Source organism: Aeromicrobium sp. CF4.19, from assembly GCF_051262555.1.
In the GTDB taxonomy this organism is placed as follows: Bacteria; Actinomycetota; Actinomycetes; order Propionibacteriales; family Nocardioidaceae; genus Aeromicrobium.
Window position 1 is genome coordinate 500,886 of sequence record NZ_JBIMEU010000002.1, and the last position, 113,628, is coordinate 614,513.

General features: G+C 70.9%; 101 protein-coding genes and 1 pseudogene (2 of these 102 running past the window's edge). 43 read left to right on the top strand and 59 right to left on the bottom strand.

Features of this window, described 5'->3' with window-relative positions:
• Window positions 1-199, top strand: partial view of a GTP pyrophosphokinase gene (locus ACHAAC_RS07060; protein WP_435715350.1) — the 3' end only. 590 nt of this gene lie to the left of the window's left edge; the window shows 199 of its 789 coding nt (coding positions 591-789); the start codon falls outside the window, past its left edge; its stop codon occupies window positions 197-199.
• A gap of 7 nt (window positions 200-206) precedes the next feature.
• Here the strand turns inward: ACHAAC_RS07060 and ACHAAC_RS07065 are convergent, their stop codons facing one another.
• Both ACHAAC_RS07065 and ACHAAC_RS07070 read right to left on the bottom strand, forming a co-directional pair.
• A complete protein-coding gene (locus ACHAAC_RS07065; RefSeq protein WP_435715351.1) occupies window positions 207-785 on the bottom strand; it encodes a YdeI/OmpD-associated family protein in 579 nt (192 codons plus the stop codon).
• Window positions 782-1,882 (bottom strand): ATP-dependent DNA ligase, encoded by a 1,101-nt coding sequence (locus ACHAAC_RS07070; RefSeq protein WP_435715352.1) that lies wholly within the window; start codon window positions 1,880-1,882, stop codon window positions 782-784. Before ACHAAC_RS07070 ends, ACHAAC_RS07065 begins: the two co-directional genes overlap by 4 nt.
• Before the next feature lie 84 nt (window positions 1,883-1,966).
• On the opposite strand from ACHAAC_RS07070, the gene ACHAAC_RS07075 reads away from it, so the two are divergent.
• The 3 genes from ACHAAC_RS07075 to ACHAAC_RS07085 are packed head-to-tail and all read left to right on the top strand — an operon-like array spanning window position 1,967 to window position 4,607.
• Window positions 1,967-2,887, top strand: coding sequence for an ABC transporter ATP-binding protein (locus ACHAAC_RS07075; protein ID WP_435715353.1), 921 nt, complete (start codon window positions 1,967-1,969; stop codon window positions 2,885-2,887).
• 41 nt (window positions 2,888-2,928) lie between these two features.
• Entirely contained in the window at window positions 2,929-3,702 is a 774-nt protein-coding gene (locus ACHAAC_RS07080; RefSeq protein WP_435715354.1) for an ABC transporter permease, read from the top strand.
• The gene (locus ACHAAC_RS07085) at window positions 3,693-4,607 is read left to right on the top strand and encodes a COX15/CtaA family protein (protein WP_435715355.1); all 915 of its coding nucleotides are present in this window, start codon (window positions 3,693-3,695) and stop codon (window positions 4,605-4,607) included. The genes ACHAAC_RS07080 and ACHAAC_RS07085 overlap by 10 nt, the downstream gene beginning before the upstream one ends.
• A 303-nt stretch (window positions 4,608-4,910) precedes the next feature.
• Here the strand turns inward: ACHAAC_RS07085 and ACHAAC_RS07090 are convergent, their stop codons facing one another.
• Genes ACHAAC_RS07090 through ACHAAC_RS07100 form a run of 3 tightly spaced genes read right to left on the bottom strand, consistent with a single transcriptional unit; the run spans window position 4,911 to window position 6,624 of the window.
• Window positions 4,911-5,381 (bottom strand): N-acetyltransferase family protein, encoded by a 471-nt coding sequence (locus ACHAAC_RS07090; protein WP_435715356.1) that lies wholly within the window; start codon window positions 5,379-5,381, stop codon window positions 4,911-4,913.
• Between the two features lie 5 nt (window positions 5,382-5,386).
• A complete protein-coding gene (locus ACHAAC_RS07095; RefSeq protein ID WP_435715357.1) occupies window positions 5,387-5,746 on the bottom strand; it encodes a hypothetical protein in 360 nt (119 codons plus the stop codon).
• Window positions 5,743-6,624, bottom strand: a complete 882-nt coding sequence (locus ACHAAC_RS07100) for a heme o synthase (RefSeq protein WP_435715525.1) — start codon at window positions 6,622-6,624, stop codon at window positions 5,743-5,745. The genes ACHAAC_RS07095 and ACHAAC_RS07100 overlap by 4 nt, the downstream gene beginning before the upstream one ends.
• A 166-nt stretch (window positions 6,625-6,790) precedes the next feature.
• On the opposite strand from ACHAAC_RS07100, the gene tkt reads away from it, so the two are divergent.
• Genes tkt through pgl form a run of 6 tightly spaced genes read left to right on the top strand, consistent with a single transcriptional unit; the run spans window position 6,791 to window position 14,850 of the window.
• Entirely contained in the window at window positions 6,791-8,983 is a 2,193-nt protein-coding gene (gene tkt / locus ACHAAC_RS07105) for a transketolase (protein ID WP_435715358.1), read from the top strand.
• A gap of 45 nt (window positions 8,984-9,028) precedes the next feature.
• Window positions 9,029-10,132, top strand: coding sequence for a transaldolase (gene tal / locus ACHAAC_RS07110; RefSeq protein ID WP_435715359.1), 1,104 nt, complete (start codon window positions 9,029-9,031; stop codon window positions 10,130-10,132).
• A complete protein-coding gene (locus tag ACHAAC_RS07115; RefSeq protein ID WP_435715360.1) occupies window positions 10,129-11,721 on the top strand; it encodes a glucose-6-phosphate isomerase in 1,593 nt (530 codons plus the stop codon). Before tal ends, ACHAAC_RS07115 begins: the two co-directional genes overlap by 4 nt.
• The gene (zwf, locus tag ACHAAC_RS07120; protein WP_435715361.1) at window positions 11,718-13,241 is read left to right on the top strand and encodes a glucose-6-phosphate dehydrogenase; all 1,524 of its coding nucleotides are present in this window, start codon (window positions 11,718-11,720) and stop codon (window positions 13,239-13,241) included. Before ACHAAC_RS07115 ends, zwf begins: the two co-directional genes overlap by 4 nt.
• The gene (locus ACHAAC_RS07125) at window positions 13,241-14,143 is read left to right on the top strand and encodes a glucose-6-phosphate dehydrogenase assembly protein OpcA (RefSeq protein ID WP_435715362.1); all 903 of its coding nucleotides are present in this window, start codon (window positions 13,241-13,243) and stop codon (window positions 14,141-14,143) included. The genes zwf and ACHAAC_RS07125 overlap by 1 nt, the downstream gene beginning before the upstream one ends.
• Window positions 14,140-14,850, top strand: a complete 711-nt coding sequence (pgl, locus tag ACHAAC_RS07130) for a 6-phosphogluconolactonase (RefSeq protein WP_435715363.1) — start codon at window positions 14,140-14,142, stop codon at window positions 14,848-14,850. The genes ACHAAC_RS07125 and pgl overlap by 4 nt, the downstream gene beginning before the upstream one ends.
• Here the strand turns inward: pgl and ACHAAC_RS07135 are convergent.
• From ACHAAC_RS07135 to uvrC, 9 genes are all read right to left on the bottom strand, one after another.
• Complete coding sequence (locus ACHAAC_RS07135) at window positions 14,847-15,203, bottom strand: RNA polymerase-binding protein RbpA (protein ID WP_435715526.1); 357 nt, start codon at window positions 15,201-15,203, stop codon at window positions 14,847-14,849. The genes pgl and ACHAAC_RS07135 overlap by 4 nt on opposite strands.
• Window positions 15,200-15,436, bottom strand: coding sequence for a preprotein translocase subunit SecG (gene secG, locus ACHAAC_RS07140; protein WP_435715364.1), 237 nt, complete (start codon window positions 15,434-15,436; stop codon window positions 15,200-15,202). The genes ACHAAC_RS07135 and secG overlap by 4 nt, the downstream gene beginning before the upstream one ends.
• Window positions 15,437-15,446: 10 nt before the next feature.
• Window positions 15,447-16,241 carry a triose-phosphate isomerase gene (tpiA, locus tag ACHAAC_RS07145; protein ID WP_435715365.1) on the bottom strand — a complete coding sequence of 265 codons (795 nt, stop codon included), beginning with the start codon at window positions 16,239-16,241 and terminating at the stop codon, window positions 15,447-15,449.
• Window positions 16,238-17,491 carry a phosphoglycerate kinase gene (locus tag ACHAAC_RS07150; RefSeq protein WP_435715366.1) on the bottom strand — a complete coding sequence of 418 codons (1,254 nt, stop codon included), beginning with the start codon at window positions 17,489-17,491 and terminating at the stop codon, window positions 16,238-16,240. The genes tpiA and ACHAAC_RS07150 overlap by 4 nt, the downstream gene beginning before the upstream one ends.
• Before the next feature lie 8 nt (window positions 17,492-17,499).
• The gene (gene gap / locus ACHAAC_RS07155; RefSeq protein WP_435715367.1) at window positions 17,500-18,507 is read right to left on the bottom strand and encodes a type I glyceraldehyde-3-phosphate dehydrogenase; all 1,008 of its coding nucleotides are present in this window, start codon (window positions 18,505-18,507) and stop codon (window positions 17,500-17,502) included.
• A gap of 104 nt (window positions 18,508-18,611) precedes the next feature.
• A complete protein-coding gene (whiA, locus tag ACHAAC_RS07160) occupies window positions 18,612-19,595 on the bottom strand; it encodes a DNA-binding protein WhiA (protein ID WP_435715368.1) in 984 nt (327 codons plus the stop codon).
• Between the two features lie 35 nt (window positions 19,596-19,630).
• Complete coding sequence (locus ACHAAC_RS07165) at window positions 19,631-20,575, bottom strand: gluconeogenesis factor YvcK family protein (RefSeq protein ID WP_435715369.1); 945 nt, start codon at window positions 20,573-20,575, stop codon at window positions 19,631-19,633.
• Window positions 20,572-21,432 (bottom strand): RNase adapter RapZ, encoded by an 861-nt coding sequence (gene rapZ, locus ACHAAC_RS07170; protein WP_435715370.1) that lies wholly within the window; start codon window positions 21,430-21,432, stop codon window positions 20,572-20,574. Before rapZ ends, ACHAAC_RS07165 begins: the two co-directional genes overlap by 4 nt.
• Window positions 21,429-23,405: an excinuclease ABC subunit UvrC gene (gene uvrC / locus ACHAAC_RS07175; protein ID WP_435715371.1), complete on the bottom strand. Its 1,977-nt coding sequence runs from the start codon at window positions 23,403-23,405 to the stop codon at window positions 21,429-21,431. Before uvrC ends, rapZ begins: the two co-directional genes overlap by 4 nt.
• Window positions 23,406-23,636: 231 nt before the next feature.
• Between uvrC and ACHAAC_RS07180 the strand changes: the two genes are divergently transcribed.
• Window positions 23,637-24,623: a hypothetical protein gene (locus ACHAAC_RS07180; RefSeq protein WP_435715372.1), complete on the top strand. Its 987-nt coding sequence runs from the start codon at window positions 23,637-23,639 to the stop codon at window positions 24,621-24,623.
• 108 nt (window positions 24,624-24,731) lie between these two features.
• Here the strand turns inward: ACHAAC_RS07180 and uvrA are convergent, their stop codons facing one another.
• Complete coding sequence (gene uvrA / locus ACHAAC_RS07185; protein ID WP_435715527.1) at window positions 24,732-27,611, bottom strand: excinuclease ABC subunit UvrA; 2,880 nt, start codon at window positions 27,609-27,611, stop codon at window positions 24,732-24,734.
• Window positions 27,612-27,743: 132 nt separating this feature from the next.
• Here uvrA and ACHAAC_RS07190 point away from each other — a divergent pair, with 132 nt between their 5' ends.
• Together ACHAAC_RS07190 and ACHAAC_RS07195 are read left to right on the top strand one after the other, a co-directional pair.
• The gene (locus ACHAAC_RS07190) at window positions 27,744-28,397 is read left to right on the top strand and encodes an MBL fold metallo-hydrolase (protein ID WP_435715373.1); all 654 of its coding nucleotides are present in this window, start codon (window positions 27,744-27,746) and stop codon (window positions 28,395-28,397) included.
• Window positions 28,398-28,445: 48 nt separating this feature from the next.
• On the top strand, window positions 28,446-28,841 hold the full coding sequence (locus tag ACHAAC_RS07195; RefSeq protein ID WP_435715374.1) for a hypothetical protein: 396 nt from the start codon (window positions 28,446-28,448) through the stop codon (window positions 28,839-28,841).
• Here the strand turns inward: ACHAAC_RS07195 and ACHAAC_RS07200 are convergent.
• On the bottom strand, window positions 28,838-30,118 hold the full coding sequence (locus ACHAAC_RS07200; RefSeq protein WP_435715375.1) for a cytochrome P450: 1,281 nt from the start codon (window positions 30,116-30,118) through the stop codon (window positions 28,838-28,840). The genes ACHAAC_RS07195 and ACHAAC_RS07200 overlap by 4 nt on opposite strands.
• 98 nt (window positions 30,119-30,216) lie before the next feature.
• Between ACHAAC_RS07200 and ACHAAC_RS07205 the strand changes: the two genes are divergently transcribed.
• A complete protein-coding gene (locus ACHAAC_RS07205) occupies window positions 30,217-31,617 on the top strand; it encodes an APC family permease (protein ID WP_435715376.1) in 1,401 nt (466 codons plus the stop codon).
• Window positions 31,614-31,898, top strand: coding sequence for a putative quinol monooxygenase (locus ACHAAC_RS07210; protein ID WP_435715377.1), 285 nt, complete (start codon window positions 31,614-31,616; stop codon window positions 31,896-31,898). Before ACHAAC_RS07205 ends, ACHAAC_RS07210 begins: the two co-directional genes overlap by 4 nt.
• Window positions 31,899-31,938: 40 nt before the next feature.
• Here ACHAAC_RS07210 and ACHAAC_RS07215 read toward each other — a convergent pair whose 3' ends face one another.
• From ACHAAC_RS07215 to uvrB, 3 genes are all read right to left on the bottom strand, one after another.
• On the bottom strand, window positions 31,939-32,955 hold the full coding sequence (locus ACHAAC_RS07215) for a TerC family protein (RefSeq protein ID WP_435715378.1): 1,017 nt from the start codon (window positions 32,953-32,955) through the stop codon (window positions 31,939-31,941).
• Between the two features lie 181 nt (window positions 32,956-33,136).
• Window positions 33,137-33,946 (bottom strand): aldose 1-epimerase, encoded by an 810-nt coding sequence (locus tag ACHAAC_RS07220; protein WP_435715379.1) that lies wholly within the window; start codon window positions 33,944-33,946, stop codon window positions 33,137-33,139.
• Window positions 33,943-36,027, bottom strand: a complete 2,085-nt coding sequence (gene uvrB / locus ACHAAC_RS07225) for an excinuclease ABC subunit UvrB (protein ID WP_435715380.1) — start codon at window positions 36,025-36,027, stop codon at window positions 33,943-33,945. The genes ACHAAC_RS07220 and uvrB overlap by 4 nt, the downstream gene beginning before the upstream one ends.
• A 112-nt stretch (window positions 36,028-36,139) precedes the next feature.
• On the opposite strand from uvrB, the gene ACHAAC_RS07230 reads away from it, so the two are divergent.
• Entirely contained in the window at window positions 36,140-36,796 is a 657-nt protein-coding gene (locus ACHAAC_RS07230) for a TetR/AcrR family transcriptional regulator (RefSeq protein ID WP_435715381.1), read from the top strand.
• Between the two features lie 30 nt (window positions 36,797-36,826).
• Here the strand turns inward: ACHAAC_RS07230 and ACHAAC_RS07235 are convergent, their stop codons facing one another.
• Window positions 36,827-38,239, bottom strand: coding sequence for an acetyl-CoA C-acetyltransferase (locus ACHAAC_RS07235; protein WP_435715382.1), 1,413 nt, complete (start codon window positions 38,237-38,239; stop codon window positions 36,827-36,829).
• Between the two features lie 199 nt (window positions 38,240-38,438).
• On the opposite strand from ACHAAC_RS07235, the gene ACHAAC_RS07240 reads away from it, so the two are divergent.
• Window positions 38,439-39,785 (top strand): 3-oxoacyl-ACP reductase, encoded by a 1,347-nt coding sequence (locus ACHAAC_RS07240; protein WP_435715383.1) that lies wholly within the window; start codon window positions 38,439-38,441, stop codon window positions 39,783-39,785.
• Window positions 39,782-40,660 (top strand): MaoC family dehydratase, encoded by an 879-nt coding sequence (locus ACHAAC_RS07245; RefSeq protein WP_435715384.1) that lies wholly within the window; start codon window positions 39,782-39,784, stop codon window positions 40,658-40,660. Before ACHAAC_RS07240 ends, ACHAAC_RS07245 begins: the two co-directional genes overlap by 4 nt.
• Before the next feature lie 53 nt (window positions 40,661-40,713).
• On the opposite strand, the gene ACHAAC_RS07250 is transcribed toward ACHAAC_RS07245, so the two are convergent.
• The 5 genes from ACHAAC_RS07250 to ACHAAC_RS07270 are packed head-to-tail and all read right to left on the bottom strand — an operon-like array spanning window position 40,714 to window position 46,685.
• On the bottom strand, window positions 40,714-41,577 hold the full coding sequence (locus ACHAAC_RS07250; protein ID WP_435715385.1) for an acyl-CoA thioesterase: 864 nt from the start codon (window positions 41,575-41,577) through the stop codon (window positions 40,714-40,716).
• Window positions 41,578-41,608: 31 nt separating this feature from the next.
• Window positions 41,609-42,502: a PAC2 family protein gene (locus tag ACHAAC_RS07255; RefSeq protein WP_435715386.1), complete on the bottom strand. Its 894-nt coding sequence runs from the start codon at window positions 42,500-42,502 to the stop codon at window positions 41,609-41,611.
• 15 nt (window positions 42,503-42,517) lie between these two features.
• A complete protein-coding gene (gene dxs / locus ACHAAC_RS07260) occupies window positions 42,518-44,425 on the bottom strand; it encodes a 1-deoxy-D-xylulose-5-phosphate synthase (protein WP_435715387.1) in 1,908 nt (635 codons plus the stop codon).
• Window positions 44,426-44,469: 44 nt separating this feature from the next.
• Complete coding sequence (locus tag ACHAAC_RS07265; protein WP_435715388.1) at window positions 44,470-44,973, bottom strand: flavin reductase family protein; 504 nt, start codon at window positions 44,971-44,973, stop codon at window positions 44,470-44,472.
• Between the two features lie 32 nt (window positions 44,974-45,005).
• Complete coding sequence (locus ACHAAC_RS07270; RefSeq protein ID WP_435715389.1) at window positions 45,006-46,685, bottom strand: alkaline phosphatase D family protein; 1,680 nt, start codon at window positions 46,683-46,685, stop codon at window positions 45,006-45,008.
• Window positions 46,686-46,802: 117 nt separating this feature from the next.
• Here ACHAAC_RS07270 and ACHAAC_RS07275 point away from each other — a divergent pair, with 117 nt between their 5' ends.
• From ACHAAC_RS07275 to ACHAAC_RS07285, 3 genes are read left to right on the top strand one after another with little or no spacing between them, the layout of a single operon-like run.
• Window positions 46,803-48,185: an FGGY family carbohydrate kinase gene (locus tag ACHAAC_RS07275; protein ID WP_435715390.1), complete on the top strand. Its 1,383-nt coding sequence runs from the start codon at window positions 46,803-46,805 to the stop codon at window positions 48,183-48,185.
• A gap of 14 nt (window positions 48,186-48,199) precedes the next feature.
• The gene (gene xylA / locus ACHAAC_RS07280) at window positions 48,200-49,360 is read left to right on the top strand and encodes a xylose isomerase (protein ID WP_435715391.1); all 1,161 of its coding nucleotides are present in this window, start codon (window positions 48,200-48,202) and stop codon (window positions 49,358-49,360) included.
• A gap of 31 nt (window positions 49,361-49,391) precedes the next feature.
• Window positions 49,392-50,528, top strand: coding sequence for an ROK family protein (locus tag ACHAAC_RS07285; protein ID WP_435715392.1), 1,137 nt, complete (start codon window positions 49,392-49,394; stop codon window positions 50,526-50,528).
• 2 nt (window positions 50,529-50,530) lie between these two features.
• Here ACHAAC_RS07285 and ACHAAC_RS07290 read toward each other — a convergent pair whose 3' ends face one another.
• The 11 genes from ACHAAC_RS07290 to dut form a co-directional block, all read right to left on the bottom strand.
• Window positions 50,531-51,802, bottom strand: a complete 1,272-nt coding sequence (locus ACHAAC_RS07290; protein WP_435715393.1) for an ROK family protein — start codon at window positions 51,800-51,802, stop codon at window positions 50,531-50,533.
• Entirely contained in the window at window positions 51,759-53,036 is a 1,278-nt protein-coding gene (locus ACHAAC_RS07295) for a sugar ABC transporter permease (RefSeq protein WP_435715394.1), read from the bottom strand. Before ACHAAC_RS07295 ends, ACHAAC_RS07290 begins: the two co-directional genes overlap by 44 nt.
• 16 nt (window positions 53,037-53,052) lie before the next feature.
• Window positions 53,053-53,835: an ATP-binding cassette domain-containing protein gene (locus ACHAAC_RS07300; RefSeq protein ID WP_435715395.1), complete on the bottom strand. Its 783-nt coding sequence runs from the start codon at window positions 53,833-53,835 to the stop codon at window positions 53,053-53,055.
• Between the two features lie 79 nt (window positions 53,836-53,914).
• A complete protein-coding gene (locus tag ACHAAC_RS07305; protein ID WP_435715397.1) occupies window positions 53,915-54,985 on the bottom strand; it encodes a sugar ABC transporter substrate-binding protein in 1,071 nt (356 codons plus the stop codon).
• A gap of 224 nt (window positions 54,986-55,209) precedes the next feature.
• Window positions 55,210-58,038, bottom strand: a complete 2,829-nt coding sequence (locus ACHAAC_RS07310) for an aconitate hydratase (protein ID WP_435715399.1) — start codon at window positions 58,036-58,038, stop codon at window positions 55,210-55,212.
• Window positions 58,039-58,203: 165 nt separating this feature from the next.
• Window positions 58,204-58,887 (bottom strand): hypothetical protein, encoded by a 684-nt coding sequence (locus ACHAAC_RS07315; protein ID WP_435715401.1) that lies wholly within the window; start codon window positions 58,885-58,887, stop codon window positions 58,204-58,206.
• A 14-nt stretch (window positions 58,888-58,901) separates the two neighbouring features.
• The gene (locus ACHAAC_RS07320; RefSeq protein ID WP_435715403.1) at window positions 58,902-62,381 is read right to left on the bottom strand and encodes an SCO7613 C-terminal domain-containing membrane protein; all 3,480 of its coding nucleotides are present in this window, start codon (window positions 62,379-62,381) and stop codon (window positions 58,902-58,904) included.
• A 48-nt stretch (window positions 62,382-62,429) separates the two neighbouring features.
• On the bottom strand, window positions 62,430-63,623 hold the full coding sequence (locus ACHAAC_RS07325) for a class I SAM-dependent RNA methyltransferase (RefSeq protein WP_435715405.1): 1,194 nt from the start codon (window positions 63,621-63,623) through the stop codon (window positions 62,430-62,432).
• Between the two features lie 102 nt (window positions 63,624-63,725).
• The gene (locus ACHAAC_RS07330) at window positions 63,726-64,382 is read right to left on the bottom strand and encodes a DUF3159 domain-containing protein (RefSeq protein WP_435715407.1); all 657 of its coding nucleotides are present in this window, start codon (window positions 64,380-64,382) and stop codon (window positions 63,726-63,728) included.
• A gap of 89 nt (window positions 64,383-64,471) precedes the next feature.
• Window positions 64,472-65,116 carry a DUF3710 domain-containing protein gene (locus ACHAAC_RS07335; protein ID WP_435715409.1) on the bottom strand — a complete coding sequence of 215 codons (645 nt, stop codon included), beginning with the start codon at window positions 65,114-65,116 and terminating at the stop codon, window positions 64,472-64,474.
• Window positions 65,113-65,577: a dUTP diphosphatase gene (gene dut / locus ACHAAC_RS07340; RefSeq protein ID WP_435715410.1), complete on the bottom strand. Its 465-nt coding sequence runs from the start codon at window positions 65,575-65,577 to the stop codon at window positions 65,113-65,115. Before dut ends, ACHAAC_RS07335 begins: the two co-directional genes overlap by 4 nt.
• A gap of 51 nt (window positions 65,578-65,628) precedes the next feature.
• On the opposite strand from dut, the gene ACHAAC_RS07345 reads away from it, so the two are divergent.
• Both ACHAAC_RS07345 and ACHAAC_RS07350 read left to right on the top strand, forming a co-directional pair.
• Entirely contained in the window at window positions 65,629-66,132 is a 504-nt protein-coding gene (locus ACHAAC_RS07345) for a DUF3093 domain-containing protein (RefSeq protein ID WP_435715412.1), read from the top strand.
• Window positions 66,119-66,583, top strand: a complete 465-nt coding sequence (locus ACHAAC_RS07350; protein WP_435715413.1) for a DUF4235 domain-containing protein — start codon at window positions 66,119-66,121, stop codon at window positions 66,581-66,583. Before ACHAAC_RS07345 ends, ACHAAC_RS07350 begins: the two co-directional genes overlap by 14 nt.
• On the opposite strand, the gene ACHAAC_RS07355 is transcribed toward ACHAAC_RS07350, so the two are convergent.
• Genes ACHAAC_RS07355 through ACHAAC_RS07365 form a run of 3 tightly spaced genes read right to left on the bottom strand, consistent with a single transcriptional unit; the run spans window position 66,577 to window position 68,810 of the window.
• Window positions 66,577-66,876: a DUF4193 domain-containing protein gene (locus tag ACHAAC_RS07355; protein ID WP_435715415.1), complete on the bottom strand. Its 300-nt coding sequence runs from the start codon at window positions 66,874-66,876 to the stop codon at window positions 66,577-66,579. The genes ACHAAC_RS07350 and ACHAAC_RS07355 overlap by 7 nt on opposite strands.
• 60 nt (window positions 66,877-66,936) lie before the next feature.
• Entirely contained in the window at window positions 66,937-67,773 is an 837-nt protein-coding gene (locus ACHAAC_RS07360; protein WP_435715416.1) for an inositol monophosphatase family protein, read from the bottom strand.
• The gene (locus ACHAAC_RS07365) at window positions 67,770-68,810 is read right to left on the bottom strand and encodes a ferrochelatase (protein WP_435715417.1); all 1,041 of its coding nucleotides are present in this window, start codon (window positions 68,808-68,810) and stop codon (window positions 67,770-67,772) included. Before ACHAAC_RS07365 ends, ACHAAC_RS07360 begins: the two co-directional genes overlap by 4 nt.
• A 118-nt stretch (window positions 68,811-68,928) precedes the next feature.
• Between ACHAAC_RS07365 and ACHAAC_RS07370 the strand changes: the two are divergent.
• From ACHAAC_RS07370 to ACHAAC_RS07380, 3 genes and pseudogenes are all read left to right on the top strand, one after another.
• Window positions 68,929-69,123, top strand: a pseudogene (locus ACHAAC_RS07370) (MFS transporter); the annotation flags it as partial.
• 718 nt (window positions 69,124-69,841) lie between these two features.
• On the top strand, window positions 69,842-70,135 hold the full coding sequence (locus ACHAAC_RS07375) for an MFS transporter (protein WP_435715528.1): 294 nt from the start codon (window positions 69,842-69,844) through the stop codon (window positions 70,133-70,135).
• Window positions 70,136-70,147: 12 nt separating this feature from the next.
• Window positions 70,148-73,537 carry a bifunctional proline dehydrogenase/L-glutamate gamma-semialdehyde dehydrogenase gene (locus ACHAAC_RS07380; RefSeq protein ID WP_435715419.1) on the top strand — a complete coding sequence of 1,130 codons (3,390 nt, stop codon included), beginning with the start codon at window positions 70,148-70,150 and terminating at the stop codon, window positions 73,535-73,537.
• A gap of 130 nt (window positions 73,538-73,667) precedes the next feature.
• On the opposite strand, the gene ACHAAC_RS07385 is transcribed toward ACHAAC_RS07380, so the two are convergent.
• Window positions 73,668-74,288, bottom strand: a complete 621-nt coding sequence (locus tag ACHAAC_RS07385; RefSeq protein ID WP_435715421.1) for a trimeric intracellular cation channel family protein — start codon at window positions 74,286-74,288, stop codon at window positions 73,668-73,670.
• A 136-nt stretch (window positions 74,289-74,424) separates the two neighbouring features.
• On the opposite strand from ACHAAC_RS07385, the gene sepH reads away from it, so the two are divergent.
• The gene (gene sepH / locus ACHAAC_RS07390) at window positions 74,425-75,366 is read left to right on the top strand and encodes a septation protein SepH (protein WP_435715423.1); all 942 of its coding nucleotides are present in this window, start codon (window positions 74,425-74,427) and stop codon (window positions 75,364-75,366) included.
• A gap of 12 nt (window positions 75,367-75,378) precedes the next feature.
• Here sepH and ACHAAC_RS07395 read toward each other — a convergent pair whose 3' ends face one another.
• Genes ACHAAC_RS07395 through ACHAAC_RS07410 form a run of 4 tightly spaced genes read right to left on the bottom strand, consistent with a single transcriptional unit; the run spans window position 75,379 to window position 80,407 of the window.
• Entirely contained in the window at window positions 75,379-76,032 is a 654-nt protein-coding gene (locus ACHAAC_RS07395) for a thymidine kinase (RefSeq protein WP_435715424.1), read from the bottom strand.
• Window positions 76,033-76,050: 18 nt separating this feature from the next.
• Window positions 76,051-77,130 carry an alkaline phosphatase family protein gene (locus tag ACHAAC_RS07400; protein WP_435715426.1) on the bottom strand — a complete coding sequence of 360 codons (1,080 nt, stop codon included), beginning with the start codon at window positions 77,128-77,130 and terminating at the stop codon, window positions 76,051-76,053.
• Entirely contained in the window at window positions 77,130-77,705 is a 576-nt protein-coding gene (locus ACHAAC_RS07405) for a DUF5998 family protein (RefSeq protein WP_435715427.1), read from the bottom strand. The genes ACHAAC_RS07400 and ACHAAC_RS07405 overlap by 1 nt, the downstream gene beginning before the upstream one ends.
• On the bottom strand, window positions 77,705-80,407 hold the full coding sequence (locus tag ACHAAC_RS07410; RefSeq protein ID WP_435715428.1) for a bifunctional acetate--CoA ligase family protein/GNAT family N-acetyltransferase: 2,703 nt from the start codon (window positions 80,405-80,407) through the stop codon (window positions 77,705-77,707). The genes ACHAAC_RS07405 and ACHAAC_RS07410 overlap by 1 nt, the downstream gene beginning before the upstream one ends.
• Window positions 80,408-80,514: 107 nt before the next feature.
• Between ACHAAC_RS07410 and ACHAAC_RS07415 the strand changes: the two genes are divergently transcribed.
• From ACHAAC_RS07415 to ACHAAC_RS07430, 4 genes are read left to right on the top strand one after another with little or no spacing between them, the layout of a single operon-like run.
• The gene (locus ACHAAC_RS07415) at window positions 80,515-82,968 is read left to right on the top strand and encodes a DNA gyrase/topoisomerase IV subunit A (protein ID WP_435715429.1); all 2,454 of its coding nucleotides are present in this window, start codon (window positions 80,515-80,517) and stop codon (window positions 82,966-82,968) included.
• A gap of 53 nt (window positions 82,969-83,021) precedes the next feature.
• On the top strand, window positions 83,022-83,729 hold the full coding sequence (locus ACHAAC_RS07420) for an LppX_LprAFG lipoprotein (RefSeq protein ID WP_435715430.1): 708 nt from the start codon (window positions 83,022-83,024) through the stop codon (window positions 83,727-83,729).
• 7 nt (window positions 83,730-83,736) lie between these two features.
• Window positions 83,737-85,473, top strand: a complete 1,737-nt coding sequence (locus ACHAAC_RS07425) for an MFS transporter (protein WP_435715432.1) — start codon at window positions 83,737-83,739, stop codon at window positions 85,471-85,473.
• Window positions 85,474-85,482: 9 nt separating this feature from the next.
• Window positions 85,483-85,974 (top strand): beta-class carbonic anhydrase, encoded by a 492-nt coding sequence (locus ACHAAC_RS07430; RefSeq protein WP_435715434.1) that lies wholly within the window; start codon window positions 85,483-85,485, stop codon window positions 85,972-85,974.
• Window positions 85,975-85,990: 16 nt separating this feature from the next.
• Here the strand turns inward: ACHAAC_RS07430 and ACHAAC_RS07435 are convergent, their stop codons facing one another.
• Window positions 85,991-86,647, bottom strand: a complete 657-nt coding sequence (locus ACHAAC_RS07435; RefSeq protein WP_435715435.1) for a hypothetical protein — start codon at window positions 86,645-86,647, stop codon at window positions 85,991-85,993.
• A 452-nt stretch (window positions 86,648-87,099) separates the two neighbouring features.
• Between ACHAAC_RS07435 and ACHAAC_RS07440 the strand changes: the two genes are divergently transcribed.
• Window positions 87,100-88,455: a hypothetical protein gene (locus ACHAAC_RS07440; RefSeq protein ID WP_435715437.1), complete on the top strand. Its 1,356-nt coding sequence runs from the start codon at window positions 87,100-87,102 to the stop codon at window positions 88,453-88,455.
• Window positions 88,456-88,461: 6 nt separating this feature from the next.
• Here ACHAAC_RS07440 and ACHAAC_RS07445 read toward each other — a convergent pair whose 3' ends face one another.
• The gene (locus tag ACHAAC_RS07445) at window positions 88,462-90,516 is read right to left on the bottom strand and encodes a DNA gyrase/topoisomerase IV subunit B (RefSeq protein WP_435715439.1); all 2,055 of its coding nucleotides are present in this window, start codon (window positions 90,514-90,516) and stop codon (window positions 88,462-88,464) included.
• Window positions 90,517-90,754: 238 nt separating this feature from the next.
• Here ACHAAC_RS07445 and ACHAAC_RS07450 point away from each other — a divergent pair, with 238 nt between their 5' ends.
• Together ACHAAC_RS07450 and ACHAAC_RS07455 are read left to right on the top strand one after the other, a co-directional pair.
• A complete protein-coding gene (locus ACHAAC_RS07450; RefSeq protein ID WP_435715440.1) occupies window positions 90,755-90,970 on the top strand; it encodes a DUF7455 domain-containing protein in 216 nt (71 codons plus the stop codon).
• A 127-nt stretch (window positions 90,971-91,097) separates the two neighbouring features.
• Complete coding sequence (locus ACHAAC_RS07455) at window positions 91,098-91,640, top strand: J domain-containing protein (RefSeq protein ID WP_435715441.1); 543 nt, start codon at window positions 91,098-91,100, stop codon at window positions 91,638-91,640.
• A gap of 49 nt (window positions 91,641-91,689) precedes the next feature.
• Here ACHAAC_RS07455 and ACHAAC_RS07460 read toward each other — a convergent pair whose 3' ends face one another.
• Together ACHAAC_RS07460 and ACHAAC_RS07465 are read right to left on the bottom strand one after the other, a co-directional pair.
• Entirely contained in the window at window positions 91,690-92,559 is an 870-nt protein-coding gene (locus tag ACHAAC_RS07460) for a hypothetical protein (protein WP_435715443.1), read from the bottom strand.
• Window positions 92,560-92,633: 74 nt separating this feature from the next.
• Window positions 92,634-92,867 (bottom strand): hypothetical protein, encoded by a 234-nt coding sequence (locus ACHAAC_RS07465; RefSeq protein ID WP_435715445.1) that lies wholly within the window; start codon window positions 92,865-92,867, stop codon window positions 92,634-92,636.
• Window positions 92,868-93,046: 179 nt separating this feature from the next.
• Between ACHAAC_RS07465 and ACHAAC_RS07470 the strand changes: the two genes are divergently transcribed.
• Window positions 93,047-93,403 (top strand): hypothetical protein, encoded by a 357-nt coding sequence (locus ACHAAC_RS07470; RefSeq protein ID WP_435715447.1) that lies wholly within the window; start codon window positions 93,047-93,049, stop codon window positions 93,401-93,403.
• A 403-nt stretch (window positions 93,404-93,806) separates the two neighbouring features.
• Here the strand turns inward: ACHAAC_RS07470 and ACHAAC_RS07475 are convergent, their stop codons facing one another.
• The 5 genes from ACHAAC_RS07475 to ACHAAC_RS07495 all read right to left on the bottom strand — a co-directional run bounded on the left by ACHAAC_RS07475 (window position 93,807) and on the right by ACHAAC_RS07495 (window position 99,957).
• Window positions 93,807-94,388, bottom strand: coding sequence for a hypothetical protein (locus tag ACHAAC_RS07475; RefSeq protein ID WP_435715449.1), 582 nt, complete (start codon window positions 94,386-94,388; stop codon window positions 93,807-93,809).
• Window positions 94,389-94,830: 442 nt separating this feature from the next.
• A complete protein-coding gene (locus ACHAAC_RS07480; RefSeq protein ID WP_435715530.1) occupies window positions 94,831-96,303 on the bottom strand; it encodes an RNA polymerase sigma factor in 1,473 nt (490 codons plus the stop codon).
• Window positions 96,304-96,548: 245 nt separating this feature from the next.
• Window positions 96,549-98,024 carry a glutamate--cysteine ligase gene (locus ACHAAC_RS07485; RefSeq protein WP_435715450.1) on the bottom strand — a complete coding sequence of 492 codons (1,476 nt, stop codon included), beginning with the start codon at window positions 98,022-98,024 and terminating at the stop codon, window positions 96,549-96,551.
• A 51-nt stretch (window positions 98,025-98,075) separates the two neighbouring features.
• Window positions 98,076-98,948 carry a hypothetical protein gene (locus ACHAAC_RS07490; protein ID WP_435715451.1) on the bottom strand — a complete coding sequence of 291 codons (873 nt, stop codon included), beginning with the start codon at window positions 98,946-98,948 and terminating at the stop codon, window positions 98,076-98,078.
• A 22-nt stretch (window positions 98,949-98,970) separates the two neighbouring features.
• On the bottom strand, window positions 98,971-99,957 hold the full coding sequence (locus ACHAAC_RS07495) for a DUF4192 domain-containing protein (protein WP_435715452.1): 987 nt from the start codon (window positions 99,955-99,957) through the stop codon (window positions 98,971-98,973).
• A 135-nt stretch (window positions 99,958-100,092) separates the two neighbouring features.
• Between ACHAAC_RS07495 and ACHAAC_RS07500 the strand changes: the two genes are divergently transcribed.
• The 5 genes from ACHAAC_RS07500 to ACHAAC_RS07520 all read left to right on the top strand — a co-directional run bounded on the left by ACHAAC_RS07500 (window position 100,093) and on the right by ACHAAC_RS07520 (window position 105,173).
• Window positions 100,093-101,427 carry a DNA polymerase IV gene (locus ACHAAC_RS07500; protein WP_435715453.1) on the top strand — a complete coding sequence of 445 codons (1,335 nt, stop codon included), beginning with the start codon at window positions 100,093-100,095 and terminating at the stop codon, window positions 101,425-101,427.
• Entirely contained in the window at window positions 101,424-103,538 is a 2,115-nt protein-coding gene (locus tag ACHAAC_RS07505; protein ID WP_435715454.1) for a S9 family peptidase, read from the top strand. Before ACHAAC_RS07500 ends, ACHAAC_RS07505 begins: the two co-directional genes overlap by 4 nt.
• 10 nt (window positions 103,539-103,548) lie before the next feature.
• Window positions 103,549-104,346 (top strand): exodeoxyribonuclease III, encoded by a 798-nt coding sequence (locus tag ACHAAC_RS07510; RefSeq protein ID WP_435715455.1) that lies wholly within the window; start codon window positions 103,549-103,551, stop codon window positions 104,344-104,346.
• Between the two features lie 185 nt (window positions 104,347-104,531).
• Window positions 104,532-104,735: a transcription antiterminator/RNA stability regulator CspE gene (gene cspE, locus ACHAAC_RS07515; protein ID WP_435715456.1), complete on the top strand. Its 204-nt coding sequence runs from the start codon at window positions 104,532-104,534 to the stop codon at window positions 104,733-104,735.
• A 264-nt stretch (window positions 104,736-104,999) separates the two neighbouring features.
• Window positions 105,000-105,173: a CsbD family protein gene (locus ACHAAC_RS07520; protein ID WP_435715458.1), complete on the top strand. Its 174-nt coding sequence runs from the start codon at window positions 105,000-105,002 to the stop codon at window positions 105,171-105,173.
• A gap of 62 nt (window positions 105,174-105,235) precedes the next feature.
• Here ACHAAC_RS07520 and ACHAAC_RS07525 read toward each other — a convergent pair whose 3' ends face one another.
• Window positions 105,236-105,406, bottom strand: coding sequence for a hypothetical protein (locus ACHAAC_RS07525; protein WP_435715460.1), 171 nt, complete (start codon window positions 105,404-105,406; stop codon window positions 105,236-105,238).
• A 213-nt stretch (window positions 105,407-105,619) separates the two neighbouring features.
• Window positions 105,620-106,726 (bottom strand): PQQ-dependent sugar dehydrogenase, encoded by a 1,107-nt coding sequence (locus ACHAAC_RS07530; protein WP_435715462.1) that lies wholly within the window; start codon window positions 106,724-106,726, stop codon window positions 105,620-105,622.
• Window positions 106,727-106,850: 124 nt separating this feature from the next.
• Between ACHAAC_RS07530 and ACHAAC_RS07535 the strand changes: the two genes are divergently transcribed.
• Window positions 106,851-107,255, top strand: a complete 405-nt coding sequence (locus ACHAAC_RS07535; protein ID WP_435715464.1) for a thioredoxin family protein — start codon at window positions 106,851-106,853, stop codon at window positions 107,253-107,255.
• A 6-nt stretch (window positions 107,256-107,261) separates the two neighbouring features.
• On the opposite strand, the gene ACHAAC_RS07540 is transcribed toward ACHAAC_RS07535, so the two are convergent.
• Entirely contained in the window at window positions 107,262-108,404 is a 1,143-nt protein-coding gene (locus ACHAAC_RS07540; RefSeq protein WP_435715466.1) for a serine hydrolase domain-containing protein, read from the bottom strand.
• 70 nt (window positions 108,405-108,474) lie between these two features.
• Between ACHAAC_RS07540 and ACHAAC_RS07545 the strand changes: the two genes are divergently transcribed.
• Together ACHAAC_RS07545 and ACHAAC_RS07550 are read left to right on the top strand one after the other, a co-directional pair.
• The gene (locus tag ACHAAC_RS07545; protein ID WP_435715467.1) at window positions 108,475-108,795 is read left to right on the top strand and encodes a putative quinol monooxygenase; all 321 of its coding nucleotides are present in this window, start codon (window positions 108,475-108,477) and stop codon (window positions 108,793-108,795) included.
• A gap of 43 nt (window positions 108,796-108,838) precedes the next feature.
• Complete coding sequence (locus ACHAAC_RS07550) at window positions 108,839-111,484, top strand: SNF2-related protein (RefSeq protein WP_435715468.1); 2,646 nt, start codon at window positions 108,839-108,841, stop codon at window positions 111,482-111,484.
• Window positions 111,485-111,529: 45 nt separating this feature from the next.
• Here the strand turns inward: ACHAAC_RS07550 and ACHAAC_RS07555 are convergent, their stop codons facing one another.
• The 3 genes from ACHAAC_RS07555 to ACHAAC_RS07565 all read right to left on the bottom strand — a co-directional run.
• The gene (locus ACHAAC_RS07555) at window positions 111,530-111,952 is read right to left on the bottom strand and encodes a hypothetical protein (protein WP_435715469.1); all 423 of its coding nucleotides are present in this window, start codon (window positions 111,950-111,952) and stop codon (window positions 111,530-111,532) included.
• 58 nt (window positions 111,953-112,010) lie between these two features.
• Window positions 112,011-113,228: a hypothetical protein gene (locus tag ACHAAC_RS07560; protein WP_435715471.1), complete on the bottom strand. Its 1,218-nt coding sequence runs from the start codon at window positions 113,226-113,228 to the stop codon at window positions 112,011-112,013.
• 112 nt (window positions 113,229-113,340) lie between these two features.
• Window positions 113,341-113,628, bottom strand: partial view of a lipase family protein gene (locus tag ACHAAC_RS07565; RefSeq protein WP_435715472.1) — the 3' portion only. Its footprint extends 912 nt past the window's final position; only the last 288 of its 1,200 coding nucleotides appear in the window; its start codon lies beyond the right edge, outside the window; its stop codon occupies window positions 113,341-113,343.

Sequence of the window (113,628 nt, forward strand, 5' to 3'; positions counted from 1 at the left end):
GGCGCGGCTCCGCGAGGCCGCGGACGCGGCTCATGCGCTCGACACGCGCATGGAGGCCCTGCACGACGAGGTCAAGCACCTGGGCGAGGACGGCGTGGAGTCCCTGACCGAGGAGATCCGTGGCGAGCTCGTCACCGGCGACGAGCTGGTGCCGACCCAGGCCCTCATCGAGCAGCTTCGACGCCTCGCCGGAGACTGACTGCGGGTCAGCGGTCGGGGCGCTCACCGTTCGCGCACTGCCGCACGATGCGGTCCACGCGCGAGCGCCGGGTCACGTCCCGCTTGGCCAGGGCGACCTGCGAGAGGGCGTACTTGCGCGCGCTGGGGGGCAGGGCGTCCCAGAACTCGCCGGCGTCGGGCTCGGCGGCCAGGGCGTCGGAAAGCTCGGGCGGCACGACACCTGCCTCCGGTCCGTCCAGGACCGTCCAGGAGCCGTTGGCCCGGGCGGCTTCCACGGCGGCCAGGCCCGGCGGCTGCATCCGATCCTGCGCCACGAGCTGTTCCAGCCTGGCCTTGTTGGTGGCCGCCCACCCGCTGCGGGCGCGTCGCGGGCTGAACCAGATGAGGCTCGCCGGGCCGTCACGACGCGTCTGGCCATCGATCCAACCCCAGCAGAGCGCCTCCAGCACGGCGTTCTCGTAGGAGTGGGCGTCCTCCCCCTCCGCCCGTCGGTCGTCGAGGCGCACCCAGACGCCGGTGCCGCGCGTGTGGTGCCGCGCGAGCCAGGCGGCCCACTCCCCTCGTGAGGCGGGCTCGAGTCGCTCCGCGGTGTCGCGCGCGCTCATCCGTCGAGCACCTCGGCGAGGTCGTAGCGGACGACCTCCTCGAGCTGCGCGTAGGTGCAGGACGTGGGCTCGCGGTCCGGCCGCCACCGCTTGAACTGGGCGGTGTGACGGAACCGGGCGCCGTCGCCCGCGCCCTCCATGTGCTCGTACCCAACCTCCACCACGCGCTCGGGGCGCAGCGGGACGAAGGAGAGGTCCTTGGTGCCGGACCAGCGGCTCTGGCCACCGGGCAGCCGCCCTTCGGCCTGGGCCTGCTCGTCCTGCCAGGCCCCCCAGGGGTGGTCGCCGGAGGACACCTGCAGAGGCTCGAGCTCGGCAACCAGCTCCGCCCGGCGGCTCGCGCTGAACGAGGCGCAGACCCCGACGTGCTGGAGCCGGCCGTCGTCGGCGTACAGGCCCAGCAGCATCGACCCGAGCAGCGGCTCCTCGGGCGTGGACGTCTTGTGCAGTCTGTACCCCGCGACGACGACGTCGGCGGTCCGCGCGTGCTTGACCTTGAGCATCGTGCGGCCGTTCGGAGCGTAGGGAGCGTCCAGCCGCTTGGCCACCACGCCGTCCAGGCCCGCACCCTCGAACTGGTGGAACCACTGCTCGGCCTGCGCGGCGTCGGACGTGGTCCGGGTGAGGTGGACGGGTGCGTGGGCGTGGGCCAGCGCCTGCTCGAGGGCGGCGCGACGCTCGGCGAGGGGGCGGTCCAGGTAGGACTCCTCGCCGAGGGCGAGCAGGTCGAAGACCACCAGGCTGGCCGGAGTCTGCTCCGCCAGCAGCGTCACACGCGAGGCGGCCGGGTGAATACGCTGGGAGAGGGTGTCGAAGTCCAGCCGGTCGCCGACGACCGTCACGATCTCCGCGTCGACGACGCACCGCTCGGGCAGCTGCTCGCGCACCGCGGCCTCGACGTCGGGAAAGTAGCGCCCGAGCTCCTTGGTGGAGCGGCTGGCGATGACCACCTCCTCGCCGTCGCGGAAGACGATGGCGCGGAAGCCGTCCCACTTGGGCTCGTAGACCAGGCCGCCGGGCACGGAGTCCGCTGCCGGCACGCCCTTGACGGACTTGGCGAGCATCGGCCGCAGGGGCGGCATGACGGGCAGGTCCATGTCCGAAGCGTAGTGCTGCGCACGGACATCGCGGTGAGGTCGACCTGAGCAGTGCGCGCAGGGTGTGGTCCCTAGACTGTCGGGGTGAACCAGCCGGCCGTGGAGGTGCGTGACCTCGTCATGCGCTACGGCGGCGTGACGGCCGTCGACGGGCTCTCCCTCGACGTGCCGGCCGGCACCATCACCGCGATCCTGGGGCCGAACGGCGCCGGCAAGACCACGACGGTCGAGACGTGCGAAGGCTTCCGGCCGGTCCAGGCCGGCACGGTCCGCGTGCTCGGCCTCGATCCCCGTGCGGACGCGACGACCCTGCGACCTCAGGTCGGCGTCATGTTGCAGTCCGGTGGCGCCTGGACCGGTGTCCGGGCCGGAGAGATGCTGCGGCACATGGCCTCCCTGCACGCCCACCCGCTCGACGTCGACCTCCTGGTCGAGCGCCTCGGCCTCGGCTCCTGCGGCCGGACGCCCTACCGACGGCTCTCCGGCGGCCAGCAGCAACGCCTCGGTCTCGCCATGGCCGTCGTCGGCCGCCCTGCGCTGGTCTTCCTCGACGAGCCCACCGCGGGCCTGGACCCTCAGGCCAGGCGCGCCACGTGGGACCTGCTCGACGAGCTGCGTGCCAGTGGGGTCACCGTCGTGCTGACCACCCACTTCATGGACGAGGCCGAGGCACTCAGCGACCTCGTCCACATCGTCGACGCCGGACGGGTCATCGCCTCGGGCACCCCCGCCCAGCTGGCCGAGGCCGGGGCCCAGGGCACGATCCGGTTCTCGGCACGCCCCGGGCTCGACGTCGGCGGTCTCATGCAGGCACTGCCCGACGGCACCAAGGCCGACGAGGCCGAGCCCGGTCGGTACGTCGTCACCGGCGACGTCGACCCCGCCCTGCTGGCGACGGTGACCGCCTGGTGTGCCGCCGAGAGCGTCCTGGCGGAGTCCGTGCTGGTGGAGCGCCAGACCCTGGAGGACCGCTTCCTCGACCTCACCGGACGGAGGTTGCGATGAGCCCAGACTCGATGAGCCCAGACTCGATGAGCCCAAGCTCGATGAGCCCAGACCTCTCGCCCCGCCCCGGCGCCGCACCGACGACCACGATGGTGCGGTCACAGGCCCTCATGGAGCTGCGCCTGCTGAGCCGCAACGGCGAGCAGGTGCTGCTGACGCTCGTCATCCCGCTGCTGCTGCTGCTGGCCGCCACGCGAGCGGGTGACGTGGTCGACCTCGGGCCCGGACGGACGATCGACATCGCCACGCCGGGGGTGCTGGCGCTCGCAGTGCTCTCGACGTCGTTCACATCCCTGGCCATCGCCACCGGCTTCGAGCGCCGCTACGGGGTCCTCAAGCGCCTCGGCGCCTCGCCGCTCCCCCGGTGGGGGCTGCTGGCCGGGAAGGTCCTCGCGATCCTCGTCCTGGAGGTCGTGCAGCTCACGGTCCTCGTGGTCGTGGCACTCGCGATCGGCTGGCAGCCCGGGGGTGGGCTCGCTGCCTTCGCGTGGTTGCTCCTGCTCGCCCTGCTCGGGACCGCGGCCTTCGGCGCACTCGGGCTGCTCATCGCCGGGACCCTGCGCGCCGAGGCCACGCTCGCCGTCGCCAACCTCGTGTACGTCCTGCTGCTGGTCGGCGGTGGGCTGCTCGTTCCTCTCGAGCGACACCCCGACGCCCTGGCGGACGTCCTGCGCCTGCTGCCGTCCGGTGCGCTGGGCGACGGTCTGCGCACCGCGTTCGACACCGGAGCCCCGGGCCTGCTCCCCGTCGTGGTGCTGACCGCCTGGGCGGCCGTGGCGACCGCGCTGACCGCGAGGACCTTCCGATGGGAGTGATGGCGTCGGTGACCGCACCCTCGCGCCGGCACGTCGTGGCCTGGGCGTGGGCGTCCGTCGTCGCGAACACCGTCATCGTCCTCACAGGTGGGATGGTGCGTCTGACGGCGTCCGGGCTGGGCTGCCCGACGTGGCCGCGGTGCACCGACGAGTCCTTCGTCCCCCACGGCGAGCTCGGACTGCACGGCGTCATCGAGTTCGGCAACCGACTCCTCACCTACGTCCTCGTGGCCGTCGCGATCGCGACCTTGGTGGCGGTCTGGCGCTGGAGCGAGGGCCGCGCCCTGCGTCCGTTGGCCGTGCTTCTCGCGGCCGGGATCCCGTTCCAGGCCGTCATCGGCGGCGTCACCGTGCTGACGAACCTCAACCCCTGGATCGTCTCGCTGCACCTGATCCTCTCGATGGGACTGATCGCCGGCTCCACCGTCCTGCTCCTGCGGGTGCGTGGGCACGAGAGCGTGGGGCCGGTCGGCGCGCGAGGCGCGCTCGTCGTCGCCGTCTACGGCCTGCTGTGGGTCGCCGTCTACCTCGGCACGGTCGTGACCGGCAGCGGTCCACACGCCGGCGACCTCGGCGCCCCACGCAACGGCCTGGACCCACAGACGTGGAGCCACGTCCACGCGACCAGCGTCTACGCGCTCGTCGCGCTGACCGTCGTCGCGTGCGTGCTGCTGCGCGGTACACCCGCCTTCGGGCCCGTGGTCGTCCTGCTCGTCGCCGAGCTCGCCCAGGGCCTCATCGGCGTCGTGCAGTACCTCACCGACCTGCCGATCGCGCTCGTGGCGGCCCATCTCGTGGGAGCGGGAGTGCTCGTGGCACTGGGAACGCGTCTGCTCCTCGTGGCCGCGACCCGCCCGGTGCCGGCCGATCACGGCGCCCGGCCGCGGGACGACGCCCGGGTCTAGCCCTCCGAGCCGGCCCAGGGGCTGGTCGCCTGCAGGACGGCGTCCCACCCGGTGACCTCGGCCAGGGCCAACGACGACGCGCAGTCGCCTGCGTAGACGATGCTGCCGCCCACGCGCTCGAGGTGCGGTCCGATCTCGCGCGCGTAGGCCTCCTAGGAGGACCGGCCGTCTGGGCGGAAGCGCAGCAGGTTCAGCATCACGACGTCACCGCCCTCGTCCTCGGCGAGGTAGCGCTTCAGGTCCTGTCCGGTGGGATCAACGGGCATGGTGCTTCCTGGTGACGGTGCTGCGGACGAGGCGACGCTACCGTGCGGGTCGCTCGCCGGGCCGCACCATGGCGAGGCAGCCCTCCTCGTCGACGGGCGTCCCGACGAGCCGGAAGCCGCACCGCTCGTACGCCTCGACGGCACCGACGTTGTCAGCCATGACGCGCAGTCGTACGTCGGCGCCCCCGGCCTGGCCGAGCACGGCCTCGACGAGACGGCGGCCGACTCCGAGCCGACGTGCCTCCCGTGCGACCCACATCGACGCGAGCACGAGGCCCGGCCCGCCGCCCGGAGAAGGGTCCGCAGCCACCATGCCGACCGGCACACCGGAACGGTGCGCCACGAAGCAGGCACGGGCGGCGGCGATGCGGCCGCTCCAGCGGGCCTCGACGTCGTCCGCGCCCGTCCAGAGAGCCGTCGACGCGGCGAAGGCTCCCGGATCCTCGTGCAGCGCGCGCCGGCGCAGTGCTCGCCACGTGAGCCACTCCTCGGGCTCGAGGCGGTGCACCGCGATCATCGTGCGGGGCGAAGCCGGTCCGTCGGGTTGGGCAGCTCCACCCGGTCGCCGATGTCACGCGGTGCTCCCACCACCAGGGCGAAGTCCGCGTTGGCCACCACCACGCGTTCAGGATCGACCTCGACCACGACCACCCGCTGCTCGGATCCGTCGTCGTGCCGCAGGAGCCACGGCTCAGCCAGGTAGGACAGGCCGACCGCCTCCAGCTCCTGCTCGGCCGCGAACCTGTCCGACGGCTCGGCGAGCGGCGTCCCCACGAGGGTGACCGGGACGACCTGCTCGCCGTCAGGGACCAGGTAGCCGACGAGCTCCATGTCCTCAAGACGGTGGTAGGGCTCCCAGTGCCCGGGGATCATCCGATGAAGGGGTCGGCCGCCGCGGCGACGAAGAGCAGCGCGAGGTAGGCGTTGGAGAGGTGGAAGAGCCGCATCGGCTTGATCACCGACAGCTCCTCGGAGTCTCTGGCCCGCGAGCGGAGGTCATAGGCCTCGACGAGGAAGATGATGCCGAGCAGGATCGCCGTCGCCGGGTAGAACCAGCCCGTCTGGGCCACCGGCCACAGCAGCAGCGACGTGGCGACCATCACCCAGCTGTAGGCGACGATCTGCCGGGCCACGTCCGCCGACGGCGCCACCGAGGGGAGCATCGGCACGTCGGCCGCGGAGTAGTCCTCCCGGTAGCGCATCGCGAGTGACCAGAAGTGCGGAGGCGTCCAGAAGAACACCACGAGGAACAGCACGACCGGTGCCCAGGCCAGCTCGTTCGTCACGGCCGTCCAGCCGATGAGCGCCGGGAAGCAGCCGGCCGCGCCTCCCCAGACGATGTTCTGTGAGGTCCGCCGCTTGAGGATCATCGAGTAGCCGACGACGTAGAACACGTTGGCGGCGAGCGCGAGCCACGCGGAGAGCCAGTTCACGAAGGCGCCGAGCCACACCGTCGAGACGACGCCCAGAACGAGCCCGAAGACCAGGGCCGAGGTGGTGGAGACCCGGTGGCGCGGCAGCGGCCGACGCGCCGTTCGACGCATCTTGGTGTCGATGTCGGCGTCCACCACGCAGTTCAGCGCGTTCGCGCTGCCGGCCGAGAGAGTCCCGCCGACCACGGTGGCGACGACCAGCCACAGCGGCGGCACGTCCCGCGCGGCCAGGAACATCACCGGGACCGTCGTCAGAAGCAGCAGCTCGATGATGCGCGGCTTCATGAGGGCGACGTACGCGCCGACGACGTCGACGATCGCGGGACGCGACGAGCCTGTCGTCGACTCGTGCGTCCTCTGGGGGGACGTCGCGGCGGGGACGTCGTCACGCAGGGCACTCACGTGGTGGAGTCTAGTCGCACGCGAGTAGGGTCGAGACGACGGCATCACCACCCGCACCCCACTCGATCAGGAGCACGACATCGTGACCTCATCTTCCGCCGCACTCGACTGGAACGAGCTGGACGCGAAGGCGGTGGACACCGTCCGCCTGCTCGCCGCGGACGCCGTGGAGAAGGTCGGCAACGGCCATCCCGGCACCGCGATGAGCCTCGCGCCGGCGGCGTACATGATCTACCAGAAGCTCATGCGGCACGACCCCAGCGACCCGGACTGGATCGGTCGGGACCGCTTCGTCCTGTCCTGCGGCCACTCCAGCCTCACGCAGTACATCCAGCTCTACCTCGCCGGGTACCCGATGTCGCTGGACGACCTCAAGAGCCTGCGCACGTGGGGCAGCCAGACCCCCGGTCACCCGGAGTACAAGCACACCCCCGGGGTCGAGGTCACCACCGGCCCGCTCGGCCAGGGCGTCGCGAACGCCGTCGGCATGGCCATGGCGGCCCGCCGTGAGCGCGGCCTGCTCGACCCCGACACCCCGGCCGGCGAGAGCCCGTTCGACCACTCGGTCTACGTCATCGCCTCCGACGGTGACATGCAGGAAGGGGTCTCGGCCGAGGCGTCCTCCCTCGCCGGCCACCAGCAGCTCGGCAACCTCACGGTGCTCTACGACGACAACGAGATCTCCATCGAGGACGACACCGACGTGGCGTTCAGCGAGGACGTCGCAGCCCGCTACGCCGCGTACGGCTGGCACGTGCAGGAGGTCGACTGGACCCAGGGCGGCACCGAGTACCGCGAGGACGTCCACGCCCTGTGGGAGGCCTTCCAGGCTGCCGCGGCCGTCACCGACCGCCCCAGCTTCATCCGCCTTCGCACCATCATCGCCTGGCCCGCCCCGTCCGCGCAGGACACCGGGGCATCGCACGGCTCCGCACTGGGAGCCGACGAGATCCGTGCGACCAAGGAGCTCCTGGGCTTCGACCCGGAGCAGACCTTCGAGGTCGCCGACGAGGTCATCGCCCACACCGAGGGGGCCCGTGAGCGCGGCGCCGACGCCCGGGCCGCGTGGCAGGAGCGGTTCGATGCCTGGGCCCAGGCCGACCCCGACGCCGCCGCCCTGCTGCAGCGCCTGCGCTCCCACGCGCTGCCCGAGGGTTGGGAGAAGGTTCTCCCGGTCTTCGAGGCCAGCGAGAAGGGCGTCGCCACCCGCAAGGCCTCCGGCGAGGTGCTCACGGCCATCGCTCCCGAGCTCCCAGAGCTGTGGGGCGGCTCGGCCGACCTCGCCGGGTCCAACAACACCACGCCCGACGGCGAGCCGTCGTTCCTGCCGCCCGAACGCTCCACCGAGAAGTTCCAGGGCGGCTGGTACGGCCGGGTGCTGCACTTCGGCATCCGCGAGCACGCCATGGGCGCGATCATGAACGGGATGGTCCAGCACGGGCTGACCCGGCCCTACGGCGGCACCTTCCTGGTCTTCAGCGACTACATGCGACCTGCCGTGCGCCTCGCCGCGCTGCAGGCGCTGCCGGTGACCTACGTGTGGACGCACGACTCCATCGGACTCGGCGAGGACGGCCCCACCCACCAACCGATCGAGCACCTGGCGGCGTTGCGGGCCATCCCCGGCCTGGACGTCGTCCGTCCTGCCGACGCGAACGAGACGGTCGAGGCCTGGCGCACCCTGATCGGTCTGGACGACCGGCCCGTGGCGCTGGCCCTGAGCCGGCAGAACCTGCCGACCTTCCCGCGCGGCGAGGTCGACGGCCAGGCGTGGGGCGAGGCCTCGGGGACCGCTCGCGGCGCGTACGTCCTGCTCGACGGCTCTGCCGATGGGGAGGGGGGCGAGCCCGACGTGGTGCTCGTGGCCACCGGCTCCGAGGTGCAGATCGCGGTCGAGGCCCGCACCGAGCTGGCCGAGCAGGGCATTGCCGCCCGGGTCGTGTCCATGCCCTCGCGCGAGTGGTTCGAGCAGCAGGACTCCGGGTACAGGGACAGCGTGCTCCCGCCCGCAGTCCGTGCCCGCGTCGCCGTCGAGGCCGGCGTCTCGTTCGGATGGCGCGACGTGGTCGGCGACGCCGGCCGCATCGTGAGCATCGAGCACTACGGCGCCTCGGCCGACTACTCCACCCTCTACGAGAAGTTCGGCCTGACCACCGAGTCCGTGGTGGCGGCGGCGAAGGACTCCCTGGAGGCGGCCGGTCAGACCGGCGGCGTCCCGTTCTTCGCACGGCCGAGCGGACCGGTCACCCCGGGCGACAATCCCGACGCCCCCTGAGGCCCGCACGAGACGATCCACCACACCGAGCACGAGGAGAGCACCATGAACGATCGACTGAAGGCACTCCGCGACGCCGGGGTGTCCATCTGGCTCGACGACCTGTCCCGCGAGCGCATCGAGAGCGGCAACCTCGCTGACCTCGTCTCCGAGGGCGGGGTCGTCGGCGTCACCACGAACCCGACCATCTTCGCCGCTGCACTCTCGGAGGGAGAGCGCTACAGCGAGCAGGTGGCCGAGCTCAAGGCAGCCGGCGCCGACGTCGACACCGCGGTCTTCGAGATCACCACGACGGACGTCCAGCAGGCCTGCGACGTCCTCCGCCCGGCCTTCGACCGGACCGGCGGCGTCGACGGCCGGGTCTCGATCGAGGTCGACCCCGGCGCGGCCCGCGACACCGACCGCACCGTCGAGCTGGCCCAGAAGCTGTGGGCGCGCGTCGACCGACCGAACGTATTCATCAAGATCCCCGCCACGGAGGAGGGTCTGCCCGCCATCGCCGCGACCATCGCTCGCGGCGTCAGCGTCAACGTGACGCTGATCTTCTCCCTCGATCGTTACCGCAAGGTGATGGACGCCTACCTCTTCGGTCTGGAGCAGGCAGCAGCGGAAGACCGTGACCTGTCGACCATCCACTCGGTGGCGTCGTTCTTCATCAGCCGGGTGGACGCCGAGGTCGACAAGCGGCTCGGCGAGGGCCACTCCCTGCGCGGCGAGGCCGCCATCGCCAACGCACGACTGGCCTACGAGGCCTACGAGAAGGTCTTCGGCGGCGAGCGGTTCGCCGCGCTGAAGGCCAAGGGAGCCAACCGCCAGCGCCCGCTCTGGGCGTCCACCGGCGTCAAGGACCCGGCCTACGCCGACACCCTCTACGTCACCGAGCTCGTGGCCCCGAACACCGTCAACACGATGCCGGAGAAGACGCTGCAGGCCTTCGCCGACCACGCCGAGGTACCTGCCGACGGCGCCGGATGGGACACCGTGAGTGGCACGTACGACGAGGCACGCACAGTGATCGCCGCGCTGGAGAAGGAGGGGATCTCCTACGACGAGGTCGTCCTGGCGCTGGAGAACGAGGGCCTGGAGAAGTTCGATGCCTCGTGGGCCGAGCTGCTGCAGACCGTCACCGACGAGCTCGCCAAGGCATGAGCGAGGTGGCTGTCGAGGTCGAGCTCTCCCCGACCGCTGCCGAAGCGGCGGCCGACGCGCTGGCGGCGGTCGTCACGGACCGGGTGGCCTCCCGGCTCTTCGCCCAGGACCCCACGCTCTGGGGTGAGGACGCGCAGGACGAGGCCGGCAAGCGGCTGGGCTGGACGGACCTCGCCACGGACTCACGCCCCCTGGTCGCCGAGATCGAGCAGCTCCGGGCCGACCTCGCCGGCCGCGGGCTCGACCACGTCGTCCTGTGCGGCATGGGCGGGTCGTCCCTGGCTCCCGAGGTCATCTGCCGCGCTGCCGATGTCGAGCTCACGGTGCTGGACTCCTCGCAGCCGGACATGGTGCGTGCCGCGATCGCCGACCGGCTCGAGCGCAGCGTCGTCGTGGTCTCGAGCAAGTCCGGCGGGACCGTGGAGACCGACAGCCAGCGCCGTGCGTACGAGCAGGCCCTCCGCGATGCCGGGCTCGATCCCGAGGACCATCTTGTGGTGGTGACCGACCCGGGCTCGCCACTCGATGAGGAGGCCACGGCGGCCGGCTACCACGTCTTCCACGCCGACCCGGGCGTCGGCGGCCGCTACTCGGCCCTCACGGCGTTCGGACTGGTCCCGAGCGGCCTGGCCGGGGCGCCCATCGGTCGTCTGCTGGACGAGGCGGCCGGCCAGCAGGCCGCCCTGGCGGACGACTCCCCCGACAACCCGGCCCTGCGGCTCGGGGTGGCCGCCGGCGTTGCCGCGGTGGCCGGCATCGACAAGCTCGTCCTCGACGACCACACGGGCTGGGGACTGGGCGACTGGATCGAGCAGCTCGTGGCGGAGTCCACCGGCAAGATCGGCCGGGGCATCCTCCCGGTGGTGGTGCCGGCATCGGACGCCGTCAATGCCTCCCCCTCCACCGCCGACTCCCTGCTCGTGGCCATCGGAACGACGCTAGCCCCGCAGGCAGAGTCCGGCCGGAGCGCGGCACTGGACGGATCCCTCGGAGCCCAGATGCTGCTGTGGGAGGCCGCCGTGACGATCGCCGGGCGCGAGATCGGCATCAACCCCTTCGACCAGCCCGACGTCGAGAGTGCCAAGCAGGCTGCCCGCGACAAGCTCGGCGACGCCGGCCGTGCCGAGGACCCCGACGTCGTCGCCGAGGGCATCGCCGCCCACGGCACCCGGGCCGAGACCCTGGAGGACGCCGTCGACCAGCTGATCGGCGCAGTGGACCCCGATCACGGCTACATCGCGGTGCAGGCCTACCTGGACCGGGTCGGCGAGAGCCCGTACGCGGAGCTGCGCGAGCTGCTGGCGCGTCGGACCGGCCGCCCGGTGACCTTCGGCTGGGGGCCGCGATTCCTGCACTCCACCGGCCAGTACCACAAGGGTGGCCCCTCGACCGGCGTCTTCCTGCAGATCACGTGCGACCCCCGCGAGGACCTGCCGGTCCCGGGCCGGAAGTTCACCTTCGGTGAGTTCATCGCCTCCCAGGCTGCCGGCGACGCCGACGTCCTGCGCGGGCACGGACGGCCGGTCCTGCGGCTGCACCTGAGCGACGTCGACGCCGCCCTGGCACGGCTGCGCGAGCTGGTGTCGTGAGCCGGGCCGCCAACCCGCTGCGCGACCCGCGCGATCGTCGGCTGCCGCGCATCGCCGGTCCGTGCAGCATCGTGCTGTTCGGGGTGACCGGGGACCTCGCCCGCAAGAAGCTCATCCCGGCGATCTACGACCTCGCGAACCGTGGGCTGCTCCCGCCGGGGTTCGGACTCGTCGGGTTCGCCCGGCAGGACATCCCCGCCGATGAGTTCCCCGAGCTGATCCGCGAGGCCGCGAAGGCCGGGGCCCGGACCCCGTGGCGGGACACCGTCTGGAACCAGCTGGCCGCCGGCGTCCGGTTCGTGCCCGGTGAGTTCGACGACGACGCCGCGTGGGAGCGGCTCGCCGCCACGATGCAGGAGCTGGACGAGCAGCAGGGCACCGGCGGCAACCACGCCTTCTACCTGTCCATCCCCCCGGCCCAGTTCCCCGTCGTCGTGCAGCAGATCGAGCGACACGGACTGGCCGAGGAGGACACGGGCTGGCGCCGCGTCGTCATCGAGAAGCCCTTCGGCCACGACCTCGCCTCGGCCCGCGAGCTCAACACCGCCGTCGCGGCGGTCTTCGAGCGGCACAACGTCTTTCGGATCGATCACTACCTGGGCAAGGAGACGGTGCAGAACATCCTCGCGTTCCGCTTCGCGAACCAGATGTTCGAGCCGGTCTGGAACAGCCACTACGTCGATCACGTCCAGATCACCATGGCCGAGGACATCGGCATCGGCACCCGTGCCGGCTACTACGACGGGATCGGGGCGGCGCGCGACGTCATCCAGAACCACCTGCTGCAGCTCATGGCGCTCGTCGCGATGGAGGAGCCGGTCTCCTTCAACGCCGAGAGCCTGCGGATCGAGAAGCAGAAGATCCTCGCCAACGCACGTCCCGCCCCCCGCCTGGACGCTCACACGGCACGAGGCCAGTACGTCGCCGGCTGGGCCGGGGGCGAGCTGGTGCGGGGCTACCTGGAGGAGGACGGCATCCCCACCGACTCCACGACGGAGACGTTCGCCGCCGTCCGCATCGACGTGGCCACGCGGCGCTGGGCCGGCGTGCCCTTCTACCTGCGGGCAGGAAAGCGGCTGGGACGGCGCGTCACCGAGGTCGCCGTCGTGTTCAAGCGGGCTCCCCACCAGCCGTTCAGCAAGAACGACGTCGAGGAGCTGGGCCAGAACGCCATCGTCATGCGCATCCAGCCCGACGAGGGCGTCACGCTGCGCATCGGTGGCAAGGTGCCCGGGACGGCGATGGAGATCCGCGACGTGCTGATGGACTTCGCCTACGGCGGGGCGTTCGTGGAGAACAGCCCGGAGGCGTACGAACGCCTGATCCTGGACGTCCTGCTGGGCGAGCCGCCGCTGTTCCCCCAGCACGAGGAGGTCGAGCTCGCCTGGCAGATCCTCGACCCCGTCATCGACTACTGGGCCAAGCAGCGCACGATCGACACCTACACCTCCGGCACCTGGGGCCCGACGTCGGCCGACGCGATGCTGGCCCGAGACCACCGGACCTGGCGGAGGCCCTGATGCGCATCTCGTTGGAGGACACCACGTCGTCGGAGGTCGCCAAGGCGATGGTCCGCGCCCGCGTGGGCGCGGGCTCCCCCGCGATGGACATGGTGCTCACCCTGCTCGTCGTCACCGACGACGAGGCCGTGGGTGACGCGCTGCGCACCGCGGGGGTCCTGTCCCGCGAGCACCCCTCGCGGATCATCGGCATCGTCCTCGGCGACGGACGCGGATCCCCCCGTCTCAACGCCACGGTCCGCGTCGGCGAGGACACCGCCGGCGAGTCCATCCTGCTGCGGCTCTCCGGGCCGCTGACCAAGCACGCCGAGTCGGTGCTGCTGCCCCTGCTCCTGCCGGACTCCCCCGTCGTCGTGTGGTGGCCGGGCAAGCCGCCGACCAACCCCTCCGAGGACCCCATCGGCCGGCTGGCCAAGCGTCGACTCACCGATGCCGAGGCGAGCGACTCCCCGGTGCGCACCCTCAAGGCCACCGGTCGCAACTACGCCCCCGGCGACACCGACCTGTCCTGGACCCGCCTGACGCCGTGGCGGGCCCTCCTGGCGGCTGCCCTGGACCAGGCGACGCACGGTGTCACCGGCGGGCTGGTCGAGGCCGGGTCGGGCAACCCCGCCGCCCGGCTGCTGGCGGCCTGGCTCGAGGACCGCCTCGAGGTCCCCATCGTGCAACGGCGCGGCGCGACGGAGCAGATCTCGCTCGTCGAGCTGCACACGACGGCCGGGGACGTGCGCATCGAGCGGCTCGGCGACACCTCCTGCGCATTCAGCGTCCCGGGCGCGGCGCCTCGCGAGGTCCCACTGGGCGCCCGGTCACTCGCCGAGCTGCTGGCAGAGGACCTGCGGCGGCTCGACGCCGACGACATCTACTCAGCGGCTCTCACCCACCTGCTGGAGGACACATGAGCGAGGTCCTGCACCACGACTCCCCCGAGGCGCTCGCCGAGGGCATCGCCCGTCGCCTCGTCGAGCGCGTCGTCCGGATCCAGTCCGAGGGACGGCGGCCACGCATCGTGCTGACGGGCGGCAGCATCGCCATGGCCGCCTACCAGCGCCTCGAGCCCGACGACGCGGACTGGCAGGACGTCGAGCTGTGGTTCGGTGACGAGCGGTACGTCCCCGCCGGCCAAGCCGATCGCAACGACCAGCAGGCCCGCGACGCCTTCCTGGACCGTCTGGAGGTCCCGCGGGCCCACGTGCACTCCATGCCTGCTCACGGGTGTGACGACTCACTCGCCGAGGCCGCGGAGTCCTACGCCACGATCCTGCCGGCAGAACCATTCGATCTCGTGCTGCTCGGCGTGGGCCCGGACGGCCACGTGGCCTCGCTGTTCCCCGGCTTCGCACAGCTGCACGAGACGGGACGCGCCTGTGTGGAGGTCTTCGGCTCCCCCAAGCCTCCCGCGGAGCGGATCAGCCTGACGTTCCCGGCCCTCAACCGCACGCACGCCACGTGGTTCCTCGTCTCCGGCGCAGGCAAGGCGGACGCCGTGGCGCGGGCGCTCGCCGAGGCCGGCAGCGTGGACGAGACCCCTGCTCGGGGCGCCCGGGGCATGCAGGAGACGCTCTGGCTGCTCGACGACGACGCCGCCTCGCAGCTCCGCGACACCTAGAAGATGACCTCGCCGGACTTGCGCTTGGAGCGCAGCATCTCCAGCGCCTCGGTGAGGATGTCCGCCGCCTCGTCCTCCGAGCGGCGTTCCTTCACGTAGGCGAGGTGCGTCTTGTACGGCGCGATGCGTGGGGCCGTGGGGCGGTTGTCCGCGTCCTGGCTGGTCGGCATCCCGCAGCGGGGGCAGTCCCAGGACTCCGGCACGTCGGCCTCGACGGAGAAGTTGAGCTCGGTCTCGTGGTCGTTGACGCAGAAGAACGTGACGGTCTGGCGCGGGGCGGCCTCACCGCGCTCCGCCTCGCCCATGGGGCCCGATCCGATGCGGCTGCCCCGGATGGCTCCGGCGGCCATCAGGCGCTCACCTTCATCAGCAGGCCGAGCGCGATGACGCTGATGGCCCAGACGATGGCCACGCCGACCGTGATGCGGTCGAGGTTGCGCTCAGCGACCGAGGAGCCCCCGAGCGAGCTGGAGACGCCGCCACCGAACATGTCGGACAGACCGCCGCCGCGGCCCTTGTGCATCAGGATCAGCACGATCATGAGCAGGCTGGCGAGCGTCAGGATGACGGAGAAGAAGATGATCACGGGCTTCCTTTCACACCGAGAGGTTCGGCATGTCGTAGAACCGGGCGATGGCGGCGAACTCGTCCGCCTGGAGGCTCGCACCGCCGACGAGGGCGCCGTCCACGTCGGACTTGCCCATGATCGCCGCGATGTTCGCCGCCTTGACTGACCCTCCGTAGAGGATACGCACTGCCTGTGCCGCGTCGGACGAGAAGGTCTCCCCGATGCTCGTGCGGATGGCCGCACAGACCTCCTGGGCGTCCTCGGGCGTCGCGACCTCACCGGTGCCGATCGCCCACACCGGCTCGTACGCGACCACCAGTCCGCCCACCTGCTCCGGCGTCAGACCGGCGAGCGAGCCGGCGACCTGCTCGATCGTGTGGGCCACGTGCTCGCCGGCCTGACGGACCTCCAGGCCCTCGCCGACGCACACGATGGGCGTCATCTCCGCCGCCAGGGTCTTGGCGGCCTTGGTGCTGACGACCGCGTCGGTCTCGCTGTGGTGCTCGCGACGCTCGGAGTGCCCGACGACGACGTAGGAGCAGCCCAGCTTGGCGAGCATGGCGGCGCTGACGTCACCGGTGTAGGCGCCACCGTCGTGCTCGGAGACGTCCTGCGCCCCGTACCGGATGCTCAGCCGGTCGCCGTCGACGAGGGTCTGCACGCTGCGGATGTCGGTGAACGGCGGGATGACGACGACCTCGGCCCGGGCCGGGTCGTGCTTCTTGTCCTGCAGGGTCCACGCCAGCTTCTGGACCAGGACCACCGCCTCCTGGTGGTTCAGGTTGGACTTCCAGTTGCCCGCCATCAGCGGTGTACGACTCATGTGTGGTCCCCTTCGAGGATGGACAGCCCCGGGAGCGTCTTGCCCTCGAGGTACTCCAGGCTGGCCCCGCCGCCGGTGGAGATGTGGCCGAAGGCGTCGTCGTCGAAGCCGAGCGTGCGCACCGCGGCGGCCGAGTCCCCGCCGCCGACCACCGAGAGGCCCTGCCCGTTCTTGGCCACCTCGGTGAGGGCCTGGGCGACGACCTTCGTCCCGGCCGCGAACGCCTCGTACTCGAAGACGCCCATGGGGCCGTTCCAGAAGACCGTGCGTGCGGCGCGGATGACCTCGGCGAACCGCTGGGCCGACTCCGGTCCGATGTCCAGGCCCATCTGGTCCTCGGGGATGGCCTGGGCCGAGACGGTGGTGGCCGGAGCGTCGGCCGAGAACTCCGGGGCCACGACGATGTCGGTGGGCAGCACGAGCTCGACACCCTTGGCGGCCGCACGATCGATGTAGCCCTTGGCCACCTCGACCTGGTCCTCCTCCAGCAGCGACGTGCCGACGGGGTGACCCTGGGCCTTGAGGAACGTGAAGACCATGCCGCCACCGATGAGCAGGCTGTCGGCCCGGTCGATCAGGTGGTCGATGACTCCGAGCTTGTCGGAGACCTTGGACCCGCCCAGCACGACCACGTAGGGCCGCTGCGGTGTCTCGGTCAGCCGTTCGAGCACCTCGACCTCGGCCTGCACGAGCCCACCGACCACGGCCGGCAGCCGGGTGGCCACGTCGTAGACGCTGGCCTGCTTGCGGTGCACCACGCCGAACCCGTCGGAGACGAACACGTCGGCGAGAGCGGCCAGCTGGTCCGCGAACGCACCTCGCTCGGCGTCGTCCTTGCTGGTCTCGCCCGCGTTGAACCGCACGTTCTCCAACACGGCGACCTGGCCGTCCTGCAGGGCGGACGCGATCCGCGAGGCCTCGTCGCCCACGGTGTCGCCGGCGAACAGCACCGGGGTGCCCAGGAGCTCCCCGAGCCGCTCGGCGACCGGCTTGAGCGTGTACGCCGGGTCCGGGACCCCCTTGGGACGACCGAGGTGGGCCACCACGAGCACGCGGGCGCCCGCCCCGACCAGACGTTCGATGGTGGGCACGCTCGCGCGCACACGGCCGTCGTCGGTGATCACAGGGCCGGATGATGCGGCTGCCGCCGCGGGCGCATCGAGCGGGACGTTCAGGTCGCTGCGCACGAGCACGCGCTGACCGCTCAGGTCTCCCCCGAGCTCGGCCAGCAGCGTGTCGATGGTCTTCACGAGGGTGCTCAGAGCGAGGCGCCGACGTGCTCGACCAGGTCGACGAGCCGGTTGGAGTAGCCCCACTCGTTGTCGTACCAGCCGACGACCTTGACCTGGTCGCCGATCACCTTGGTGAGGCCGGAGTCGAAGATGCACGACGCTGGGTCGGTCACGATGTCGGTGGAGACGATGGGGTCCTCGGTGTAGACGAGGTAGCCGGCGAGCGCACCGCTGGCCGCAGCGTCCTTGACGACCTGGTTGACCTCCTCGACCGACGTCTCGCGGGACGCGGTGAAGGTCAGGTCGGTGGCGGAACCGGTGGGCACCGGCACGCGCAGCGCGTAGCCGTCGAGCTTGCCCTTGAGCTCGGGGAGCACGAGGCTCACGGCCTTGGCGGCGCCCGTGGAGGTGGGCACGATGTTGAGGGCGGCAGCGCGCGCACGGCGCAGATCCGAGTGCGGGGCGTCCTGCAGGTTCTGGTCCTGCGTGTACGCGTGGATCGTGGTCATCAGGCCCCGCTCGATGCCGAGGGCGTCGTTGAGCGCCTTGGCCATCGGCGCGAGGCAGTTGGTGGTGCACGAGGCGTTGGAGATGACGGTGTGCTGCGCCCCGTCGTACAGGTCGTGGTTCACGCCCATGACGATCGTGATGTCCTCGTTCTTGGCGGGCGCGGAGATGATCACCTTCTTGGCACCACCGTCGACGTGTGCCTTGGCCTTCGTCGCGTCGGTGAAGAAGCCGGTGGACTCCACGACGACGTCGACGCCGACCGAGGCCCAGTCGAGCTGGGCGGGGTCGCGCTCGGCGAAGGCGGCGATCTTCTGCTCGCCCACCGTGATCGACGTGTCGTCGAAGGTGACGTCGGCGTCCAGTCGCCCGAGGATCGAGTCGTACTTCAGCAGCGTCGCGAGCGTCTTGTTGTCCGTCAGGTCGTTGACGGCGACGATCTCGATGTCGGATCCCGCGGCACGAGCTGCCCGGAAGAAGTTGCGGCCGATACGGCCAAAGCCATTGATGCCCACGCGAACGGTCACGGCGACGTGCTCCTGGAGGTCGAGGATGTGTCGGGCCCCAGTCTATCGACCGACGGCCGCGGTGACTGCGGCGGTCGCCGGGTCGCCGTCGGGCGGGAAGGCTCTCAGTCCTCGGGAAGCAGCTCGTCGGTGATGCTGGCCTCGGTGTCCGGGACGCCGAGGTCCTCCGCCTTCTTGTCCGCCATCGCGAGCAGTCGCCTGATCCGGCCGGCGATCGCGTCCTTGGTCAGGGGCGGCTCGTGCAGCTGCCCGAGCTCCTCCAGGCTGGACTGACGGTGCGTCACCCGCAGATCGCCCGCCATCTTCAGGTGATCCGGGACGTCCTCACCCAGGATCTCCAGCGCCCGCTCCGCCCTCGCGCCGGCGGCCACGGCGGCCCTGGCCGACCTCCGCAGGTTGGCATCGTCGAAGTTGGCCAGTCGGTTGGCGGTGGCCCGGACCTCCCGACGCATCCTCCGCTCCTCCCAGGCGAGCAGCGACTCGTGGGCGCCGAGCCGGGTCAGCAAGGCGCCGATGGCCTCGCCGTCGCGGATGACGACGCGATCGCCGCCACGGACCTCACGGGCCTTGGCGGCGATGCCGAGCCGGCGTGCGGCGCCGACCAGGGCGAGCGCAGCCTCGGGACCGGGGCAGCTGACCTCCAGCGCAGAGGATCGACCGGGCTCGGTGAGCGAGCCGTGCGCCAGGAACGTCCCTCGCCAGGCGGCGACGGAGTCGCAGGACGAGCCCGACACGACCTGCGGCGGCAGCCCACGGACCGGACGTCCGCCGGAGTCGATGAGACCGGTCTGGCGCGCCAGTGCCTCCCCGTCCTTGGCCACCCGCACGACGTAGTGCGTCCCCTTGCGCAGGTTGGTCCCCTGCACGACCAGGACCTCGCTGTCATGGCCGTACACCTCGGCGATGTCCTTGCGCAGCCGCCGAGCAGCTGCGCCCGTGTCGAGCTCGGCCTCGACGACAATGGATCCGGCGACGATGTGCAGCCCGCCGGCGAACCGCAGTATCGAGGAGACCTCTGCCTTGCGGCAGCACGCCTTGGACACCGTCGTGCTCGCGAGCTCTGACTTCACCTGTGCCGTCATGGCCATGCGTACGTTCCTCCGAGTCCCCGAGTCGATCAGCGTCACTCTATGCCCGGACGCAAGAACCCGGAGAGGGCCTGGGCCAGTCGGGGCGGATCGTGCTGGTCGGCCGCGGACTCGCGGGCCAGGTCGCCCACCACGAGGTCGGCCCCCAGGGCGCGGGCGGCCGAGCGCAGCACCCCGGCGTCGTCGACCAACGAACGGTCGGCGACCACCGTGTCCAACCACAGGTCAGGGGCGTGCGCGGACAGCACCTCCAGGTGGTCGGTGGGCGAGAGCCCCTCCGTCTCACCGGGTTGCTCCTGCAGGTTCAGGACCAGGGCACGTCGGGCCGTGGTCTGGACCAGGGCGTCGCGCAGGTCCGGGACGAGCAGCGTGGGCATGACGCTGGTGAACCACGAGCCCGGGCCGACGACGACCCAGTCGGCCTCGCGCACGGCCTGCACCGCCTCCGGGCATGCCGGCGGGTCGTGCGGGTCCAGACGCACGCTGACCACCTGGCCCTGGACCTCCGCGACCTGCACCTGGCCACGGACGACGCTGAGCCGGTCGGGCTCGGCGTCGAGGTGGACCTCGGCCTCGATGTCCAGCGGGACGGCCGACATCGGCAGCACCCGCCCTCGGGCACCCAGCAGCCGACCGACCAGGTCCAGGCCACCGACGGTGTCTCCGAGGATGTCCCAGATGCCGGCGATCAGCAGGTTGCCGACCGCGTGGTCGTGCAGGGGCCCCCCACCACTGAAGCGGTGCTGCAGGACGTCGGCCCAGCGGCGCCCCCACTCGTCGTCGCCGCAGAGGGCGGAGAGCGCCATCCGCAGGTCCCCCGGGGGCAACACCCCCAGCTCGGTGCGCAGGCGGCCGGAGGACCCGCCGTTGTCGGCCACGGTGACGATGCCGGTCAGCTCGGTCTCCAGGAGCCGCAGGGCGGACAGGCTGGCCGCCAGGCCGTGCCCCCCGCCCAGCGCCACGACCTTGGTGTGGCTCACTCTCGTCCCAGGTCGCGGTGGACGACGAGCGTCCTGACGTCGTGGGACCGCAGGCGCTCGGCGAAGGCCTCCGACATCGCGACGCTGCGGTGCCGACCGCCGGTGCACCCGATGGCGATGGTCAGGAAGCGCTTGTCCTCGTGCAGGAAGCCTCCCGTGAGCAGGTCCACAAGGTTCTCGTAGGCGTCCAGGAACTCCACGGCACGCGGCTGCGCACGCACGTAGTCGCGGACCGGTGCGTCCAGCCCGCTCATCGGCCGCAGCTCGGGGACCCAGTGCGGATTCGGCAGGAAGCGCATGTCGGCGACCATGTCGGCGTCGATCGGGAGGCCGTACTTGAACCCGAAGGACATCACCGATGCACGCAGGCCGTCCTCGGGCTCCTCGAACGCCGAACGCATCCGTTGCGCCAGCTGGTGGATGTTGAGCCGGCTGGTGTCCACGACGAGGTCGGCGCGACCGCGCAGCTGGCGAAGCAGCTCGCGCTCGCGCTCGAACCCGTCGAGCAGGCGTCCCTCGAGGCTGAGGGGGTGCGGGCGTCGCGCCGCCTCCTGGCGCCGCACCAGGACGTCGTCGGACGCCTCGAGGTAGAGGATCTTCGCGCGATGGCCCCGCTCGCGCAGGCCCTCCAGGGCGTCGAGGAGCCCGCCGAAGAAGGTTCCCGAGCGGGAGTCGACCACGACGGCGAGCCGATCGACCTCACCGCCCTGCTCCACCGTCGTCACGGCGGCCTCGAGCAGGGAGGCCGGGAGATTGTCGATGACGTAGTAGCCCAGCTTCTCCAACGCCTTGGCCGCCGTGCCGCGACCGGCGCCAGTCATGCCCGTGACCAGGACGAACGCCGAAAGCTGGCTCATTGATCCTCCACGATCTCTCCGGTGGCCGTGTCGACCGTCGGGCCTGCCCGGTCGGCCGCGAGTGCGGTCAGGATGGATTCTGCCGTAGCCAGCCCGATGCCCGGAACCTCGGCGACCTGCTCGGGGCTGGCGGCCCGGATCTTCTTGACCGAGCCGAAGTGCTTCATGAGGGCCTTCCGACGGGTGGGCCCCAGGCCGGCCACGTCGTCCAGCGCACTGCCGGTCATGGCCTTGGCCCGGCGCTGGCGGTGGTGGGCGATGGCGAAGCGGTGCGCCTCGTCGCGCACCCGCTGCAGCAGGTACAGGCCCTCGCTCGTGCGCGGCATGATGACCGGGTCCTCGTCGTGCGGCACCCAGACCTCCTCCAGGCGCTTGGCGAGGCCGCAGAGCGCCACGTCCGTGATTCCCAGCCGCTCCATGGCGGCCTGGGCGGCGGCGACCTGCGGCGGTGCCCCGTCCACGACCACCAGCGAGGGTGCGTAGGCGAACTTGCGAGGACGCCCCGTCTCGGGATCGATCGCCGGGCCCGGCTCCGCCCCGGACTCCCCCCGCGCCTCGGCCTCGGCCTGCTCCTCGGCACGTGCCCGGATCAGACGCTGGAACCGCCGGGTGATGACCTCGTCCATGGCGGCGACGTCGCTCTGGCCGTCGTGGCGGATCGTGAAGCGCCGGTACTCGCTCTTGCGTGGCAGCCCGTCCTCGAAGACCACCATCGAGGCGACGATCTCGGTGCCCTGCAGGTTGGAGACGTCGTAGCACTCGATCCGTAGCGGGACCTGGGGCAGGTCGAGGGTCTCGTGGAGCTCCTCGAGCGCCTGGCTGCGGGCCGTGAGGTCGCCGGCGCGCTTGAGCTTGTGCCGGGCCATGGACTGCTTGGCGTTCTGCTCCACGGTCTCCAGCAGCCGGCGCTTGTCACCGCGCTGGGGCACCCGGATGGTGACCGGTCCGCCCCTGAGCTCGGCGAGCAGCTCGGTGACGACCGCGACGTCGGTGGGCAGCTCAGGGACCAGGACCTGGCGGGGCACCGCCTCGGCGGAGGACTCCTCGTACAACGTCACGAGCGCCCGCTGGACGAGCTCGCCGAAGGCGGCGTCGTCGGCCTTGTCGGCCACCCAGCCGCGCTGGCCCCGGATGCGGCCGCCGCGCACGGCGAAGATCTGCACCGCGACCTCCAGGGGGTCGTCGACGAAGCCGAAGACGTCGGCGTCGGTGCCGTCGCCGAGGACCACGGTCTGCTTCTCCAGGACCCGGCGCAGGGCGCCGAGGTCGTCGCGGAGCTTGGCGGCGAGCTCGTACTCCTGGGCGACGGAGGCCTGCTGCATGCGTTGCTCGATGGAGCGTGTGAACCCGGCCGTGCTGCCCGCCATGAAGGACATGAAGTCATCGACGATCTCGCGGTGCTCCTCCGGCGTCACCCGACCGACGCAGGGGGCGGCGCACTTGCCGATGTCGCCGAGCAGGCAGGGGCGGCCGATCGCGGCGGCGCGCCGGTAGACGCCGGCCGAGCACGAGCGCATCGGGAAGACCCGAAGGAGGGTGTCGACGGTGTCGCGGATGGCCCAGGCGTGGCCGTAGGGGCCGAAGTAGCGCACGCCCTTGCGCTGGGAGCCGCGCATCACCTGCACGCGTGGCACTTCCTCACCGACGGTGACGGCCAGCCACGGATAGCTCTTGTCGTCGCGGTACTTGACGTTGAACCGCGGATCGAACTCCTTGATCCAGGTGTACTCGAGCTGGAGTGCCTCCACCTCGGTGTCGACGACGGTCCAGTCGACCGAGGCGGCGCTGGTGACCATGCGGGCCGTGCGCTCGTGCAACCCCGCGATGTCCTGGAAGTACGAGCCCAGGCGGGAGCGCAGCGACTTGGCCTTGCCGACGTAGATGACCCGGCCCTGCTCGTCGCGGAACCGATACACCCCCGGCGCCGCCGGGATCTCCCCCGGCCTCGGCCGGTACGTCGCTGGGTCCACCACGCCCCCACCCTACGATCGCCCTCCGACACCCCGGTCCCCTGATTCCCATGTCGACATGGGAACCAGCACAGCGTCACGGTTTCCCATCAGCTGCACGGGTTGTTTCCCGTGCACGTGCGAGAAAACCGTGCAGGAGGTGGCCATCCACAGGCGTCGGGCCTGCGTCGGCGCGATGCACAGGGGACACGATCCACGGTGTCGTCGTGCTCGGCGTCGGCCGAGGATCGGAGCATGCACTCAGACATGGAGGCGTTGGCCGAGGCCAACGGGGGCTACCTGCACCGGGGCGACATCCTCGACCTTGGTGGTACCGATGCGATGATCCGATCCGCCCTGGTCTCGGGTGAGCTGACTCGGCTCCGGGTGGGCACCTTCGCCTACACGGACGTGGTGTCCACGCTCACCCCGGAAAAGCGCCACGTCGTCCTCGCCCGATCCGTCGTGGACAAGTTCGAGTCGGGATCGGTGGCACTGTCCCACCACAGTGCCGCAGCGGTGCACGGCCTCGGCCTGTACGACGTGGACCTGTCCATCGTCCATCTCGTGCGCCTGGATCCGGGAGCGGGCCGACACGAGTCCGGTGTCCATCACCACCGCTGGACACCGAGCGTGGACGCCGTCCAGGTCGACGACGGGCGGCTCGCCGTCCGGCCGGACCTGGCGACGTGGCAGGTCGCCTGCGCGACGAGCCAGAGGGGCGCTCTCGTGGTGATGGACTCCGGACTGCACTCCGGGCTCGTCCTCCCCGAGCAGCTCGAGGACACTGCCGGGCGGTTCCACGGGTGGACGGGCTCACGCGGCGCGCGCGTGATGGTGCGCCTTGCCGACGCCGGGGCCGAGACACCGGGTGAGTCGCTCACCCGCTTCACCTGCTGGGAGTGCCACCTTCCGCGGCCGACGACCCAGATCGAGATCATTCGTGCGGATGGCACCTGGGCGGCCCGGGGGGACCTGGGATGGTGGGAGTACCGCCACGTCGACGAGTTCGACGGGTTCCGGAAGTACCTGCGCGACCTGCGTCCCGGGGAGCATCCCAGCGACGTCGTCGTCCGGGAGAAGCGACGCGAGGACGAGATCCGGGCTCAGCTGTTCGGGGTCTCGCGCACGGTGTGGGCCGACGTCCAGCCCGATCGGTCCCGGGCCACGGGGATGCGGTTGATGCACTGCATCGAGGAGTCGAACCGGTTGTACAACCGCGGTCGCCGTCACCTCGCCTGACGTCGAACGGGTGCATGGCTTTCTTGCGTCTGCTCGGGAAGCAACCCGTGCAGACGCAAGAAAGCCATTACCGTGTGCGGATTCCCATGTCGACATGGGAATCAGGAGTCACGTGAGGAGGGGAGCCAGGAAGCGACCGGTGTGGCTGGCCTTGGTCTTGGCGATGTCCTCGGGGGTGCCCTCGGCGATGAGTCGGCCGCCACCGTTGCCGCCCTCGGGACCCATGTCCAGGACCCAGTCGGCCGTCTTGATGACGTCGAGGTTGTGCTCGATGACGATGACGGTGTTCCCCGCGTCGACGAGTCGGCCCAGGACGCCCAGGAGCTTGCGGATGTCCTCGAAGTGCAGGCCGGTCGTCGGCTCGTCCAGGACGTACAGGGCGCGCCCCGACGTGCGCTTCTGCAGCTCCGCCGAGAGCTTGACGCGCTGCGCCTCGCCGCCGGAGAGGGTCGTGGCCGGCTGGCCCAGCCGGACGTAGCCGAGCCCGACCTCGACGAGCGTCCGCAGGTGCCGGGCGATGACCGGGATGGCCTCGAAGAACTCCACGGCCTCCTCGATCGCCATGTCGAGGACCTCGGCGATCGTCTTGCCCTTGTAGTGCACCTCGAGCGTCTCGCGGTTGTACCGCGCGCCGTGGCAGACCTCGCACGGGACGTAGACGTCGGGCAGGAAGTTCATCTCGATCTTGATCGTCCCGTCGCCGGAGCACGCCTCGCAGCGACCGCCCTTGACGTTGAAGGAGAAACGGCCCTGCTGGTAGCCGCGCATCTTGGCCTCGGGCGTCTGCGCGAACAGCTTGCGCACGTGGTCGAAGACCCCGGTGTACGTGGCCGGGTTGGACCGCGGGGTCCGTCCGATGGGCGACTGGTCGACGTGGATGACCTTGTCGATGTTCTCCACGCCTGTGATGGTGCGGTGCCGCCCGGGGATGGTGCGCGAGCTGTAGATCTGGCGAGCCAGGGACGTGTAGAGGATGTCGTTGACCAACGTGGACTTGCCCGAGCCCGAGACCCCCGTGACGGCCACGAACTGACCGAGCGGGAACGTGACGTCGACGTCGTGCAGGTTGTTCTCCCGCGCCCCCAGCACCGAGATCTCGCGCGCGGGGTCACGCGGCCGTCGGACCTCGGGCAGGGGGATCTTTTCGCGGCCGGAGAGGTAGCGGCCGGTCAGGGACTCCTCGGAGGCGAGCAGGTCCTCGACGGGCCCGGCGACGATGACCTGGCCGCCGTGCTCGCCGGCGCCCGGACCGATGTCCACGGCCCAGTCGGCGGCCCGGATGGTGTCCTCGTCGTGCTCGACCACGATCAGGGTGTTGCCCAGGTCGCGCAGTCGCTCCAGGGTGTCGATGAGGCGGTGGTTGTCGCGCTGGTGCAAGCCGATGGACGGCTCGTCCAGGACGTACAGCACGCCCACGAGACCGGCGCCGATCTGGGTGGCGAGCCGGATCCGCTGGGCCTCGCCCCCGGACAGCGACCCGGCCGCACGATCGAGGCTGAGGTAGTCCAGGCCGACGTCGAGCAGGAAGCGCAGCCGTTCGTGGATCTCCTTGAGCACGCGCTCACCGATCTGCCGCTCACGATCGGTCATGTCCAGCTCGGCGAGGAAGTCGGCCGCCTCGGCGATGGAGAGGGCGGCCACCTCCGCGATGTTCTTCGGGCCCATCGTCGGGCTCTCGATGAGCACCGCCCGGATGACCGGCTTCAGCCGCGTGCCGTCGCACTCGCCGCACGGCACCTCGCGCATGAAGCCCTCGAGCCGCTCGCGGTTCGTCTCGGACTCGGTGTCGGCGTGCCGTCGCTCGATGAAGGCGATGGCGCCCTCGAAGGCCGTGTAGTACGACCGTTGGCGGCCGTACCGGTTCTTGTAGCGGACGTGGACCTTGTCCGGGTGGCCGTGCATCAGGATCTTCTGCACGTCCGGGCTCAGGTCCTCGTACGGCGTGGCCGTGGAGAAGCCGAGCTCCTCGGCCAAGGACTGCGTGATCCGCAGGAAGTACTCCGAGACCTGGTTGTGGCTCCACGGGGCGATCGCTCCGCTGTCGATGGAGGCCGACGGGTCAGGGACGACGAGCTCGGGGTCGACCTCCATCCGCGTGCCCAGTCCGTGGCACTGCGGGCAGGCTCCGAAGGGTGCGTTGAAGGAGAACGAGCGCGGCTCCAGCTCGTCGACCGCCAAGGGGTGGTCGTTGGGGCAGGCGAGCTTCTCGGAGAATCGCCGGACCCGGCCCTCGTCGTCCTCGTCGAGGTCGACGAAGTCCGTCAGCAGGAGCCCGTCGGCCAGCGCCAGCGCGGTCTCCACGGACTCGGTGAGCCGCTGCTGCATCGACTCCTTGACCTGCAGCCGGTCCACGACGACCTCGATCGTGTGCTTCTTCTGCTTGGCCAGCTTGGGCGGCTCGTCCGCGAGGTTGTGGACCTCGCCGTCGACGATCGTGCGGCTGAAGCCCTGCTGCTGCAGCTGGCGGAAGAGCTCGGTGTACTCGCCCTTGCGGCCCCGGATGACCGGGGCGAGCACCTGGAACCGGCTGCCCTCGGGCATCGCGAGGATCCGGTCGACGATCTGCTGCGGCGTCTGCCGGGTGATCGGCTCACCGCACTCGGGGCAGTGCGCCCGCCCGGCCCGCGCGTAGAGCAGACGCAGGTAGTCATAGACCTCGGTGATGGTGCCGACGGTCGAGCGCGGGTTGCGCGACGTCGACTTCTGGTCGATCGAGACCGCCGGCGAGAGCCCCTCGATGAAGTCGACGTCAGGCTTGTCCATCTGGCCCAGGAACTGGCGGGCGTAGGCCGAGAGCGACTCGACGTAGCGACGTTGGCCCTCGGCGAAGATGGTGTCGAAGGCGAGGGACGACTTGCCCGAGCCCGACAGGCCCGTGAAGACGATGAGGGAGTCCCGCGGGAGGTCGAGCGAGACGTCCTTGAGGTTGTGCTCACGAGCACCGCGCACGACGATCGTGTCGGTGCTTCCCTGGCCGGAGGGACGCATGGCGCGCTTGGTCACGAAGCTCCTGTCGGATGCTGGCATCTTGGTCGAGGCGGTGGGCCCTCCGAGCCTAGCGCCGCCCACCGACACAAGCGTCTCGAGCGGACGTGAGACCCGTCGCCCTAGGATCGCGACATGACGTACACCGGAGAGGTCACGGTCGGCGGTCCCGCCGACGTCCAGGACGCGGGTGACCTGCAGGTCACCAAGATCGCCGTCGGTCCGATGAACAACAACGCCTACCTGCTGCGGTGCACCCTCACCGGGGAGCAGGTGCTCGTCGACGCCGCCGACGGCGCGGACACGCTGCTGGGGCTGGTCGGCGACGACGGCCTCGCGCGCATCGTGACGACGCACCGGCACGGCGACCACTGGCAGGCTCTCGCCGCCGTTGTCGAGGCCACCGGAGCCGAGACCGTCGCGGGCGAGCTGGACGCCGACGAGCTGCCGGTCCCGGTCGACGTGCGGGTCGAGGACGGCGCCAGGGTCAGGGTCGGCTCGTGCGAGCTGGAGGTCCTCCACCTGGCCGGTCACACCCCGGGCTCGATCGCGCTCGCGTACGACGACCCCGACGGGATCGTGCACCTGCTCACCGGCGACTCCCTGTTCCCCGGCGGCGTGGGCAAGACGCAGTCCCCGGAGGACTTCCGCACGTTGCTCGACGACGTCCGGTCCAAGGTGTTCGACCGCTTCCCCGACGACACCCACGTCTACCCCGGGCACGGTGACGACACCACTCTCGGCACGGAGCGTCCACAGCTGCCGCAGTGGCGTGAGCGGGGCTGGTGACCCGATCGTCGGGATGCCGCGCACCCGGATCGCTCCTACGCTCATCGGGTGAGGCCACTTGCTCCCGTCGTCGCCGCCGGCGCCCTGCTCGCCGGCTGCGGGCTGCTCGGTGACGACGAGCAGGGCGCCGAGGACGCCGGTCTGGAGACCTGTCGGCTCGTCACGGCCGGCATCGACGCGTTCAACCGCAACGACGTCCTCATGACGGTGGAGCGCTTCGACGAGGCACTGGACCCCGCGCGCGAGTTCGACCGGCTCAGCGGGACCGACGAGGCGGCGGACCTGCTGGAGGCGGTCGAGTACTACGCCGCACTGCCGGCCGGGGACTACCGCGAGGCGTTCGAGGGCTCACCGGACTTCAAGCGTCACCAGGAGACGACCCTCGGCCAGTGCACCGAGCCGGGCCAGCCCATCCAGCGTCCCGACGAGGAGCAGCAGGCCTAGAACGTGACGGGCAGCTCGTCGAGGCCGTGCACGAACGAGAGCCGGCGAAAGCTGAGCTCCTGTGCCGGCACGGCCACGGCCAGGTCCGGCAGGCGTCGGAACAGGGCGGGGAGCACGATGCGCAGCTCCATCCGGGCGAGCTCGGCCCCGATGCAGCGATGGATGCCGTGCCCGAAGGCCAGGTGCGCGCTCGCGGGGACGCGGAAGGGGTCGAACTCCTCGGCCCGCTCCCCCGCTGCCTGCGGATCACGGTTGGCACCGCTCAAGGAGGGGATGAGGACGTCGCCCTTCCGGATCCGCCGGCCGCCGACCTGCATGTCCTGCTTCGCGAACCGTGGAAAGGCCACCTGGACGACCGAGAGGTAGCGCAACAGCTCCTCGACGACCCGCTCGACGTCACCGCGCTCGCCGTGTCGGACGACATCCGCGTGCTTCTCGTCGCGCAGCAGGACCATGGTGCCGAGCGAGATCATCCCGGCGGTGGTCTCGAAGCCTCCGGTGAAGACACCGTCGGCGAGCCCGGCGAGGTCGACGTCGCTGATCGCGTCGCCCTCCTCACGGATGATCTGGCCGATGAGACCGGGCCCCGGCTGCCGACGTTGCCGGGCCACGGCGTCGAAGAGGAACTCGCGCTGGGCCGAGACGGCTCCGAACGCCGCGGCCGCGCCGTTGGTCGCGTCGAAGCGGGCGCTGCCGAGCCCGGCGAACTCCTGCTGGTCGGCGTAGTCCAGCCCGAGCAGCGCGCAGATGGTGCGGAACGGCACCGGGAACGCGACCTGCGAGGCGAGGTCGGCCGGAGAGCCGGACGCCACCATCTCGTCGAGGGCCTCCTGCACGATCCGTTCGATCACCGGCTCCAGGCGGGTGAGCCGACGCATCGTGAACTCCGGCGTGATGATCTTGCGCAGCCGAGTGTGCAGCGGCGGGTCCGTGAAACCCAGGCCTCCGATGTCGTCGGAGGTGGCCGGGCCGTCACCGTGGAAGAGGTGTCGGATGTCGTTGGAGTAGCTCGAGCGGTCGGTCAGGACGCCGCGGGCGTCGTCGTGGCCGGGGACGAGCCAGACGTCGAAGTCGAAGGGCAGCGGGAGGCGATGCAGACCACCGGACTCGCGGGCGAGGCCGAGGGCAGGAACGGGGTCGGGGCCCACCCGCTGCAGCGGCATCTTGGCACGTTCGGGCACGAAGGCGAGCCGCGAGAGGTCGATGCCCTTGCGACGGATGCGACGGACGACGAGCCGCGTGGCGACGGATCGCACACGCGAGCGGAGCTGCTGCACGAGACGACCGTACCCAAGTGCTTGCGCGGATCGCTCACCCGGAGCAAGGTGTTCCCACCGCATGCGTCACAACGACGCTCGTCGAGGGGAGTGCGCGCGTGAGCACAGCATCATCTGAGAAGCCGACCGAGCTGCGCAGGGTGATGGGGCCCAGGCTCCTGCTGCTCTTCATCGTCGGGGACATCCTCGGGACGGGCGTCTACGCGCTGACCGGTCAGGTGGCGGCAGAGGTCGGCGGTGCAGCCTGGCTGCCGTTCCTGGTGGCGTTCGCGGTGGCGACGCTGACGGCCTTCTCCTACCTCGAGCTGGTCACCAAGTACCCGCAGGCCGCAGGCGCGGCGCTCTACGTGCACAAGGCCTTCGGCGTGCACTTCTTCACCTTCCTGGTCACCTTCGCCGTGATGTGCTCGGGCATCACCTCGGCCTCGACGGCGTCCCGGGCCTTCGCCTCCAACTTCGCGGCCGGCATCTCCTGGGAGGCCGGCAACACGCAGATCATGCTCGTGTCGCTGGGCTTCATGGCGCTCGTGATGGCCATCAACCTGCGCGGCGTGAGCGAGAGCGTCAAGGCCAACGTCGTCCTGACGCTCGTCGAGCTCTCCGGGCTGCTGCTCGTCATCATGGTGGGTCTGCTGGCCTTCGGCGGCGACACGGTCGACTTCTCGCGCGTCGTGGCCTTCGACACCCCGGACGACAAGAACGTCTTCCTGGCCATCACCACTGCCACCTCGCTCGCCTTCTTCGCGATGGTCGGGTTCGAGGACTCGGTCAACATGGCCGAGGAGACCCAGGACCCGACCCGGATCTTCCCCAAGATCATGCTCACCGGCCTGGGCATCACCGCCGTCATCTACGTGCTGATCTCGATCTGTGCGGTGGCCCTCGTGCCCGTCGGCGAGCTGGCCGACAGCGACACCCCCCTCGTCCTCGTGGTCGAGGCCGGCGCGCCCAACCTGCCGATCGACACGATCCTGCCCTTCATCTCGATGTTCGCCGTGGCCAACTCCGCACTCATCAACATGATGATGGCCAGCCGGCTCATCTACGGCATGGCCCGACAGGGCGTCCTGCCCGAGCAGCTCGGCAGGGTCGGACGTACGCGGACACCGTCGGCGGCCATCCTGTTCACTACCGTCCTCGCCTTCGCCCTCATCACCTACGTGTCCTACGCCAGCGAGGACGCCGTCGCGGTGCTCGGCGGCACGACCGCCCTGCTGCTGCTCGGGGTCTTCGGCGTCGTCAACGTCGCGGTCCTGGTGCTGCGCAAGGACTCCGTGGACCACGAGCACTTCCGGACCCGTGCCTGGATCGCCGTCATCGGGGCGGTCGCCTGCCTCTACCTCGTGACCCCGATGTCCGGGCGGCCGGCCGAGCAGTACGAGATCGCGGGGATCCTGCTCGCGCTGGGGCTGGTCCTGTCCGTGCCGGTGTACATCGCACGTCGCCGCCAGGGCGAGCACGTCGAGCTCACCGACATCGAGGACGGACCACAGGAGTGATCATCGTCGCCGGCTCGCTCCGGGTGGCCCCGGGCGAGCGACAGGCCTTCCTCGACGGTTGCCTCGGCGCGATCGAGGCGGCTCGCTCCGCGGACGGCTGCATGACCTTCACGCTGGGACCGGATCCGTTGGACGACGCGACGGTGACGGTCTACGAGCGGTGGCAGGACGAGGCCTCGCTCCTGGCCTTCCGAGGAGCAGGCCCGGACGACGACCAGCAGGTGGCGGTCCTCGGGGCCGACGTCCGCCGCTTCGAGGTCAGCGACGTCGGACCGGCCTAGAGGGCATCCTCCGGACCGGCCCGACGCGCCGCCTCGTGGCTCAGTCGCGAGCGTCGCCCGCAGCCTCGCCCTCCTTGGGCGGGGCCGGGACCTCCTCCGGGTGCCGGCTGGAGTACCAGAGGCTGACGACCGCGGTGGTGCCGAGGATGACGATGATGGCACCCAGGCTCGCCAGGGTCGGGATCTCCGGGACCGGGACGTGCTCGCCACCGTTGATGAAGGCCAGCTCGTTCTCGTGCAGCGCGTGCAGCAGGAGCTTCACGCCGATGAACCCGAGCAGGATGGCCAGGCCCTGGGACAGGAAGACCAGACGCTTGAGCAGGTCGCCCAGCAGGAAGTACAGCTGGCGCAGACCCATGAGGGCGAACACGTTCGCCGTGAAGACCAGGTAGGGCTCCCGGGTCAGGCCGTAGATGGCCGGGATCGAGTCCAGCGCGAACAGCAGGTCGGTGGTGCCGAGGGCGATGATCACCAGGAACATCGGCGTCATGACCCGCTTGCCGTTCTCGTGGATGAAGAGCTTGAGCCCGTCCCACGTGTCGGTCATCGCGAAGCGACGGCGCGCGAGCTTGACGACGCGGTTCTCGGCGTCGTCGTCGTGGTCGTTGTCCCGGATCAGGTTGATCGCCGTGTAGATCAGGAACGCCGCGAAGATGTAGAAGACCCACGAGAAGTTGTTGATGGCCACCGCGCCGACGGCGATGAAGACGGCCCGGAAGATCAGGGCGATGATGATGCCCACCATGAGGGCTTCCTGCTGGTACTTCCTGGGGACGTTGAAGCTCGCCATGATCAGGATGAACAGGAAGAGGTTGTCGATCGACAGGCTGTACTCGGTGAGCCAGCCGGCGAAGAACTCCGTCCCGTACTGCGAGCCGTGGTAGGTGAACGTCCAGATGCCGAAAGCGATCGCCAGCCCGACGTAGAAGGACAGGTAGGCGACGCACTCGCGCGTCGACGGCTCGTGTGGCTTGCGGGCGACGATGATCACGTCGAACAAGATGATCGCGATCGTGACGCCCACGGTGATGGCCCACTCGGTGGTGGAGACGTTCACTCGGTTCCTCCGGTCTACGGTGTGGTCCGAGGTCTCTTCCGCCGCCGAGGCGACCCGCAGCACCGGACGATCCAAGGATGATCGACGTGGTGACGACGCTGCGGCGCAGGAATACTCCCCTCCGGCGCACCATTCTTGCAGCACATCTCGACTCCCGCGCACCACGGTGCCGTGCGGCGCATCACGTCCGGAGCTCGGCGGCCGCCCCCTGCTGGGAGAGGTCCGACACCACGATGGTGAGGCGCACCTCGCGCGCGGTGAGGCACGCGGCCCACCGCGGGTGGTGGAAGGCGTCGGGCGGGGCCGTCTGGGGCTCGACGCAGACGGCGTGCTCCGGCTCGGTGAAGACGACCCACCAGTCCGCATCGGAGTACAGGGTCGCGCCGAGGACGCCGGGCCAGGTCAGCCGGGGTGGGCCGGCGAGGGTGAAGCAGTCGTCCCACGGCCCCGGCTCGGGAGCGACGATGCGTCCGGTGGGCAGGCCGTCCGCCCCCCGCTGGACCTGGTCGAGCCGGTCCAGCTCGAGCTCGGCCTGCGCGCCTCCGACCTCGCGCCGGAACCACGGGTGGAAGCCCAGCGACGCGCCGGGTCCCTCACCGTCCCAGCGCAGCCGCAGGTGCAGCCGGTCGTCGGCCAGCTCGTAGGCGAGCCGGGCGCGTCCGGCTGCTGGCCACGGGTCGCCCAGTGGGACCTCCAGCTCCAGCGGCCCCACCTGCTCCCAGACGGCCTCGCGTCCGAGACCGTGCAGCGCGTGACCGTCGGGCGAGGGCGGCAGCGGCCACTCCCGACCGTGGGTCCGGAGCCGGGCGTCCGCGATCCGGCCGGCCCACGGCACCATCGGGTAGCAGCCGTGGGCCACCGAGTCGTCGACGCCGGGGATGGACTGGGTGGAGAGCAGCTCATGGCCGAAGGCAGTGAACGACAGCAGGCGTCCGCCCCGCTCCGGGTCCACCGTGATGCTCAGCGGTCCCTGCTCGGCGCGCAGGGTCACACCCCGGCCTCGAGCATGCCGCGCAGCTCCTTCTTCAGCTCGCCGATCTCGTCGCGGAGCCTCGCGGCCACCTCGAACTGCAGCTCGGCCGCCGCCGTGTGCATCTGGTCGCTGAGCTGCTCGATGAGGGCCGCGAGGTCGCCGGAGGGCATGTCGGCGAGGTTGGCCGTGTGCTGCCCGAGCGGCACCGGTGCACCCTTGCGCTTGTGGTCACCCGTGGCGGCGAGCAGCTTGCTGGTGTCGGCGTCCTCGCGGGCCAGCATGTCGGTGATGTCGCCGATCTTCTTGCGCAGCGGCTGTGGATCGACGCCCTTCTCCTTGTTGTAGGCCACCTGCTTCTCGCGTCGACGGTTGGTCTCCTCGATCGCCAGCTCCATCGAGTCGGTGATCCGGTCGGCGTACATGATGACCTGGCCCGACACGTTGCGTGCTGCACGTCCGATGGTCTGGATCAGGGACCGTCCCGACCGCAGGAAGCCTTCCTTGTCGGCGTCCAGGATCGCCACCAGGCTCACCTCGGGCAGGTCCAGGCCCTCACGCAGCAGGTTGATGCCGACCAGCACGTCGTACTCGCCCATCCGCAGCTCTCGCAGGAGCTCGACCCGGCGCAGCGTGTCGACCTCGCTGTGCAGGTAACGCGTCCGGATCCCTGACTCCAGGAGGTAGTCGGTGAGGTCCTCGGACATCTTCTTGGTGAGCGTCGTGACCAGGACCCGGTCACCGCGTCCGGTGCGGTCGCGGATCTGGGCGATGAGGTCGTCGATCTGCCCCTTGGTGGGCTTGACCAGCACCTCGGGATCCACCAGGCCGGTGGGCCGGATGATCTGCTCGACCACGTCACGGCCGGTCTTGTCCATCTCGTAGGAGCCCGGGGTGGCAGAGAGGTAGATGCTCTGACCGATGCGGTCCAGGAACTCCCCCCACATCAGGGGCCGGTTGTCCATGGCGCTGGGCAGCCGGAAGCCGTGCTCCACCAGCGTGCGCTTGCGCGACGCGTCGCCCTCGTACATGGCGCCGATCTGCGGGATGGTCACGTGGGACTCATCGACCACGAGGACGAAGTCCTCGGGAAAGTAGTCCAGCAGGCAGTTGGGGGCGCTGCCGGGTGGGCGGCCGTCCATGTGCAGGGAGTAGTTCTCGATGCCCGAGCACGTGCCGACCTGCTGCATCATCTCGATGTCGTAGGTGGTGCGCATGCGCAGACGCTGGGCCTCCAGGAGCTTGTTCTGCGACTCCAGCTCCGCCAGCCGCTCGGCCAGCTCGACCTCGATGCGCTCGACCGCCCGCGTCATCACGTCGGGTCCGACGGCGTAGTGCGTCGCGGCGCCGACCGAGAGCTCGGTGTCCTCGCTCAGGACCTCCCCCGTGAGCGGGTGCAGCGTCATGAGCCGCTCGATCTCGTCACCGAAGAACTCCACCCGGACGGCCATCTCCTGGTAGACCGGGAAGATCTCCAGGGTGTCGCCCTTGACGCGGAACGTGCCGCGCGTGGCGGTGACGTCGTTGCGCACGTACTGCGCCTGCACGAGGGTGCGCAGCAGCTCCTCGCGCGGCTTCTCCTCCCCCACCCGGAACCGGATCATCCGCTCGATGTACTCCTGTGCCGAGCCCAGGCCGTAGATGCACGAGACCGTGGCCACGACGATGACGTCGCGACGCGACAGCAGCGACCAGGTGGCTGAGTGCCGCAGCCGCTCCACCTCGTCGTTGACCGAGGAGTCCTTCTCGATGTAGGTGTCCGTCTGGGGGACGTAGGCCTCGGGCTGGTAGTAGTCGTAGTAGGAGACGAAGTACTCCACCGCGTTGTTCGGGAGGAGCTCGCGCAGCTCGTTCGCGAACTGCGCCGCGAGCGTCTTGTTGGGCAGCATCACCAGCATCGGCCGCTGCAGGCGCTCGGCCAGCCAGGCCGTGGTGGCGGTCTTGCCCGTTCCCGTGGCACCCATGAGCACGACGTCGTCGGTGCCACCGGTGATCCGCCGCTCGATCTCGGCGATCGCCGTGGGCTGGTCGCCGGCGGGCTCGTACTCCGAGACGACCTCGAACGGCGCAACCTGACGCTGGAGCTCTGACAGGGGCCTCATGTCTGCAAGCCTACGGGCGGGCGCCGACAGTTCGCCCGCGGCGGACTCCGCTCGTTCGTGCCACGCGAGGCGTGCGGACCCGTACCGTCCGGCGCGGTCTAGGGTGGACGGCATGTCCGCGAACGAACGTCGTGCCGCCAGGACCCGCGAGATCCTCGCCGCCACGCGAGCGCTCTTCGACGAGCGCGGTGTCCGCGACGCCCAGATCGAGGACATCGCGCGCGCCGTCGGGATCAACCGCGCCATCATCTATCGACACTTCTCCGGCAAGGAGGAGCTGTTCGCCCTGACGCTCGTCGGCTACCTCGAGGAGCTCTCCCGTGCACTGCAGGACCGCGACGACCTCGGCGCGGACCCCGAGAAGCGGCTCGCGGCCATGACGGAGGAGTTCTTCGACTTCGGCGAGAAGTACCCCGCCTTCGTCGACTGCGCGCAGACGCTCCTGCGGCGTCGCGGGGAGGAGCTCCTCGAGGAGGTCAGTGGCGAGGCCATGGTCGCGCTGGGAAGCGCCATGAGCGCGACGCTCGGGCAGGTGGTCGCGGTGCTCGAGTCCGGGTGCGAGAGCGGCGTCTTCACGGTGCCCGACCCGATCCTGCTGGCCAACATCTTCTACGCCCAGGGGCTGGGAGTGCTGAACCTGCTGACCCTCCAGCTCGCCGTGCACGGGCACGAGTCCGGGATGCCGGTGGTGGACCCCGTGTCCCGCGAGGCCGTCCGCGGCTACGCCATCTTGATGTCCACGGCGATGGCCCGCGGCGACGCCTCGTAGGAGGTCGGCACCGCGGGCCACCGAGCAGGCTCAGGCCTCCAGGATGGCGACGACGCCTTGGCCGCCCGCGGCGCAGATGGAGATCAGGCCGCGACCCGAGCCCTTCTCGTGCAGCAGCTTGGCGAGGTTCGCGATGATCCGCCCGCCCGTGGCGGCGAAGGGGTGCGCGGCCGCGAGCGAGGAGCCCTTGACGTTCAGCCTGCCGCGATCGATGGAGCCCAGCGGGACGTCCAGGCCGAGCCGGGTCTTGCAGAAGTCCGCGTCCTCCCACGCCGCGAGGGTCGAGAGCACCTGGCCCGCGAAGGCCTCGTGGATCTCGTAGAAGTCGAAGTCCTGCAGCGTGAGGCCGTTGCGGGCAAGCATCCGCGGGACGGCGTAGGCCGGGGCGAGGAGCAGGCCCTCGTCACCGCTGACGTAGTCCACGGCGGCGGTCTCGTAGTCGACGAGGTAGGCCTGGACCTCCCAGCCGCGCTTGCGGGCCTCCTCCGGCGACGCCAGCAGCGCGACGGACGCACCGTCGGACAGGGGCGTGGAGTTGCCGGCCGTCATGGTGGCCTCGTCGCCGAGCTGCTTGCCGAAGACCGGCTTGAGCCTGGCCAGCTTCTCCACCGTGGAGTCCGGTCGCAGGTGGGTGTCCTTGTCGACGCCGCGGAAGGGTGTCACCAGGTCGTCCTGCCACCCTTCGTCCCAGGACTTGGCGAGGTTCTGGTGGCTCGCGGCGGCCAGCTCGTCCTGCGCCTCCCGCGTGATCGCCCAGGCACGGGTGGTGATGGCCTGGTGGTCGCCCATCGACAGGCCGGTACGCGGCTCGGCGTTGCGCGGCTGGTCGGGGGCCAGCATGCTCGGGCGGATCTTGGCGATCGCGGCGAGGCGCCCCTTGTTGTCCTTGGCGTTGTTGGCCTCGATGAGGATCTTGCGCAGCTTGTCGCCGACGGCGAGCGGGGCGTCGGACGTGGTGTCCGTGCCTCCGGCGACACCGAAGTCGATCTTGCCGAGGGCGATCTTGTTCGCCACCTGGAACGCGGCCTGCAGCCCCGTGCCGCAGGCCTGCTGGATGTCCACGGCGGGGGTCTCGGGCGAGAGCCTGGAGCCGAGGACGGCCTCGCGCGCGAGGTTGAAGTCGCGGCTGTGCTTGAGCACGGCGCCTGCGACGAGCTCACCGGCACGCTCGCCCTCCAGACCGAAGCGGTCGACGAGCCCGTCCACGGCGGCGGTGAGCATCTCCTGGTTGGAGACTCCGCCGTAGACGGTGTTCGAGCGCGCGAACGGGATGCGGTTGCCGCCGATCACGGCGACGCGCCGGATGGTCTGCTCGCCGCCGCCGGCCGCGCTGCTCGCGGCCTTCTTGGCGGTCGACTTCTGGGCTGCCGTCTTCTTCGCGGGCGTCTTGGCCGCGGGCTTCTTCGCGGTGCCAGAGTTCGTGGGAGGCGTGGTGTCCGCCATGAGGTGCTCCTCCGTGCTGGGGTGTCGGGCGCGTGGCTCGTGCGGGACGATGGTCGTGGCCCATCATGCCGCCCGACGGGTCGCACGGTCGTGACGTACGCCTCCTGCGAGGGCGGTGGACCTCAACTGTCACACCAAGTTACAGTTCGAGTGCGATTTCAGATACCAATGGTATGCGAGAGATAGGACACATCCGGCGATGAGCGATCGTTACCAGGACCTGGCCCACAACCCGATCGGGAAGTTCGTGGTCAAGAACTTGGGCCTGCCCGACCCGCCCTACCTCGAGCGCTACTCAGGCGGCCCGCTGGTCGCGGGCACCGTGCTGACCGGCAGCGCGTCGCCCGGCCCCGTGGCCAAGGCCGTCACCGCCTCCCTCAAGGCCGCCGGGATCGAGTCCACCGGCGTCCGTGCCGAGGGCAAGAAGTACAAGGGCCTCGTGTTCGACGCGACCGGGATCTCCGGTGCCGCAGGTCTGGTGGCGTTGCAGGAGTTCTTCACGCCGGTGCTGCGCCAGCTGCAGTCCTGCGGCCGTGTGGTGGTCGTGGGCACTGCCCCCGAGACCCTGAGCGCCGAGGACGACGTCATCGCCCAGCGCGCGCTGGAGGGCTTCACCCGCTCACTGGCCAAGGAGGTCGGGAACGGCTCGAGCGTCAACCTCCTCTACATCGTCGAGGGCGCCGAGAAGGCCGTCGGTTCCACCCTCGGCTTCCTGCTCTCCCCCAAGTCGGCCTACGTCTCCGGCCAGGTCGTGCGCGTCGGCACCACCGGCATCACGAAGGCTCCCCCGGCCGCCGAGCTGCTCAAGCCACTCGCCGGCAAGGTCGCGCTGGTCACCGGGGCCTCCCGCGGACTCGGCGAGGCCGACATGCGCACGCTCGCCCGCGACGGGGCCACCGTCATCGGCCTGGATGTCCCCCCGCTGGAGGCCGACCTCAAGGCGCTCGCCGAGGAGCTCGGTGGCGACTACATCGTCGGTGACATCACCGCCGACGACGCCCCGGCGATGATCGCCGATCACGTCAAGCAGCACCACGGCGGTGTCGACGTCGTCGTGCACAACGCCGGCATCACGCGGGACAAGCGGCTGCGGAACATGAAGCCGGAGAACTGGCAGCTCGTGGTCGACATCAGCGTCGGCGCCCCGCAGCGGATCACCGACGAGCTGCTCTCCCGCGGCCTGATCAACACCGGTGGCACCGTCATCGGCATCGCTTCCATCGCCGGCATCGCGGGCAACAACGGACAGACCAACTATGCCTCCGCCAAGGCCGGCGTGATCGGGTGGATCCAGTCCCTGGCCGTACGGGTGGCCGGGGACGGCATCACCGCCAACGTCGTCGCGCCGGGCTTCATGGAGACCGAGATGGTCAAGACCATCCCCCTGGGCATCCGCGAGGCCGGACGACGGATGAACTCGATGTCCCAGGGCGGACACCCCGTCGACGTCGCCGAGGCGATCGCCTGGTTCGCCAACCCGGGCTCGGGCGCCGTCAGCGGCAACGTCCTCGGCGTCAACGGCCAGATGCTGCTGGGGGCGTCGTGACGACCAAGAGCTTCGACAAGGCACCGTCGACCCTGCCGCTCATGCTCAGGGCGGCCCTGCCGGCCGTCCCCGGCGTCGGCTCCCTGCCCGGCGTCAAGCACACCTCACGCGACGTCCCCGACCTCGTGCTCGAGCGCGGTGGCGTGGTCACCGATCCGGAGCACCTGCAGAGGTACCTGGAGGTCTGCGGGTTCGGGCACGCGGACGCCGTCCCGGCGACGTACCCGCACATGTCCGCGTTCGCGCTGCACCTCGCCCTCATGACGGACACGTCGTTCCCGTTCGCACCGATGGGCCTGGTCCACCTGCGCAACCGGATCACGCAGCACCGTCCCGTCACCCCGGACGACGTCCTCGACGTCTCGGTCAGGGCCGACGACCTCCGCCCCCACCCCAAGGGGCGGCTCATCGACCTCCTCACGACCGTCACGGCCGGGGGGGACGTCGTGTGGGAGGAGGTCACGACGCTGTTCTCGCGCGGTTCGGGCAGCGGTGCGGAGACCTCCGCCGCTCCGCTCGAGGGCGTCGACGCGCCGTCCGGCGTCGTGCACTGGCGTCTCGGCGGCGATCTCGGCCGACGGTACGGTGCGGTGTCAGGCGACCGGAACCCGATCCACCTGCACCCCCTCACTGCCAAGGCGTTCGGGTTCCCGCGCAACATCGCGCACGGCATGTGGACGAAGGCGCGTTGCCTCGCGGCGCTGCAGAACAGGCTGCCGGACGCCCATGTCGTCGACGTCGAGTTCAAGAAGCCGATCCTCCTGCCGAGCACCGTCGTGTTCGGCTACGAGACCGACGGTGACGCGATCCGCTTCGGCGTGAAGGCGCAGAAGAAGAGCGCCACCCACCTCGTCGGGCGGGTCACGAGCCTCTGAGCGGGCCGTCGCCGACTCGCTGACCCTCGGTCGTCAGCTCACCGGCCGGCGGCTCAGCCGATCTGCCGGATGAGCCCCTCCTGGGCGACGGTCGCCACGAGCCGGCCGTCCTCGGAGAACACCCGGGCCGTGGCCAGACCCCTGGCACCCGAGGCCGACGGGGACGTCTGGTCGTAGAGCAACCACTGGTCGGCCTTGATCGGACGATGGAACCAGATGACGTGGTCCAGCGAGGCGGGCTGGACCCTCGGCGAGCCGATGATCTCGCCGTGCGGGAGCAGCGCGACGCCCAGGAGGCTGAAGTCACTGATGTAGGTGAAGGCCGCGTTGTGCACCAGCTGGGAGTCCGGCAGCGCGCCGTCGGCCCGGAACCACAGTCGCTGCACGGCCGGGACCGTGGCCCGGGTCGTGTCGTCCTCGGCCCGGTTGTCGCCCACGTAGCGCAGGTCGAAGGAGGACCACTCCCGACGCCACTCCGGCAGCCGCTCCGGCGACACCGAGGCGATGATGTCCACCAGCGGCGTGGTCTCGTCCGGTGCTGTGACCTCCGGCATCAGGTCCTGGTGGTCCCAGCCGTCCTCGGACTTCTGGAACGAGGCCGTCATGTAGAAGATGATCTTGCCGTGCTGGCGGGCGGCGACGCGTCGGGTCGCGAAGGAGCCGCCGTCGCGCACGTGCTCGACGTCGTAGACGATCGGGATCGAGGGGTCGCCGCCGAGGATGAAGTACACGTGCAGCGAGTGGATGTGCCGATCGGGCTCCACCGTGCTCTGGGCCGCCATCACCGCCTGGGCGGCCACCTGACCACCGAAGACCCGCACGAGCGAGGAGTCCTCGGGCTGGGAGCCACGAAAGAGCCCCACCTCGAGCTGCTCGAGGTCCAGCAGGTCGACGAGCTCGTCCAGGGATGCAGGCACGAGACGATCCTAGCGAGGCGCTCGGGTGCCCTCAGTCCTGGTCGTCCTTGCGCTGTCGCGCCAGGAACTGCTCGAACTGGTCGGCGAGCTCGTCGCCGCTGGGGATCGACGTGTCGTCGGCCAGGAGCGACTGCGCGGCGCCGCGCGTGAACGCGTCGTACTGCTCCTCCAGGCCCGAGAGGATGCCCTCACCGTCCTGCTCGGCGATCTGCTCCTCGATCTGCGCGGCGGCCTCGCTCTGCAGCGCGCGGAGCTCCTCCAGGTCGAGCACGAGGCCGAGACGGTCGGTGACCGCGTCCAGCAGCGCCATCGCGGCCTGCGGGTAGTCGACCTGCGCGAGGTAGTGCGGCACGTGCACGACGTAGCCGGCCGCGTCGACGTCGTGCTCGGCGAGGCGCCACTCAAGCAACGACTGCGCCGAGGAGGGCACACGGACCTCGGCCTGCCAGAGGTTCTTGCGGTCGACCAGCTCGGGCTTGGTGGCGTGGGCGGTGATCATCGGCGGGCGGGTGTGCGGCACGCCCATCGGCACGGCGCCGAGACCCAGCGTCAGCGAGACGTCAAGGTCCTCGATGACCTCCAGCATCTCCGCGGCGAAGGCCTCCCAGCGGAAGTCCGGCTCCGGGCCCGACAGGAGGAAGTACGGCGTGCCCTCCTGGTCGTGCTCGCGCACGACCTCCAGGCGCGGCTCGTCGTAGTCCTGGTAGTGGTCCTCACGGAAGGTGATGAACGGCCGACGCGCGCGGTAATCGTAGAGCTCGTCGACGTCGAAGGTGTGCACCACCTCGCCATGACCGCTGCGCAGCTGCTCCGCGGCGATGCGTGGGGCGCCGCCGGCGGTCAGGAAGCCGTCGAGGGCATGGATCAGGACCGGCCCCGGGGGGCGCGGGCTGGTGCTGTCGGATTCACGTCGAGAAGGCCACACGGATGAGTCAGCGCCTCATGACCCGTGGGTATTCCGGGTCCAGGCCGCGAGCGTGTCCGCGGCCACCGCCTCGGGGGTCAGGCCGAGCCGCTCGAGGATCACCGGTCGCTTGGCGTGCTCGAGGAACTCCTGGGCGACTCCGTGCACCCGTACCGGCACGAGCGCCTCGACGTCGCGCAGTGCCTGGGTGAAGGCGGCACCGACGCCGCCCGCGCGGCCGTTGTCCTCGATGGTCACGACGAGCCGGTGCTGGGCTGCGAGCTCGACGACGGCGGGGTCGAACGGCTTGACCCAGCGCGGGTCCACCACCGTCACACCGATCCCGGACGCGGTGAGCTTGGCAGCCGCCTCCAGGCCGCACCCGGCCATCGACCCGACGGCGAGGACCATGACGTCGTCGCTCTCGCCGCGCGCGAGGACGTCCGCGGTGCCGACCGTGTCGACGGCGGGGATGTCCGAGGGCACGGCGCCCTTGGCGAACCTGACCACGGTGGGGGCGTCGTCGACGGTGACGGCCTCGCGCAGGAGCTCGCGCAGGCGGGACCCGTCCCGGGGTGCAGCCAGGCGCAGCCGGGGCACGATCTGCAGCATCGACATGTCCCACATGCCGTTGTGGCTGGCGCCGTCGTCGCCCGTGACGCCGGCCCGGTCCAGCACGAAGGTGACGCCGCACTCGTGCATCGCGACGTCGAGCAGGACCTGGTCGAAGGCCCGGTTGAGGAACGTGGCGTAGACGGCCACGACCGGGTGCAGGCCCGCCATGGCCATGCCGGCGGCGCTGGTGGCGGCATGCTGCTCGGCGATGCCGACGTCGAAGACGCGGTCGGGGAACTTCTCGGCGAACGCGTCGAGGCCGACCGGGTAGAGCATGGCCGCAGTGATGCCGACGACGTCGGGCCGCTCGTCGGCGATGCGGACGACCTCGTCGCGGAAGACCGACGTCCACCCTGCCGGGGCCACCGCGACCGCGTCGCCGGTCTCACGGTCGAACGCGGGAGCCTGGTGCATCTGGTCGTTCTCGTTCTCGACGGCGATGTCGTAGCCCTGGCCCTTGGTGGTCAGCGCGTGCACGAGCACCGGCCCCCCGAACCGCTTGGCGGCCGTGAGGGCCTGCTCCATCGCGACGCGGTCGTGCCCGTCGACGGGACCGATGTACTTGATCCCGAGGTCCTCGAACATGCCCTGGGGCGCGAGGACGTCCTTGAGGCCCTTCTTGATGGCGTGCAGGGCGTCGTAGGTGACCGGGCCCACGGCGCGGGTGCGGTTGAGGCGGTCCCTGATCGCGTGGAGCGCGGGCTCGTAGCGCGGGCTCGTGCGGATCTCCGTCAACCGGTTGGCCAGCCCTCCGACCGTGGGTTGGTAGGACCGACCGTTGTCGTTGACCACGACCACGAGGCGTCGGTCCTGGCCCGCGGCGATGTTGTTCAGGGCCTCCCACGCCATGCCGCCGGTGAGGGCGCCGTCGCCGATCACCGCCACGACGTGGTCGTCGCGACCCAGGGCCTGGTTGGCGCGGGCCATGCCGTCGGCGTAGGACAGGCTGGTCGAGGCGTGGGAGTTCTCCACCCAGTCGTGCTCGGACTCGGCCCGGCACGGGTAGCCGGACAGCCCACCCTCCTGACGCAGGGACCCGAAGTCCTGCGCGCGTCCGGTGACCATCTTGTGCACGTAGGACTGGTGCCCGGTGTCCCAGACGACCCGGTCACGGGGGGACTCGAACACCCGGTGGATCGCGATCGTCAGCTCCACGACTCCCAGGTTCGGTCCGAGGTGTCCGGCGTTGGCGGCGACCGCATCGATCGTGCGCTCGCGGATCTCGTGGGCGAGCGTGTCCAGCTGCGCGTCGTCGAGGCGCTTGAGGTCGTCGGGTCCGGAGATGGAGTCGAGCACTCCGGGGGTCTCGCGCTCAGCAGGTCCGGCCATTGGGACAGTCTAGCGACGACGCCACACCGCGCCCGGGCCCCGCCTCAGCCCCCGTAGCGCCCGCGCACGTGGGTGAGAGCGTCGGGCTCGCCCACCTGCACGTGCTCCACGGATCCCTCCAGCAGCACCGACCAGCCCGCTCCCCGTGGCTCCGAGCGGTCCACGGCCACCCCCAGCCACCCGGCAGCGCCCGTCAGCACCGGCCCCCAGGCCGACGCGGTCCACTCCCCCAGCGTGAAGGGACCACCGGGTGCGGGGACCAGTCCCGCGAACGCCTCGGCCAGCCAGGCGTGCTCGATGGCGAGCAGGTTGACCACGACACGCTCGGGACGGGCGTCCCAGAGGGTCGAGTCCTCATCGAGCAGGGCGAGCACCCGTCCGGGGTCCCCCTCGGCGACGACGAAGGAGGAGACCGTCAGCCCCGCGCGTCTTCGGTGCGAACCCGTGGTGATCACCGAGACCGCCGAGGACATCCGGCCGCGGAAGCGGCGCAGCGGGTCGCGGTCGCCCTCGCCGGGCTGGAAGGGGTGGTCGGTGTGGATGGTCACCCACCCAGCCTAGGCAGTGTCTGCCCCCGCGGTCAGGGGCGCTCGGTCTCCAGCTCGATCGTCTCGCGGGTGACCTCGGCGTCGCCGCGCGCCGAGCGCACGGAGGCCCCCGGGACGCCGCGGTCGTAGGTGAGCTGCAGGGCCGGGTTGCCGTCCTCGACGACCATCGTCGCGCGGGTGAAGACCTCGGCGCCCGGAGACCGCACCTGCGCGAGGGCCCGGAAGTCGGCAGTGATCTCGCTCGGGGTGATCCGGGCCGTGACGTAGCCGCGCAGGTTGTTCTGCAGCCTCAAGTGCGGGTTCCACCGCAGCCAGGGGTGCGCGTCGAGCTCCGCGTCCTCGCCGTTACCGCCGGAGGTGATCGAGGAGCACACCAGCTCCGTCCCCACGGTCCTCGTGGTGGGGTCGGCGTAGTCGAGCTTGAGCTCGCTCGCCCAGTGGGCGTGGACGTCGCCCGTCAGCACCACCGCGTTGCGGACGCCGGCGTCGACCCAGCCGCGGGTGATGCGGTCGCGGGAGGCCGCGTAGCCGTCCCACGCGTCCATGGACACCGTGGTGACCGGCCCCTCGGTGCTGTCGCGCTGGGCGAAGAAGACCTGCTGGCCCAGCAGGTCCCACCGGGACCGCGAGGCCCGGAACCCGTCGAGGAGCCAGCGCTCCTGCGCCGGCCCGGTGATCGAGCGGGCCGGGTCGCTCGCCTCGGGGCAGTCGGCCTGGTAGCCGTCACCGCACCCCTGGTCGGAGCGGAACTGCCGGGTGTCGAGCATGTGGAAGCTGGCCAGGTCGCCCCAGTGCAGCCGCCGGAACAGCTGCATGTGCTCGCCACGGGGGAACGAGCGCCTGCGCAGGGGCATGTTCTCGAAGTACGCCTGGAACGCGGCAGCCCGACGACGCGTGAAGCCGACCGTCTCGTCAGGATTCTCCGGGATCGAGGCCGCCCAGTTGTTGTCGACCTCGTGGTCGTCCAGCACCACGAGCCACGGGGCGGCGGCGTGCGCCGCCTGCAGGTCCTCATCGGTCTTGTACTGGGCGTGGCGCTGCCGGTAGGACGCGAGGTCGACCGTCTCAGGGCCTTCGTGCCCGCGGACGTTGCCACCCGGCGCGACGTAGTCCCCCGCCGTGTACTCGTACTGGTAGTCGCCGAGGTGCAGGACGAGGTCGGGCGCGTCCTCGGCCAGGCGACGGTAGGCGCCGAAGTAGCCGTGCTCGTACTGCGCGCAGGAGGCGAAAGCGACGTCCAGAGCCTCCGGCATCGTGCCGCGAGCGGGTGACGTGCGTGCGCGGCCGGCGCGCGAGACGTGCTTCCCGGCACGGAAGCGGTACCAGTAGGGCCGATCGGGACGCAGACCCTCCACCTCGACGTGGACGGCATGGGCCGTCCCCGGCTTGGCCACCACGGTGCCACGCTGCGCGATCCGCGTGAAGCGACGGTCGGTGGCCACCTCCCACCGCAGGGGCACCGCCCCGGGGGGCATGCCGCCCCGGCCGTCGGCAGCCAGCGGGTCGAGGGCGAGCCGGGTCCACAGGACGAATCCGTCCGGCTCGGGGTCACCGCTGGCGACGCCGAGCGTGAAGGGGTCGCGGCGCAGACGGACGGCGTGGGCGCGGGTGTCGGGCACGGCCCCCGAGGCCGTGCCCGCGGTCCCCATGCCCACAGCCCCCGCGGCGCCGAGCATCGTCCCGGTGCGGATGAGGTCGCGTCGAGTGTTCATGCCCCCACGGCAACGGCACTGGATGAACCCCGGTCGACCAGTCGGAGACCTCCGGGCAGCCAGCGGCGCAACATGCCGGGCTCTTGACTTAATTCATGTGTCGTATTAAATAGACCCATGCCTCTCGTGATCGGCGTGGACTCCTCCACGCAGTCGACCACCGCCGTCCTCGTCGACACCGACGACGGCAGCGTCGTCGAACGGCGCACAGCGCCCCACCCGGACGGGACGTCCGTCGACCCCCGGGCCTGGCTCGCAGCGTTCGACGACGCTGCCGGCCCGTTGCTCCCGCGCGCCGACGCGCTCTCGGTGGCCGGCCAGCAGCACGGCATGGTGGCCCTCGACGCCGAGGGCGAGCCCGTCCACGACGCCCTGCTCTGGAACGACACGCGCTCGTCAGCGGCGGCCACGGAGCTCGTCGCCGAGATGGGCGGGCCGGAGCGCTGCGCGGAGGAGATCGGCAGCGTCCTCGTCGCCTCCTTCACCTCCACCAAGCTGCGCTGGCTGCGCGACCACGCACCCGAGGCGGCGACGCGGGTCGCCACGGTCCTGCTCCCCCACGACTACGTCTCCTGGCACGCCACCGGACGTCGCTCCGCGCCCTTCACCGACCACGGCGACGCCTCCGGCACCGGCTACTACGCCACGGCGAGCCGTGACTGGCGCCCCGACCTCGCCGCCGCCGCCCTCGGGCACGAGGTGTCGCTGCCGCGCCTGGTAGGGCCGGGCGACGCCGGGGGCGAGACGCCGGAGGGAGTCCTCGTCGCCGCCGGGACCGGTGACAACATGGCCGCGGCTCTCGGCCTGAACATGGGACCCGGTGACCTGGCCCTGTCCATCGGCACGTCGGGCGTCGCTTCGAGCATCAGCACGACGCCCCCCGCCGACGCGACCGGGACCGTCACCGGCTTCGCGGACGCCACCGGGAACTTCCTGCCCATGGCGACGACCCTGAACGCCGCCCGGATCCTGGACCTGCAGTGCCGGCTCCTGGACGTCGACCACGAGGGCCTGTCACGACTGGCCCTGCAGTCGGTGCCCGGGGCCCACGGCCTGACCCTGCTGCCCTACTACGGCGGCGAGCGCACCCCCAACCGACCGGCGGCCGTCGGCACGTGGCACGGGCTCACCCCCGCCACCACGCGCGAGGACCTCGCCCGCGCTGCCGTCGAGGCCCTGCTGTGCTCGCTCGCCGACGCAGCCGATGCCGTCGCCGCCATCTCGGGCCGACCCGAGCGCGTGCTGCTCACCGGGGGCGGCACGCGGAGCGAGGCCGTCCGCGCGCTGGCGCCGGCCGTCCTCGGGCAGGACGCCCTGCTGCCCGCGGACGGCGACCACGTCGCCCTCGGCGCCGCGCGACAGGCGGCCTGGGCGCTGCTGGGCGGTCAGGCCCCACCGGCCTGGCCCCTGCCGATCGACCACCACCTCGAGGGCGACCCCCTCACCTCCGTGCGTGAGGCCTACGCACTCCTCCGCGACCGCACTGCGGCGTGGTCATGATGAAAGGCAATCGCATGAGCGTCCCCACCCCCACCCCCGCCGACAAGTTCTCCTTCGGGCTCTGGACCGTCGCCTACCAGGGTCGTGACCCGTTCGGTGACCCGACGCGTGGCGAGATGGACCCGGTGCACGCGCTGGAGAAGCTCGCCGAGCTCGGCGCCTACGGCGTGAACTTCCACGACGACGACCTCATCCCGTTCGGCACCGGCGAGGCCGAGCGCGAGGCGATCATCGAGCGCTGGAAGAAGGGCCTGGCCGACACCGGGCTCGCCGTCACCACCGCCACGACCAACCTTTTCGGCCACCCGGTGTTCAAGGACGGCGGCTTCACCTCCAACGACCGCGCCGTCCGGCGCTTCGCCATCCGCAAGGTGATGCGCAACATCGACCTCGCAGCCGAGCTCGGCGCCGACACCTACGTCTGCTGGGGCGGGCGCGAGGGCGCGGAGTCCGGCGCTGCCAAGGACGTCCAGGCGGCGCTGTCGCGCTACAAGGAGGCCTTCGACGTCCTGGGCGACTACGTGACCGAGAAGGGCTACTCGCTCCGGTTCGCGATCGAGCCCAAGCCCAACGAACCCCGTGGCGACATCCTGCTGCCCTCCATCGGCCACGCCCTCGCCTTCATCGAGACCCTCGAGCGGCCGGAGCTCGTCGGCGTGAACCCGGAGATCGGGCACGAGGAGATGGCCGGTCTCAACGCGGCGCACGGGTACGCCCAGGCGATGTGGCAGGGCAAGCTCTTCCACATCGACCTGAACGGGCAGACCGGACCGCGCTACGACCAGGACTTCCGCTTCGGCGCCGGCAACGCCCGTGGGGCGTTCTGGGTCGTGGACACGCTCCTGCAGGGCGGGTACGACGGGCCGGTCCACTTCGACTTCAAGACGCCCCGGACCGAGGACGAGGCCGGCGTGTGGGTCGCCGCGGCGGCCTGCATGACGAACTATCTCGTCCTGAGGGAGAAGTCACAGGCCTTCCGTGCGGACCCCGAGGTGCAGGCTGCGCTCGAGGCCGCCCGGCTGCCGGAGCTCTCGATCCCCACGCTGGCACCCGGTGAGGGCTGGGCGGACGTACGCGACGAGATCGATCCCGACGTCGAGGCCCTCGGCGCCCGTGGTTCGGCCTTCGAGCACCTCGACCAGCTCGCCCTCGAGCACCTGTACGGCGTCCGGTGACCCTGGGTGGTCTGACATGACCCTGGGTGCCGTGGGCACCGAACGCCTGCGTCGACTCAACACCGCGGCCGTGCTCGTCGCCCTGCGTGAGCACGGTCCTGCCAGCCGATCGCTGCTGGCCGAGCGCACGGGGCTCGCCAAGGCGACGATCGGGGCCATCGTCGGCCACCTGTTCGAGCGCGGGGTCGTCGCCGAGGGCGCGCCCGAGAACGGGGCCCGTGGGCGACCCTCGCGTCCGGTCTCGCTGGCCCCGTCGGGCCTGCTGGGACTCGGCATGGAGGCCAACGTCGACTACGTGGCCGCTGCCCTGGTGGACGTCGCAGGGGGCGTGGTGACGTCTCGGACCACCGCGGTGGGCACGGGTTCACCGCTGGAGGTCCTGCGTGGCCTGGCCGTCTCCGTCCAGGAGGAGGCGACCGGCCCCGTCGTCGGGGCCGGCCTCGCGGTCCCCGGGCTCGTCGACACCGACGGACGCACCGTGGCCTGGGCGCCGAACCTCGAGTGGGAGGACGCACGGCCGGGCCGGGCCCTCTCGGAGGCGCTCGGCCTGCGCGTCGTCGTCGAGAACGACGCCAACCTGGCGGCCGTCGCGGAGGGCGCGCACGGCGCTGCACTGGACGTCCGACACTCCCTGTACCTCACCGGCACGGTGGGGATCGGGGCCGGGATCGTCGACGACGGCCGGCTGGTGCGCGGCGCCGGATTCGCCGGAGAGGTCGGCCACATGCCGATCGGACGGCCCGATGCGCGATGCGGCTGCGGCCGGCTCGGCTGCTGGGAGGCGACCGTCGGCCTTCGGCCGATGCTCCGCGCCGTGGGCGAGCCCGAGCACGCGAACCCGACGGAGTCCGCCACCGCGGTCGCGGCGCGCGCCGAGGTGGAGGCCCCGGTCCGCTCAGCCCTCGCCGAGCTCGGGTCCCGGCTCGGGCACGGCATCGCCTCGCTCACCTCGATCCTCGATCCTGACGCCGTCGTGCTGGGGGGCTACTTCGTCCCCCTCGCCCCGTGGTTGCTCCCGGTGGCCTCCGCCGTCATCGACGAGCGACTGCCGTCCGCGGACCGGCACCGTCCGACGCTGCGTGCCGGCGCCCTGGGGATCGAGGCCGCGGCCGTCGGGGCAGCCGAGCACGCACTGACCGGCGTGCTCGACGGCTCGGTCCCGATCTGATCTCAGGCGACGACGCCCAGGGCGCGGTCGACGTCCGTGCGAGCGTTCGCCAGGCACGCCACGGGGTCCTCCAGCAGGGCCGCGAACGCCATCTCCGCGGCACCCACGATCACCGTGTCGCCGCCGAGCACCGGCAGGGCGACCTGCACCTGCTCCCGCGGAGCCACCAGCGCGCGGTCGTGCAGGCCTGACTCCACCTCGGCGCCGACGAGCGGGTAGAGGGAGCGCAGGTACCCGCCGAGCACGACGACCCGCGGGTTCAGCAGGTTGACCGCGCTCGCGATGCCGCTGCCGAGCAGGTGGCCGACCTCCCGGAGACCCTCGTTGGCCTCGGCCAGACCGTCCAGCACGTCACCCAGGGACGCGATCCGGTCCTGCGGACACCCGATCGCCTCGGCGATGGCGGGCGCCCCCACCTGGGTCTCCCAGCAGCCCCGACTCCCGCAGTGGCACAGCCGGCCGGCGGGATCCATCTGCAGGTGGCCGATCTCGCCCGCGTAGCCACCGCCACCACCGAGGTGGTGACCATCGACGATGATGCCGGCACCGACACCGACCTCGCCGGAGAGGTAGATCAGGTCCGAGCCGTCCACGCCGGCCCCGCGCAGGTGCTCGGCGAGGGCACCCAGGTCCGCGTCGTTGCCCGTGTGCACGGTGGCCACGCCGCCGAGGCGGTGGTCGAGGATCTGGCCGAAGGGGACGTCGACCCACCCGAGGTTCGGGGCCAGGCGCACCAGCCCGTCGGTCCGGCGGATGAGGCCGGGCACCGAGACGCCGACGCCCACGAGGGCCGAGGAGGCCGGTGCCTCCCGCACCACGATGCGCAGCAGCTCGACGACGGCGTCGGCGGTGGCCTCGGGCGTCCGCGTGGTCGGGATGGGACCGGTCGCCCTGGAGAGCACCGTGCCACCCAGCCCGATGCGGGCGACGGCGAGCCCGTCGACGCGGATGTCGACCGCGAGGACGTAGGCTCCGTCGCCGATCGGCACCACGTCGGGCGAGGGTCGTCCAGCACCGTGTCGCGAGGCCGTCGGGGCGGACTGCTCCGCCAGCCCGAGAGACTCCAGCTCCCCCACGAGCCCGGCGATGGTGCTGCGGTTCAGCCCCATCATCGTCGTCAGCGAGGCACGGGAGATCCGACCACCGTGGTGCACGTGCCCCAGCAGTGTCCCGAGGTTGTGGCGCCGGACCGCCTCCTGGTTGGTCCCCGAGCCGGCCCTGACCACGAGGTCACCCCAGCCCGGAGGCCGAGCGACGACGACGAGAGATCGCATCGACGCTGGCCGCCAGGAGCAGCACGCCACCCGTGACGAGGAAGTTGATGTAGGCGGCCTGGTTGAGCAGACCCAGTCCGTTCGCGATCGTCGCGATCACGACGCCACCGATCACGGCGTCGCGGGCCTTGCCGCGGCCACCGAACAGGCTGGTGCCGCCGATGACGGCCGCACCGACTGCGTAGAGCAGCGTGTTGCCGGCACCGGAGGACGGCGACACCTTTCCGGAGTAGGACGCCGCGATGATGCCGCTGATCGCCGCCATGGAGGAGCAGATCATGAAGACCGAGACGCGGATCCGGTCCACGTTGATGCCGGCCCGACGGGCCGCCTCCCGGTTGCCGCCCACGGCGTAGACGTGGCGTCCGTAGCGCGTGCGGGTGAGGACGAAGGTCCAGAAGATCAGCAGCACCGCGACCACCGGCAGCACGTAGGGCACGCCCTCGATCGGGAAGTTGGGGTTGCGGCTGCGGTTGACGCTGAGCACGGCGGTCACACCGATCACGACGACGGCCAGACCGGCGATCTTGAGCAGCAGGACGCTCAACGGCTCGTGCTGCAGGTCTCGGCGCACCTGGCTGCGGTGCCGCAGCAGGGACAGGGCGGCGAAGGCGACGATGATGCCGATCGCGACGATCCATCCAGCGACGACGGGCAGGTTCTCGATCGTGAGGCCGCGCAGCACCGGGTCGTCGACGCGGACGGAGCCGCCTTGGCCGATCAGCCGCAGGGTGACGCCCTGCAGACCGAGGAAGAAGGCCAACGTCACGACGAACGACGGGATGCCGAGCTTGGCCACGAGCAGCCCGATGATGAAGCCGATGATGAAGCCGCTCAGGACCCCGCCCATGACGGCGAGGAACCATGGCAGCCCCTGCTCGACGATGAAGAGAGCGACCACCGTCGAGGAGACGGCACCGGCCACGCCGGCGGAGAGGTCGATGTCGCCCATCAGCAGGACGGGCACCAGGCCCATCGCCAGGACGCAGATGGCCCCGGCCTGGGTGATGAGGTTGGCCATGTTCAGCGCCGAGAGGAAGGAGCTGTTCGCAGCCCCGAAGATGATGAAGAGGACGACGAGGCCAAGAGTGGCGGGCAACGCCCCCATGTCGCCGCCGCGCAGGCGTACACCGTAGGCACGGACGGCCTCGCCCAGCGTCGACACGTGCCGGGCGTCGCCGGCGAAGTCGGTCTCGGCCAGGCTCGCCGAGCTGGAGGATTCGGTGGTGGTCATCGTGGTTCCTTGCGAGTCAGGCGGTGGCTGGGGCGGAGAGGCCGAGGTCACCGGATCGTCCGGCGGTGATCAGCTCGACGATCTGGCTGTGGGTCACGTCGCTGGTCGGCACGTCGGCAGCGACGCGACCGAGGTACAACGCCGTGACCCGGTCGGACACCTCGAGGACGTCCGCCATGTTGTGCGAGATCAGCACCACGCCGAGTCCCTGGTCGGCCAGGCGGCGGACCAGGTCGAGCACCTGGCGGGTCTGGGCGACGCCGAGCGCGGCCGTCGGCTCGTCGAGCAGCACCACCTTGGAGTTCCAGAGCACCGACTTGGCGATCGCCACGGTCTGACGCTGGCCGCCGGACAGGCTCGCGACACTCTGGCGGACCGATGAGACGGTGCGCACGGACAACGAGGCGAGGGTCTCCCGGGCGCGGGTCTCCATGGCGATCTCGTCGAGCACGGCGCCCTTCATCGACTCACGGCCGAGGAACATGTTTTGGACGATGTCGAGGTTCTCGCAGAGCGCGAGGTCCTGGTAGACCACCTCGATGCCCAGGTCCGCCGCGTCCCGGGGGCTGTCGATCTGGACCGGCTGTCCGCCGAAGTAGCGCTGCCCGGAGTCAGCGGAGTAGATGCCGGCGACCGTCTTGACCAGCGTGGACTTGCCGGCGCCGTTGTCGCCCACGAGGGCGGTCACCTGTCCGGGGTAGACGGCGAAGTCGACGTCGTGCAGCACGTGGACGGCGCCGAAGCTCTTGTTGATGCCGCGCAGCTCCAGCAGGGGCTCGGGCAGGGGGGTCGTGCTCATCGGGACTCCTCAGGGACGAACGGGGCAGGGCCGGGCCCGCCGGTGGCGACGCTCAGGCGTCGCCACCGGCGGGAGCACCTCAGGAGATGCCGGCTTCCTCGCACATCTCGGCGAACTCGCCGTCACAGAGATCCTCTGCCGTGACACCGCCGTCGTCAACGACGGTCTTGACGTTGTCCTGCGTGATGGACTCCGGGTCCAGCAGGACCGACGGCACCTCACGGTCGCCGTCGACGTCCTCGGTCGTGCCGTTGGTCTCGGCGTCCTCGCCGTTGACCAGGGCGATCGCGGTCTCCGCGAGCGCTCCGGCCTCGAGCTTGGCGGACTTGTAGACCGTCATGCACTGGTCGCCCGCGAGGATGTTCTGCAGACCCTCGACCGTGGCGTCCTGACCGGTGACCGGGACCTCGCCCGCACGGCCGTTCTTCTCCAGGATGGAGATGACCGAGCCCGCGAGGCCGTCGTTGGCGGCGTAGACGCCGTCGACCTGACCGTCGGCCTGGGTGTAGAGCTGCTCGAAGATCGTCACGGCCTGCTCGTTGTCCCAGTCGGGCACGGCCTGCTCGCCGGCGTTCTCGTACGGGCCCTCGTCGAGCACGCTGTGCGCACCCTCGGAGAACAGCGTCGCGTTGTTGTCGGTCGGGGCGCCGTTGAGGTAGATCACGTCGGCCTCGTCCTCGCCCAGGCACTGGGCCAGGCCCTCACCCTGCAGCTCACCGACAACGGTGTTGTCGAACGAGACGTAGTAGTCGGCCGAGCCGCCCAGCGTGAGCCGGTCGTAGTCGATCGTGCGCACGCCCTGCTGGCCGGCCTTCTCCTGGATGGCTGCACCGGAGTCGGAGTCGAGGTTGACGATCGCCAGGACCGTGACGCCGTCGGCGACCATGCCGTCGGCGATCGTGGCCATCTGGTCGGCGTCTCCCTCGGCGTTCTGGATCTCATACTCCACGCCGGCCTCGTCGAACGCAGACTCCAGGGCCGGCCGGTCGGCGCTCTCCCACCGCACCGACGACGCGGTGTCGGGAAGGATCACACCGATCTTGCCCTCACCACCCTCGGAGCCACCGTCATCCCCCGAGTCACTGCCACATCCGCTCAGGACGAGCGCAGCGCTCGCCGCGGCGAGCACCAGATTGCGGGTCCGCTTCACACCGACCGCCTCCTTTGTTCCTCGTGTGCGACACACGAACGACACCCGTCGTTCATCGAGACGCAAAAATTGTTGTTTGGGAGAACCTATAGCGTGACTGCGGTCACGTCCAGCGTTTCGGACCACATTTCGCGTCCCAGACAACAATTTCTTCTCCCCGAGGCCTCCGAACGTGACGACGGCCCCGGGCTCGGTGCCCGGGGCCGTCGTCAAGCGTGCCGAGGTCAGTCCAGCAGCGAGCGCAGGACGTACGGCATGATGCCGCCGTTGCGGTAGTAGCTCGCCTCACCAGGAGTGTCGATGCGGACCACGGCCTCGAACTCGATGTCTCCCCCACCGGCTACGCCCTCAGTGGTGGGGGGACCCCCATTCGCCTTGACCGTCACGGTGCGCGGGGTCTCACCGTCGTTGAGCGCGGTGACGCCGGTGACCTCGAAGGTCTCCTCACCGCTCAGCCCGAGCGACTCGGCGTTCTCCCCCTCGGGGAACTGCAGCGGGAGCACGCCCATGCCGATGAGGTTCGAGCGGTGGATCCGCTCGTACGACTCGGCGATGACCACCTTCACACCCAGGAGCGCGGTGCCCTTGGCCGCCCAGTCACGTGAGGACCCGGAGCCGTACTCCTTGCCCGCGAGGACGACCAGCGGGATCCCGGCCTCGATGTACTTCTCCGAGGCCTCGAAGACCGTGGTGACCTCGCCGCCACCCAGCAGGTCGCGGGTGAACCCACCCTCGGTGCCCGGTGCCATCTGGTTGCGCAGACGGATGTTGGCGAAGGTGCCGCGGATCATGACCTCGTGGTTGCCACGGCGCGAGCCGTAGGAGTTGAAGTCGCGCGGGGCGACCCCGTGCTCGGACAGGTACGTCCCCGCCGGGCTGTCCTTCTTGATGGCACCGGCCGGCGAGATGTGGTCCGTCGTGACGGAGTCACCGAGCTTGAGCAGGACCCGGGCGCCGGAGACGTCCGTGACCGGTGCGGGCTCCAGCTCCATGCCGTCGAAGTACGGCGCCTTGCGCACGTACGTGGAGTCCTCGTCCCAGGCGAAGGTGTCGCCCTCGGGGGTCGAGAGGTTCTTCCAGCGCTCGTCACCGGCGAAGACGTCGGCGTACTCCGAGCTGAAGGTCTCGGAGTCGATCGAGGACGCGATGACCTCCTCGATCTCCGCGGGCGAGGGCCAGATGTCCTTCATGAAGACATCGTTGCCCTCGGAGTCCTGGCCGAGCGGGTCGTTGAACAGGTCGACGTCCATGGAGCCCGCCAGCGCGTAGGCGATGACCAGCGGCGGGGAGGCGAGGTAGTTCATCTTGACGTCCGGGTTGATCCGGCCCTCGAAGTTGCGGTTGCCCGACAGCACCGACGTGACGGCGAGATCGCCCTCGTTCACGGCAGCACTGACCTCGGGGATCAGTGGACCGGAGTTGCCGATGCACGTCGTGCAGCCGTACCCCACGAGGTGGAAGCCGAGCTTCTCCAGGTAGGGCGTGAGGCCGGACTTCTCGTAGTAGTCGGTGACGACCTTCGAGCCGGGCGCGAGCGTCGTCTTGACCCACGGCTTGCTCGAGAGGCCCTTCTCGACGGCTCGCTTGGCCAGCAGCGCCGCGCCGATCATGACCGAGGGGTTGGACGTGTTGGTGCACGACGTGATGGCGGCGATCGTGACCGCGCCGTGGTCGACGTCGAACTCCGTCCCGTCCTCGAGGGTGACGTGCTGCGGGTTGCTGGGCCGGCCGGTACCCGACGGGGCCGGTGCGTGCGGCTTGTCGCCGTTGGTGCCGGAGTCCGAGCTGCTCGGTGAGTCCGACGCCGGGAAGGACTCGTCGACGGCCTCGTCGTAGCCGTTCACGTCCTGTTCCGCGTAGTCGGCGAGGGCCGTGCGGAAGGATCCCTTGGCGTCGGTGAGCGAGACGCGGTCCTGCGGACGCTTCGGCCCGGCGATGGAGGGCACGACCGTGGAGAGGTCGAGCTCGAGGTACTCGGAGAAGCGCGGCTCGGCGTCGGCGTCGTGCCACAGGCCCTGGGCCTTGGCGTAGGCCTCGGTGAGCTCGATCTGCTCCTCGCTGCGCCCGGTGAGGCGCATGTACGTGGTGGTCTCCTCATCGATCGGGAAGACCGCGATCGTGGAGCCGTACTCGGGGCTCATGTTGCCGATCGTCGCGCGGTTCGCCAGCGGGACGGCGCTGACGCCCGAGCCGTAGAACTCCACGAACTTGCCGACGACTCCGTGCTCGCGCAGCATCTCGGTGATCGTCAGGACGAGGTCGGTGGCGGTGGCCCCGGAGGGCAGCTCGCCGGAGAGCTTGAAGCCGACGACGCGCGGGATGAGCATGCTGATCGGCTGACCGAGCATCGCGGCCTCGGCCTCGATGCCACCGACGCCCCAGCCCACGACGCCCAGGCCGTTGACCATCGTCGTGTGGGAGTCGGTGCCGACGCAGGAGTCGGGGTAGGCCACGACGGCACCCTCGGAGTCGCGGGTGAAGACGACGCGGGCGAGGTGCTCGATGTTGACCTGGTGCACGATGCCGGTGCCGGGCGGGACGACCTTGAAGTCGTCGAAGGCGCCCTGGCCCCAGCGCAGGAACTGGTACCGCTCACGGTTGCGCTCGTACTCGATCTCGACGTTGCGCTCGAAGGCCTCGGGGGTGCCGAAGACGTCGGCGATCACGGAGTGGTCGATGACCATCTCGGCCGGGGCGAGCGGGTTGATCTTGGTGGCGTCGCCGCCGAGGTCGGCCATCGCCTCACGCATCGTGGCGAGGTCGACGACGCAGGGGACACCGGTGAAGTCCTGCATGATCACGCGGGCGGGCGTGAACTGGATCTCCTTGCTGGGATCGGCCGAGGCGTCCCAGCCGGCGAGGGCCTCGATGTCGGCCTTGGTGATGTTGGCACCGTCCTCGGTGCGCAGCAGCGCCTCGAGCAGGACCTTCAGGCTGAACGGGAGCGAGGCGACGTCGAGCCCGTCCCCCGTGACCTGGTCGAGCCGGTAGATCTCGTAGGAGGCATCACCCACCTCGAGGGACTGCTTGGACTGGAAGCTGTCGACGCTCATCATGTCTCCTTCGCGGGGTCGAACCCATCCTGCCGAGCCTGGCGCTTCAGCGCCACGTCAGGTGAGCCTTAGTCGGCCGGTCAAAGTCTCTTGACATCAAGATACATGACGTCGAGACGAAGTGCACTCCTCCCCCACCACACGACGGGTCCGGGCGTCGAGTGCTCACCGCAGGGCCGGCAGCTGCCAGATGAGCGGCCAGAAGAAGGCCAGGTACGCGGCACAGACACCGACCACGCCGACCACCCCCACGACGTCGAGCACGACGAGCGCACGGCGTCGACGCTCGCTGGTGACGTCTGCACTGCGGACCACACGGCTGCGCACCAGCACGTCGGGCACGTTGCGCGTCAGCGGCAGCAGCGAGACGAGCAGGACCAGGAGTGCGAGATAGGCCGCCGCACCGACGTGCCAGGCGTCCGGCGTGAAGCGACGCAGCACGGTGGGCAGACCGACCGGGATGGCGGCGACCGCCAGGTCCACCAGTGCGACCATGACGATCCCGCGCGCCAGGCCGCGGAGGGCACCGAGCCGCTCCCCCGTGCGCGCATCGACGACCACGAGCCCGGAACGGTGCTTGCCGATGCTGTGCCCACGGCGCCCTTGCCGCCAGCCGTTGTTCCACAGCAGGAAGAGCTCGCCGGCCACCAGCCCGCTCAGCAGCAGGTCGTCGGACAGCCCGACGGACCACAGGTCTCCCTCCGGCCCGGTCACGAGACGTCCGGCGAGGTAGAGGACGGCGCCGGACGTGAAGGCGACGCAGAACAGCAGCACGTCCTGCCCGAAGGCCGAGCGCCGCAGGTCCGAGACGCTGCGCTGAGGCTCGGCGACGAGCTGGGGGTCATCCACGTCCGTCAGCCTCCTCATCTCATCGTCCCGACCCAGTGCACCACGGCGCGTCCGTCACGGACCCGCTTCTCCCACGTCACACCGGCTCCCAGCATGATCGCACCTGCCGCCGCGATGAGCACCCACCGCGGGAGCCCCCACGCCAGCGGGCCGAGGTTCACCAGGACGACGAGCCCGAGCACGAGCGCACCGAGCAGGAACGGGGCCTTCCATCGCCGCAGGACCCCGACGACCAGCACGGCGAAGGCGCCGAGCCCGAGGGCGAGGGCCCGGAGGCTGGCCGGGTCGGCCAGCGCCTGCGGCAGGCTCGGGGCGAGCACGAGGAGCAGGCCCGGCCCGAGCGCGACCACCGAGCCCAGCTCGCCCCGGCCGGCGGGCGGACGCACCATCACCCACCCGCCGAGCAGCAGCAGCGCTGCACCGAACGGGAGGGTGTAGGCCTCGACCACCCCGACGTCGCTGGCGACGAGCCGCAGCACGTAGGCGACGGCCAGCGCTGCGACCGCCACCCATCGGTACCAGGATCGACGACGGACCAGCAGCGACACCGCGGCCGCGACGACCCCGGTGACGGTGAGCAGCAGGGCGACGTGCCCAGGGCCTGTCTCGACGCCGGACACGACCAGTCCGAGGCCGAGCAGCAGGGCGCCGGCGACCTCCACCCCGTCACCGCCACGGGTCGGACCCACCAGCAGGAGCCCGACCAGGGCCACCAGGCAGCTCGCGACCACCACGAGCAGGGTCCACGTCTCCACCGGCAGGTCACGGACCTCGGCCGCCGGGACGACCGAGGCACCGAGCGCCAGGGCGGAGCCGCCCGCCACGAGCGAGCGCTCCCACCCGGGCCGCACACGTACCGCGGCCGCGCCGATGACGAGACCGGCCACGGGCCAGGCCCACACGGCCGTGGGCCAGCTCTCGATCGTGCCCAGCACGACGAGCGCCGCGGTCGAGGCCCCCACCAGCGCGTACCAGCGTCGACGTTCCACGAACCAGCCCAGACCGATCGCCGAGGCCGCAGTGACCAGGAAGAGGACCGCGACGGTCGCGAGGTCCAGCTGGACGCAGGCGCCGACGAGCGCAGGGACGACGAGCACGGCCCCCGCGACCTCGACACCGTCACCCCCGGCCTGCCGAGACAATGCCAGGAGCGCCCCCGCCACCAGGAGGAGCCCGGCTGCCAGCAGGGCGACGATCAGGGTGGTGCGTCCCGCGCCCAGGACCTCACAGGTCGGGACGACGCAGGATCCCGCCACGAGGGCCGCGACCCCCGCCAGGCCGGTGCGGGCGTGCCCCGTTCCCACGCGCACGGCGGCGACCGCGACGACGACGGCGGCGGCCGGCCACACCCAGAGTGCTCCGTCCCAGCGATCGATCGTGGTCAGCACCGCCAGGAGAGCGAACGGCGAGCCGGCCAGGCCGTACCACCGGTGCCCGCCCGGCACGAGGGACAGCCCCACGACGACCCCGCCGAGGACCAGCACCAGCAGCGCGAACGGCTCCGGGGCCAGAGCAGCCGACCCCTGCCCGACCGACCACAGCAGGCCGACGGCCGCGGCGACCTCGACTCCGGCACGCCCGGAGCGTGCCGTGAGCCAGGACGCGGCCACGCCCAGCAGGACCAGACCGGCGGCGAGCAGTCCGTAGGCCCGCACCTCGGGACCGTGGCCCAGCACCTCGACCAACGGCACCACGCTCGCCGCCGCCCACCACGCGGCCAGGGCGGCCGTGGCGTCGCGCCAGCGCGGGTGGGCCGGTCGGAGGGACAGGACTACCAGCCCCACGGCGGCGAGCGGCCAGACGACGAGACAGGCCACCCAGGACTCGAACGCCACGAGGGGGGCCGCAGCGACCACGGACGCGCCGAGCACGGTGCGGACGTCCAGCGCGGGGCGAGGCACCAGGCAGATCGCGAGCCCACCGGCCACCACGGCGAGGGCGAGCACGAGTGCTGGGACCTCGTAGGAGGCGAGTGTGGCCCAAGCGCCGGCGACCAGCAGCACCACGGCGACCGTGGCGGCATGTCCGGCCCGTGCGGCCACGACCGGCACACGTCGGCCAAGCAGCAGGGTCGCTGCGGCGAGAGCCAGCGCAGCGACGGCAGCGAGCCACGCGTCCCCGCCTTCACCGGGTGCCTCCAGCGGGGACAGGAGCGAGGCGCTGCCCACGTCCTCCAGCGCGAGGGCGACGGCCCCGACGAACACACCGAGGCGCAGCAGCAGCACCAGGGCCAACGTCGCGGCCGGCACGCTCGCGGCCCAGCGACCACCGCGACCCCACGCGCCCGCGGGTGTGACGACGAGGCCCACGAGGACGAGTGCGAGGACGACCACCGCACCACCGGCCTGCCACTGTGCGGCAACCGGCAGCACCAGCAGGAGTGTCGCGAGCAGCGTCGCCGCGGCGACGAGGGCGCTCACCACCACCGCCCTGCTGCGCACGACCACGGCGGCACCCAGCGTGGCGATCACGACCACCAGGAGCGGGACCCCCTCGCCCCGCACCGCCAGTGCGTGGAGCTCGGGATGCGTGACGGCCTGGTCGACGGAGATGACGATCGCGACGAGTCCGTAGCCCACTGTCGGCACGGCCATCAGGAGGGCCCCGATCCGCAGGGCGAGGCGCCACAAGCCCAGAGCGGCCGCTGCAAGCAGCAGCGCCACGGCGAGCACCGCCCAGAACAGCTCGAGGCCCGCCTCGGTGAGGTCCGGGCCACGGCCGACGATCGCGTACGTGGCGGCGAGGCCCGCTGCGACCGAGGGCACGACGAGGGTCACGGAGGTCGAGGAGTCCTCGCCCGCGAGGTGTCGGTGACCCAGTCGCACGGCCACCACGGCGAGCCCGACCACCACGATCGCCCAGGAGAGCTCCACCGGCGCGGCCGGAGCGTCGTCGAGCCCGAGCAGTCCCTGGCTCCGCGCGGCCAGCCAGTCCAGGCTCAGCAGCGCGAGGAAGACGGACCAGAGAGCCTCGGCCGAGCCGCGCAGGCCACGCCGGGTCGCCCAGACGGCCAGGGCCCCGAAGACGGCCGTGACGGCGAGCAGGACCAGGGCGCGGCCCAGGAGTCCCATCACGTCCCAGTAGACGGTGATGAAGATGCTGCCCGCCACGATGAGCGAGAGTGCGCCGAGCGCCAGCAGCACCGTGCCGACCGAGAGCCGTCGGCGTGGTGGCGCCGTGGCTGCAGCGACGAGGTCGGTCTCGATGGGCGCGGACGGCCCCGGGCCGGGAGCGGCCGGCTCGGGTGCCGGCATCGGGTCCGGCACCGAGATCGGGGCCTGCGGATACATCGGCGCGTCCTCGACCGGCTGGGGTGGTCCGAGCGGCACGCGATGCTCTCGCGCCTTGACCAGCCAGGCGTCCGCCGACTGCAACGCCTGCCACAGGGTGCGGGCCGCGTCGCTGGTCAGGTCGAGGCCGCAGGTCGGGCAGTGGGGGCCGCCCTCCAGATGCCCTCGGCAGTCAGGGCAGCGCTGCGGGTCGGCGAACGTCATGGCGACACCCTGCCGTTCCGGGGTGGGGCAGACAAGCGGCCACGCTGACTAGGACCGCGTGAGGGTGGCGACGCACTCGACGTGGTGGGTCATCGGGAACAGCGCGAAGGCCCGCAACGACTCCAGCGCGTACCCGCGTTGCTCCAGCGACGCGACGTCCCTGGCCAGGGCTGCGGGGTCACACGCGACGTAGACGATCGTCCTGGCACCCAGGGCAGCCAGGTCCTTGATCGCGCGCTTCGCCCCGGTTCGAGGAGGATCGAGCACGACGACGTCCACCGGCCCCACCCGGTCCGATCGCAGGGCTCGCTCGGTCGTCTCCTGCACGAGGGAGACCTGCGGGTGCGCGTGCAGGTTGCGTCGAGCGTCCTTGGCGGCACCGGGGTCCGCCTCGACGCTCACGACGGACCCGCTCGCACCCACGGCCTCGGCCAGGAAGGCGGTGAAGAGCCCCACTCCGGCATAGAGGTCGACCACCGACTCCCCCGGCCGGACTCCTGCTGCGTCGAGGACGGCGTCCACGAGCGTCGTCGCAGCCTCGGGATGGACCTGCCAGAACCCCGAGCCGCTGACGCGGAAGTCGTGGTCCCGGACCTGCTCGAGGACGTGGGCCCGCCCGCTGCGTCTGGCGCCGTCCCCGTCCACGATCCCGTCGACGTCGAGGCCCTTGGGGGTCGGGCCGTCACAACCGACGAGGCGCTGGCCGGTGGAGGAGACGGTCGCCTCGACGACCTCGTCGTCCCATCGGTGACCGAGCACGTCGGGCAGGTCCGGGTGGGCGATCGGGCAGTGGGGAACGGGAACGACGTCGTGGGAACGATGCCGCCGCAGGCCGGGCCGGCCCGCGTCGTCCACCGCCCAGGTCATGCGTGTCCGCCAGCCAAGCTCGGGAGAGATCGCCTCGACCTCTCCCTCCCAGCTGATCCCGGCGAGACGCTGCAGCTGCTCGCGCACGACGTCCGCGAGGAGCCCGCGCTGCACGGCGGGGTCGACGTGCTGGAAGTCGCAGCCGCCGCACGTCCCGGCGAGAGCACACGGTGGAGCGACGCGTCCGGGGGCCGCCTGGAGGATCTCGACCGCGTCGGCGCGCAGGAATCGTCCGGCGTCGTCGGTGATGCGGATGCGGACGGTCTCCCCGGGGAGGGTGTGCCGGACGAAGATGACCTGGCCGTCGAGCCGCGCCACGCAGTGGCCCCCGTGGGCGACGGGACCCACGTCGACGATCGGCAGCTGGTCAACCATGCCGCGTCCCGTCGACCACCCAGGCGCGCAGCACCCGAAAAGCACAGTGGGTGACGGGACCGACCTCGACCACAGGCAGCAGATCAGCCGCGCCGGTGCTGCTCACGGTTGCGACGAGCCCTGCGGCTCGTCATCGGCCAGCGGCGTCTTGTTCCGGGAGAGCACCCAGGCCATCGCGGCGAAGGAGGCGACCTGCAGCGGCCAGCCGAGAACGACCTTGGAGGTGCCGAGCAGGGCGACCTGGTCGGAGGCCCAGAGGGGGTACTGCACCAGGACGCGCAGCACGCACGGTGCGGCCAGCAGCCACGTCAGCGTGGAGCAGAGCCTCACGATCCCCCGGTCGTCGTGCCACTCGGTGGGCTCACCGGTGATGCTGCCGATGATGAAGCCCACGACGGGCCAACCGACCACGATGGAGATGACGAGCACGACGGCGTAGCCGCCGTTGTAGAGGATCCCCGGCAGGAAGACGTCCCGCGCCTCTCCACTGCGTGCTGCGAAGAGCGCGGCGATGCCGATGCCGAACAGGGCCGTCATCACGAACTGGATGGTCGTGCGCTGCACGAGCCTCACCAGCAGGAGGACCAGCGTCAGCCCGATGCTGACGTACAAGGACGTGCGCAAGTCGTTCGTGGCGATCCAGCAGATCGTGAAGGCGATCGTCGGGATGGCGCTCTCGACGACCCCGCGGCCGCCCCCGAGCGCCTTGGAGAGCTGGGAGCGGACGAGCTGCTCGACGGTCTCCGCGTGTCCGCTCATGCGATCACGTCCTCAGAAGAACCACCGTAGGAACGTGCTCGCACTCGTGATTCATTGTTCGGTCGCTGGCGCTCGCTCATCACCGTGTCCTAGGTGGCCGACGTGTCGTCGGCGGCGGTGCCATCGGTTGGGGCGGAGACCGGTGGTGCGACCGGCAGGGCCTCGCGCGCCATCCGTGGCTCCACGCCCCGCACGACGATCGTGTCTCGGAAGGACTCCATCAGGATGCCCTCGTCGGTGGGCTCCAGCGCGGCCCGCCCCAGGAAGGTGCCCCGCAGCATCCAGCGCGGACCCTCGACGGCGATGACCCGCGTCGGCTGGACCCCGGGCTCGCCCTCCGGCGTGGTGGCGGGCAGCCGGACGTGCAGCTCGGTGCCGAACGGGCCCGCGACCTCCTCGCAGCTGCCCTCGAGACGCTCGACCTCCCGGCCCATCTCCACCCGCACCTCGTCCCAGAGTCCACCGCTGCGGGGCGCGGCGAAGGCGCGCATCTCCAGCCCGGCGTCCTCGGTGAGCAGGACGACGGCGGCACGGTTGCCGTCAGCCTCGGTGGGCACCCTCAGGTCGGTGCCGATGCGACCTCGGACGAGCAGCGCCCCGAGGTCGAGGTGTCGCTCGGACGGCTCCTTCTCGGCACGGTCCCAAGGACCGTTGGACCGTGGCCCGTCGACGACCTGCTCGTCGGCGTTCTCCTGGGCCTGCTCGGCCTGCTCCTGCTGCTTGCGACGTCTCATCTCGCGTCCTCCCCGGGGGCCGCGACGGCCACCCCTGTGGAACCGTAGCCGCCGGCACCCCGGACCGAGTCGGGGAGGGCGTCGACCTCCAGGAAGTCGACGTGCTCGACCCGTTGGACGACCAGCTGGGCGATCCGGTCCCCCCGGCTCAGCGTGACGGCGTCCTGCGGATCGAGGTTGACGAGCAGGACGGCGATCTCGCCGCGGTAGCCGGCATCGATGGTGCCGGGAGCGTTGACGATCGAGAGGCCGTGCCGCAGGGCGAGGCCGGAGCGTGGGTGCACGAAGGCGGCCAGCCCCGGGGGGAGCGCGATCGCCAGCCCGGTCCTCACCAGTCGCCGTTGGCCCGGGTCGAGGGTGACGTCCTCCACCGTGTGCAGGTCCGCTCCCGCATCGCCGGGGTGGGCGTAGGAGGGGAGCGGGAGCCCGGTGTCGAGCCTGGTGATCTCCACGGCGACCATGCGCCGACCCTACTCTCGCCGGACAGGCGGGGATGCGGCAGGCTTGAGGGCGTGACCACCTACCGCGAGCGACTGGTTCCGCCCGTCTCGTGGTGGCTGGCCGGGGCGTTCTTCGCCGTCGTCTGGGGCTGGCTGGTGCTGGTCGTCGCGGGTCCCACGGCTGCTGTCGTCGTCGCACTGGCCCTCGGCGTCGTGATCGCCCTGGCCCTGTGGACCTATGGCGGCTCGATCGTCATCGCCGTCGGGCCCGAGGGGCTGGCGGTGGGCCGCGCCCGCCTCGAGCCTCGGCATGTCGGGGAGGTGCAGGTCCTCGATGCAGCCGCGATGCGACGCAGGCACGGACCCGAGGCCGACGTGCGAGCATGGCTCATGCACCGCGCCTACGTCTCCGGGGGCGCGATGATCTTCGTGGCGGACCCTGCCGACCCGACGCCGTACTGGCTGGTCAGCTCGCGGCACCCCCACCGGCTCGCGGCCGCGCTCGCGTGCCCCGAGGCTCCCGTACCGACCGACCTGCCCACCACCGACCCGGGAGGATCCCATGGCGAAGCGTGAGCGTCGCTCGTCCAGCAAGGACAAGACCGCGAAGGACGAGGCCCGAAAGAGCAGGAAGAAGGGCTCAGCCGGCGGCCGCGGAGCCTGGAAGGTGATGGACCGTGGATCCACGGTCGCGGCCGGTCTGCTGGCCCGTGAGGTCTCCCAGCTCGCTTGGCGGGCGGCCACGGGTCGCAAACCCCCCGTGGCCGGACGCAATCCCGAGGTCGAGACCCGGGAGGCGGTGGCCTGGGCCGTCGTCGGCGGCGCCCTGGTGGAGCTGGTGAAGCTGCTGGTCCGTCGTTGGACCGCCGGGTACTGGGTGCGTTCCACCGGCTCCCTCCCGCCCGGCATGAAGCCGGTCAAGCCGTCGGTGGTCGGGTCCGTGACGCCGAAGGAGCCGGCTCCCACTCGGGAACCGGCTCCGGACATCAAGCGCGAGCGCAAGCGCAGGCGCGGAGTCGCTCAGTAGGCGCAGTCCTGGCAGATGAGCCGGCCGTTCTTCTCGCTGGCCAGCTGTGACCGGTGGTGGACCAGGAAGCAGGACGAGCAAGTGAACTCGTCGGACTTCTTGGGCACGACCTGCACCGCCAGCTCCTCGTGCGAGAGATCGGCCCCCGGCAGCTCGAACGATTCCGCGGCCTCGACCTCGTCCTCGTCGACCTTGCCGGAGTTCTTCTCGTGGCGCCGCGCCTTGAGCTCCTCGATGCTGTCCTCGGACTGTTCGTCGTCGGTCTTGCGAGGTGCGTCGTAGTCGGTAGCCATGAACCCTCCGTGTGTGATGAACCGGCGTGATTGTGCCACATCGGGGCACGGGTTTCGCCGTCAGAAGCCGCAAGTCCTCACGAGGTCGAAATATTCCTTGCTGACGACCGGGTGCGCCCCCATCGTCAGGCGCAGGTCCGGGCCGCCCTCCAGGCCGCCGAGCCGCACTCCTGCCTCGCTCGCCACGAGGCCCCCGGCTGCCAGGTCCCACGGGTGCAGGCCCTGCTCCACGTACCCGTCCAGGCGGCCCTCGGCGAGCGCGCACAGGTCCAGCGCGGCTGAGCCGATGCGACGAACGTCACGCACGTGCGGGAGCAGCGCGGCGACGGCTGCGGCCTGGTGCTCACGGATCGAGCGGACGTAGCTGAAGCCGGTCCCGATCAGCATCTGGTCGAGGCCGGGTGGCTCCGGGGCCTGCAGGACTGTGCGTCCCCGCCCCTCCCACCGCCAGGCACCGCCACCGGCCACAGCGCCCCACTCCTGCCCGGTCGCGATGTTGACGACGTGCCCGGCCACGGGTCGACCGGCGATGCTCGCGGCGATCGAGACGGCATAGGCGGGGATGCCGTAGACGAAGTTCACCGTGCCGTCGATGGGGTCGACGATCCAGTCCACCCCGCTCGTGCCCGGCACGTCGTCGCCCTCCTCCCCCACGAAGCCGTCGTCGGGTCGCTGCCGGAGGAGACGCTCGCGGATGAGCTCCTCACAGGCGCGGTCCACCTCGGTGACGACGTCGGTGGGGCTGCTCTTGGTGGCGGCCACGGGCACACGACCCGCGGGTCGACGTGCGGCCACGAAGGACGCCGCCTCCAGGCCCACGGCCCGGGCGATCTCCACGAGTCCGGCCGGGGCGTGCCCGTGCAGGTCCTCAGCACCGCCGTCGAAGCGCAGGCTCACCGGACGGCCGCCACGGCACCGCGAGGGTTCGCGCAGCAGTCCACGGCGCACACCTCGGGGTTCGGTGCGCAGGACCCCACCACCGCGCGGGGAGCGGAGTCGTCGGCCAGGACCGCCGCGCGCTCGAGGACCAGCTCGCGGACCATCGCCACGAAGGCCGGGTGGTCATCGGGCGTGTCCGCCCTGACGAAGCGCAGGCCGAGACGCTCCGCAGTGGCCTTGGCCTCGGTGTCGAGGTCGTAGATGACCTCCATGTGGTCGGAGATGAAACCGACCGGGACCACCACGACCGACTCCACGCCATCGGCGGCGAGCGCCTCGAGGTGGTCGTTGACGTCGGGCTCGAGCCACGGTGTGCGCGGGGAGCCCGACCGCGAGCAGTAGACGAGCGAGGTGGCCTCCGCCCCGGCACCCTCGCCGACGAGCCGCGCGACCTCCTCGTGCTGACGGCGGTAGGCACCCACGCCCGGCCCCCCACTTGCGTCGTTCATCGTGTCCGGGATCGAGTGGGTGACGAACACGACGTGCGTGCCCGCCGGTGCGTCCGCCAAGGCCTGCCGGGTGGTGTCGGTGAAGGCACCGACGAACCCCGGGTGGTTGAAGTACAGCCGCACGCGGACCAGGTCGAGGTCCAGGCCGTCGACGGCCGCGGCGAGGTTCTCGCGGTACTGACGGCATCCCGAGTACGAGGAGTAGGCACTCGTCACGACGTACGCGGCGCGCTGCACGCCGTCGGCCACCATCTGCTCCATGGTCGCCCGCAGGTACGGGTCCCAGTTGCGGTTGCCCCAGTACACCGGCAGGTCGACGTCATGGTCGGCCAGGTCTGACTCGATCGCGGTGATGAGCCTGCGGTTGAGGTCGTTGATCGGGGACCGTCCGCCGAACAGGAAGTAGTGCTCCCCCACCTCCTCCAGCCGCTCCCGCGGGATGCCTCGACCGGCCGTGACGTTCTCCAGGAACGGGACCACGTCCTCGGGCCGCTCCGGACCTCCGAAGGACACGAGCAGCAGGGCGTCGAACGGCAGGTCGGACATGTCGCCATCGTCCCACGACCACCACGGCACCCGGCGGCTAGTCTGACGCCGTCACGCCGGACGAGGACGGGGAGGAACGGTGAGCTCGTACACCGCCATCCTGACCCGGCCGGGAGCGATGCGGTTCAGCCTGGCGGCCCTCGTCTCCCGCCTCCCGAGCTCGATGGCGGCCTTGGGCATCGTGCTCCTCGTGCAGCAGCAGACCGGCTCCTACGGGCGGGCCGGGCTCGTGTCCGCGGCCTACGTGCTGGCGCTCGCGGCCTGTGCGCCCCTGCACGGACGCCTTGCGGACCATTGGGGGCAGGGCCTGGTCCTGTGGACCACCGGAACCGTGTTCGCCGTCGGGGTCGCGCTGCTCCTGCTGGCCGTCGACGTGGACGCGAGCCCGCCGTGGACGCACCTCGCCGCGGCACTCGCGGGGCTGTCCACGCCCCAGACCGGCGCCATGGTCCGCTCGCGCTGGACGCACGTGCTGCGGGACGACCGGGACCGGCTCACGACGGCCTACGCCCTGGAGGCCGTGCTCGACGAGGTCGTGTTCATCGTCGGCCCCGTGCTCGTCACCTTCCTGACCCTCGGGGTCACGCCCTGGTCGGGGCTGGCCGTCGCGGGTGCCGCCGGGACCCTGGGGGCGTGGGCGTTCGCCGCTCAACGTTCCACCGAGCCCCCGCCGCAGCCGCTGACCGCCGACCGTCGCGCGCCCATGGGCTGGGGCGTGCTGGGTCCGGTGATGCTGGCTGCCGTCGGCATCGGGGCGATGTTCGGCTCCATGGAGGTCGTCGTGGTGGCCTTCACCACCGAGCAGGGCCAGCGCTCGTGGGCCGGGGCCGTGCTGGCCGTCTGGGCCGCAGGCAGCCTCGCCGCCGGGGTGCTCGTCGGTGCGTTCCCGCCGCCGAAGGACACCGTCGCTCGTCTCCGGTGGACCACCGTCGTCCTCGCCGGGCATGGGGGTACCCCCGCACAGGGCGCATTGCGGCGGGGGATTCGGGCCGCTGTTCCTCGTGCCCAGCACCGCGTGGTTCGCCGTCGGCATGTTCCTGGCCGGCTTCATGATCGCGCCGACACTCATCTCGGCCATGAGCATCATCGAGATGTACGTGCACCCGGCTCGGCTCACCGAGGGCATGGCCTGGACGATCACGGCACTCTCCGCCGGGGTCGCCCTGGGCGCCGCGCTGGTCGGCTGGGTGGTGGACCATGCCGGAGCCCGTGCGTGGTTCAGCGTGCCCTTGGTGGCTGCGGCGACGGCCGCCGTCGTGGCATGGTGCTTCAAGCCCGGCCCACCCGCCGACCGCGGCCTCGTGCCGGACCCGATCACGCACTAGCCTTGGGGTGCCATGACCGATCCTGATCTCGCCGACCGCAGCGTCGCCCTCGTCCGCTCATGGATCGATCCGCAGAAGGGTCGATCGCGTCGACCGGACCGCTCTGCCCGCAGGCTGGCCAAGCTGCTCAAGGACCCTGCCGGTCTGGAGTTCACGATCGGCTTCGTCGACCGGGTCGTGCGGCCCGACGACGCCAAGGTCGCCGCGCTCAACCTGCGCCGCCTGGCCAAGAGCACACCGCGCTTCCTGCCGTGGTTCCAGCGTCTGCTCATCAAGACCGGTGCGGTGTTCTCGGTGCTCTTCCCGGCGCTGGTGGTGGGGACCGCCCGCTGGACGCTGCGTCGGATGGTCGGCCACCTCATCGCCGACGCCCGCCCCGAGAAGCTCGGCCGCACGATCGCGAAGCTCCGCAAGAACGGCGACCGACTCAACCTCAACCTGCTCGGCGAGGCCGTCCTCGGGGAGCAGGAGGCCCTCCGGCGGCGCGACAACACGCTGGAGCTGCTGCGCCGCGACGACGTCGACTACGTCTCGGTCAAGGTCTCCTCCGTCGCCAGCCAGCTGTCGATGTGGGCCTTCGACGAGACGGTCGAGCGCGTGATCGAGCGGCTCATGCCGCTCTATGAGCTCGCCTCCGAGAACGGCGCCTTCATCAACCTCGACATGGAGGAGTACCGCGACCTCGACCTGACGCTCGCGGTGTTCACCCAGGTGCTGGACCGCTTCCCTGACCTCGAGGCCGGGATCGTGCTGCAGGCCTATCTGCCGGACGCGCTCGGCGCGATGCAGCAGGTGCAGGAGTGGGCTGCGCGCCGCCGTGCCGACGGTGGCGCCCGGGTGAAGGTGCGCGTCGTCAAGGGCGCCAACCTGGCGATGGAGCAGGTCGACGCCGTCATGCACCACTGGCCGCTGGCGACGTGGGGCTCCAAGCAGGAGTCCGACACCAACTACAAGCGGGTGCTCCGCTGGGCGCTCACGCCGGAGCGCACCGACGCCGTGAAGATCGGCGTGGCCGGCCAGAACCTGTTCGACATCGCCTACGCGTGGTTGCTCGCGCAGGACCGTGAGGTCACCGACGGGGTGGACTTCGAGATGCTGCTGGGGATGGACTCCGGACCGACGGGCGGCGTCCGCGACGACGTCGGTCGCCTGCTGCTCTACACCCCGGTGGTGCACCCCGACGAGTTCGACGTCGCGATCTCCTACCTCGTGCGCCGGCTGGAGGAGAACGCGAGCGACGAGAACTTCATGTCCGCAGCCTTCGACCTCGCCTCCGACGAGGACACCTTCGAGCGAGAGGCCGGGCGCTTCCTGGCGTCGGTCAAGGCCCTCGACGAGACCGTCCCCGAGCCCCATCGCGTCCAGGACCGACGCCACGAGCGAATCTCCGGCGGAACTCAGGGCTTCAGCAACACCGCCGACACCGATCCCTCGGTCGCCGGCAACCGTGAGTGGGGTCGGCAGATGCTGCACCGCTCCACGTACACCCAGCTCGGCACGAACACCATCAGCACGAGCCAGGTGTACGGCCCGGCCTCGCTGGAGACGCTGATCCGCCAGACCCGTCGCTCCGGGCACGCCTGGGCGTCCCGGGGGGCGGAGATGCGCTCCTGGATCCTGCACCAGGCGGCCGGGGCGCTTGCGGCCCGCCGCGGTGACCTGATCGCCGTCATGGCTGCCGAGACGGGCAAGACGATCGGCGAGGCGGACGTCGAGGTCAGCGAGGCGATCGACTTCGCGCACTACTACGCCGAGTCGGCCCGGCGACTGGAGGTCGTCGACGGCGCGCGCTTCGAGCCGGCCGCCCTCACCGTGGTCGCTCCGCCGTGGAACTTCCCGGTGGCCATCCCCGCCGGCTCGATGCTCGCCGCCCTCGCCGCCGGCTCCGGCGTCATCATCAAGCCCGCTCCGCAGAGTCCGCGCTGCTCCGCCGTGGTGGTCGAGGCGCTCTGGCAGGGCGGCGTCCCACGCGACGTGCTGCGCTACGTGAGCATGGAGGAGGGCGAGCTGAGCAAGTCCCTCATCTCCCACGCCTCGGTGGATCGGGTCATCCTGACGGGCGGCTGGGAGACGGCCAGCCTGTTCCGCTCGTGGCGCGCGGACCTTCCGCTGCTGGCCGAGACCAGCGGCAAGAACGCGCTCGTGGTCACCCCGAGCGCGGACATCGATCAGGCGGCGTCCGACCTGGTGCGCAGCGCCTTCGGCCACGCGGGCCAGAAGTGCTCGGCCGCGAGCCTGGGCATCCTGGTCGGGTCCGTCGCGAGCTCCGAGCGGTTCCGCCGTCAGCTGCTCGACGCCGTCGCCTCCACCAAGGTCGGCTGGCCCGACGACCCCGAGGTGATGATGGGGCCGGTCGTCGAGCCCCCCACCGGCAAGCTCCGCGACGCGCTCACGACCCTGGGTGAGGGCGAGGAGTGGCTCGTGGAGCCCCGCCGGCTCGACGAGTCCGGCCGCCTGTGGTCACCCGGCGTGCGCATCGGTGTGCGGCCCGGCAGCGAGTTCCACACCACCGAGTACTTCGGCCCGGTGCTCGGCATCATGGCCGCCGCAGACCTCGACGAGGCCCTCGCCTGGCAGAACGCCACGGACTTCGGGCTCACCGCCGGCATCCACTCCCTCGACCCCGACGAGGTCAACACCTGGATCGAGCGGGTCGAGGCCGGCAATCTCTACGTCAACCGCGGCATCACCGGGGCGATCGTCCAGCGTCAGCCCTTCGGTGGCTGGAAGCGCTCCTCGGTGGGCACGACCTGCAAGGCCGGCGGACCCAACTACCTGACGCACCTCGGCTCCTGGCACCCCCGGCCGCCACGGGCCACCGACCGCGACGTCACCCTCACGCCGGAGGTCCTCGCCCTGGTCGACGCCGTCGACGACGCGCTCGACCAGGCGTCGCGTGACCTCCTGCGCGCCGCGACCGGGTCCGACGAGCTGGCGTGGCAGCGCGAGTTCGGCGTCGAGAAGGACGTGTCCGGCCTCGGGGTGGAGCGCAACGTCTTCCGCTACCGGACGACGGCCGTGCACGTGCGCTCGGGTGATGACCTCCTGGCCACCGCACGGGTCCTCGCCGCGGCACGTCGCACGGGAGCGCCGATCGAGGTCTCCAGCCCGATCCCGCTGCCCGACGGCCTCGCCCCGGGACACGTCGTCGAGACGCCCGCCGACTGGCTGCGTCGCATCGCGACCGAGCGGCCCAGCCGGATCCGCCTGCTGGAGTCCCTCGCCCTGGAGGTGGCCGACGCCGTCGGCGGCGACCCGGACGTCGCGATCCACGCCGGCGAGGTCACCTGGTCGGGTCGGGTCGAGCTGCTGCCGTTCCTGCGCGAGCAGGCCGTCAGCATCACGACCCACCGCTTCGGCAACCACGACGCCTCCTTCGACGCGGTCCTCCCCCGCGACTGACCCCCACGCCGGGCCCCCGCCGAGTGGCGCAGATCCGCGATTCTGGGACGGCGTGTCGCGCAAATCTGCGCCGCTCGGGGCCGGCTTTGCGCCACTCGCGATCGACCCGGAGCGGCGTGTGCGGGCCCGTTCAGCCGCGGTCGAGCCCGGGCGGCAGCGGGGCGCGCCAACCGCGCCACAACGCCAGCAGGCGCCACACGAGGCAGATCGCGGCGGACACGACGTACGTCCACGGGCCGAGACCGATCTCGGCGGCCAGCACGGCCAGCAGGGCACCGGTGAAGGCGGGCGTCGCGTAGAGCTCCTCACGGAAGATCACCGGGACCCGGCCGGCCAGGACGTCACGCATCATGCCGCCACCGATCGCCGTCAGCATCCCGCACAGGGCCGAGGCGATGATCCCGAGCCCGGCGTCGTGGGCCTTGACGGCCCCGGTGACGCAGAAGAGGGCGAGGCCCACGGCGTCGAGGACGCCGATCTGCTTCTCCATCCGGCCGACGGCCGGGTGGAACACGAAGACGATCACGGCCGCGGCGACCGGGGTGATGAGGTAGCGCCAGTCCACCAGCGCCGCCGGCGGCACCGACCCGATCAGCAGGTCACGCAGGACGCCGCCCCCGAGCCCGGTGATGCCACCGAGGACGATGGCGCCGAAGACGTCGAGCTCCTTGCGGACGGCCACGAGCGCCCCCGTCGCCGCGAACACGGCGATGCCCAGCAGGTCGAGCAGCAGCAGGGCGAGGTCGGGCATGGATCGACGCTAGCGGCATCCGGGGGCCGCCGGCCCACAGGGCCGGGACACGTGCGTCGACCGGTCGAGCGTGTCGTCCCGGATTCACCGACGCCCTTGCCTAGCATGGGCGGGAACCACGTGGGAGGCGACACACATGCGCGATCTCGGTCCGGATCGGCTGAGTGAGGACGGGCGATACGTCCTGCTGCGCGACCCCTCGGGCCCCGAGGCCTTCCGCGTCCCCGCCGATCGTCGCCTGAGGGCCCTGATCGACGCCGCGTCCCAGCACCGGGACCGTTCGTCCGGCCAGATGGAGTTCACGATGGAAAGCAGCCTCAGCCCCCGCGACATCCAGACCCGCATCCGACGTGGCGAGTCCGTGACCCAGGTCGCCGAGACGGCCGGCGTGCCCACGGAGCAGATCGAGCGCTTCGCCGGGCCCGTGCTGGCCGAGCGCGAGCACATGGTCAGCCAGGCCAGGTCGACGCCGGTGCGCCGCAAGCACGTCGGCGGCTCTCCCGTGGTGCTCGGCACCATCGTCGACGAGCAGATCGTCGACGACGGCTCCAGCCCCGACGACGCCCTGTGGGACGCCTGGCGTCGCGAGGACGGACGGTGGCACGTCGTCGTGACGCCCCTGTCGGGCATCCGCGCCTCCTTCCTGTACGACCACAAGAGCCGCTACGTCCTGCCTGCCGACGAACCGGCCCACGACCTGGTGGGCGACGTCGCCGTCGCGACGTCCTCGGAGATGGCCATCGCCGACGCACTGCAGTCCCAGGAGCCCGCCGCTCCGGCCGCGGCCCAGGAGGACGCGGTGGTCTCGGACGAGGACGACGTGGCACCCCCGGCCCGCATCTCCTCGATCAAGGAGGCGCGGGACCGACGCGCCCAGGAGCAGCTGACCCTGCAGGACGTGGACTCCGAGGACGCCCAGGACGACGAGGACTCCGCCGAGCTCGAGCACGACGTGCAGGACGAGGTCGACGACCGTCCCCTCGCCGTGCCCGACTCGGTCGGTCCGCGCAAGAAGAAGGCCGAGCGCCGCCGGGTTCCCAGCTGGGACGAGATCATGTTCGGCGGACGTGACGACTGACCGTCACAGGCCCTACCCGAACGGCAGGACGTCCGGCGAGAGCGCGGCCGCCTTGGCCGACGCGGCCGTCATCCGCCGGCGGTGGTGCCGGCGGCACAGCACCTCATAGCCCACGGTGGGCGCCGGCAGGCCGGTCTGCTCGACGTCGCCGACGACGATCACCTCACCCTCGGTGATCATGACGCCGTCCTCGGTCCGCGCGTTGTGGGTGGCCCGCTCCCCGCACCAGCACAGCGCCTCCACCTGCAGGGTGTGGACGCGGTCGGCCAGCTCCACCAGACGCCCGGAGCCCTCGAACAGGCGGGTGCGGAAGTCGGTGAGGATGCCGAAGCAGAAGACGTCGATCTCCAGCTCGTCGGCGATCCTGGCCAGGACGTCGATCTGGTGCCGGGTGTAGAACTGCGCCTCGTCGCACACCAGGTAGTCGATGCGACCACCCTGCGTCAGCTCACCCACGACGTGCTGCCAGAAGTCGAAGTGCTCGTCCACCTCGATCGCGTCGACCGAGAGCCCCAGCCGGCTGGAGAGCGTCGCCTCGCCGGCCCGGTCGTGGCTGGTGAACACGCGCCCGACCCGGCCACGGGAACGGTGGTTGTGGTCCAGCTGCAGGGCAAGGGTGCTCTTGCCGCAGTCCATCGTTCCCGAGTAGAAGTCCAGTGCCGCCACGAGTCCATCCTGCCAGCCTCAGGGGGCGATGAGGACCGGGATGGCTCGTTCGACCTCGGTGATCGAGCCGTGGAACCCGGTCATCTGCAGCTCGATCGCGAAGTCTCGTGAGGAGAACACAGCGAAGTCGCCCAGCGCCGCCACCACGACGTCCCCGATGCGTGGTCGCACCCGGTCGTCGATGGGGCCGAACCAGTCCTCCAGGCCCTCCTGCGTCCGCACGACGGCCCGCTCGCCCACCACGTCGGCCCAGGCGGCGGCCACGGCGTCCGCCGACCCCGGGCGGACGTAGAGGTGGCGGAAGCGCGCCTCCCCCGCCACCAGGGTGACGTCGTCGCGCAGCGCCGGCACGGTCTCCAGGTCGAAGCGGCCCTCGGCCGGCAGGTCGAGCATGCCGTGGTCGGCCGTCACGAGCAGCACCGTGTCAGCAGGCAGCTCGGCACGCAGCGTCGCGAGGTTGGCGTCGATGGTGGAGAGCATCTCCCGCCACTGCGGTGACGTGCACCCGTGCTTGTGACCGGTGTGGTCCAGGCGGGACTCGTAGGCGTAGACCACGGCCCGCTCGGTCTCCTCCACGACGTCGAGCACGACGTCCTGGCGCTCCCAGACCGAGTCGATGCCGTGGAAGGGGACGCCACGCTGGCTGCACAGCGTGAGGCCACTGCTCTCGAACGCCGAGTCGTTGACGGCCGAGGCGGGGATGCCGGCCGCTGCGATGGCCTCCAGCACGGTGGTGTGCGGCTGCCACTGGAGGGGGTCGACGTCGTGGGCCCACTTCAGCGAGTTCAGCAGCCGGCCGCTGGCGGGCTCGCGGGAGGTGTAGCCGACGACGCCGTGCCGCCCGGCCTCCAGGCCGGTGCCCAGCGAGGTCAGGCTCGTCGCGGTGGTGGAGGGGATGCCGCTGCGGACGTCCGTGACACCGTGCAGGCCGGCCAGGAACGGGGCGGCGTCCGCGTGCTCGGCCAGCAGGTGCGCTCCCAGGCCGTCCACGAGCATGACGACGTAGCGCGGCGCCCGGGGCAGGCCGATGGTGTCGCTGAACCCCGGCGCGCCGACGGCCGCTCCCACCGACGGCAGGAGCTCGTGGAGCCCGGGCATCAGGTCTGGCCGGCCCGGCTGCCGGTCGTGGCGACCGAGAGGACGCGGGCGAACTCCAGCAGACGTTCCAGCGCCGACCCGCCATCCGCGGCTGCGCTCAGGCGCAGCGAGAAGTCGTCGCCGGTCAGGTTCCCGGTGTAGCCGTGATCGGCCTCGCACTCGGGGTCGCTGCACTGCGCCGGCTCGAGGTCGATCCGCGACACCGCCCCCCAGCCGATGGTCATGACCGCCTCGGCCAGGTCCTGGGTGTCGGCGGAGACCATCCGCGAGACGACGACCGAGCGCACCTGCTCGATGGCCACGGCCTCGCTCGTGGTGGAGGTGTAGGGCGCGGGCAGGAGGTCGTCGGGCGGGTGCTCGTCGGTGTGCACCAGCACGACGCGGGTGTCGGTCAGGACGAGCACCGTCATGTGGCGGCGGACCTCGTCGCGGTCGAAGGTCGGCTCGTGGTGCACGACGTGGGCCCGCACCTCCTCGCCGGCCAGGGCGTCCTGCAGACCCTCGGAGACGATCTGCGGGTGGTACCCGCTGCGGGAGATCTCCTGGAACACGTCGGAGCGTCGGTCGCGTCGCATCATCCGAGGGTATCTCCCTGCGCCGGCTGGCTGAGCCGCCGTACGTACCACTCGCCACGTCGGTCCGCGGACGGCACGACCTTGGCGCGTGCGCTCAGCACCGTCAGGTCGTCGGTGCTGACGAGCACGGGCTCGAGGTCGAGCTCGACGATCTCGGGCAGGTCGTCCTTCATGGCCGCGAGCCGCAGGATGGTGTCCTGGACGGCGCTGACGTCGACGGGGTCGCTGCCGCGGTAGCCGTACAGCAGCGGGGCCGAGCGCAGCTGGGAGACCATCGCGGCAGCGTCGGAGTCGGTGAGCGGCGGGATGCCGTAGGACCGGTCCCCCAGCAGCTCACTGGGGGCTCCGGCCAGGCCGAAGGAGACGAGCGGACCGAACAACGGGTCCTCGGTGACGCTGAAGGACAGCGGGATGCCGTCGGTGGCGGTGCGCTGGACGAAGAAGCGGGTCTCCTGGCGCATGCCCCGCCACGTGGTGAGGTTGTCCCAGGCCTCGGCCATGTCGTCGGCGTCGTGGATGCCGCGCCAGATGTGGGCGAGGTCGGGCCGGGCACGCAGGTGCTCGCTGCCGGCCTTCAGGACGACGTCCCAGCCGAGCTCCTCGCCCGCCGCGATCGCCTCCTCCTTGGTGTGCACGTTGGTCCACGTCCACAGGTCGATGCCGTAGCACTCCAGCAGCGCGTGCGTCTGCTCGGTGGAGAGCACCGCCCCCCGCGGCGCACGCTTGAGCACGTCGCGGACCAGGGCCCTCGCGTCGCCCGTGCGCAGGTCCGGCCGGGTCTGGAACTCGCCGGAGTCGCTCGCGACCCACTCGGCATAGGTGACGACGCGGGCGAGCGCGCGCACCGCGGACTCCGGGGCCGGGTAGGACGGGACCGAGCCGCGCCCCGCCGAGCCGCCGAGGACGTCGGTCACGCGCAGCAGCTCCGGGACGCCCTCGGTGCCCAGGAAGGTGGAGACGATCGGCTTGTCCGACTGCTCGCCGATGGAGGCCAGCACGTCGGCGACCTCCTCACCGGAGGTGTTCAGCGGAGGGACGTAGACGACCATCAGCGCATCGACGCCGGGGTTGGCCAGGGCGGACTCCACGGCCACCTCGAAGTCGTCGGCCCCGGCGTTCGCGCCGAGCGGGACCGGATCGGCGACCTGCAGGCCCGAGGCCGCGGCAGCATCGGCGATCAGCAGACCCATGGCGTCGGAGTTGCCGACCACGCACAGCCGGTTGCCGCTGGGCAGCGGCTGGTGGGCGAGGAGCTGGGCGACGTCGAACATCTCCTCCAGCGTGTCGACCTGGATGACGCCCGCCTGGCGGAACATCGCGTCCACCGCAGCCTGCGGGGCGGTGCTGCGCTTGACCGCGTGCCCCATCGGCACGCCCTGGGTCGAGCGGCCGGACTTGACCGCCACGACCGGCTTGACCCGAGAGACACGACGCGCGATGCGCGAGAACTTGCGCGGGTTGCCGATGGACTCCAGGTACAGCAGCACGACCTCGGTGGCGGCGTCCTCCTGCCAGTACTGCAGGAGGTCGTTGCCTGAGACGTCGGCTCGGTTGCCGGCCGAGACGAAGGTCGAGAGGCCGAGCCCGCGACGACCGACGGAGTCCAGGATCGCGGTGCCGAGAGCACCGGACTGGCAGAAGAAGCCGACGCGGCCCTGCGGCGGCATCGAGGGGGCGAGAGAAGCGTTGAGCTGGACGTCGTGCTCGGTGTTGATGATGCCCAGACAGTTGGGGCCGATGAGCCGCAGACCGTAGGAGCGGCACAGGTTGAGCAGCTCGCGTTGGCGACGCCGACCGTCGGGGCCCTCCTCGGCGAATCCGGCGGAGATGACGACGAGGCCGTGCACCCCCTTGGCGGCGCAGTCCAGCACGACCTCCTTCACCGAGTCCGCGGGGACGGCGACGATCGCGAGGTCGACCTCCCCCGGGATGTCCTTGACGCTCTTGTGGGCCGGCAGGCCCGAGACGGACTCGGCCTGGGAGTTCACGGCGTGGACCGCGCCCTGGTAGTCGCCCAGGACCAGCCCTCGCACGAGGGCGAGACCGATCGAGTCGGCGCGACGGCTGGCGCCCACCACCGCGATGCTGCGGGCGGCGAAGATGCGCTCTATCGAGGCGGCCTCGGCCCGCTGCTCCCGCGAGCGCATCACGCCGACCGCGGAGTCAGTCGGGTCGATGCGGAAGACCAGCGTCTGCACGCCGTCCTCCACGCTGCCCCCGACCTGGTAGCCCATCTCGCGGAAGACCTGCAGCATCCGGGTGTTGGAGGGCAGGACGTCGGCAGTGAAGACCTTGATGCCCCGCTCACGGCCCGCCTGCGCCAGGTGCTCCAGGAGCAGCTGGCCCACGCCGCGGCCCTGGTGCGCGTCCTCGACGAGGAAGGCCACCTCGGCCTGGTCGTCGGAGACGGCGTCATAGCGGCCGATGCCGATGATGACGTCCTGCAGCGTGATCACGAAGGCGACCCGACGGTCGAGGTCGACCGTCGTGAACCGGGTGACGTCACGCGTGGAGAGCTCGGGGTAAGGCGCGAAGAAGCGGTAGTACTTGGACTCGTCGGAGACCCGTGAGTAGAAGGCGACGAGGCGCTCGGCGTCGTCGGGCACGACCGGACGCAGCTGTGCCACCCGGCCGTCCTTGAGCAGGATGTCCGCGTCCCAGCCGCGATCGACCACCGGGCTCTGTGACGACAGGTTCTCCACGTCACCAACCTACCGAACCTCGGTGACAGCGCCCCCGGCGTGGCGACGACGGGCCGTGGCGGCCTGCGGTGGAGAATGGAGCACCGCCTGCCACAGGAGAGGACCGCATGGCCCGCAGCACGACCCCGAACCCTCCCGAGGAGTTCGACGAGCACATCATCGACACCGACATCAGCGACGAGATGAGTGCCAGCTACATCGAGTACGCGTACTCGGTCATCTACTCCCGCGCGATCCCCGACGCACGCGACGGCCTCAAGCCGGTGCAGCGTCGCACCCTCTACACGATGGACGAGCTGAACCTGCGCCACGACCGTGGGCACGTCAAGAGCGCCCGCGTCGTCGGTGAGGTGATGGGTCGGCTCCACCCGCACGGCGACTCCGCCATCTACGACGCCCTGGTGCGGCTGGTCCAGTCCTGGTCGATGCGTCTGCCCCTGGTCGACGGTCACGGCAACTTCGGCTCCCCGGACGACCCGCCCGCCGCGATGCGCTACACCGAGTGCCGGATGGACCTGGCCGCGGAGGCGATGACGGGCTCGATCGACGAGGACACCGTCGACTTCCGGTCCAACTACGACGGCCGCGAGCTCGAGCCCGTCGTGCTGCCGGCCGCGCTGCCGAACCTGCTGGTCAACGGCGCCTCGGGGATCGCGGTCGGCATGGCCACGAACATCGCCCCCCACAACCTGGTGGAGGTCGTGCAGGCGCTGCGGCACCTCATCGACCACCCGGGGGCGGACCTCGACGACCTGATGCGGTTCATCCCGGGCCCGGACCTGCCGACCGGGGGCAAGATCGTCGGCCTGGACGGCATCCGCGACGCCTACGCCACCGGCAACGGGTCCTTCCGGATGCGCGCCACGGCCCGCATCGAGAACGTGACCCCTCGTCGCAAGGGCATCGTCGTCACCGAGCTGCCCTACAACGTCGGCCCGGAGAAGGTCATCGAGGCGATCAAGAAGCTCGTCCAGGCCAAGAAGCTGCAGGGCATCTCCGACATCAAGAACCTCACCGACCGGCACAAGGGCCTCAACCTCGTGATCGAGGTCAAGAACGGCATCGTCCCGGAGGCGTTGCTGGAGCAGCTCTACAAGCAGACGCCCATGGAGACCTCGTTCGGCGTCAATGCCGTCGCCCTCGTCGACGGCCAGCCGCGCGTCCTGGGGCTGCGCGAGATGCTCGACGTCTACCTGGCGCACCGCCTGTCCGTGGTGCGACGCCGCAGCCAGTTCCGTCGCGGCAAGGCCGCCGACCGGCTCCACCTCATCGAGGGGCTGCTCGTGGCGATCCTGGACATCGACGAGGTGATCCAGCTGATCCGCAGCAGCGACGACCGCTCCGAGGCCAGGACCCGGCTGATCGGCGTGTTCGACCTCTCGGAGGTACAGGCCGACTTCATCCTCGACCGCACCCTGGGCAGCCTCACCAGGTACTCGCGCATCGAGCTGGAGAAGGAGGCCGACGAGCTCCGTCAGACGATCGAGCGGCTCGATGAGATCCTCGGCGACGACGCCGTGCTCCGCGCGGTCGTCAGCAACGAGCTCGACGAGGTCGCCCGGACCTTCGGCACGCCACGCCGCACGGTGCTCCTGGAGTCCGCGGGCACGGCAGTCACCTCGGCGGCCGCCCCGCTGGAGGTCCCGGACGAGCCCTGCTGGGTCCTGCTGTCCGGCACCGGGCTGCTGGCGCGCACCAGCGACGACGCCCCACTCGGGCTGAACGAACGTCGCGCCAAGCACGACGTGATCCTGTCCGCCGTCCGTGCCACGGCACGCGGGGAAATCGGGCTGCTGAGCAGCGACGGCACGGTGCGCCGGCTCAGCGTGCTGGAGATTCCCGCGCTCCCCCCGACTGCCTCCGCCCCCCACCTGCAGGGCGGCGTGCCCCTGCGCGAGCTCGTGGACCCCGGCGCCACGCCCCTGGGCCTGATGAGCCTCGACGAGGACGGCCCCGGCATCGCGCTCGGCACCAGGCAGGGTGTCGTCAAGCGGGTCAAGCCCGACCACCTCGGCCGTGACTCGTGGGAGGTCATCAGCCTCGCCGAGGGTGACGTTGTCGTCGGTGCGACGATGCTTCGCACCGGCGAGGAGGACCTCGCGTTCATCACCTCCGACGCCCAGCTGCTGCACTTCTCGGCCTCCCTCGTCCGGCCCCAAGGGCGCACAGGCGGTGGCGTCGCAGGGATCAAGCTCTCGCCCGGCGCCCGCGTCGTGGGATTCGGTGCCGTGCGGGACGCCTCGTCCGCCCACGTGGTGGGCATCGCCGGCTCCGGCGACGCCCTGCCCGGCACCCAGGCCGGCACCGCCAAGGTGACCCCGCTCTCGGTGTACCCGGCCAAGGGACGCGCGACCGGTGGGGTGCGCTGCCAGCGTCTTCTCCGGGGCGAGGACAACCTCGTGCTGGGCTGGGTCGGTGACGGTCTACCTCTGGCGTGCGCCACGAGCGGCACCGCCGTGGCGCTGCCCGAGCCCACCGATCGCCGCGACGGCTCGGGGGTGCCCCTGCCGCAGCCGGTGCTCACGGTCTCCAGTCCCGCAGCGACCTTCTCGCAGCCGTGAGCAACGCCCACGGGACACCGGCCGGGGCCCCGGCTGCGTGCCAGACTGGCCCCGTGCGCAACCGACTGTCACTTCTCGCCCTCCTCGCCCTGCTCCTGACCGCCTGCACCGGCGGCGAGGAGTCCGAGAGCGCCGACCCGGCAGAGCTGTCGGAGCGTCTCTCAGCCGCTCGCACGGTGATCGACGAGGCGGAGAGCCTGGAGCTCGCCCTCTCGACCGAGGAGCTCCCCCAGGGCGTCACGGGCCTGCTCACGGCCGAGGGTCGTGGCAACCACGACCCAGCCTTCGAGGGCGACGTGACGGTCGTCGCCGGCGGGACGAGCCTGGACGCGGAGGTGGTCGCGGTCGACGGCGAGCTGTACGCGAAGACCGGGTTCGCGCCGACGTTCCTGTCCTTGGACCCCAGCACCCTCGGCGCCCCGGACCCGGCCACGTTGCTCGACCCGGAGGACGGAGTCAGCACGATCCTGGAGGACACGGAGGACGTCACCGAGGACGGTGAGTCCCGCGACGGGGACGACGTCCTCACGACCATCGCCGGCACGCTCCCGGGTGAGGCGATCGCGTCGATCATCCCGACTGCCGACACCGAGGCCACCTTCACGGTGCGATACCGGCTCACCGACGACGACGTCCTGCGGGACGCCTCCATCGCAGGACCCTTCTACCCCGGCGGCCGGGACGTCACCTACCGGCTCGCGCTGACCACCTCCGACGAGCCCGTCGAGATCGAGGCACCCGCCGGCGTCGGCGGGAGCTGACCCGACCGTGCGTCAGGCGGCACCGCGGGTCCTGCTCGGGCTCGCCTCGGTGGCGATCGCGTTCGCCGCTGCCGACACGTACGTGGTGGTGCTCGCGCTGCCGGACATGATGAGCGCGAGCGGCCTCGCCGTCGACGAGCTGCAGCGCGCCGCGCCCATCGTCTCGGGCTTCCTGCTCGGCTACGTGGGGGTCCTGCCGCTGATCGGACGCGTCTCGGACCTGCGCGGACGCGTCCCCGTGCTCCTGGGCTCGCTCGTCGTCTTCGCCGTCGGGTCTCTCGTCACCGCGGCCGCCTACGACCTCGAGTCGATCGTCGCGGGCCGTCTGCTGCAGGGCATCGGTGGGGGCGGCCTCATCCCGCCGACCCTCGCCCTCGTGGCGGACCGTTGGCCGCCCGAGCGTCGTGGTCTGCCGCTCGGCGTCGTGGGTGCCGTCCAGGAGCTCGGCAGCGTGATCGGCCCCCTGTACGGCGCCGTCGTCCTGGCGTTCGGCTCGTGGCGCGACATCTTCTGGCTCAACTGTGCGGTGGGACTGCTGCTGGCCGCCGCGATGATCACGCAGGGCGACGAGGACCGGCAGCGGGCCCGGCGTCCCGGGCACCCGGACCTTCTCGGGATCGTCCTCGCGATCCTGGTCCTGCTCACCCTGACCCTCGTGATGCTCGAGCCGGAGTCGCTCGCCACCGGGGTGACGACCGGCTTGGCGTTCCTGCCCGTGGTCGGGGAGTCCCGCTGGCTCACCCCGATGGGCCTGACGCTCATCGGGCTGGCGGTGCTGTTCGTGCTGCGACAGCTCACTGCACACCGACCCCTGCTGGACTGGCGTGGATGGGGCTCCCTGGGGCGGGAGACGGACCTGCTGGGCGCGGGCCTGCTCACTCTCGGGCTCGGCTCGGTGATCGTGGCGTTCGCGTCGGCCGAGCCGGAGAGCGCGGCCATCTCGGACTCCGCACCGGTCCTGCTCCCTCTCGCGGCGCTGTCGTTCGGGGGGTTCGTGTGGCGTCAACGCGTCGCGCCCCGGCCGCTCATCCCCCGTGGGGCGCTCTCCAGCAGGGTCGCGTGGGGTGCGCTCGCGGTGTCATTCTTCGTCGGCGCGAGCCTCATCGCCGCGCTCGTCGACATCCCTTTCTTCGCCCGTCTGACGGTGCACCCGGACTCCCAGCTCGACGCCGCACTCGTCCTTGTCCGCTTCCTCGTGGCGCTGCCCGTGGGCGCCGTCCTGGGCGGGTGGCTCCTGCGATGGGTCCCGGCCGCGTGGTTGACCGCCGGGGCGATGCTGCTGAGCGCCGGAGCCTTCGCCCACATGGCCACCTGGGACGCGCAGTCGTTGGACAGCGGCTGGGAGACCCTGTCACTCGTCGCCGGTGGGTTGGGCTTCGGCCTGGCGATAGCGCCGGTCAACGCCGCCCTGCTCGCGCACACCGCTGACGCCGTCCACGGGGTGGCCAGCGCCCTGCTCATCGTCGCCCGCATGGTCGGGATGCTCATCGGCATCTCGGCGCTCACGACGATCGGCCTGCGAGCCTTCTACTCCGCCTCCCAGCGGATCCCCCCGGCAGCCGAGCTGTGCGGCGGTGCCAGTGCCGCCTGTCCGGCCTATCGCGACGCCGTGCGGGAGGCCGGCATCACCCAGCTGCACACCGTCTTCGTCGGGGCGGCCGTCTGTGCGGTCGTCGCCGCCGTGCTGGCCCTGCTGCTCCTGCGCGAGACCGGACGCGTCCCCTCACCGAGCGACGACCGATAATCTGTACCCATGCCCTTCGACGATCTGCTCACCGCCAACCGAGAGTTCGCGGAGTCCTTCGACCTCGCCGGGTTCGACGGCGTCGCCCGGGCGGGCGTCGCCATGGTCACCTGCATGGACTCGCGCATCGACCCGCTCGCGATGATCGGCCTCTCCCCCGGTGACGCGAAGATCCTGCGCAACCCCGGCGGTCGAGTCACCGACCAAGCACTCGTCGCAGTCGTCCTCGGCGTGAGCCTGCTGCAGGTGGAGCGCGTGCTCGTGGTGCAGCACACCCGCTGCGCCATGGCCTCCGCACCGGAGGAGGAGCTGCGACGCCGTGTGGGCGAGGCTGCCGGCACCGACGCGTCGTGGATGACGCTGGGCGCCATCACCGACCAGGAGGCCACCCTGCGCACGGACGTGCACCGGGTGGAGTCACACCCCCTGGTCCCGGCCGGCGTCGAGGTCGGTGGGTTCCTCTACGACGTCGACACCGGTCTGCTGGAGCAGGTCGCTTGAGACCGCAGCCGGAACGTCAGGGCTGCGGTGGTCCCAGCGTGTAGCGGCGGGAGACCCTCTCGCCGATTCGCGGTGAGAGCTCAACGGTCAGGACGACCAGACCCGCGCCGTCACGGAGGAGCTCGATGCGATGCTCCACCTCCTCCTGCGGGTCGAGGCCGGCCTGCTCGTACGCGACCTCCAGCTGCGCAGCCACCTGGTCGTCACGCAGGCTGCGCAGCTCGATGGGAATGAGACCGGCGACCGGCCGAGACCTGTCGGCGGGCTGCCACCCTCCGACCCGGCGCCAGCTGTACGCCGGCGTGGTGACGTCATCGACCAGCTCGATGGTGGCGACGGTTCTGGTCAGCTCCAGGGAGTAGACCTCCGTGGAGCCGAACCGGTCGTCCATCCCTCCCAGCAGCGCTTGCCAGCCCTCGATGGTGGTGGGGTCGTTGACGGGTTCGGGACGCGCCACGGCAGGACGCGGGTCGTCTTCGGGCAGGATCTGGGCCAGGCCCGCGCCCACCACCCCGACCGTCACGATGCCGCCGCCGATCACCATGAGGATCACGACTGCCCTGGCCAGGGCCATCGCGACTCGGTCGCTCCTGGTCGCCAGCGACTCGTGGATCGGAAGCTCACGACGCCACCGCCGCAGCACGACGTGAGCAGCAGCATCCAGGTGGGGCATGAGACGCTCCCCGAACGGCGGTAGCCGTCCAGTGGTGGGGGCGGACGAGGGCCATGGCTCCGTCGTCGACCTCCGAGTACGAGCGGAGGCGCCTGCACTGGACGTCGAGGTCGGCTCGGGGGGCCCGAGCCCACGGACCGCCGTGGCGAGGTCGCCGCGGGTCACCGCCGCCTGCACCTGCGCCTCACGCAACGAACGGTCGGGCGCGGTGATGCTCCTTGAGGCGACCGCGTCCTCGAGCACGCGTCTCGCGCGCCTCCTGTCGCGCCGTCGAGCACGGGACGGGTCACCGGGCTCGAGCACGAACGCACGGTACAGCAGACCGCGGAGCACCTGTCCCGTCCGCGTGAGGCTCCGGGGGCCCGACGACACTGACCTGCGTCGGACTCCTGCACCGCATCGGCGCGGACTGAGCCCGCAGCCCCGCTGCCTGGGCGCTAGGGTCGTCACTCGTGGGGGTCACGACGCGTCGAGCACTGACGGTGCTCCTGGTGACGCTGCTCGTCCTCGGCGGGATCGTCGGGTACGCGCACTGGCGGCTGCACCAGCTCACCGGCGGGGCTGCGGCCTGGGCCACCGAGGTCGAGTCCTCCGGGACGGTCCTGGTCGCCGCGGACCGCGTCTACGTCTTTGACGAGCGCGAGTCCGTCGACATCGTCGACCTCGAGGACGGCGGGCTCGTGCACGAGTGGGGCTCGGAGCCGGCGGGCTCCGAGCGGCTGGTGCCCACGAGGATGTGGCTCGGTGAGGACGGGACGTTCGTCGTGCAGGGCGACATCACCGGCCCCATCGAGTACGCCGCCTACGACCGTGACGGGAACCCGCTGTGGACCCGCACCGAGGACGACCTGGCCCGGGTGAGCGCCATCGGTGAGCAGGGCGTGACCCTGACCTCCTGCGGCGAGCGACGGTGCACCGTCACGACGGTGGACGAGAGTGGCGAGGAGCTCTGGTCGGCGCGGCCTCGTGTCAGCACCGATCCTGCCGCAGGGTCCGGCTCCGACTGGTCCCGTGTGGGCAGTCAGGACGACGTGCTGCGTCCCAGCAACAGCGCGATGGTCCCCACGGTGCCGACCGTCGTCCGCGACGGGCGGGTCGGCGTCGTCGACGAGGAGGGCCGCACGGTCGGTGGGACGATCCCCTTCGCCGACAGCGCCCTGGCGGCCGACCTGCTGGTGGAGAGCAGCGCCGACGAGGAAGGGTGCAGCTTCAGGGCGCTGCGTGCCGGCCGTGAGGTGTGGTCGACCACGATCGACTGCGGCGGACGGCGCTTTCCGGGCTTCGCACCGCGCCTCGTCCTGCAGGACCGTCTCTACGTCGGTCTGGAGCGCGGCGGCGGTGACCGGGAGGGCATGGTCTCGCTCGATCTCCGGACCGGGGACGCCGCCGTGCTCGAGGACGGCTGGCGTGCGTTCACGCCGGAGTCCAAGGGGCGCGTCGTCGCCGGTGACCAGGTCGTGGTGGTGCAGGACGAGTACTCCCTCACCGGCCACTCCCCCGACACCGGGGAGGAGCTGTGGACGCGAGACGGCTGGCCGAGGTCAGAGACCTACGACGGCGCCGCCAGGTACCCGGGCGTGGAGACCGCCGGCGGCGGGGTCTCCGTCCTGCATCGGCACGGCGGTCTCTGGCCGGCCTTGGCGCTGGGTGCCGACGCGCCCCGATCGCAGGCCACGATCCTCGACGCCCGGACCGGGGACACGCGCGGAGCCCTCGTGGACTCCGAGCTCTACTCGGCGCGGGAGCTCCCCGACGGCTCGGCGGTCGTGCTGGCCGGCGGCATCCTGCGCCGCATCGGCCTGGGCTGAGCCCGATCAGGCGTCGATGGCCTCGGCGTCGACGTCGTACGCGCTCTGCACGATGAACTCCTTGCGCGGAGCGACCTCGTTGCCCATCAGCAGCTCGAACATCCCGGTGGCGCGCTCGGCGTCGTCGACCGTGAGCCTGCGCAACGTCCGGTGGCGTGGGTCCATGGTGGTCTCGGCCAGCTGGTCGGCATCCATCTCGCCGAGGCCCTTGTAGCGCTGGATCGGGTCCTTCCAGCGCAGGTTGCGGCGCTTGAGGTCGGCCAGCATCCGCTGCAGCTCGGCGTCGGAGTAGGTGTAGATGTACTTCTCCTGCCCCTTCTTGGGGTTGGTCAGCTCGATGCGGTGCAGCGGCGGGACGGCCGTGAAGACGCGCCCCTCGTCCACGAGCGGACGCATGTAGCGGAAGAACAGCGTCGCGAGCAGGCAGCGGATGTGTGCGCCGTCGGAGTCGGCGTCGGCCATGAAGATGATCCGGCTGTAGCGGGCTGCATCGAGATCGAAGGTGCGCCCGGATCCGGCGCCCACGACCTGGATGATCGAGGAGCACTCGGCGTTCTTGAGCATGTCGCCGACGCTGGCCTTCTGGACGTTGAGGATCTTGCCGCGGATGGGCAGCAGGGCCTGGAACTCGGAGTTGCGGGCGGACTTGGCCGTGCCGAGCGCGGAGTCGCCCTCGACGATGAAGAGCTCGGTGCGCTCCACGTCGTTGGCGCGGCAGTCCGCCAGCTTGGCGGGCAGCGCACTGGACTCCAGGGCGTTCTTGCGGCGCTGGTTGTCGCGCTGCTGACGCGCCATCAGCCGGGTGCGCGCGGCGCCGACCACCTTCTCCATGACGAGGCGGGCCTTGGCCTTCTGGGCGGCCTTGGTGGAGGTCAGGAACGAGGTCAGCTCCTTGGCGACGACCTTGGTCACGATGCGGGTGACCGCCGGCGTGCCGAGAACCTCCTTGGTCTGCCCCTCGAACTGCGGCTCGGCCAGACGCACCGTGACCACGGCCGTGAGGCCCTCCAGGATGTCGTCCTTGATGACGTCGGGGTCGCCGGACTTGAGCAGACGGGTGGTCTTGAGGACCTCGTTGAAGGTCTTGGTGAGTGCTCGGTCGAAGCCCTGGACGTGCGTTCCGCCCTTGGGCGTGGCGATGATGTTGACGAACGAGCGCACCTGCGTCTCGTAGCCGGTCCCCCACCGCAGCGCGACGTCGACACCGAGCTCGCGCTCGGTCTCCTGCGGCGTCATGTGGCCCTTGTCGTCGAGCACCGGGATCGTCTCGGTGAAGGCACCCGTGCCCTGCAGGCGCAGCACGTCGGTGACGGCCTCGTCCTCGCTGAGGTAGTCGCAGAACTCCGCGATGCCGCCGTCGTGGCGGAAGGACTCCTCGCGTGGCTCGTCCCCGCGCAGGTCGCTGATGACGATCTCCAGCCCCGGGACGAGGAACGACGTCTGGCGGGCACGGTTGACCAGCTCCTCGTAGGAGAAGGTCGCCGTCTTGATGAAGACCTGCGGGTCGGCCCAGTAGCGCACCCGGGTGCCGGTCACGGCCTTCTTGACGCGGCCACGCTTGTGCAACGTGTTGTCGGGGGCGAAGCCTCCCGTCGGGCCGTCCTCGGCGAACACGCCGGGTTCACCGCGCCGGAAGGACATCGCCCACGTGGCGCCGCCCTTGTCGACCTCGACGTCGAGCCGCGCCGACAGCGCGTTGACGACGGAGGCGCCGACGCCGTGCAGACCACCGGTGGCGTTGTAGGAGCCCCCACCGAACTTCCCGCCGGCGTGGAGCTTGGTGAAGACCACCTCGACGCCGGACAGACCCGTCTTGGTCTCGGTGTCCACCGGGATGCCTCGACCGTCGTCGGAGACCTCGACCGAGCCGTCGGCGTGCAGCGTCACCCCGATGCGGCTGCCGAATCCCCCGAGCGCCTCGTCGACGGAGTTGTCGATGATCTCCCACAGGCAGTGCATGAGCCCACGGGTGTCGGTGGAGCCGATGTACATGCCCGGACGCTTGCGGACCGCCTCGAGCCCCTCCAGGACGAGCAGGTTGCGAGCGTCGTACGTCGACACGAGGGCGGCCTCCAAGGGGTGCTTCGGCGGGTTCGGGAGCACGCTGAGGCGCCCCTGCGGTCAGCCTAGTCAGCACGAGCTCGGCGGCCCTTCAGACACGCAGAGCTCCCGCGTGTCGCCACCAGTTTGACCCGCCCGGGCAGTATCTATGTCGTAGGTCACTCATGCCGCGCGGAACACCGCGACATGGTTGGATGTTGATGCAGACAGAACCCGCTCCGATTGAATTGAGGTCACCATGGCAGCACTTGCTGAGCTGCGCGGTCTGAACGCGACCGATCGCTGCGACCGCTGCGGAGCACAGGCGTACGTCCGCGTCGAGCTCGAGGGCGGCGCTGAGCTCCTGTTCTGCGCACACCACGCCCGTGAGCACGAGGAGAAGCTTCGCCAGGTCGCCGTGACGATCCACGACGAGACCGGCCGTCTCGCCGACGAGCCGTCCCAGGACGCCTGACACCCACCGCTTCACGACGGGGTCGACCGGTTCGCCGGTCGGCCCCGTCGTCGTGTGTCGCAACCCTTTTGCCGGATCCGGGGACGGGGGCGCCGCGAGCCCGTAGTCTGCGGCTGAGGGAGGCGCCATGACGTTCGACGAGGCCTGCTGGGTACTGGGTATCGAGCCGGGAACCGACTACGTGACGGCACACCGCGCCTACCGCAGCCGAGCCCGGGAGAGCCATCCCGACACGGCCTCCCCGGCCAATCGCACAGCAGCGGCCGACGAGATGGCGCGGATCAATGCAGCATGGCGGTTGCTGCGCGACGAGCTCCAGCCCCCGGCCCTGGCTTCCGGTGAGGGCTCTCCCCACGTCGATGAGTCCGAGCGCGAGGAACCCGCGCCGGTGCACCGGCGCGGACGACGCACGTCCCTGCTGGTGGCGGCCGCAGCCGTCGTCGTCGTGGGGGCCGGCCTGGCCGCGACCCAGCTCGGCGGGGGGACGACAGGCCCGCAGGACTACGTCGGGGCGTGCCTGGACGCCGAGGGCGGCGTCGTCGACTGCGGCGGCTCCAGTGCGAACGTGGAGGTGGTCGAGCAGGTGACGACCGCAGAGGACTGCGACGGCCCCGTCTTCGCCGACACCACGGGCGCGACGTTCTTCTGCACCAGGGCGCTGGACGCCTGAGGCGTTCTCCACCCCGGGCCCAGGCCTGAGGGCACCGGAGCGGGCCTGGTCAGGTCTTGCTCTTGCAGCGCTTCAGGTAGCCGGCGTCGATGCGCTCGTCGTCACCGAGCCGTGGTTGCGCGTAGGCCTCGCGTGAGCCGAGCTTGGCGAACCGCTCCAGCGACTTCTCCGTGCCCCCGGCTCCCGGCACCAAGGCGTCCTCGAGAGCCAGCGGGCACTTGTCAGCACCGAACTCGAACCAGCCGGCAACGCTGAGACTGCCCTGGGGCGGGCCGCCGCGCAGGGCGCCCAGCGCATGCTCGCGGATGACCCCGACGACGCTCGTCGTCCCGTCGCGCTCCACCTCGTAGCCGGTGCGAGTCTGCAGCCACAGCCGCACCACCGGGCCGTGTGTGCTGTGCTTGGTCTCGACCCGCCACGCCGTGGTCATGCGCGGGCTGCCGATCACATCGACGCCCTTCCCGAAGACGTTGCCGACGGCGAGCCGAGGGCTCACGGACCGGCCGGCCGCCGCGACGGCGTGCCGCGAGGTGGCGCCGATGGGGGCGAGCACCTCCGCGGGAGCGGTCTTCCCGGACCAGACGCCGGGGTCGAGAGCGGCGCGGACCGCCCAGCTCCGCAACGCCTTGGCGAGCCCAGCGACGTCAGCGTCGGTGAAGCCCTTGGGTGCCTTCGGCACTTCCGCCCAGTCGACGCTGTCCGGCGAGACCTCCGGCCAGTCGAGGCCGGCCGCGTCCAGGGCCGATGTCGGCTCCGGCGCGTCCTCGGTCTCCTCCGGGGTCGGCGTCGGCTCCGGCTGCGTCTCCTCCGGCTGCGTAGAGGGCTCGGACTCGACGGGCTGCAACGACTCCAGGTCCCCCGGGCCGCAGGCCACCAGCACGAGGGCGGTGGCGCACACGGCCACGAGGCGACGCTTCACGTCCACCAGAATCACACGACCGGACCGGAGGCGGCTGTGGTTCGTCCAACCCCGATCCCCTAATCTGCAATCCCCTAACGGCGCCGCGGGACCTCAGCCGAACGGCCAGCGGCTCGGCGACGCACTTCGCGTCGCCAGTCCCACAGGTGCGAACCGAGCAGGATCGCCATCCCGGCGATCCCGGCCGCCGAGGCCCAGCTGAAGCCCTCGACCACGATCACGCCGACCCAGAAGGCGATGAGCACGAGCGCGAGCGTCGAGGAGAACCAACGACGTCCCCCGAAGGCGACATGTTCCGGATCGCTCATGCATCCACCGTAACGACACCCTGACTCGGTGGTGGATGACTATGTCGCAGACCTACCCCAGTTCAGGCAGCTCGCCACCGAGATCCCGCAACTCTTGACGTGGAGCACACCAAGATGTTGCTCCAGGTTCGCGACGACATCGCCTCAACCGCTATCGACGACGCCGGTGGTGTCGCCTGATGGAGGAGTTTGCGCCGCTGGCGATGCTCGGCGTCAGAGATCTCGAACTACAGGTTGGTGACCTCGGCAGTCACTGGTCGGCTTCAGAGGTGGCTGGTGCCTCGTCATTGACCCTCCTCCAACTCTTCGTTGAGGGCGGCGACCTCTTCGTCGAAGCCGGGTCCATGGCAGCCGTAGTTGGGATCGGGGATGCACACGTCGGGCTCCGCTTCCACAGGAGCGGGCGTGAGAGCAGTCTCGGGTTCGGGATCATGGTGAGAGATCTTCATGAACTTCTTCTCCTCCGCGCGACCGTCAAGGACGGGCGGGCGCTCCGCCTCCGGCTCGGCGGGTGGCTCACTGGTCACCTCAGGTGACGGGGACCCGGCGGGCTCATCGGCAGCGGATGTGCCACACGCCGTGAGGGTCAGAACGAGAGCAGCGATCGCGAGGACGATCTTCATTACGGTATCCCTGCCAGCCTTTGGGGCGGTGTTGTTGGTGTCGCTCGTGGGCGCTCTTGCGCGATTGCGGCGTGTTGCGGAAACGTTACGTCCGCGGCCGAGCCCCTGGAAGCCGAACTGGGAAAGATGGCACGATCGAGCCAGGAACTCCCTATCGCAACAGGTGTCTCGGCACTCATCGACGAGGTTGAACGTCCCTCCCAGCAACTCGGCACGCCGTAGGTGCCCGGCCCTTAGGTCATCTGTTGCTCCTCATTTGTTGCTCCTCATCCGTTCCAGGTACGTATCGGTGAGCAGAGCGTGCAGCGAGTCGCGATCATCCTCCGAGCTGCCACTGCAGTTCGCCGCTGTCCCAGTCGACGGTGCCTGCGTACTCGAATCCATTGGCCGTGCCGTCGTCGTTCTCCTTGTTGACTGCGATACAACTGAAGGTGCCGGTGAGCGAGGTCAGATCGTCAACCGAGCCGCCGGTTGCGGTGCAGCTGGAACTGAGGATCGGGCCCTCGAGCACCCCGTCATCAACGGCCTCCTTGGCGCTATTGGTGATGTTCTTCTCGAGCTCCTCTACTAGCGTCGTCCGATGCTCGCGCTCGCTCTGGTCGGCAGCTCGCTCGTTCGCCTCTTGGCGCTCAAGCTTCTCGGCCTCGTCGTCACGTTCCCTCTGAGCCTGCTCGGCCGCTTCGGCGTCACCCCGCTGCTTCATCGCGAAGGCCACTCCACCACCCGCCAAGGCCAGGACGAGCACTACGACGATGATCGCAACGCGCTTTGATGGACGTCGCCTGGTGGCAATGTAGGACGTGCCGCAGTGGGGGCAGAAGTCGCCGGACGTCTGACTCTGGGTGCTGCACTTTCGGCAAACCCGCGTAGGCGTCTGTTCGTCGTCGCCGTTGCTCATCCTCGAACCGTAGGGCGAGACCGGGCCTTGGCGCCGGGAGAACCCAATAGCGGGCCGAGAATGGTTCGATCGGACGAGTTGACCTAAGGGTCGCCCAAGTTCAGCCGTTTGGGCTCCTCGGCGGCTCGGGACTTGGACTGGGCCTTGGTGTGCCGCATGGGTATGTCGGGGCGGGTCCAGCCGGCCACCGCCGTCAGTCCACCCTCGGAACCACCCGGGGCAGCCATCGGTGCGGCGCAGCAGGTGCGGGTGGAAGCGTTAGACCCCGGCCTTGTCGGCCATCCGTAACGGTCCGAACGGCGCGGGACTGTGGTTCTCTGACACGCCCTCAGTCTGTGTGCGATGTCGGGACTAGAGGCACTATGAGGTGCAAACGCGTCCGCTCACAAGTTCAAGAAACCGCTGCGCATGCAAGGGTTCCCAGACGTGAAACCATCCGGACTCAGTCCAGGTAGTCACGCAGGACCTGCGAGCGGGACGGGTGGCGCAGCTTGCTCATCGTCTTGGACTCGATCTGGCGGATCCGCTCGCGTGTCACGCCGTAGACCTTGCCGATCTCGTCGAGCGTCTTGGGCTGACCGTCCGTGAGCCCGAAGCGCATCGAGACGACGCCGGACTCCCGCTCGCTGAGCGTGTCGAGCACGGCGTGCAGCTGCTCCTGCAGGAGCGTGAAGGACACGGCGTCGGCCGGGACGATGGCCTCGGAGTCCTCGATGAGGTCACCGAACTCGCTGTCGCCGTCCTCGCCGAGCGGGGTGTGCAGGCTGATCGGCTCGCGGCCGTACTTCTGGACCTCGACGACCTTCTCGGGCGTCATGTCCAGCTCGAGCGCCAGCTCCTCGGGAGTGGGCTCGCGGCCCAGGTCCTGCAGCATCTGGCGCTGCACACGGGCCAGCTTGTTGATGACCTCGACCATGTGCACCGGGATGCGGATGGTGCGGGCCTGGTCGGCCATGGCGCGGGTGATGGCCTGGCGGATCCACCACGTGGCGTACGTGGAGAACTTGAAGCCCTTGGTGTAGTCGAACTTCTCCACCGCGCGGATCAGGCCCAGGTTGCCCTCCTGGATGAGGTCCAGGAACAGCATGCCGCGACCGGTGTAGCGCTTTGCCAGGGAGACCACGAGGCGCAGGTTGGCCTCGAGCAGGTGGTTCTTGGCCCGGCGACCGTCGATGACGATCCAGTCGAGCTCGCCGCGGACCTTCTCGGAGATGCGGCCACCCTTGGCCAGCTTCTCCTCCGAGAACAGGCCGGCCTCGATGCGCTTGGCCAGCTCTACCTCCTCGCCGGCGGTCAGCAGCGAGACCTTGCCGATCTGCTTGAGGTAGTCCTTGACCGGGTCCGCCGTGGCACCGGCGACCAGCACCTGCTGGACCGGCTCGTCGGACTCGTCGGCCGCCGACAGCGTGAACGCCGCCGACTCGTCCTCCTTGATGGTGGGGTCGGTCTTGACGTCCTTCTCGAAGACCTCGTCAGGGATGTCCGGGAGGATCTTCTTGCCCTGGGCGTCCACCAGCACGGCGCCCCCCGCGGCGGGCACGTCGAGCGCCTCGGCGATGTCCACGGGAGCGGCCGGCTTGGCGTCGGCGAGATCGCTCGCTGCGGCCTTGTTGGCCGCGACCTTCGCCGGCGAGACGCCCTTCTTGGCGGGACTGCCCTTCTTGGCGGCGCTGGTCTTGGCCGTCGACGTGGCCTTGGTGGCGGTCGACTTCTTCGCGGCGGCCGAGGTCTTCTTGCCCGCCCCGGTCTTCTTCACCGGGGACGTGGACTTCGCCGGAGCGGACTTCTTGACCGCGGTGGTCTTGGGGGCCGGGGCCTTGGCGGCGCTCGCGGACGGTGCCTTCTTGGCGGTGGACTTGGCGGTCGAGGGAGTCTTCGTCACAGTCTTTTCGGACCTCGGAGATGTGGTGGGCAGGGACGCATCGTTCGCGGCGCTCGGGGGCGCCTCAACAGGTCCGTCGCGACCGGAGGACTCCTCGTCCTGCGAGCCTCGCAGCCGCTTGGTCACGGCTGCGCCAGCGGCGATCAACCTCGATCCAGCAGCGGGACTCACCGAGTCGTCCACCTCTCGCTTCGGCATCAGGGCGCAACAAAGAGGCCTGTGGTCAACCTCTGCATCTCATTGTGCCACGGCCCTCAAGAGGCCGGCGCGGGGGCCGCTCAGCCGTGGGTCCAGGTGTGCACCGGATCGTTGGCGTGCATGTGCTCCTCGTACGCGCGCGTCGTCGAGCGTAGCGCCTCCACCCGGTCCGCCCCGGCGTCGGCCCGGCGGGTGAACTCCTCGATGAGCCAGGACGCTCCGTTGGTCCCGGTCACGCATCGCCGCTCGATGACGTCCAGCAACCGGCCACCGACCGCGTCGTCGACGCCCATCTGCTCCAGCCCGGCGGCGGCCATCGGCAGCAGGTGGCGCAGCACGAGCTCCCGGGCCGGCACCGTGCCCACCGACGGCCAGTACAGGTCCGTCTCCATGCCGGTGCGCGCCGCGGAGTGGAAGTTCTCCTCGGCGGCACGGAAGGACAGCTGGGACCACAACGGGCGCTCGCTGTGGCCGATCACGGTCGTGAGTCCGTAGAAGAGGGCCGCGTTGGCGAGGGTGTCCACCACCGTCGGGCCTGCGGGCAGCAGGCGGTTCTCCACCCGCAAGTGGGGTCGGCCGTCGGCGACGTCGTAGATCGGCCGGTTCCAGCGGTAGACCGTGCCGTTGTGCAGCCGGAGCTCGGGCAGCGAGGGCACACGTCCCGCCTCCAGCTCGGCGAGCGGGTCCTCGTCCTCCACGATCGGCAGAAGGGACGGGAAGTACCGGACGTTCTCCTCGAACAGGTCGAAGACCGAGGTGATCCATCGCTCGCCGAAGAACACGCGGGGGCGGACCCCCTGCGTCTTCAGCTCCTCGCTACGGGTGTCGGTGGCCTGCTCGAACAACGGGATGCGGGTCTCGTGCCACAGCTGGCGGCCCAGCAGGAACGGGGAGTTGGCCCCGACGGCCAGCTGCACTCCCGCGATGGCCTGGGCGGCATTCCACATCGAGGCGAAGTCCTCGGGCTCGACCTGCAGGTGCAGCTGGGTGCTCGTGCACGCCGCTTCGGGGATGATGGTGTCCGCCGTGGCCTCGAGCCGGTCGACGCCGTCGATGACGATCTCGATGTCCTCACCGCGCGCAGCCAGGATCTGGTCCGACAGCAGGTGGTACCGGGGGTTGGGCGAGAGCGAGTCGGCCGTGAAGTGCTCGTCACGCAGCGTCGGGAGGATGCCGATCATCACGAGCTTGGCCCCGACCTCGTCCGCCCTGACCTGGGCCTGGTTCAGGTCGGCCCGCAGGGCCTCCTCCAACGTGGTGAGACCGTCGCCGGCTGCCCGGGCCGGGGGCACGTTGATCTCGATGTTGAACAGCCCGAGCTCGGTCTGGAAGTCATCGTCGGCGATCGCGGCGAGAGCCTCGGCGTTCTTCATGGCCGGGTCCCCGGAGGCATCGATCAGGTTGAACTCGATCTCGATGCCCACGTGCGGGTGCTGCACCGAGAAGTCGTGCTCGCTCAGCATCCTCGCGAAGACGTCCAGGCAGCGCCGCACCTTGGCCCGATAGCGGGTGCGGTCCTCCCGGGTGAAGTGCCGGTGCTCGACGTCCTGACCCATTCGGACAGCGTAGTGCCGCGGCGGCACCAGCGCCCCTTGCCCGCCGAGCGGTCAGGCGGTCCGATGCGTCAGCGGGAGGTCTGTGTCCGCGGACCGGGTGGCGGGCAGGTGCGCGGCCGCGGCGACGCACAGGCTCCCCACCGCCAGGAAGACCCCGATGATGAGCAGACCCCCGGAGGCGATCATGGCCGACCAGCCCAACGAGATCTCCACCCCGGCCCAGTCGATCACGAGCGTGCGGGACAGCAGCGCACCCAGGGCCATGACCACCAGGACTGCACCGCTCAGTGCCGGACCGACGGCGCTCACGCCGGAGGTCGCAGCCACGGCTCCCAGCATGGCGGCGGCGACGACGAGCAGCCCGAACCCGACGAGGTCGACCCCACTGAACGCCTGGAAGGTCTGCAGGTTCGTGGCGGCACCCTGCAGCAGCGGGAGCAGGACCACCAGCACGACCGGCACTGCCCCCAGGGACAGCAGCCGGCGGGTCGCAGACCCCTCACGGCGCCCGACGCGCGAGCGGACCCAGGAGGCCGAGGCGAGGCCGGTGGCTGCCAGTCCGAGGACGAGCCACACACCGAGGAAGAGATGGAAGGGATAGGCCGTGCTCTGCAGCGGGTCGGGCACGAGCCTGAAGACGTCGCGGACCCAGAGGAAACCCGTTGCGAGGGCCAGCCCGGTCTGCGCGACGCCGACGGTCAGCAGCCCCAGGGGCGAGAGCAGCAGGCTCACCGCGCTCACGCCGAGCAGGACACCCCCGAGCAGGAGAGCGAGCAGCGGACCGAGGACGGACGGTGAGAAGCCGTCCTGCATCATGGCCATCGGCCGATAAAGCTCCAGCCCCTGCCAGGCAACCAGTGCGTGGCCCGCCACCCAGGGCAACCAGGCGGCAGCGACGGACAGCAGACCCCGAAGCGGTGACATGGGGCGAGCGTAGCGGCAGGTCTCAGGCGTCGTCGTCCGCTCTGAGCTGATCGCTCACCCGCCCCATCTCCTGGGGACTGATCCCCCGCTCCAGCGCATCGATCACCAGGCTCGCGAGGGTGTAGTGCGGCTCCAGGTCTCGTGCCCGCTCAGCAGCGATGAGCGCCTGTGCGCCATCGCCTCGCAGGTAGGCCGCGAGGGCTGCGAGGCAGAGCGGGCCCGCCGCGAGGCCGACTGGCGCGAGCCGAGCGACGTGGGCCCAGAGGGCCAGCATGTCGTGGGCCGTCTCGCGATTGATCCAGCCCCAGACGAAGTCCCGCACCGGCAGGGTGGTCACCCAGACGGCGAGCTGCAGCACCTCCCCGTCGGTCGGGGTCTGCCCAAGCAGCGCACGCTCCAGGACAGGCTCCAGCACGCGCCGGCCGACCTCCACCGCGGGGGCGTCGGCCACGGCGATCTGTCGAGCGGCGTCGAGGGCGACGCCGTCCACCGTGCGCTCCAGCCATCGACGACGGGCACTCTGCTCGGGCTGGAAGCGCCTTTCCAGTGCCGCCCGGTCCGGCAGGATCTCCTGCCCTGCCGCGATCGCAGCCACCACGGCCCGGTGGTGCGGCGACGGCTCGTAGGGATACCCCTCGGGATCACAGTCGTGGAACGTCGTCCAGTAGCGGGTGGTCGTGGCCCAGGCGCTGACGACGGGCGCGATGTCGCCCAGCGCCTGCTCCACCGCCCACACGGCCGGGCCCGCCAGCTCCGGCCGCTGCGAGACCGCGATGATGATCGCCCCCTCGGCATCCTGGCGACGCAGGTGCCCCACGACGTGCTCGGCCGCCGGCACGATGCTGTGTGCGTCGGGGAGGTCCAGCCGAAGGCTGAAGCCGAGACGACATCGCGGCCCCGAGGTGGCGATCACGCACACGGACTCCTCGGGCACGAACCCGAAGCGGGTGGGCAGGGCGCCGATGAGGTCGGGCACGTCGTGGGCGGTGAACAACGATGAGGAGGACATGCGTCCAGCCTCGTGAGTGAGGGCCGGCCACCACAGGCCTGATCGGCAACGCTGTGGACATCGTCGCTCGAGAGGCCGGAGCGGCCGGAGGACTGTGGACGCCGGCCGGGCCGGGACCGGCCCTACTCTCGGACCATGCGCACCACGGCGTCGGTCCTGCACCTCGACCTCGATGCCTTCTTCGCCTCCGTGGAGCAGAGGGACAAGCCGTCCCTGCGCGGCAAGGCGGTCATCGTCGGCGGGCTCGGTTCCCGCGGCGTCGTCTCGACCGCCTCCTACGAGGCCCGGGTGCACGGCGTCCGGTCGGCGATGCGGATGGCCGAGGCACGGGCTCGCTGTCCGCACGCCGCATTCCTGGGCGGCCGGTTCGATGCCTACCGCGAGGCCAGCCGGGTCGTCATGGAGCGGCTGCGACGAGCGTCGCCCCTCGTGGAACCGTTGTCCCTGGACGAGGCGTTCGTCGACCTCGCGGCCGCGCCGGACTTCCGGCCCGAGGCAGTCCCCGAGCTCGTCGAGACCATCCGGGCCGACGTGACGACGCTGACGAACGGGCTGACCGCGTCGGTGGGCGTCGGCTCCTCCAAGCTGATGGCCAAGATCGCGAGCGAGATCAACAAGCCCGACGGCGCCTTCGTCGTCGCGCCGGGCACGGAGCTGGACGTGCTCGGCCCGATGCAGGCCACAGCCATCCCGGGCATCGGCCCCGCGACGGCAGAACGGTTGCGGCGCCTCGGCGTGCACACCGTGGAGGACCTGCGCCGACCCACCGAGGACGAGCTGGTCCGCCTGCTGGGGCAGGCGTCCGGACGTTCGTTGTGGCGGCTCGCCCGGGGCCAGGATGACCGTCCGGTCGAGGCATCGAGGGAGGCGAAGTCGGTCAGCGTGGAGGACACCTTCCCCGACGACGTCACCGACCGCGCCCGCCTGGGTCGCGAGGTCGAGCGGATGGCTCGCTCGGTGGCCGGCCGCCTGCGTCGAAGCGGGCACTCGGGCCGGACCGTCACCCTGAAGGTCCGGCACCACGACTTCCAGACGCACACCCGCTCCACGACCTTGCCCGGACCCACGGACTCCCCCGCCGTGCTGGCGGCCACGGCCGCCGGCCTGCTCGCCGACACCGAGCTCTCCGGTGGGCTGCGCCTCATCGGCGTCGGCGTCAGCGGGCTCGCCGACTGGGTCCAGGAGGACCTCTTCGCCGTCGAGGAGGACCCCGTCGCCGACGGGGACGATCTCGAGCCCGCCCCGGACCTCGGGCCGCGGACCTGGGTGCCCGGGATGGACGTCCACCACCAGGCCCATGGCGACGGATGGGTGTGGGGAGCGGGTCTCGGCCGGGTCACCGTCCGATTCGAGACACGGGCGACACCGGCCGGTCCGGTGCACACGTTCGCCACCGACGACGCACGCCTCTCCCCTGGTCATGACACCCCCCGCAGCGGGCAGGGTCCGGCCGATAGCGTCGAGTCATGACGCAGCCACCGGTCGCTCCCCGCCGCCACCACGTCCGCAGCCACCATGGCGATGAGTTCGTCGATGAGTACGAGTGGCTGCGTGACAAGGACGATGCACAGACGCTGGCACACCTCGAGGCGGAGAACACCTGGGCCGAGCAGCGCACCGCGCACCTGGCGGACCTGCGCTCCACGATCTTCGAGGAGATCCGTTCCCGGACGCAGGAGACCGACCTCAGCCTGCCCGTGCGACGCGGCGGGTGGTGGTACTACAACCGCACCGTCGAGGGCCAGCAGTACGCGATCCGCTGCCGCTGCCCGCTCGCCGACCCCGACGACTGGACCCCGCCCGTCCTCGTGCCGGGCGAGCAGGTGCCGGGCGAGCAGGTGCTGCTGGACTCCAACCTCGAGGCCGAGGGCCACGACTTCTACTCGCTGGGAGCCTTCAGCGTCTCCGACGACGAGCACCTGCTGGCCTGGTCGGTCGACGTCGTGGGTGACGAGCGGTACACGATCCGTGTCAAGGACCTGCGCACGGGCGAGCTGCTGGGCGACGAGATCCCCGGCGTCGGCCACGGTGCCACGTGGTCCGCCGCAGGGTCCCACCTGTTCTACTCCCGCGTCGACGAGGCGTGGCGCCCGCACGAGATCTGGCGCCACGAGCTCGGCACGAGCGCGGAGCAGGACGTCCTGGTGCATCGTGAGGAGGACGAGCGCTTCTTCACCGGCGTCGGTCGCACCCAGTCCGAGCGGTACCTCGTCATCGGCGCGGGATCCAAGATCACCAGCGAGGCGCGAGTGCTGGAGGCCGACGACCCCACCGGGGAGTTCCGCATCGTGCTGCCCCGGCGCACGGGCGTGGAGTACTCCCTGGAGCACGCCCGCCTGGGTGAGCGCGACGTCTTCCTGCTGCTGCACAACGACGACGCCGAGGACTTCGAGCTCGTGGCGGTGCCGGCCGACGGACCGTACGACTCCCCCGAGGTCGTCATCGGCCACCGCCCGGGCGTCCGGCTTGAGGACGTCGACGTCTTCGCCCGTCACGTCGTGCTGTCCTACCGTCGCGACGCCCTGGCCCGCATCGCGATCCTGCCCGCCGGGACAGATGGCCTCGGCGAGCCCCGCGAGATCGACTTCGGCGAAGAGCTCTTCACCGCCGGAGTGGGCGCCAACGCCGAGTGGGACCAGCCCCTCATCCGGGTCGGGATGGGCTCGCTCGTGACCCCGATGACGCTGTTCGACTACGACGTCGACGCCGACGAGCTCATCGAGCGCAAGCGCCAGCCCGTGCTCGGCGGCTACGACCCGGACGACTACGAGCAGCACCGCACGTGGGCCACCGCCGAGGACGGCACCCGCGTCCCGGTCTCGATCGTGGCCCGCAAGGACGTCGCCCGCGACGGCACCGCCCCGGCCCTGCTGTACGGCTACGGATCCTACGAGATCAGCATGGACCCGGGGCTGTCCGTCTCGCGCCTGTCCCTGCTGGACCGCGGCTTCGTGTTCGCGATCGCCCACGTGCGCGGCGGGGGTGAGATGGGTCGTGCCTGGTACGACCAGGGAAAGCTCCTGCACAAGCGGAACACCTTCACCGACTTCGTGGCGGCCGCACGCCACCTCGTCGACGAGGGCTGGACGAGCCCGCAGCGCCTGGTGGCCGAGGGAGGAAGTGCCGGGGGGCTGCTGATGGGCGCCGTGGCCAACCTCGCGCCGGAGGCGTTCGGCGGCATCGTCGCGAGCATGCCGTTCGTGGACAACCTGACCACGATCCTTGACCCGAGCCTGCCGCTCACGATCATCGAGTGGGACGAGTGGGGCAACCCCCTGCACGACGCCGACGTGTACGCCTACATGAAGTCCTACGCGCCCTACGAGAACGTCGAGGCCAAGCGCTACCCACCGATCCTGGCCGTCACGAGCCTGCACGACACCAGGGTGGCCTACGTCGAGCCGGCCAAGTGGGTCGCGCGGTTGCGCGCCACCGCCACCGAGGTCGACGTCCTGCTCAAGACCGAGATGCACGCCGGCCACGGCGGAGTCAGCGGCCGCTACCACTCCTGGGAGGAGCGCGCCTGGGAGCTCGCCTGGATCATCGACGTCGCAGGGGCCACGAGCCCCGGTCGGGCCTAGGGTGTCGGGCGTGCTTCGCATCGCCACGGTCAACGTCAACGGCATCCGCGCCGCCCTCCGCAAGGGGATGGGCGACTGGCTCACCGAGAGCGACCCCGACGTCGTCACGCTGCAGGAGGTGCGGGCCCCCGATGACATCCTGCGCGAGCTGGTCGAGCCGCTGGGCTACCACGTCGTGCACACCGAGGCCGAGGCCAAGGGCCGGGCCGGTGTGGCGGTGCTGAGTCGCAGCGAGCCCGTCGCGCACCGGGTGGGCGGCGGTGACGACTACTTCGACACCTCCGGCCGATGGATCGAGTCCGACCTGCGCCTGCCTGACGGCTCCCTGCTGACCGTGGTCTCTGCCTACGTGCACTCCGGTGAGCTCGGTGCCCCCAAGCAGGACGACAAGTACCGCTTCCTGGAGCAGGCCTCGACCCGGCTCGACGCCATCGCCGGCCTCGCCGACCACGGGTTGCTCACCGGCGACCTCAACATCGGCCACACCGAGCGGGACATCAGGAACTGGAAGGGCAACCGCAACAAGGCGGGATTCCTGCTGGAGGAGCGGGCCTACCTCGACCGGTTCGTCGGCGAGCTCGGCTGGGTCGACGTCCACCGGGCCCTCGCCGGCGACGTCGACGGCCCCTACACGTGGTGGTCCATGCGGGGGCAGGCCTTCGACAACGACACCGGCTGGCGCATCGACTACCAGATCGCGACGCCGGCGCTGGCTGCCGCTGCCGGGTCGGCCACGGTCGACCGCGCCGCGAGCTGGGGCGAGCGCTGGTCCGACCACGCCCCCCTGGTCATCGACTACGGCATCTGACCCACGCTCGCTCCCCGGTGTGTCCGCGAGGACTCCGCCCCCACGCGTGCCATAGGCTGGGCGCGTTGGTGTGGTTGATTTGGCCGCGTGAGATCTCGGGTCCGTACGGGCTGGTTGTTCCTCCGGGTGAAGCGACGCACGACGTGTCCACGACAGGCGTGGGCGCTCATCTCGAAGGAGTAGGTATGGCAACGGGAACCGTCAAGTGGTTCAACGCTGACAAGGGATTCGGCTTCATCGCCCCCGACGACGGCAGCGAGGACGTCTTCGCACACTTCAGCGCGATCCAGTCGAGCGGCTACCGCTCGCTGGAGGAGAACCAGAAGGTCGAGTACGACGTCGAGCAGGGCCAGAAGGGCCTGCAGGCCGCGAACATCAAGCCCCTCTGACGCGAGGACCCAAGGGTCGCTCGGTCTTCTCCACGGTCCGTTGGTGATCCGCCACCGGTGCCGGGGACGGCGTAGCCGTCCCCTCTGACCTGAGGGAACCCACCTCGGACGTCGCGCAAGGGCCCCGACCGGCACGCTCGGTCGGGGCCCTTCCGCGTCGCATGAGGTTGACCACAGGACGCCGTGCTCGACTTGCGATCTGCCCCTCGTTGGGTTGACTGGCACCAAGCCGCACACGCGGACCCTGACGTCAGGAGACATCTCATGGGACTCGACGACAAGATCAAGAACAGTGTCGACAAGGTCACCGGCAGCGCCAAGGAGAAGACCGGCGACGCTCGAGGTGACGACGAGCTGAAGGCCGAGGGCAAGAAGGACCAGTCCAAGGCGGATCTGAAGAACGCCGGCGAGAACGTCAAGGACGCCTTCAAGAACTGACGCGCCCCACGAACGACGAACGCCACCTCCGCGGAGGTGGCGTTCGTGCGTTCAGGAGCGGGTCAGGGCCGTCCACCCTCGTCCCAGGCGTGCCGACCGAAGTCGCCGCCCTCGTGCAGGTAGGAGAGGTCGGCCGCCGGACGAGCGTGGCGGACGTCGCGACGGTGCGCTGGGAAGCGGCGGCAGCCCTCGGCGAGCTGGCCCTGCTCGATGTCGAAGATGGTGTCGTCCATGAACATGAGGATACCGTCATGTCTGTGCATCGTCACCCCGTCGAGCGGGAGCGAGCAGCCGGCCTGACGCGAGCCCTGGCGAGTGGCAGGATCGAGCGGAAGGCGCGCCGCGAGCGAAGCTGGGGGTACCACCCTGCACGGAGCGCAGCGGAGTGCTCGGGGGCGCAAGGGGCGCCGAGCGCGGCCGGCTACCGCTCGGTAGTCTCGCCGGACTCAGAGCGTTATCCGCAGGATGCGGTCGTCACCACCGCGCACGTCACCCCGCCCGTCGGTGTTGCTCGTGGACACCCACAGACTGTCGTCGGGCGCGACGACCACGTCACGGATGCGCCCGTACTCACCGTCGAGCAGCGCGCTCGGCTCCCCCGCACCGTCCGGACCGATCGGCACGGACCACAGCCGCTGCCCCCGCAGTGCGGCCACGAAGGCGGTGTCGCGGGTGATGGCCAGGCCGGCCGGCGAGCACTCGTCGGTGGACCAGGTGGCCTGCGGCGCCACCAGCTCGGGATCGTCGGACTCCCCCTCCACGATCGGCCAGCCGTGGTTGCCACCGCGCTCGACGAGGTTCAGCTCGTCGGTCTCCTGCGCGCCGAACTCGCTCGCCCACAGACGCCCGTCCGCGTCGAACGCCAGGCCCTGGACGTTGCGGTGTCCGTAGGACCAGACGCGGTCGTCGAAGGGATTGCCGTCGACCGGCTCCCCGTCTCGGTCGACACGCAGGATCTTGCCGGCGAGCGACCCGCGGTCCTGCGCGAGATCGGCGGACCCGGAGTCCCCGGTGGAGACGAACAGTGACCCCTCGCCGTCGAAGAGCAGTCGCCCGCCCTGGTGGTTGCTGGATCCGAGCGGGATGCCTTCGAGGATGACGGTCGGCGAGACCAGCGTGTCGCCCTCCAGGCGCATCCGCACCACACGGTTGTCGGCAGCGGTGGTGACGTAGGCGTAGACGACGTCGTCCTCGTCGGGGTCGACCGCCAGGCCCAGCAGGCCACCCTCCGCGCCCGTACGGACCTCGACGCCCGGGACCGGCCCGAGGCCGGTGGTCGCACCGTCCGGGGACACGCGGATGACCTCCGCGTCGTCGCGCTGGGAGACCAGAGCGTCGCCCGAGGCCAGGAACACGATGCTCCACGGCACGTTCAGCCCCTCGACCACGGTGCCCGCGACCGAGGGCGCGATCTCCTCCGGCGAGGCAGACGTCCGGGTCGGCGAGGGCGCCGACGTGGTGGGGGTGGGCTGCGTGTCCCGGCCGCTGCACCCGACGAGCGCGAGGGCACCCGCTGCCGCGGTGCCGGTGAGGAAGGTTCGTCGTGCCAGCATGCCCTCGATCATGCCCGGCCGGCCCACGTCGCGCAGATGGGAGTGCCGGGGCCGTGGAATGTTGTGCCGCTCGGTCCTGTTGTGCCCAGGAGAACGCCACGACTTCGACAGAGAGGCGACCCTGATGAGCACCATCGAGCTGACCGACGAGAACTTCGAGACCACCGTCACCGGCGAGGGCATCACGCTCGTCGACTGGTGGGCGGGCTGGTGCGGTCCCTGCCAGCAGTTCGCGCCGGTCTACGAGGCCGCCAGCGAGCAGAACGACGACGTCACGTTCGGCAAGATCGACACCGAGAACCAGCCGCAGCTGGCCGCGATGGCCCAGATCTCCTCCATTCCGACGCTGATGGCCTTCCGCGACGGCGTGCTCGTGTTCAACCAGCCCGGAGCGCTGCCCTCCGAGGCACTCGAGGAGGTCATCTCCGCCGTGCGCGACCTCGACATGGACGAGGTCCACCGCCAGGTGGAGCAGGCGCGGGCCGAGCAGGACGCCGCCCAGCAGCAGGGCGCCACGCCCGAGGGCTGAGCGAGCTCAGCGCAGGCCCGCCAGCACGGTCGTCGTGAACCCGTCCAGGGTGAAGGCGTCGGGCGTGGCGGGCAGGGGGCCCATCCGGACGGCGACGACGTCACGCGACGGCACGACGGCGAGGACCTGGTTGCCGAACCCGATCGCCCACGTCGCGTCGTCCGGGACCTTCGGGCCCAGACGCCCTCGGAAGGGCTCACTGTCGGCCGCGAAGCCCGTGGCCCGGTCGATGGTCTGCACACGCCCCTCACCGTTGACCCACCACAGCAGCCCGTAGCCGGCGTTGAGTCGTGAGGAGGGGCTCACGAGCTCGTCGATCGTCTCGGTACGGACGAGCCGCTCATCGCCCCACTGCCCTTGTCTGGCGACCAACAGGCCCACGCGGGCCAGGTCACGGCACGAGGACGCCAGGCCCGAGTAGGTCGTGGTGCTGCCGACACCATCGGTCTCCCACGAGGTGTCCTGCAGGCCCAGAGGCTCAAAGAGGCGCTCGGCCGCGAAGTCGCGGACCTCACGCCCGGTGGCACTGCGCAGCACGGCCTCCAGCACCTGGACGGCCGAGTTGTTGTACTCCCAGTGCTCACCCGGTGGGTGCTGCTGGTCGAGGCCGACGGCGAAGGCCGTCTTGTCGCTCGCCTCACGGACCATCTGCCCGTAGTCCAGGTCCCAGGTCCATGCGCGGCCCGAGGTGTTCGCCATGAGCTCTCGGACCGTGACTTGCGACGACGCGGTGTCACGCCAGCCCGGCACGTGCTCGGCCACACGCGTGTCCAGCGTGAGGTCTCCGTCGTCGATCGCCATCGCCACCAGCAGCGCCGTGACGGACTTGGTGATGGAGTAGGCGGGCCGTGTCGTGCTCTCGGCGGCTCCTGCGGTGTATCGCTCGTGCACGATGACGCCGTCGGACACGACGACCCCGCACGAGCTGCCCGCCCCGTCCAGCATCGCGTCGAGGTCCCCGAACCGGCCGCGCTCGTCACGGTCCCACGTCTCCCCGGGAACGGCCTCCGGGGTCGGTGTCGGCGCTGGCTCGACCGAGGGGCTCGCCGTCGCCGACGGGGAGGTCACCTCCCGGGAGGGCGACGCGTCCGGATCTCCGGCACAGCCGACCACCAGCAGCAGGCTCAGCACGGCCACCGGTCGGATCACCCGTGCCACTGTTCCAGATCCGCTCGTAGGCTGGCCGGGACACCAGACGTCGTGCCCCAGGAGGAGTCCCGTGATCTTCATCGTCGCCAAGTTCGAGACCAAGCCCGAGTGGACCGACCGCTGGATGGAGCTGGTCGCGCCCTTCACCCAGGCCACCCGTGCCGAGCCCGGGAACCGGTGGTTCGACTGGTCCCGGAGCGTGGACCACCCGCACGAGTGGGTGCTCGTGGAGGCGTTCGACGATGACGCCGCCGAGGCGCACGTGACCAGCGACCACTTCAAGCAGGCGCAGCAGGACCTGCCGCGTGCCCTGGCCCGCACCCCAGCGGTGATCAGTGAGTCGATCAGCGCCGAGGACTGGGCCGAGCTGGGCGAGATGTCCGTCGACTGATCCCGATTCGTCATCACGGCCGGGCTCGGGGGAGAATACAAGGATGTCGACTGTGACCGAGCTGCGCCTGCTGCTGCGCCACCCGGTCGACTTCGAGCTCGCCGACGAGCCACAGGACTCACGGTTCGTCTTCGTCACCCCGGAGGGCGAGCGCCGTGCCCGCGCGAGCGAGGCGGTCGGGCCGCTGAGCCAGGGCATCCGGTCCATGGCCGCCGACCCCAGCGTGCGGGCGTGGGCCACTCCCGCCATCCTGGCGCTGCGCCTCATGGCCAAGGGCGAGCTCGCCGACCCCGCGGCCTCTGAGCGCTCGCAGCTCCAGGACGCCTCCCGCGCCGTGGACCCGAATCCGGCCGCAGCCCGGGCCAAGGTGGAGGGCTTCCTGGCCGCGCTCGCGGCTGACGCCCCGTCGGTGGCCACGACGCCCCAGGCTCCTCGCGGTGCTCCCAGGGTGGGCCGTGGCCGCCCCGACCCGCAGGCGCCGCCGGTCGTGCCCCGAGAGCGCGTCAGGGCCAGGACCTTCTCGGCCACCCTGGACGTCGCCTTCCTCGACGACGCCGAGGCCGACGGCGACCACGTCGCCAGCGTCGCCCTGCTGGTCAAGCCACTCGATGCCGGCTGGGCCGCCGCCGACGCCCGCGACCTCTGGCGACGCGAGAACCACCACTTCGGGGCCGGCTCCCGCGAGGCCGTCCGTGGCCTCGTCGGCCGCGTCGCGGGCGAGTGGCCCCCGGCCGTTCGGCTCACGACGCTCCTGGAGGACGACGCCCCCCTGCTCGTCACCACCGATGAGCTCGCCGAGCTCGGAGTCCCCCGCATCGCCACGCGCCTCGGCGCCGAACGCATCGAGATCCGCTGGCCCGACGAGCTCGTGCGCGACCTGGAGACCAGTGCGACGGTCGGGGCGGGGCACACGCTCGAGCCAGGTCGACGGCGAGTCTTCAGCGCCGACCAGGTGTTCCGGTTCGACTGGCGCCTCGCGGTGGGCGGGGACGTCCTGACCCAGGACGAGCTGGACGAGCTGGCGACCTCCCAGCACGGTCTGCTGAAGCTGCGTGACCAGTGGGTCTTCGTCGACCCGAGCAGGCTGCGCCGGGTGCTGGAGCACCGCACCCGTGAGCTCACGGCCGTCGAGGCGCTGCGGGCCGCGGCCACGGGCGAGGTGGAGATCGACGGCGTCACGACGTCCGTGGAGATGGTGGGCTGGCTGGAGGACCTGCGTCGCCGCCTCGCCGAGCGCGGAGACTCAGAGCCCGTCGAGCAGCCGGCCTCGCTCGCGGGTGACCTGCGCGACTACCAGGTCAGCGGTCTGCGCTGGATGGCCCAGCTGGTCAACCTCGGCCTGGGCGGGATCCTGGCCGACGACATGGGCCTGGGCAAGACCGTCATGCTGATCGCTCTCCACCTGCACCGTGCCGCGGAGGCCGAGCAAGACGGTGGTTCGGCAGGGTCGACGCTCGTGGTGTGCCCGGCGTCCGTGGTCGGCAACTGGGAGCGTGAGGTGCGACGCTTCGCGCCGGGTGTTCCCGTGCGTCGCCACCACGGTGCGGGACGTTCCCTGGACGGCCTCGCCGGCGGCTTCGTCATCACCACCTACGCCACGATGCGTCGTGACGCCGCCCTGCTCCGTGATCACGCCGGCGGCTGGGACCTCGTGGTGGCCGACGAGGCACAGAACGTCAAGAACGTGCACTCCGGTGCCGCCCGCGCCCTGCGCACCATCCCCTCGACGGTGCGGCTCGCCCTGACCGGCACGCCGGTGGAGAACACCTTGGGTGAGCTCTGGGCGATCCTGGACTGGACCACGCCGGGTCTGCTCGGGGGCCGCGACGAGTTCCGCTCGCGCTGGTCGCGGCGCATCGAGTCCGGCGACACCGACCGCGCAGCCCAGCTGTCGAGCCTGATCGCACCCTTCGTGCTGCGGCGCCGCAAGAGCGACCCCGGCATCGCCCCGGAGCTGCCGCCCAAGACCGAGACCGACTACCGGGTGAACCTCACGCGCGAGCAGATCGGGCTCTACGAGGCCGTGGTCCGCTCGACCATGGAGGAGATCTCCGGGACGGCCGGCATGGCCCGGCGCGGGCTCGTCGTGAAGCTGCTGACCCAGCTCAAGCAGATCTGCAACCACCCCGCGCAGTTCCTGCGTCAGCCCAAGGGACGCCTTGCCGGCCGGTCGGGCAAGCTGACGGTGCTCGATGAGCTGCTCGATGACATCGTCCCCAGCGGCGGAGCCGCCCTGGTCTTCACGCAGTACGTGCAGATGGGTCTGCTGCTCCAGCGCCATCTCGCAGATCGGGAGATCGGCGCGCAGTTCCTGCACGGCGGGACACCGGTCCGCCAGCGTGAGCGCATGGTGCAGCGCTTCCAGGCCGGTGAGGTCCCGGTCTTCCTGCTCTCGCTCCGGGCCGCAGGCACCGGCCTGAACCTGACGCGCGCCGACCACGTCATCCACGTCGACCGGTGGTGGAACCCCGCCGTCGAGGACCAGGCCACCGATCGGGCCCACCGCATCGGGCAGACCCACCCCGTGCAGGTGCACCGGCTGATCGCCGAGGGCACCATCGAGGAGTCCGTGGCCGAGCTCATCGCCACCAAGCGCGCCCTCGCCGACGCCGTGGTCAACGCCGCGGAGGGAGCTCTCACGGAGCTCTCCGACACCGAGCTGGCCGAGCTCGTCCAGCTGCGCCGCTGAGCGGGCCCGGACACCACGGTGGGCGTCCGGGCCAGCGGTGAACCCTCAGCGCTGCCCGGACTCCGACTCGGGCCCGGCGGAGTAGACGACCTCGTCCTCCGGCACCTCCACGTGGGTGTCCGGGTGATCCGGCCACGAGGGGGCCGACTCGTCCTGCTGGCTCCCGGTCTGGCCAGCGCCGTCGCGGACCTCGCCGGACCCAGCCGCGCTGCGGACGGAGTCGACGGTCTCGCGGACCTTGCTCCCGGCCTTCTTCGCGGCCTCGCGGACCTCGTCGGAACCCGCCGCACCGCGCGCGGACTCGACGGTCTCACGGACCAGGCCCTCGGCCTTGGCGGCCGCGTCCTTGACCCGCTGGTCCTCACCGACTCGCGACGCGACGTCACGAATCTCCTCGTAGCGCTGTCGACCGGCTCGCGTTCCGAGCACGTACCCGATGCCGAACCCGATGATGAGCTTGAGCTTCATGGTGTCCTTCCCTGTGGTGTTCCCACCACTGTGCCTGCCCCGTGGTGGGGGCGCGCGCTCAGTGCGCGGCCGCCACGATCTCGTCCGGGGCGTGGGGAAGCTCGACGGTCTCGGTGACCTGACCCAGAGCCAGGTCGACCACGTGGATCGCCGAACCAGCAGGGTCGGTGACGTACGCGAGGTCACCCACCACCTCCAGGGCGGGGCGCGGCCGCTGCCAGTCCACCGGCTCCTTCCAGTCATCCAGCACGTCGATCGCATCGACCTTCTCGCCGGACTCCTCGTCGATGACGTGCAGAGCGCCGTCCGTGCCGAGCACGAGCGCCTCGCCCTCGGGACCGCGCCCCAGCGAGCGGAAGGTGTAGCTGGTGCCGAGGTCGACGAGGTCCACCTCGCCCTGCTCGGTGTCGAAGAGCGCGATCTGCTCCGGCCGCTCCAGCTCGGCCTCTGCATCCACCTTGTGATCGGCCAGCACGACGGGCGAGGCCTCGCTGCCGGCGAGATTGCCGCTGCGGGCGTAGTCGCCGGGGCCATCGATCTTGGTGAAGCCGTCGCGATCCAGGACGACCGCGCCGTCCTCGCACCCGAGCACGACGCGGCCCTGTGCCGCGACGGTCTCGCCGTGGACGCCGGGGCACTCGTTGGTGCTGGACTCGGTCTCACCGTCCGCGAGGACCTCGGCACCGTTGCGCTCCTCGGCGTTGCCGGTGGTGACCAGCAGACGATCGCCCTCGAGTGGCACGGCCACACCGTGGTGCGGCTCGTCCACGGACGCCTCCCCGACGCCCCGGGAGGGATCGAGGGCATCCAGCAGCTCGATCTCGCCCGTGCCGTCGCTGAAGAGCGCCGTCCGACCGGCGTGCGTGACGACGTGCCCGGGCTCGGGCGCCTCGTGCTCGGCTCCCCAGGCCACGTCGCCCGCGACGCGGTAGTGGTTGTGGTCCCCGTGCTCCTCGACGTCGACGCCGGTGTCCAGCAGCGTGAAGCCGCCGTCACGCGAGACCGCGACGTGTCGGCCGTCGCCCATCGGGCTGGCCCGCAGGAAACCGCCCAGCGAGAGCTCGTCGACCACCTCCAGGGTGCCGCCCTCGAGCACCATCACACCACCGTCGTAGGTGACCGCCACGCGGCCGGCCTCCAGCTCCCGGCCCTCCGCACTGCCCTCGGCGCTGCCGGCCTCGGACTCATCGGATTCGCCGGAGCAGGCGGCAAGGACCAGGGCGAGGCAGGAGACGGCTGCCGCCGCCGCCCGCCGGGACTTCAGGATCGTGGTCATGGAAAGCCTTCCTTTTGAGAATGATTCCCATTCAGAGTAAGGCACGTGTCACGAGGACGTGCAGAGGCCCCGCCGTACCGGCACCGTGCGTCCCTGGGCGGAAGGAACTGGGCTAGAAGCGACCGCAGTTGCCCGAGAGTGGCTTGCCCGCGATCCGGGCCTCCAGGAAGGCGAAGGCGCGCGGGAACCCCGTGACGGCCGCGCCCACGTGGGTGGGCGTGAGGGTTGCCCGGAAGTCGACCTCGGCGCCGAGCGAGCACCACGACCGCGCCATGTCACGACCCTGGGCGAAGTCGACGACGTCATCGAGACGGCTGTGCACCACGAGGGTCGGAACGGATGGTGCGCGGGTGCCCAGCCGGCTCTCCTCCAGCGCCGCGGAGATGTCCGGACGGTCGAG

Excerpts from the sequence above, each read along its gene's own strand:
- ACHAAC_RS07065 (WP_435715351.1), bottom strand. The coding sequence starts at position 785 with ATGAGCGCGCGCGACACCGCGGAGCGACTCGAGCCCGCCTCACGAGGG.
- ACHAAC_RS07070 (WP_435715352.1), bottom strand. The coding sequence starts at position 1,882 with ATGGACCTGCCCGTCATGCCGCCCCTGCGGCCGATGCTCGCCAAGTCC.
- ACHAAC_RS07080 (WP_435715354.1), top strand. The coding sequence starts at position 2,929 with ATGAGCCCAGACCTCTCGCCCCGCCCCGGCGCCGCACCGACGACCACG.
- ACHAAC_RS07085 (WP_435715355.1), top strand. The coding sequence starts at position 3,693 with ATGGGAGTGATGGCGTCGGTGACCGCACCCTCGCGCCGGCACGTCGTG.
- ACHAAC_RS07095 (WP_435715357.1), bottom strand. The coding sequence starts at position 5,746 with ATGATCCCCGGGCACTGGGAGCCCTACCACCGTCTTGAGGACATGGAG.
- tal (WP_435715359.1), top strand. The coding sequence starts at position 9,029 with ATGAACGATCGACTGAAGGCACTCCGCGACGCCGGGGTGTCCATCTGG.
- ACHAAC_RS07115 (WP_435715360.1), top strand. The coding sequence starts at position 10,129 with ATGAGCGAGGTGGCTGTCGAGGTCGAGCTCTCCCCGACCGCTGCCGAA.
- ACHAAC_RS07125 (WP_435715362.1), top strand. The coding sequence starts at position 13,241 with ATGCGCATCTCGTTGGAGGACACCACGTCGTCGGAGGTCGCCAAGGCG.
- pgl (WP_435715363.1), top strand. The coding sequence starts at position 14,140 with ATGAGCGAGGTCCTGCACCACGACTCCCCCGAGGCGCTCGCCGAGGGC.
- tpiA (WP_435715365.1), bottom strand. The coding sequence starts at position 16,241 with ATGAGTCGTACACCGCTGATGGCGGGCAACTGGAAGTCCAACCTGAAC.
- whiA (WP_435715368.1), bottom strand. The coding sequence starts at position 19,595 with ATGGCCATGACGGCACAGGTGAAGTCAGAGCTCGCGAGCACGACGGTG.
- rapZ (WP_435715370.1), bottom strand. The coding sequence starts at position 21,432 with ATGAGCCAGCTTTCGGCGTTCGTCCTGGTCACGGGCATGACTGGCGCC.
- ACHAAC_RS07180 (WP_435715372.1), top strand. The coding sequence starts at position 23,637 with ATGCACTCAGACATGGAGGCGTTGGCCGAGGCCAACGGGGGCTACCTG.
- uvrA (WP_435715527.1), bottom strand. The coding sequence starts at position 27,611 with ATGCGTCCCTCCGGCCAGGGAAGCACCGACACGATCGTCGTGCGCGGT.
- ACHAAC_RS07190 (WP_435715373.1), top strand. The coding sequence starts at position 27,744 with ATGACGTACACCGGAGAGGTCACGGTCGGCGGTCCCGCCGACGTCCAG.
- uvrB (WP_435715380.1), bottom strand. The coding sequence starts at position 36,027 with ATGAGGCCCCTGTCAGAGCTCCAGCGTCAGGTTGCGCCGTTCGAGGTC.
- ACHAAC_RS07230 (WP_435715381.1), top strand. The coding sequence starts at position 36,140 with ATGTCCGCGAACGAACGTCGTGCCGCCAGGACCCGCGAGATCCTCGCC.
- ACHAAC_RS07235 (WP_435715382.1), bottom strand. The coding sequence starts at position 38,239 with ATGGCGGACACCACGCCTCCCACGAACTCTGGCACCGCGAAGAAGCCC.
- ACHAAC_RS07240 (WP_435715383.1), top strand. The coding sequence starts at position 38,439 with ATGAGCGATCGTTACCAGGACCTGGCCCACAACCCGATCGGGAAGTTC.
- dxs (WP_435715387.1), bottom strand. The coding sequence starts at position 44,425 with ATGGCCGGACCTGCTGAGCGCGAGACCCCCGGAGTGCTCGACTCCATC.
- ACHAAC_RS07270 (WP_435715389.1), bottom strand. The coding sequence starts at position 46,685 with ATGAACACTCGACGCGACCTCATCCGCACCGGGACGATGCTCGGCGCC.
- ACHAAC_RS07275 (WP_435715390.1), top strand. The coding sequence starts at position 46,803 with ATGCCTCTCGTGATCGGCGTGGACTCCTCCACGCAGTCGACCACCGCC.
- xylA (WP_435715391.1), top strand. The coding sequence starts at position 48,200 with ATGAGCGTCCCCACCCCCACCCCCGCCGACAAGTTCTCCTTCGGGCTC.
- ACHAAC_RS07290 (WP_435715393.1), bottom strand. The coding sequence starts at position 51,802 with ATGCGATCTCTCGTCGTCGTCGCTCGGCCTCCGGGCTGGGGTGACCTC.
- ACHAAC_RS07295 (WP_435715394.1), bottom strand. The coding sequence starts at position 53,036 with ATGACCACCACCGAATCCTCCAGCTCGGCGAGCCTGGCCGAGACCGAC.
- ACHAAC_RS07300 (WP_435715395.1), bottom strand. The coding sequence starts at position 53,835 with ATGAGCACGACCCCCCTGCCCGAGCCCCTGCTGGAGCTGCGCGGCATC.
- ACHAAC_RS07310 (WP_435715399.1), bottom strand. The coding sequence starts at position 58,038 with ATGAGCGTCGACAGCTTCCAGTCCAAGCAGTCCCTCGAGGTGGGTGAT.
- ACHAAC_RS07320 (WP_435715403.1), bottom strand. The coding sequence starts at position 62,381 with ATGACGTTCGCCGACCCGCAGCGCTGCCCTGACTGCCGAGGGCATCTG.
- ACHAAC_RS07325 (WP_435715405.1), bottom strand. The coding sequence starts at position 63,623 with ATGGTTGACCAGCTGCCGATCGTCGACGTGGGTCCCGTCGCCCACGGG.
- ACHAAC_RS07330 (WP_435715407.1), bottom strand. The coding sequence starts at position 64,382 with ATGAGCGGACACGCGGAGACCGTCGAGCAGCTCGTCCGCTCCCAGCTC.
- ACHAAC_RS07335 (WP_435715409.1), bottom strand. The coding sequence starts at position 65,116 with ATGAGACGTCGCAAGCAGCAGGAGCAGGCCGAGCAGGCCCAGGAGAAC.
- dut (WP_435715410.1), bottom strand. The coding sequence starts at position 65,577 with ATGGTCGCCGTGGAGATCACCAGGCTCGACACCGGGCTCCCGCTCCCC.
- ACHAAC_RS07350 (WP_435715413.1), top strand. The coding sequence starts at position 66,119 with ATGGCGAAGCGTGAGCGTCGCTCGTCCAGCAAGGACAAGACCGCGAAG.
- ACHAAC_RS07355 (WP_435715415.1), bottom strand. The coding sequence starts at position 66,876 with ATGGCTACCGACTACGACGCACCTCGCAAGACCGACGACGAACAGTCC.
- ACHAAC_RS07365 (WP_435715417.1), bottom strand. The coding sequence starts at position 68,810 with ATGTCCGACCTGCCGTTCGACGCCCTGCTGCTCGTGTCCTTCGGAGGT.
- ACHAAC_RS07375 (WP_435715528.1), top strand. The coding sequence starts at position 69,842 with ATGTTCCTGGCCGGCTTCATGATCGCGCCGACACTCATCTCGGCCATG.
- ACHAAC_RS07380 (WP_435715419.1), top strand. The coding sequence starts at position 70,148 with ATGACCGATCCTGATCTCGCCGACCGCAGCGTCGCCCTCGTCCGCTCA.
- ACHAAC_RS07385 (WP_435715421.1), bottom strand. The coding sequence starts at position 74,288 with ATGCCCGACCTCGCCCTGCTGCTGCTCGACCTGCTGGGCATCGCCGTG.
- sepH (WP_435715423.1), top strand. The coding sequence starts at position 74,425 with ATGCGCGATCTCGGTCCGGATCGGCTGAGTGAGGACGGGCGATACGTC.
- ACHAAC_RS07400 (WP_435715426.1), bottom strand. The coding sequence starts at position 77,130 with ATGCCCGGGCTCCACGAGCTCCTGCCGTCGGTGGGAGCGGCCGTCGGC.
- ACHAAC_RS07405 (WP_435715427.1), bottom strand. The coding sequence starts at position 77,705 with ATGCGACGCGACCGACGCTCCGACGTGTTCCAGGAGATCTCCCGCAGC.
- ACHAAC_RS07415 (WP_435715429.1), top strand. The coding sequence starts at position 80,515 with ATGGCCCGCAGCACGACCCCGAACCCTCCCGAGGAGTTCGACGAGCAC.
- ACHAAC_RS07430 (WP_435715434.1), top strand. The coding sequence starts at position 85,483 with ATGCCCTTCGACGATCTGCTCACCGCCAACCGAGAGTTCGCGGAGTCC.
- ACHAAC_RS07435 (WP_435715435.1), bottom strand. The coding sequence starts at position 86,647 with ATGCCCCACCTGGATGCTGCTGCTCACGTCGTGCTGCGGCGGTGGCGT.
- ACHAAC_RS07450 (WP_435715440.1), top strand. The coding sequence starts at position 90,755 with ATGGCAGCACTTGCTGAGCTGCGCGGTCTGAACGCGACCGATCGCTGC.
- ACHAAC_RS07455 (WP_435715441.1), top strand. The coding sequence starts at position 91,098 with ATGACGTTCGACGAGGCCTGCTGGGTACTGGGTATCGAGCCGGGAACC.
- ACHAAC_RS07465 (WP_435715445.1), bottom strand. The coding sequence starts at position 92,867 with ATGAGCGATCCGGAACATGTCGCCTTCGGGGGACGTCGTTGGTTCTCC.
- ACHAAC_RS07470 (WP_435715447.1), top strand. The coding sequence starts at position 93,047 with ATGGAGGAGTTTGCGCCGCTGGCGATGCTCGGCGTCAGAGATCTCGAA.
- ACHAAC_RS07475 (WP_435715449.1), bottom strand. The coding sequence starts at position 94,388 with ATGAGCAACGGCGACGACGAACAGACGCCTACGCGGGTTTGCCGAAAG.
- ACHAAC_RS07485 (WP_435715450.1), bottom strand. The coding sequence starts at position 98,024 with ATGGGTCAGGACGTCGAGCACCGGCACTTCACCCGGGAGGACCGCACC.
- ACHAAC_RS07490 (WP_435715451.1), bottom strand. The coding sequence starts at position 98,948 with ATGTCACCGCTTCGGGGTCTGCTGTCCGTCGCTGCCGCCTGGTTGCCC.
- ACHAAC_RS07495 (WP_435715452.1), bottom strand. The coding sequence starts at position 99,957 with ATGTCCTCCTCATCGTTGTTCACCGCCCACGACGTGCCCGACCTCATC.
- ACHAAC_RS07500 (WP_435715453.1), top strand. The coding sequence starts at position 100,093 with ATGCGCACCACGGCGTCGGTCCTGCACCTCGACCTCGATGCCTTCTTC.
- ACHAAC_RS07505 (WP_435715454.1), top strand. The coding sequence starts at position 101,424 with ATGACGCAGCCACCGGTCGCTCCCCGCCGCCACCACGTCCGCAGCCAC.
- cspE (WP_435715456.1), top strand. The coding sequence starts at position 104,532 with ATGGCAACGGGAACCGTCAAGTGGTTCAACGCTGACAAGGGATTCGGC.
- ACHAAC_RS07520 (WP_435715458.1), top strand. The coding sequence starts at position 105,000 with ATGGGACTCGACGACAAGATCAAGAACAGTGTCGACAAGGTCACCGGC.
- ACHAAC_RS07525 (WP_435715460.1), bottom strand. The coding sequence starts at position 105,406 with ATGGACGACACCATCTTCGACATCGAGCAGGGCCAGCTCGCCGAGGGC.
- ACHAAC_RS07530 (WP_435715462.1), bottom strand. The coding sequence starts at position 106,726 with ATGCTGGCACGACGAACCTTCCTCACCGGCACCGCGGCAGCGGGTGCC.
- ACHAAC_RS07535 (WP_435715464.1), top strand. The coding sequence starts at position 106,851 with ATGAGCACCATCGAGCTGACCGACGAGAACTTCGAGACCACCGTCACC.
- ACHAAC_RS07550 (WP_435715468.1), top strand. The coding sequence starts at position 108,839 with ATGTCGACTGTGACCGAGCTGCGCCTGCTGCTGCGCCACCCGGTCGAC.
- ACHAAC_RS07555 (WP_435715469.1), bottom strand. The coding sequence starts at position 111,952 with ATGAAGCTCAAGCTCATCATCGGGTTCGGCATCGGGTACGTGCTCGGA.
- ACHAAC_RS07560 (WP_435715471.1), bottom strand. The coding sequence starts at position 113,228 with ATGACCACGATCCTGAAGTCCCGGCGGGCGGCGGCGGCAGCCGTCTCC.